At 38.1% G+C, this 115,343-nt stretch carries 95 protein-coding genes (1 of these 95 only partly in view); 28 read left to right on the top strand and 67 right to left on the bottom strand.

What is annotated here, in order from left to right; translation table 11 throughout:
• Positions 1-143: 143 nt before the first annotated feature.
• The 18 genes from AC1TO5_RS06515 to AC1TO5_RS06430 form a co-directional block, all read right to left on the bottom strand.
• Positions 144-1,130: an ABC transporter permease gene (locus AC1TO5_RS06515; RefSeq protein WP_482061995.1), complete on the bottom strand. Its 987-nt coding sequence runs from the start codon at positions 1,128-1,130 to the stop codon at positions 144-146.
• A 2-nt stretch (positions 1,131-1,132) separates the two neighbouring features.
• Positions 1,133-2,647 carry a sugar ABC transporter ATP-binding protein gene (locus AC1TO5_RS06510; protein ID WP_482061994.1) on the bottom strand — a complete coding sequence of 505 codons (1,515 nt, stop codon included), beginning with the start codon at positions 2,645-2,647 and terminating at the stop codon, positions 1,133-1,135.
• A 173-nt stretch (positions 2,648-2,820) separates the two neighbouring features.
• Positions 2,821-3,927: a sugar ABC transporter substrate-binding protein gene (locus tag AC1TO5_RS06505; protein ID WP_482061993.1), complete on the bottom strand. Its 1,107-nt coding sequence runs from the start codon at positions 3,925-3,927 to the stop codon at positions 2,821-2,823.
• Positions 3,928-4,281: 354 nt separating this feature from the next.
• Positions 4,282-5,178: an aldo/keto reductase gene (locus AC1TO5_RS06500; RefSeq protein ID WP_482061992.1), complete on the bottom strand. Its 897-nt coding sequence runs from the start codon at positions 5,176-5,178 to the stop codon at positions 4,282-4,284.
• Between the two features lie 332 nt (positions 5,179-5,510).
• Positions 5,511-7,196, bottom strand: a complete 1,686-nt coding sequence (locus AC1TO5_RS06495) for a glycerol-3-phosphate dehydrogenase/oxidase (protein ID WP_482062480.1) — start codon at positions 7,194-7,196, stop codon at positions 5,511-5,513.
• Positions 7,197-7,394: 198 nt separating this feature from the next.
• The gene (gene glpK, locus AC1TO5_RS06490) at positions 7,395-8,885 is read right to left on the bottom strand and encodes a glycerol kinase GlpK (RefSeq protein WP_482061991.1); all 1,491 of its coding nucleotides are present in this window, start codon (positions 8,883-8,885) and stop codon (positions 7,395-7,397) included.
• Positions 8,886-9,140: 255 nt separating this feature from the next.
• Positions 9,141-9,713, bottom strand: a complete 573-nt coding sequence (locus AC1TO5_RS06485) for a glycerol-3-phosphate responsive antiterminator (protein WP_482061990.1) — start codon at positions 9,711-9,713, stop codon at positions 9,141-9,143.
• A gap of 280 nt (positions 9,714-9,993) precedes the next feature.
• Entirely contained in the window at positions 9,994-11,130 is a 1,137-nt protein-coding gene (locus AC1TO5_RS06480) for a family 8 glycosyl hydrolase (protein ID WP_482061989.1), read from the bottom strand.
• A 118-nt stretch (positions 11,131-11,248) separates the two neighbouring features.
• On the bottom strand, positions 11,249-12,145 hold the full coding sequence (locus tag AC1TO5_RS06475; protein ID WP_482061988.1) for a carbohydrate ABC transporter permease: 897 nt from the start codon (positions 12,143-12,145) through the stop codon (positions 11,249-11,251).
• Positions 12,146-12,161: 16 nt separating this feature from the next.
• Complete coding sequence (locus AC1TO5_RS06470) at positions 12,162-13,022, bottom strand: ABC transporter permease (protein ID WP_482062479.1); 861 nt, start codon at positions 13,020-13,022, stop codon at positions 12,162-12,164.
• A 247-nt stretch (positions 13,023-13,269) separates the two neighbouring features.
• Positions 13,270-14,988, bottom strand: coding sequence for an extracellular solute-binding protein (locus AC1TO5_RS06465; protein WP_482061987.1), 1,719 nt, complete (start codon positions 14,986-14,988; stop codon positions 13,270-13,272).
• A gap of 103 nt (positions 14,989-15,091) precedes the next feature.
• The gene (locus tag AC1TO5_RS06460; RefSeq protein ID WP_482061986.1) at positions 15,092-16,888 is read right to left on the bottom strand and encodes a sensor histidine kinase; all 1,797 of its coding nucleotides are present in this window, start codon (positions 16,886-16,888) and stop codon (positions 15,092-15,094) included.
• Between the two features lie 67 nt (positions 16,889-16,955).
• Positions 16,956-18,182, bottom strand: coding sequence for an RNA-guided endonuclease IscB (iscB, locus tag AC1TO5_RS06455; RefSeq protein WP_482061985.1), 1,227 nt, complete (start codon positions 18,180-18,182; stop codon positions 16,956-16,958).
• Positions 18,183-18,408: 226 nt separating this feature from the next.
• Positions 18,409-19,983 (bottom strand): response regulator, encoded by a 1,575-nt coding sequence (locus tag AC1TO5_RS06450; RefSeq protein WP_482061984.1) that lies wholly within the window; start codon positions 19,981-19,983, stop codon positions 18,409-18,411.
• A gap of 152 nt (positions 19,984-20,135) precedes the next feature.
• Positions 20,136-21,221 carry a Gfo/Idh/MocA family protein gene (locus tag AC1TO5_RS06445; protein WP_482061983.1) on the bottom strand — a complete coding sequence of 362 codons (1,086 nt, stop codon included), beginning with the start codon at positions 21,219-21,221 and terminating at the stop codon, positions 20,136-20,138.
• Positions 21,222-21,293: 72 nt separating this feature from the next.
• Positions 21,294-22,514, bottom strand: coding sequence for a peptidase T (gene pepT, locus AC1TO5_RS06440; protein WP_482061982.1), 1,221 nt, complete (start codon positions 22,512-22,514; stop codon positions 21,294-21,296).
• 128 nt (positions 22,515-22,642) lie between these two features.
• On the bottom strand, positions 22,643-25,105 hold the full coding sequence (locus AC1TO5_RS06435; RefSeq protein WP_482061981.1) for a sensor domain-containing protein: 2,463 nt from the start codon (positions 25,103-25,105) through the stop codon (positions 22,643-22,645).
• A gap of 216 nt (positions 25,106-25,321) precedes the next feature.
• Positions 25,322-25,666: a DUF1516 family protein gene (locus AC1TO5_RS06430; protein ID WP_482061980.1), complete on the bottom strand. Its 345-nt coding sequence runs from the start codon at positions 25,664-25,666 to the stop codon at positions 25,322-25,324.
• 221 nt (positions 25,667-25,887) lie between these two features.
• On the opposite strand from AC1TO5_RS06430, the gene AC1TO5_RS06425 reads away from it, so the two are divergent.
• Positions 25,888-26,181, top strand: coding sequence for a DUF3817 domain-containing protein (locus tag AC1TO5_RS06425; RefSeq protein ID WP_482061979.1), 294 nt, complete (start codon positions 25,888-25,890; stop codon positions 26,179-26,181).
• A 27-nt stretch (positions 26,182-26,208) separates the two neighbouring features.
• Here the strand turns inward: AC1TO5_RS06425 and AC1TO5_RS06420 are convergent, their stop codons facing one another.
• From AC1TO5_RS06420 to AC1TO5_RS06400, 5 genes are all read right to left on the bottom strand, one after another.
• Entirely contained in the window at positions 26,209-26,991 is a 783-nt protein-coding gene (locus tag AC1TO5_RS06420; RefSeq protein ID WP_482061978.1) for a Nif3-like dinuclear metal center hexameric protein, read from the bottom strand.
• Positions 26,992-27,051: 60 nt separating this feature from the next.
• The gene (locus AC1TO5_RS06415; protein WP_482061977.1) at positions 27,052-28,377 is read right to left on the bottom strand and encodes an MFS transporter; all 1,326 of its coding nucleotides are present in this window, start codon (positions 28,375-28,377) and stop codon (positions 27,052-27,054) included.
• A 185-nt stretch (positions 28,378-28,562) separates the two neighbouring features.
• Positions 28,563-29,738, bottom strand: coding sequence for a sugar ABC transporter permease (locus tag AC1TO5_RS06410; RefSeq protein ID WP_482061976.1), 1,176 nt, complete (start codon positions 29,736-29,738; stop codon positions 28,563-28,565).
• Between the two features lie 131 nt (positions 29,739-29,869).
• Complete coding sequence (locus AC1TO5_RS06405; protein WP_482061975.1) at positions 29,870-31,390, bottom strand: ATP-binding cassette domain-containing protein; 1,521 nt, start codon at positions 31,388-31,390, stop codon at positions 29,870-29,872.
• Between the two features lie 99 nt (positions 31,391-31,489).
• A complete protein-coding gene (locus AC1TO5_RS06400) occupies positions 31,490-32,587 on the bottom strand; it encodes a sugar ABC transporter substrate-binding protein (RefSeq protein WP_482061974.1) in 1,098 nt (365 codons plus the stop codon).
• 265 nt (positions 32,588-32,852) lie between these two features.
• On the opposite strand from AC1TO5_RS06400, the gene AC1TO5_RS06395 reads away from it, so the two are divergent.
• Positions 32,853-33,332 carry a glutathione peroxidase gene (locus tag AC1TO5_RS06395; RefSeq protein ID WP_482061973.1) on the top strand — a complete coding sequence of 160 codons (480 nt, stop codon included), beginning with the start codon at positions 32,853-32,855 and terminating at the stop codon, positions 33,330-33,332.
• Positions 33,333-33,414: 82 nt separating this feature from the next.
• The gene (locus AC1TO5_RS06390; protein ID WP_482061972.1) at positions 33,415-33,783 is read left to right on the top strand and encodes a MarR family winged helix-turn-helix transcriptional regulator; all 369 of its coding nucleotides are present in this window, start codon (positions 33,415-33,417) and stop codon (positions 33,781-33,783) included.
• 67 nt (positions 33,784-33,850) lie between these two features.
• On the opposite strand, the gene AC1TO5_RS06385 is transcribed toward AC1TO5_RS06390, so the two are convergent.
• From AC1TO5_RS06385 to AC1TO5_RS06360, 6 genes are all read right to left on the bottom strand, one after another.
• On the bottom strand, positions 33,851-36,073 hold the full coding sequence (locus AC1TO5_RS06385; protein WP_482061971.1) for a methyl-accepting chemotaxis protein: 2,223 nt from the start codon (positions 36,071-36,073) through the stop codon (positions 33,851-33,853).
• A gap of 242 nt (positions 36,074-36,315) precedes the next feature.
• Positions 36,316-37,086, bottom strand: a complete 771-nt coding sequence (gene srtB, locus AC1TO5_RS06380; protein ID WP_482061970.1) for a class B sortase — start codon at positions 37,084-37,086, stop codon at positions 36,316-36,318.
• Positions 37,087-37,233: 147 nt separating this feature from the next.
• Positions 37,234-37,965: a LytR/AlgR family response regulator transcription factor gene (locus AC1TO5_RS06375; protein ID WP_482061969.1), complete on the bottom strand. Its 732-nt coding sequence runs from the start codon at positions 37,963-37,965 to the stop codon at positions 37,234-37,236.
• Complete coding sequence (locus AC1TO5_RS06370) at positions 37,966-39,267, bottom strand: sensor histidine kinase (RefSeq protein ID WP_482061968.1); 1,302 nt, start codon at positions 39,265-39,267, stop codon at positions 37,966-37,968.
• Between the two features lie 19 nt (positions 39,268-39,286).
• Positions 39,287-39,445 carry a hypothetical protein gene (locus AC1TO5_RS06365; protein WP_482061967.1) on the bottom strand — a complete coding sequence of 53 codons (159 nt, stop codon included), beginning with the start codon at positions 39,443-39,445 and terminating at the stop codon, positions 39,287-39,289.
• A 2-nt stretch (positions 39,446-39,447) separates the two neighbouring features.
• Positions 39,448-40,005 carry an accessory gene regulator B family protein gene (locus tag AC1TO5_RS06360; RefSeq protein WP_482061966.1) on the bottom strand — a complete coding sequence of 186 codons (558 nt, stop codon included), beginning with the start codon at positions 40,003-40,005 and terminating at the stop codon, positions 39,448-39,450.
• Between the two features lie 678 nt (positions 40,006-40,683).
• Here AC1TO5_RS06360 and AC1TO5_RS06355 point away from each other — a divergent pair.
• Together AC1TO5_RS06355 and AC1TO5_RS06350 are read left to right on the top strand one after the other, a co-directional pair.
• On the top strand, positions 40,684-46,419 hold the full coding sequence (locus tag AC1TO5_RS06355; protein ID WP_482061965.1) for a collagen binding domain-containing protein: 5,736 nt from the start codon (positions 40,684-40,686) through the stop codon (positions 46,417-46,419).
• A gap of 196 nt (positions 46,420-46,615) precedes the next feature.
• A complete protein-coding gene (locus tag AC1TO5_RS06350) occupies positions 46,616-46,786 on the top strand; it encodes a hypothetical protein (RefSeq protein ID WP_482061964.1) in 171 nt (56 codons plus the stop codon).
• A 148-nt stretch (positions 46,787-46,934) separates the two neighbouring features.
• On the opposite strand, the gene cobA is transcribed toward AC1TO5_RS06350, so the two are convergent.
• The 4 genes from cobA to nirB are packed head-to-tail and all read right to left on the bottom strand — an operon-like array spanning position 46,935 to position 51,384.
• The gene (gene cobA / locus AC1TO5_RS06345) at positions 46,935-47,702 is read right to left on the bottom strand and encodes a uroporphyrinogen-III C-methyltransferase (protein ID WP_482062478.1); all 768 of its coding nucleotides are present in this window, start codon (positions 47,700-47,702) and stop codon (positions 46,935-46,937) included.
• Between the two features lie 8 nt (positions 47,703-47,710).
• On the bottom strand, positions 47,711-48,565 hold the full coding sequence (locus AC1TO5_RS06340; protein WP_482061963.1) for a formate/nitrite transporter family protein: 855 nt from the start codon (positions 48,563-48,565) through the stop codon (positions 47,711-47,713).
• 50 nt (positions 48,566-48,615) lie between these two features.
• Positions 48,616-48,930, bottom strand: coding sequence for a nitrite reductase small subunit NirD (gene nirD, locus AC1TO5_RS06335; RefSeq protein WP_482061962.1), 315 nt, complete (start codon positions 48,928-48,930; stop codon positions 48,616-48,618).
• Between the two features lie 12 nt (positions 48,931-48,942).
• Entirely contained in the window at positions 48,943-51,384 is a 2,442-nt protein-coding gene (nirB, locus tag AC1TO5_RS06330) for a nitrite reductase large subunit NirB (protein ID WP_482061961.1), read from the bottom strand.
• 387 nt (positions 51,385-51,771) lie between these two features.
• Between nirB and AC1TO5_RS06325 the strand changes: the two genes are divergently transcribed.
• Positions 51,772-52,365 (top strand): ANTAR domain-containing response regulator, encoded by a 594-nt coding sequence (locus AC1TO5_RS06325; protein WP_482061960.1) that lies wholly within the window; start codon positions 51,772-51,774, stop codon positions 52,363-52,365.
• Positions 52,366-52,380: 15 nt separating this feature from the next.
• On the top strand, positions 52,381-53,433 hold the full coding sequence (locus AC1TO5_RS06320) for an anthranilate phosphoribosyltransferase (protein ID WP_482062477.1): 1,053 nt from the start codon (positions 52,381-52,383) through the stop codon (positions 53,431-53,433).
• A 111-nt stretch (positions 53,434-53,544) separates the two neighbouring features.
• On the opposite strand, the gene AC1TO5_RS06315 is transcribed toward AC1TO5_RS06320, so the two are convergent.
• The 6 genes from AC1TO5_RS06315 to AC1TO5_RS06290 all read right to left on the bottom strand — a co-directional run bounded on the left by AC1TO5_RS06315 (position 53,545) and on the right by AC1TO5_RS06290 (position 60,630).
• Complete coding sequence (locus AC1TO5_RS06315; protein WP_482061959.1) at positions 53,545-55,884, bottom strand: FtsX-like permease family protein; 2,340 nt, start codon at positions 55,882-55,884, stop codon at positions 53,545-53,547.
• A gap of 1 nt (position 55,885) precedes the next feature.
• Positions 55,886-56,647 (bottom strand): ABC transporter ATP-binding protein, encoded by a 762-nt coding sequence (locus AC1TO5_RS06310; RefSeq protein WP_482061958.1) that lies wholly within the window; start codon positions 56,645-56,647, stop codon positions 55,886-55,888.
• 349 nt (positions 56,648-56,996) lie between these two features.
• Positions 56,997-58,262 carry a HAMP domain-containing sensor histidine kinase gene (locus tag AC1TO5_RS06305; RefSeq protein WP_482061957.1) on the bottom strand — a complete coding sequence of 422 codons (1,266 nt, stop codon included), beginning with the start codon at positions 58,260-58,262 and terminating at the stop codon, positions 56,997-56,999.
• Complete coding sequence (locus tag AC1TO5_RS06300) at positions 58,262-58,945, bottom strand: response regulator transcription factor (RefSeq protein WP_482061956.1); 684 nt, start codon at positions 58,943-58,945, stop codon at positions 58,262-58,264. The genes AC1TO5_RS06305 and AC1TO5_RS06300 overlap by 1 nt, the downstream gene beginning before the upstream one ends.
• A gap of 87 nt (positions 58,946-59,032) precedes the next feature.
• The gene (locus AC1TO5_RS06295) at positions 59,033-59,713 is read right to left on the bottom strand and encodes a DUF4166 domain-containing protein (RefSeq protein ID WP_482061955.1); all 681 of its coding nucleotides are present in this window, start codon (positions 59,711-59,713) and stop codon (positions 59,033-59,035) included.
• Positions 59,713-60,630 carry a DoxX-like family protein gene (locus AC1TO5_RS06290; protein ID WP_482061954.1) on the bottom strand — a complete coding sequence of 306 codons (918 nt, stop codon included), beginning with the start codon at positions 60,628-60,630 and terminating at the stop codon, positions 59,713-59,715. The genes AC1TO5_RS06295 and AC1TO5_RS06290 overlap by 1 nt, the downstream gene beginning before the upstream one ends.
• A gap of 236 nt (positions 60,631-60,866) precedes the next feature.
• Here AC1TO5_RS06290 and AC1TO5_RS06285 point away from each other — a divergent pair, with 236 nt between their 5' ends.
• Positions 60,867-61,292, top strand: a complete 426-nt coding sequence (locus AC1TO5_RS06285; RefSeq protein WP_482062476.1) for a CHRD domain-containing protein — start codon at positions 60,867-60,869, stop codon at positions 61,290-61,292.
• A gap of 160 nt (positions 61,293-61,452) precedes the next feature.
• Here AC1TO5_RS06285 and AC1TO5_RS06280 read toward each other — a convergent pair whose 3' ends face one another.
• Positions 61,453-62,205, bottom strand: a complete 753-nt coding sequence (locus AC1TO5_RS06280; RefSeq protein WP_482061953.1) for a PHP-associated domain-containing protein — start codon at positions 62,203-62,205, stop codon at positions 61,453-61,455.
• Positions 62,206-62,428: 223 nt separating this feature from the next.
• On the opposite strand from AC1TO5_RS06280, the gene AC1TO5_RS06275 reads away from it, so the two are divergent.
• From AC1TO5_RS06275 to AC1TO5_RS06255, 5 genes are read left to right on the top strand one after another with little or no spacing between them, the layout of a single operon-like run.
• Positions 62,429-63,301 (top strand): DUF8171 family membrane protein, encoded by an 873-nt coding sequence (locus tag AC1TO5_RS06275; protein WP_482061952.1) that lies wholly within the window; start codon positions 62,429-62,431, stop codon positions 63,299-63,301.
• A complete protein-coding gene (locus AC1TO5_RS06270) occupies positions 63,298-65,067 on the top strand; it encodes an ABC transporter ATP-binding protein (protein ID WP_482061951.1) in 1,770 nt (589 codons plus the stop codon). Before AC1TO5_RS06275 ends, AC1TO5_RS06270 begins: the two co-directional genes overlap by 4 nt.
• Positions 65,054-65,893, top strand: coding sequence for an energy-coupling factor transporter transmembrane component T family protein (locus AC1TO5_RS06265; RefSeq protein ID WP_482061950.1), 840 nt, complete (start codon positions 65,054-65,056; stop codon positions 65,891-65,893). Before AC1TO5_RS06270 ends, AC1TO5_RS06265 begins: the two co-directional genes overlap by 14 nt.
• 17 nt (positions 65,894-65,910) lie before the next feature.
• Positions 65,911-66,672, top strand: a complete 762-nt coding sequence (locus AC1TO5_RS06260; RefSeq protein WP_482061949.1) for a PHP-associated domain-containing protein — start codon at positions 65,911-65,913, stop codon at positions 66,670-66,672.
• Positions 66,673-66,689: 17 nt separating this feature from the next.
• Complete coding sequence (locus tag AC1TO5_RS06255) at positions 66,690-67,526, top strand: MurR/RpiR family transcriptional regulator (RefSeq protein WP_482061948.1); 837 nt, start codon at positions 66,690-66,692, stop codon at positions 67,524-67,526.
• A 199-nt stretch (positions 67,527-67,725) separates the two neighbouring features.
• Here the strand turns inward: AC1TO5_RS06255 and AC1TO5_RS06250 are convergent, their stop codons facing one another.
• Both AC1TO5_RS06250 and AC1TO5_RS06245 read right to left on the bottom strand, forming a co-directional pair.
• On the bottom strand, positions 67,726-68,742 hold the full coding sequence (locus tag AC1TO5_RS06250; protein WP_482061947.1) for an alpha/beta fold hydrolase: 1,017 nt from the start codon (positions 68,740-68,742) through the stop codon (positions 67,726-67,728).
• 4 nt (positions 68,743-68,746) lie between these two features.
• Positions 68,747-69,403, bottom strand: coding sequence for a TetR/AcrR family transcriptional regulator (locus AC1TO5_RS06245; RefSeq protein ID WP_482061946.1), 657 nt, complete (start codon positions 69,401-69,403; stop codon positions 68,747-68,749).
• A 169-nt stretch (positions 69,404-69,572) separates the two neighbouring features.
• On the opposite strand from AC1TO5_RS06245, the gene AC1TO5_RS06240 reads away from it, so the two are divergent.
• On the top strand, positions 69,573-70,556 hold the full coding sequence (locus tag AC1TO5_RS06240; RefSeq protein ID WP_482061945.1) for an NAD-dependent epimerase/dehydratase family protein: 984 nt from the start codon (positions 69,573-69,575) through the stop codon (positions 70,554-70,556).
• Between the two features lie 92 nt (positions 70,557-70,648).
• Here the strand turns inward: AC1TO5_RS06240 and AC1TO5_RS06235 are convergent, their stop codons facing one another.
• Genes AC1TO5_RS06235 through AC1TO5_RS06225 form a run of 3 tightly spaced genes read right to left on the bottom strand, consistent with a single transcriptional unit; the run spans position 70,649 to position 72,514 of the window.
• Positions 70,649-71,014, bottom strand: a complete 366-nt coding sequence (locus tag AC1TO5_RS06235) for a GntR family transcriptional regulator (protein WP_482061944.1) — start codon at positions 71,012-71,014, stop codon at positions 70,649-70,651.
• Entirely contained in the window at positions 71,014-71,667 is a 654-nt protein-coding gene (locus tag AC1TO5_RS06230) for an ABC-2 transporter permease (RefSeq protein WP_482061943.1), read from the bottom strand. The genes AC1TO5_RS06235 and AC1TO5_RS06230 overlap by 1 nt, the downstream gene beginning before the upstream one ends.
• The gene (locus tag AC1TO5_RS06225; protein WP_482061942.1) at positions 71,660-72,514 is read right to left on the bottom strand and encodes an ABC transporter ATP-binding protein; all 855 of its coding nucleotides are present in this window, start codon (positions 72,512-72,514) and stop codon (positions 71,660-71,662) included. Before AC1TO5_RS06225 ends, AC1TO5_RS06230 begins: the two co-directional genes overlap by 8 nt.
• Positions 72,515-72,926: 412 nt before the next feature.
• Between AC1TO5_RS06225 and AC1TO5_RS06220 the strand changes: the two genes are divergently transcribed.
• A complete protein-coding gene (locus AC1TO5_RS06220) occupies positions 72,927-74,291 on the top strand; it encodes an FAD-dependent oxidoreductase (RefSeq protein WP_482061941.1) in 1,365 nt (454 codons plus the stop codon).
• A gap of 128 nt (positions 74,292-74,419) precedes the next feature.
• On the opposite strand, the gene AC1TO5_RS06215 is transcribed toward AC1TO5_RS06220, so the two are convergent.
• From AC1TO5_RS06215 to AC1TO5_RS06190, 6 genes are all read right to left on the bottom strand, one after another.
• The gene (locus AC1TO5_RS06215) at positions 74,420-74,848 is read right to left on the bottom strand and encodes a hypothetical protein (protein WP_482061940.1); all 429 of its coding nucleotides are present in this window, start codon (positions 74,846-74,848) and stop codon (positions 74,420-74,422) included.
• A 63-nt stretch (positions 74,849-74,911) separates the two neighbouring features.
• Entirely contained in the window at positions 74,912-75,811 is a 900-nt protein-coding gene (locus AC1TO5_RS06210; RefSeq protein ID WP_482061939.1) for an ABC transporter ATP-binding protein, read from the bottom strand.
• A gap of 20 nt (positions 75,812-75,831) precedes the next feature.
• Complete coding sequence (locus AC1TO5_RS06205; protein ID WP_482061938.1) at positions 75,832-76,821, bottom strand: ABC transporter ATP-binding protein; 990 nt, start codon at positions 76,819-76,821, stop codon at positions 75,832-75,834.
• Positions 76,822-76,966: 145 nt separating this feature from the next.
• Positions 76,967-77,812 (bottom strand): ABC transporter permease, encoded by an 846-nt coding sequence (locus AC1TO5_RS06200; RefSeq protein WP_482061937.1) that lies wholly within the window; start codon positions 77,810-77,812, stop codon positions 76,967-76,969.
• Positions 77,813-77,818: 6 nt separating this feature from the next.
• Complete coding sequence (locus AC1TO5_RS06195; RefSeq protein WP_482061936.1) at positions 77,819-78,769, bottom strand: ABC transporter permease; 951 nt, start codon at positions 78,767-78,769, stop codon at positions 77,819-77,821.
• 86 nt (positions 78,770-78,855) lie between these two features.
• Positions 78,856-80,460 (bottom strand): ABC transporter substrate-binding protein, encoded by a 1,605-nt coding sequence (locus AC1TO5_RS06190; protein WP_482061935.1) that lies wholly within the window; start codon positions 80,458-80,460, stop codon positions 78,856-78,858.
• A gap of 397 nt (positions 80,461-80,857) precedes the next feature.
• On the opposite strand from AC1TO5_RS06190, the gene AC1TO5_RS06185 reads away from it, so the two are divergent.
• Complete coding sequence (locus AC1TO5_RS06185; RefSeq protein ID WP_482061934.1) at positions 80,858-81,136, top strand: hypothetical protein; 279 nt, start codon at positions 80,858-80,860, stop codon at positions 81,134-81,136.
• 140 nt (positions 81,137-81,276) lie between these two features.
• Here AC1TO5_RS06185 and AC1TO5_RS06180 read toward each other — a convergent pair whose 3' ends face one another.
• Complete coding sequence (locus AC1TO5_RS06180; protein ID WP_482061933.1) at positions 81,277-81,804, bottom strand: class I SAM-dependent methyltransferase; 528 nt, start codon at positions 81,802-81,804, stop codon at positions 81,277-81,279.
• Positions 81,805-82,132: 328 nt separating this feature from the next.
• Between AC1TO5_RS06180 and AC1TO5_RS06175 the strand changes: the two genes are divergently transcribed.
• From AC1TO5_RS06175 to AC1TO5_RS06135, 9 genes are all read left to right on the top strand, one after another.
• Complete coding sequence (locus AC1TO5_RS06175; protein WP_482061932.1) at positions 82,133-82,732, top strand: glycosyltransferase family 2 protein; 600 nt, start codon at positions 82,133-82,135, stop codon at positions 82,730-82,732.
• 59 nt (positions 82,733-82,791) lie between these two features.
• Positions 82,792-83,811, top strand: a complete 1,020-nt coding sequence (locus AC1TO5_RS06170) for a polysaccharide biosynthesis protein (RefSeq protein ID WP_482061931.1) — start codon at positions 82,792-82,794, stop codon at positions 83,809-83,811.
• Positions 83,799-84,680: an SDR family oxidoreductase gene (locus AC1TO5_RS06165; protein ID WP_482061930.1), complete on the top strand. Its 882-nt coding sequence runs from the start codon at positions 83,799-83,801 to the stop codon at positions 84,678-84,680. The genes AC1TO5_RS06170 and AC1TO5_RS06165 overlap by 13 nt, the downstream gene beginning before the upstream one ends.
• A 249-nt stretch (positions 84,681-84,929) precedes the next feature.
• Complete coding sequence (locus tag AC1TO5_RS06160) at positions 84,930-87,188, top strand: AraC family transcriptional regulator (RefSeq protein WP_482061929.1); 2,259 nt, start codon at positions 84,930-84,932, stop codon at positions 87,186-87,188.
• A 284-nt stretch (positions 87,189-87,472) separates the two neighbouring features.
• Positions 87,473-89,089 carry an extracellular solute-binding protein gene (locus AC1TO5_RS06155; protein ID WP_482061928.1) on the top strand — a complete coding sequence of 539 codons (1,617 nt, stop codon included), beginning with the start codon at positions 87,473-87,475 and terminating at the stop codon, positions 89,087-89,089.
• A gap of 57 nt (positions 89,090-89,146) precedes the next feature.
• Positions 89,147-90,058 carry an ABC transporter permease gene (locus tag AC1TO5_RS06150; protein WP_482061927.1) on the top strand — a complete coding sequence of 304 codons (912 nt, stop codon included), beginning with the start codon at positions 89,147-89,149 and terminating at the stop codon, positions 90,056-90,058.
• A 39-nt stretch (positions 90,059-90,097) separates the two neighbouring features.
• Positions 90,098-90,991: a carbohydrate ABC transporter permease gene (locus AC1TO5_RS06145; protein ID WP_482061926.1), complete on the top strand. Its 894-nt coding sequence runs from the start codon at positions 90,098-90,100 to the stop codon at positions 90,989-90,991.
• Between the two features lie 414 nt (positions 90,992-91,405).
• Positions 91,406-92,707, top strand: coding sequence for a uracil/xanthine transporter (locus AC1TO5_RS06140; protein ID WP_482061925.1), 1,302 nt, complete (start codon positions 91,406-91,408; stop codon positions 92,705-92,707).
• A 240-nt stretch (positions 92,708-92,947) separates the two neighbouring features.
• Positions 92,948-93,121: a hypothetical protein gene (locus AC1TO5_RS06135; RefSeq protein WP_482061924.1), complete on the top strand. Its 174-nt coding sequence runs from the start codon at positions 92,948-92,950 to the stop codon at positions 93,119-93,121.
• A gap of 95 nt (positions 93,122-93,216) precedes the next feature.
• Here the strand turns inward: AC1TO5_RS06135 and AC1TO5_RS06130 are convergent, their stop codons facing one another.
• The 4 genes from AC1TO5_RS06130 to AC1TO5_RS06115 form a co-directional block, all read right to left on the bottom strand.
• Complete coding sequence (locus AC1TO5_RS06130) at positions 93,217-94,356, bottom strand: toxic anion resistance protein (protein WP_482061923.1); 1,140 nt, start codon at positions 94,354-94,356, stop codon at positions 93,217-93,219.
• 509 nt (positions 94,357-94,865) lie between these two features.
• The gene (locus tag AC1TO5_RS06125) at positions 94,866-96,554 is read right to left on the bottom strand and encodes a vWA domain-containing protein (protein ID WP_482061922.1); all 1,689 of its coding nucleotides are present in this window, start codon (positions 96,552-96,554) and stop codon (positions 94,866-94,868) included.
• A 12-nt stretch (positions 96,555-96,566) separates the two neighbouring features.
• Complete coding sequence (locus AC1TO5_RS06120) at positions 96,567-97,301, bottom strand: hypothetical protein (RefSeq protein WP_482062475.1); 735 nt, start codon at positions 97,299-97,301, stop codon at positions 96,567-96,569.
• A 314-nt stretch (positions 97,302-97,615) separates the two neighbouring features.
• The gene (locus tag AC1TO5_RS06115; RefSeq protein WP_482061921.1) at positions 97,616-99,058 is read right to left on the bottom strand and encodes a DEAD/DEAH box helicase; all 1,443 of its coding nucleotides are present in this window, start codon (positions 99,056-99,058) and stop codon (positions 97,616-97,618) included.
• A gap of 257 nt (positions 99,059-99,315) precedes the next feature.
• Between AC1TO5_RS06115 and AC1TO5_RS06110 the strand changes: the two genes are divergently transcribed.
• Positions 99,316-100,254, top strand: coding sequence for a TRM11 family SAM-dependent methyltransferase (locus tag AC1TO5_RS06110; RefSeq protein ID WP_482061920.1), 939 nt, complete (start codon positions 99,316-99,318; stop codon positions 100,252-100,254).
• 145 nt (positions 100,255-100,399) lie between these two features.
• On the opposite strand, the gene AC1TO5_RS06105 is transcribed toward AC1TO5_RS06110, so the two are convergent.
• The 8 genes from AC1TO5_RS06105 to AC1TO5_RS06070 all read right to left on the bottom strand — a co-directional run bounded on the left by AC1TO5_RS06105 (position 100,400) and on the right by AC1TO5_RS06070 (position 106,960).
• Complete coding sequence (locus tag AC1TO5_RS06105) at positions 100,400-100,612, bottom strand: cold-shock protein (RefSeq protein ID WP_258202811.1); 213 nt, start codon at positions 100,610-100,612, stop codon at positions 100,400-100,402.
• An 84-nt stretch (positions 100,613-100,696) separates the two neighbouring features.
• Positions 100,697-100,897, bottom strand: coding sequence for a cold-shock protein (locus AC1TO5_RS06100; protein ID WP_258202810.1), 201 nt, complete (start codon positions 100,895-100,897; stop codon positions 100,697-100,699).
• 228 nt (positions 100,898-101,125) lie between these two features.
• Positions 101,126-103,534 carry a hypothetical protein gene (locus AC1TO5_RS06095; RefSeq protein WP_482061919.1) on the bottom strand — a complete coding sequence of 803 codons (2,409 nt, stop codon included), beginning with the start codon at positions 103,532-103,534 and terminating at the stop codon, positions 101,126-101,128.
• A 122-nt stretch (positions 103,535-103,656) separates the two neighbouring features.
• Positions 103,657-104,526, bottom strand: a complete 870-nt coding sequence (locus AC1TO5_RS06090) for a hypothetical protein (protein ID WP_482061918.1) — start codon at positions 104,524-104,526, stop codon at positions 103,657-103,659.
• Between the two features lie 242 nt (positions 104,527-104,768).
• A complete protein-coding gene (locus AC1TO5_RS06085) occupies positions 104,769-104,972 on the bottom strand; it encodes a DUF378 domain-containing protein (protein WP_482061917.1) in 204 nt (67 codons plus the stop codon).
• A gap of 112 nt (positions 104,973-105,084) precedes the next feature.
• The gene (locus tag AC1TO5_RS06080) at positions 105,085-105,705 is read right to left on the bottom strand and encodes an NAD(P)-dependent oxidoreductase (RefSeq protein WP_482061916.1); all 621 of its coding nucleotides are present in this window, start codon (positions 105,703-105,705) and stop codon (positions 105,085-105,087) included.
• A 170-nt stretch (positions 105,706-105,875) separates the two neighbouring features.
• Complete coding sequence (locus tag AC1TO5_RS06075) at positions 105,876-106,532, bottom strand: alpha/beta hydrolase (RefSeq protein WP_482061915.1); 657 nt, start codon at positions 106,530-106,532, stop codon at positions 105,876-105,878.
• Positions 106,533-106,555: 23 nt separating this feature from the next.
• On the bottom strand, positions 106,556-106,960 hold the full coding sequence (locus tag AC1TO5_RS06070; protein ID WP_482062474.1) for a DoxX family protein: 405 nt from the start codon (positions 106,958-106,960) through the stop codon (positions 106,556-106,558).
• A gap of 207 nt (positions 106,961-107,167) precedes the next feature.
• On the opposite strand from AC1TO5_RS06070, the gene AC1TO5_RS06065 reads away from it, so the two are divergent.
• Complete coding sequence (locus tag AC1TO5_RS06065; RefSeq protein ID WP_482061914.1) at positions 107,168-107,698, top strand: helix-turn-helix domain-containing protein; 531 nt, start codon at positions 107,168-107,170, stop codon at positions 107,696-107,698.
• A gap of 109 nt (positions 107,699-107,807) precedes the next feature.
• Here the strand turns inward: AC1TO5_RS06065 and AC1TO5_RS06060 are convergent, their stop codons facing one another.
• Positions 107,808-109,343 carry a glycine betaine uptake BCCT transporter gene (locus tag AC1TO5_RS06060; protein WP_482062473.1) on the bottom strand — a complete coding sequence of 512 codons (1,536 nt, stop codon included), beginning with the start codon at positions 109,341-109,343 and terminating at the stop codon, positions 107,808-107,810.
• Between the two features lie 418 nt (positions 109,344-109,761).
• Here AC1TO5_RS06060 and AC1TO5_RS06055 point away from each other — a divergent pair, with 418 nt between their 5' ends.
• Positions 109,762-113,832, top strand: a complete 4,071-nt coding sequence (locus tag AC1TO5_RS06055; protein ID WP_482061913.1) for an endo-1,4-beta-xylanase — start codon at positions 109,762-109,764, stop codon at positions 113,830-113,832.
• A gap of 241 nt (positions 113,833-114,073) precedes the next feature.
• Here AC1TO5_RS06055 and AC1TO5_RS06050 read toward each other — a convergent pair whose 3' ends face one another.
• Positions 114,074-114,313, bottom strand: coding sequence for a DNA-binding protein (locus AC1TO5_RS06050; RefSeq protein ID WP_482061912.1), 240 nt, complete (start codon positions 114,311-114,313; stop codon positions 114,074-114,076).
• Positions 114,314-114,487: 174 nt separating this feature from the next.
• Positions 114,488-115,343: the 3' portion of a tyrosine--tRNA ligase gene (gene tyrS, locus AC1TO5_RS06045; RefSeq protein WP_482062472.1), read on the bottom strand. Its footprint extends 404 nt past the window's final position; only the last 856 of its 1,260 coding nucleotides appear in the window; its start codon lies off the right edge, out of view — the gene reads right to left on this strand; the stop codon is at positions 114,488-114,490.

The raw sequence follows: 115,343 nt of genomic DNA, 5'->3' as shown, positions 1-115,343 counted from the left end.
TTATTCACTCCTAAACTAAATTTCATTAAAGAAATAAACCTCTTACAGGAATCATACCCGAAGAGGTTATTTCTTATCAAACTTTATTATCAATCTCCAGTATGTTACCGCGTGATCACAAGCGAACTTTTAGCCTCACCTCTCTAGTGCTTGCGTTTGTAGTATGTTATGCCCAGGGCAAGCGCCAACACAGCACCCTTCACAATATCCATCGCGTAGTAAGGTACTGACATCATAATAAGTCCACTAGATAATATCCCCATCAATACTGCACCGACAAATGTACCAAACGCATTCGGTTTTCCAGAACCTAATACTGAATATCCTATAAATGCCGCCGCCACAGCATCCATTAATAAAGGAGCCCCAGCATTAACCTCTGCTGTCATAACACGAGCTGCGAGAATAACACCACCAATACCGGCAAAGATAGCAGCTAATCCGTATGCAAGAAAACGGTATTTACGTACAGGAATACCTGATAATTTAGCTGCCTCTGGATTACCGCCGATCATATACATATAACGTCCGTGCTTAGTATACGTTAAAAATAAATGGACAATTAATACAACAGCAAGCATTACAATAATGATCCACGGCACCTTCCCTAATAGTCCGAAAACTTTCGGTATAGAGCCTTGTGCATAATCACCACTAGGCATAATCATATTTTGTGAGATAGTCGCGCCTCTTGTATAAGTCAATGCCACACCCTGAATAACAAACATCATCGCTAGCGTCATTAACATATCTTGTATTTTGAAGCTGGTGACGAGGAAACCATTTATAAGTCCAATAATAATACATATCGCTAATGAAACAATAATACTAATGAAAATATTTTGACTATGCCACACAAACATAGAAATAACGACTGCATTAGCTAACGATGCTGTCGAACCAACGGATAGATCAAATCCTCCAACAGATAATGAAATCGTCAAGCCAATCGCAAGAATCGTCACAATCGAAATTGCACGCAAAATACCTGTAATATTACTAGAAGTAAAAAAATTGTCTGTCGCTAGACCGAAAAATATAATTAGTACGACAATTGTAATTAATGTTCCGTATTTGTATAGAAAATCGAACCATTGGAAACTCTTCTTTTTTGCTCCAACTACACTCATTGCTATTGCCCTCCTGTACTATAAAACATAATCTCTTCTTCTGAAGTATCCGCTGTAATAAGTTCTTTCGCTACTTGTCCGTCGTACATTACATACATACGATCTGTAATTCCGATCATTTCATTCATTTCGCTTGAGGCAAAGAGTACACTTTTGCCTTGTGCAGCTAATTCAGCAATGAGATAGTAGATATCGCGCTTAGCACCAACGTCTACACCTTTAGTTGGTTCATCAAAAATATATATATCCGCATCTGTTAGCAGCCATTTACCAATTGCTATTTTCTGTTGATTACCTCCTGAGAGACTCCCAACAAGCGTCTTCTCATTCGGAGTTTTTATTCCTAACTTCGTAATAATCTTATTGGCCGCTAATTTTTCTTTCTTACTACTTAGCCAATTATTCATCGTTAAGTGAGGCTTTAGATTTGCAATCGTTAAATTAATAGCCACAGTATCTTCAACAAAAATGCCTTCACGGCGTCTTTCCTCCGGTATCATCGCTAAGCCCATTTTCACCGCTTGATATGGTGAATGAGCATTCATTAGATTACCATGTAATTTAATGTCACCACGTTTCTTCGGAGCTGCCCCGAATAAAATCCGGCATAACTCTGTCTTGCCAGCTCCTACTAAACCCGCCAATCCTACAATTTCACCTTTATGAACAGTAAGAGAGACACCATGAACCTTATCATCATCAGCAATCTGTTCAACTTCAAAGGCAATCTCACCTAGTTTACTAACTCGTTCGGGAAATTGTCCACCAAGTTGGGTGCCTAACATATGTTGTGCAACCCCTTCTTGATCCAATGTATGAATTGAATCAGACAATATAAACTGACCATCTCGTAATATCGTAATGTCATCACAAATTTGGAATAATTCAGGTAGACGATGAGAAATGAAAATAATGCCGACTCCTTCTTGCTTTAGGCGATTCACTAGTTCAAATAATCTGGATGTTTCACTATCGCTTAACGGGGCAGTAGGCTCATCTAGAATAAGAAACTTACACTCCATCGTAATAGCTCTAGCGATAAGTACAAGCTGCTTTTCCGCTAAAGTTAGCTCTTGGACAAGCTTTTTCGTTGACATCGTTAACTGAAGACGCTGCATAATAACAGAGGCATCCTTATGAAGCTGTTTCCAGTTCACCAGTTGTTTGCCTTTGGAATCATGCACAAGCTTCTCTAGCATAATATTTTCACCAACGCTTAAATTAGGAATTAATAACGTATCCACTTCTTGATATACGATTTGAATTCCATTATCCTTAGCATCCTTCGGACTGCGAATATTAACTTCTTTTCCAGCTAACTTGATGGCGCCCGAGTAGTGACTATAAGCACCTGATAGTACTTTCATCAGTGTAGATTTTCCGGCACCATTTGCACCTATAAGAGCGTGTGTTGTCCCAGAGTTCATTGCAAAATTCACAGATGATAGTGCTTGTACACCAGGGAAGGCAATCGATATTTCGTTCATTTCTAGCTTTACTCGTTGATCTGATGCCAACTTATTCCACCTACCTTAATAATAGGATATAGAGCGCCCCCTCTATAAGAAATAGAGATGGCGCTCTTAGATTAATCTATGAAGAGGTTGTTCAAAAGACAGACTTTGATAACGATGATTGACTGTGTAGCTTATTCATCGTGATCACAAACGGACGAATTTGAACCACCTTACTACTTTTTGTTCGCTTCTTTTAATGCCTTCATCCAATCCTCAAGAAAAGCATCACTCGTACCCCAACCTGGGATAATATCACCAAGTGTATCCATTTTCACAGATTCAGCAGCTGCCTTCAAATCAGCTTGCTTAATAATGTTAGCATCTAGACTATAAGTAGTTGGAGTTTCTTCACCTGCTAGTTTTTTTGCTGCAAGACGCACTGTAATCGCGCCAATTAGCTTTGGATCTACAGCTGCCGTTGAAACCCACGGGCTATTCTCTTCTTGAATCGCTTCAAGATCTGGATTAGAAACATCAATACCGAAGATTTTCACTTCTGTACGACCAGCTTCTACTAGCGCACGATGTGCACCAATTGCGAACGCATCCCAAGTGGCAAAGATAGCATCAAGCTCACCTTTAGGATATTTGGAAAGTAGTGTAGCAACCGCATCTTGTGTATCAACAGATGTGTTGTCACTAGCAATACCAAAGCGATCTAGTTCTATGATTCCAGGATTAGCTGCAAGAACATCAGTGTAAACCGCATTACGTCGAACCATTGCCGAGAAACCATCTACCCAAAGATATAAGATTTTCGCTTCGCCACCTGTTTCAGCTACAAGGTGATCAAGTGCGAATGTTGCTAAAGACTCATCATTTTGCGAAGTAGATGTTACACCTTCAATAGCAGTAAGACCTTCTATAGAATCAAAAGCAACAACTTCAATGCCTTTATCACGTAATGCTTGTACTTCTTCAACCGTTGTTTCTTCTTCACCATGAGAGATAATGACAGCGTCGATATCTTCGTTAGCCGCTTGTTCAAGTGCTTCATGGAATTTCAAAGTATCACCATTAGCTGAGAATACATCTACTTTGAAGCCTAGGGATTCCCCTTCTTGCTTTGCACCAGCTAAAAACTGTGCAGTGTGATCATCTCCACCAATTTTGCGAATAACTTTAATTTTAATATTTCCCTTGTCTACTAGAGCAGCAGGAAGGTTTTCAACTTGTTGCTTAGTTGAGTTAGCGCCGTTATTTCCTTCACCACAAGCGGTAACCACCAATGCAACAATTAGTAATAATACGATTGATAAATTAAATTTTCTGAATTTCATTTGTCTCTCCCCTTTTATATATAACAATAATCGATCAATACAAAGTAATCCTATCGGATTTAACGTATTAAGTCAATAGATTTTTTTCAATAATATGACAATTTTTTTGAACAATGTAAGGTCGATATATTGCTAGCCTACAACATTATTCAGAACTACGATAAAACACTTACATTTCTTCTTATCCTTTAATATGCATATATTTCTGTCATTTGTAGTATAATCTAAACCCGTACGTTTTTACAGTATTATTTAAAAAAACAAGAGCGAAACGTATAGTTTCGCTCTTGTTTTTATTGTTTTCATATTAATCGTTCGGATTTAACTGTTTCATTTACATTATTTCTTAATTTCTTATTCATTTAATAAAGTTACAGCCTGAGCATTCGAAATGACTTGCTCTTTATTTTTGCAGCCTGGAATTACCGCAGTAACAGCTTCATTGTTCAGACACCAAGCTAATGCCCAGCTCGCCATATCCATACCTGCTGGCACTTCCTCTTGTGCAATCTTTTCTACTTCTAGTAAGCGAAGCGCTGTTTGTTCTGGGTCATGACGATGACGAACATCGTTGCTACCGAAGCTTGCACCTGGCTTGTATTTACCACTTAGATAACCACTTGCCAAAGGTACACGCGCAAGCATACCAAGATCTTGCGTTTTGCAAGAAGGAAATACCTCTAGCTCTGGTGCTCGATCAAGACGATTATAGACCGCTTGAATCGTTTGTGCACCTACTTTAGTTGCATTTTCCACTTGATGCATATTATTATTTTTCCCAATAGACAGCCCAAGGTGACGGATTTTGCCCGCTGTAATTTGTTTATCAAGCGTTGTCCATAGTTGATCATTATCGAATGCGCTATCTGGACCAGAGTGGAATTGATACAAATCGATATAATCTACCTGCAATGCTTTCAACGAATCATCTAATTGCTTAAGTACACTTTGTTCATCATAACGATCAGTACGTGAGAAGATAGAATGGAACTCATGACCGAATTTCGTAGCAATAATCCAATCTTCACGATTACGGCGACTAATATAGTTGCCGATAAATTGCTCAGAAAGATGATCACCATAACATTCCGCTGTATCAATCAAGTTAATACCAAGATCATGTGCTTGATCGAGAATTTGATCCACTTCAGCTTGCGTATAGTCAATACCCCATTCTCCACCAAATTGCCATGTACCAAGTCCAATAACCGAAACATTCAAATCAGTACTACCAAGTCTCCTAAACTTCATATCTATCCCTCCTACAACTTTTCATAACTTCTTGATAATCTGTCTTGCAAATGAAAAGTAGCATCGGAAGCACTCACTAACTTTTCATAACTTCTTGATAATCTACTTCGCAGATGAAAAGTAGCATCGGAAGCATCTGCCAACTTTTCATTACTTACTTTGATGCTACTTTATTTTTCTTTCGAGCGCCACTGTTACGCGGATTAAAGCAACTTTTTGACTTCATTCTCACTATAGCGCAGTAGATTAACTAATTAAAGTAACTTTTTCACTTAATTCACACTAAAACGCACATCGCATTGGATTGAACTAATCTGTCAAAATACAGTCCACTATTCCTGATGCGAATTTTTCGCTTCATCAATCTTACGATCTAGCTCAGCAGTATACTCAGCTAGCTGCGCTTCCGTCCATCCAAGCTCAGCATTCATCGCACGTAATACAGGTTCACGCCATGTTAGCACGTCATTGACACGGAAGAACATATCGCCGGTTCTACGAATGAAGTAATCTTCGGGCTTAGCAGCCATCTCATATCTCATGGCATATTGTAGCATAATCGCAGATAGCGCAGAAAGTCCAAACGGTTCGCCCCAAGCAATGGCTTCCTTAGCCAATGCAAATACTGTCGGAGTGTTCGTACCGAATCGTCTAGCAAGTAAAGTCGCGTCTTCCAGCGATAACCCTTGCTTCACTCCAATAGCAACTTGCGCTTGAACATAAGCTTCCATTTTCGAAGAACCGCCAAAATCACCACCCGAAATCCGAATATGACGTGTAGAAGTAGATTTTGCTAGCTCCTTCATTCCTTCTTGCTTCATTAGCTCTACTGTTTTATTAACAACATCTTCAGCCATTTTACGGTAGCCAGTTAATTTACCACCAGCAATTGAAATTAATCCTGAATCCGATACAAAAATTTCATCTTTGCGCGAAATTTCAGATGGAGATTTACCTTCTTGCTGAATTAATGGTCTTAATCCTGCCCAGCTAGACTCTATATCCTTATCTGTTAGCTTCAATACTGGGAAAATTTCATTAGCTGCTCCAAGTAAATATTTACGATCAGCAGCCGTTGTTACAGGATTAGCTGTATCGCTAGTAAAATTCGTATCCGTTGTACCAAAGTATGTTTTACCTTCACGCGGAATTGCAAATGCCATTCGTCCATCCGAAATATCAAAATATACAGCCTGTCGCAATGGGAATCGTGCTCCGTCAAATACAAGATGGACACCTTTTGTTAAACGCAGCGTCTTGCCCTTTTTGGAACCATCCTGTTCACGCAATTCATCTACCCAAGGACCTGTTGCATTAATAATTTTATTAGCATAGATTTCATACACTTTATCTGCCAATAGATCACGAACTTTAACACCAATTAATTGCTTCTGCTTATCATAAATTAGACCTTCTGCTTTCGTGTAGTTAACAGCGATCGAACCAAGCTCTCTAGCTTTTTTCATCACTTCAATCGTAAGACGGGCATCATCTGTACGGTACTCAACATAGTAACCGCCACCCTTCATGCCTTCGCTTTTCAATAGCGGTTCTTTAGCTAACGTTTGCTCGACATTAAGCATTTTACGACGCTCATTCTTCTTCACACCCGCTAAGAAATCATACATTCTCAAACCAATCGACGTCATAAATTTGCCCATCGAACCACCTGCATATAATGGTAGTAGCATCCATTCTGGCGTTGTTACATGAGGTCCATTTTCATAAACAATTTCACGCTCTTTACCTACTTCAGCAACAACAGCAATTTCAAGGTTTTTCAAATAACGTAAGCCACCATGAACCAACTTTGTAGAACGACTTGAAGTTCCACCTGCAAAGTCCTGCATCTCAATAAGACCTAAGCTAAGCCCACGTGTTGCTGCATCAAGTGCAATACCCGCTCCTGTAATACCGCCACCTATAACTAAAATATCTAATTTCTGTGCTGCCATCTGTTCTAAGCTTTGCGCACGATTAAATACGCTAAATTGTTCGTTCGTAGTCTGTCTGCTCATCATATTATCTCCTCTATTTACAGTTTGTGTTTATTTCATTATGTCTATTATGTCCAATAAAATTTTCTGAAAATTACCAACAAAAAAGAGAAACCAATGAATCCGTCTCATAAAGGGCATAAAAAGCCCATCTATGAACGGTATTCGCGGTTTCTCCATATCTCCAACCATTATTAACTTGTCGTTAGTATACCATTATTATTCACAAAATGCCATCGCTGCCTTTACAGCACGTAACCATCCAGCGAATAATTTTTCACGCTCAGCTTCATCCATATGCGGGAAAAACACTCTTTCAACTTTATGAATAGCGGCAATTTCTTCCTTACCACTCCAGAAACCAACAGCTAATCCAGCAAGAAATGCAACACCAAGCGCAGTAGATTCACTAATTAAAGGACGTTCAATAGCAACACCTAGAATATCACTTTGGAATTGCATGAGGAAGTTATTCTGAATAGAGCCACCATCTACTGCCATACTTGTTATTTTATAACCAGAATCCTCTTCCATTACAGAAAGTAGCTCACGCGATTGGTAAGCTAGTGATTCAAGCACTGCTCGAACAATATGCTCTTTCTTTGTACCGCGTGTTAAGCCAAACATCGAGCCGCGCACTTCACTATTCCAGTAAGGAGTACCTAGCCCAACAAATGCAGGAACTACATATACTCCTTCGGTAGAAGTTACACTGAGCGCCATCTCTTCTGTCTGCGCGGCATCCTCGATAATTTGCAATCCATCACGAAGCCATTGTATCGCTGCACCCGCTATAAATACACTTCCTTCAAGCGCATACTCTAACTTGCCATCTACTTCCCATGCGATAGTCGTCAGTAGACCGTGCTCGGATGAAATCGGCTTCTCTCCTGTATTCATCAGCATAAAGCAACCTGTACCATAAGTATTTTTCGTATCTCCTATACTAAATGCGCTCTGTCCAAACAATGCCGCCTGCTGATCTCCAGCTGCACCTGCTATAGGGATAGGTTGCCCAAGTATATGCTCATCCAAATATCCATAAACCTCTGAAGACGCCTTAACTTCTGGTAGCATACAAGACGGCACATTCAATATTTCCAGTAACTCTTCATCCCAAGAACGGTTATGAATATTGAACATTAACGTACGCGACGCATTGGATACATCGGTAACATGCACTTTCCCACTCGTCATATTCCAAATTAACCATGTATCAATCGTGCCAAATAATAGACGACCTTGCTCAGCAAGCTCACGAGCACCACGAATTTGATCTAATATCCATTTCACTTTAGTACCTGAGAAGTAAGGATCGATAATAAGACCTGTTTTATTACGGAAATCGTCCTCAAATCCATCTTCCTTAAGTTGATCACATATCGTAGTTGTTTGACGAGACTGCCATACTAATCCATGGTAAATAGGCTTGCCCGTTACTTTATCCCATATAACCGTTGTTTCGCGCTGATTCGTAATCCCAATAGCTGCAATCTGTTCAGCTATAATATCAGATTTCTCCACTACTTTTCTCATCACTTTAAGCGTTGATTCCCATATAAAACTCGCGTCCACCTCCACATGCCCTGGGTGTGGATAGATCAGTGGAAGTTCTTCCTGTTCTATCGCTACAATGTTACCTTGCTTATCAATTAATAAAGCGCGAGTACTCGTTGTCCCTTGGTCAATGGACATAATATATTTCGACATATGTATCCCTCCATTAATATTTAATATATATGAAAAATTTCAGATTTAATTTCTAATAAAAAAAAAGGAAAAAGTGGGCTTTCAGAACCAAGAAGATGGAGCGCTACTTGAGAAAGGCGGAAGCGCAAGTGTACGTTATTGGTACATGCGGCCCTACAATGTTTCTGCAAGAAACATACATCGGAAGATTATGCTATACTTTCCAAGTTCACTTCATATTCGACGCGAGTAAGCTACATCGACTAATCATCGTTATCAAAGCCCGCTTTTTTCCTTACCTCTATGCCAAAGTTCTTTCCTTGACGTCGTTATGGCCGCTGCACCTGCCTGTAAAGCTTCATTGACATGCGCTTGTGTACGAATAAGTCCCCCTGCTATAACAGGGATACCCGTATGCTGCTTCACTTCCGTAATAATTTCAGGCATAATACCTGGTAGCACCTCTATGAAATCTGGCTGCGTCTTTTCTAGCAAGCGATAGCCCCGCTCTAGTGCATCAGAATCAAGCAGAAACATCCGTTGAATAGCGATCAATCCTTTTTGTTTCGCTCTCATCACGACATTTGCTCTTGTTGATATTATACCTGTCGGCTTAATACTTTGACATAAGAAATCAGCAGCGTACTCATCATTTTTCAAACCATCGATTAGATCGGCATGCAGAAAAATCTTTTTATTATGTTGCTTTATAAATTGTACCGTACTTTGCAGTTGACCAATATGCCCACCTAATAACACCATATATGTAATCGATGAAGCGACTACCTCTTCCACGTCCTTCAACTTATGAACAGCTGGTAATACAGATTGATTGAGTTCTAGTGACAATTGGCTATCCCCTCTTCCATCATCTGTTGGCGTACTTAGCAACATTATATATTGTAATGCATTTATTTATCAGTAAATATTAATTCGCACATAATTTCAATGTTGCTTCCTATCAAAAGTATAGCACAAAACCTTAATATGTAACGGCTACTCCAAAGAAATCAGGCGGATCTAAGCAGAAGGTTAAAACTACCTCAACAAACTCAGCACATCACACCGAACATATAAAAAAGCATGCAAGCCCCACAAAAATCGTGAGCCTTACATGCTTCCTTCATACCTACGGCTTCCAGATCCGATAATTGCCACTTAACGCAAGGATTGCAAAAATGTAGATACAGTTATCGTAATAGCGACGATCACCCCTGCGCACTGGGGTATTCCATAGCAGCTCTACTGCCGCCTTCGCATGCTCACCATTGGCGGCAATGGAGGCAACCGCATTGGTAGCAAGTAATCCTACCGGATGCAATGACTTCTCCTCGAAAGCTTCGCCGTCCACAGCGTATCTGCGATAATCATCAGGCGACTTATCAGCGAAAAACGCTTGAATACGATTAGCAATATCGACTTGACGTTCATCTACCCCGTACCATGAATAATCTAATCCAATATTTGCCGCTACTCGGTAGGAATCACTGAAGAAATGACCAAATCCCCGAATATGATTAGGCGTTCCATCATAGAAAGCATATTCGGCTGCTAATCCCGTGACAGGATGCGAGCTAATATGAATATAGTCACGACTAGCTTGTGCCGCTTCTTTCCAGAACACTCGATCTTCTTCATTAGCCCACAATGCAAACAATTCATAGAAATTCGGCAGGTGATATGATGGATCAGAGAATTCTACTTCAGGTACGAACTTAATTAACTTATTCTCTAAATTCCACATCGTAAATCCTGGCTGTTGTTGATGGAGACAAGTATGAAGAATGTTTCTAGCTTGATCACTATAGTTATAAGGAGCTTCACGATTACCCCAGCGATGTGCAGCAAAGAACAATGCCATCGCAAAAAATTCTTCTCCATCGGGAGCAGGTCCTTGTGCGTTACGAATACCCTCAGGCTGACACGACCATGCAAAGTATCCTTGATGCAGTCCCTCCGTCATATACATAAAACTATGCGTCCAATTCCATAATCGATCAAAAATATCTTGTCGATCATATTGCACCGCCATCATCATACCGTACGACATACCTTCAGAACGAACATCATTATTGCCTGTATCTAATAGATAACCTTTATCATCGCCAAGCTCGTAATATATTTTTGTAGCTTCATCATCACCGAACAACGCGTCCCATGTTGATTGGACTCTTTCATTAATTGCTTCTTCGGAATAACCGTACTCAGCAAAAACATTGCGATACTGATTCGTTTCATATGCACCTAATTTATTAACAGTTGTCATCAGCCATCATCCATTTCTACTTTAATGTTGTTTTACTTATTATATAAAACGTTTTCATATAGCGTAACGGAGTAAAGCTTATGTTTTACAGTGAAAAGCTTATTTCTTACTATAAGAGTTAACCTTTTACACCGCCAACCATCATACCTTTAACAAAATACTTCTGTAAGAATGGATAAACCATAATTATAGGTACCGATGCAACAATTGTCATTGTGGCACGAACCGAAGTTGGCGTAACCCTACCTGTGTTATGACCAGCAGCGGTGAAATCTACTGATGTTGAACTCATGGAAGCATTGGAGTTTTGTAATATTTTTTGCAACTCATATTGCAACGTACTTAATTCTACTGTAGAAGAATTATATAAAAACACATCAAACCATGAGTTCCATTGATATACACCACTGAACAGAGCGACCGTTGCTAGTACTGGAACACATAGCGGAAATACGATACTGAAAAAGTTACGGTATTCGCCTGCCCCATCAATTCTTGCAGATTCTAAAATGCTGTCAGGCAATCCTTCTATAAACGATCTAATAATAATGAGATTGAAAACTCCTATAATTCCTGGGAGGATATATACCCAGAATGAATCTAGCAAATTCAAATCTCGAATGAGTAAGAAGTTAGGAATGAGACCTCCATTAATATACATTGTTAAGATGAAGGCTATTGTCACGAATTTGCGTAATACAAATTCTTGTCTACTAATCGCATATGCAACCATTGTCGAGCAAAACACGGTTACCACCGTACCAATAATTGTACGCAATGCTGAGATCAATGTAGCGTTAAAGATAGTATCTTCGGATAATACATGCTTATAGTTCTCAAAAGTAAATATCCGTGGTAATAAGTAAATTCCACCGCGTATGGAATCTTTAGCATCGTTCAGTGAAACCGCCAACGTATTAAGGAATGGGTATAATGTTACGATCATTAACAATGTTAATAATGTATAATTGACATAATCAAAAATTTTATCACTTGTAGAAAAATTTGTCCGCATGATAACCACCTACCTTCTAGTAAAGTCTTGCTTCTCCCAATCTCTTAGCGATATTGTTGGCAATAAACAACAATATGAAGCTCACAATTGTCTTGAACATTCCCGCTGCAATAGATAGAGAGAAATTACCTTGCGAAATACCATATTTCAAGACGAATATGTCTATGTTTTCAGAATAATCGATGTTCATACCATTACCTAATAAATATTGTGGTTCAAATCCTGACTCCATTAAGTAACCAATATTCATAATTAGAAGGACAACAATGACTGATTTAATACCTGGCAGCGTAATATTCCACATTTTTTGAAATCTGCCTGCCCCATCAATTTCAGCTGCTTCATATTGTGAAGGATCGACCATTGTCATTGCTGCCAAATAGACAATCGTATTCCAACCTACATCCTTCCACACAGTTGCTGAGCCGAATATACCCCAGAAATATTCCCCAATACCAAGGAAAAGAATATCTTCCTTTATCAATCCGAATCTCATTAAGAGATCATTAATAATTCCATCTGGTGATAGCGTTGTTTGCACAATACCAGCTGCGACTACCCATGATATAAAGTGAGGCAAATAGCTGATCGTCTGCACAAGACGCTTGAAAGCCATAATTCTTACCTCATTGAGTAATAATGCCAATACAATAGCCGTTACAAATCCTAATATTAGATTAATCCCACTCATTGCTAATGTGTTACGTAATACTCGCAAGAAACGCTCGTCTTCAAATAAAAATTTGAAATGTTGTAGCCCTACCCACTCTTGCTCTCCAAAACTATTGGCAGGTTTGAAATCTTGAAATGCTATCGTCCAACCCCAAACGGGTAAATATTTAAATATAAATAACCATATTAAAAATGGTATCGTCATTACTAATAAGGCATGCTGTTGAATACACTTTTTCAAAAACAGTTGAATGGCCCCTATTGGTTTTGGACGGCTCTCTACTATTTCTAGTTTACTCATTTCCGTCACTCCTCACTATGATTGCTCAGGTTGAAAGAAGGGACCGTTGCGATGATGGATTTCCTCATCGCATGGTCCCACACTTCACTTGCTAAAGGTAGTACAAAAAGCGAACTTTGATAACGACGATTATACTAACGTAGACTACTAACTAGTTTCCATCAACAATCTTCTTCACTTCAGTAGTTACAAAGTTCTCATAGCCTGCAGTATCAAGCTTATTGAATTCTGCAGTAAACTCATCCCAGTTACTATCGAATTTGCTAGGAGGGTCAAGCACTAATTTCGGGAAATATTTTTGAGTTAATTCAGTTTTCTTCGTCTCATAAATTTGCTCAGCTGATCCTTGCTCTTTCGGAATACCCCAAGCAGGGAACCACGGACGTTCATCTGGAGCAGCAAACAGATCTGCATAAGTTTGAATACCATAAGCATTTAGAATTGTTTTATCCGCTTCTGTCATATCCATCTGGAATACTTCTGGTTGGTATCCAGGGGCATACGCATTGCCATTAGCAAGTGTAGAGTTAGTTCCGTATTGTGGCCAGTTCCAATCAAAGTATTTGAAACCAAATGTTTCACGGAACGGTTCATCTATTTTCTTAACTTGTTCTGCTGTGCGGTAGAAGCGACCCTCTTCGTTGATTTCATATGTTTCGCCTTCAACACCCCAGCTTTTCATTATCTGATTATCTTCTTTTAGTAAGTTATCAATAAATTGAATAATACGTTCTGGATCTTGTGCACTAACTGTAATACCCATACCACGGTTTTTAACGAAACCAGGAGGATCTAGATATTGATCCTTTTGTCCGTCAAATGTAACAGGTAGTGGGAAGTATACTAGATCATCTTGCGTCGGATCAGCTTTTGCCGCATCTTTCAATACGTTTTGGGCATTACCGATTTGCCAACCATAATCAAAGAATCCAAGTACTTTACCAGAAGATAATTTAGCTAAATATTGATCAAAGTTATCAATGAATGAAGCTTTATCGAATAAGCCTTCAGCGTTCAGTTCATTCAATATTTTCATATAACGTTTTGTATCATCATTATTTGAATAAACCTTCGCTTCAAATGTCGACATATCAACTGTTACTTCACCATCATTCGGATAACCTGCTAGATGCATTGGAGGGTTAGATGTTGCAAAGAATCTCCAATCATGAGTTAGTGCAATAAATCCTGTTAAATCTTCGCTCTCATGTTTTTTCTCATAATCACGAATTAATTGGAAGTACTGATCAATAGTCTTAATTTCCGGATAGCCAGCTTCTTTCAACACGCCTCGTTGAACCCAGAAAGCACCTTGGTTAATGTTAGGGTCTGGTACAAATTCACCAACAACATTAGAGAACGGTAAGAACATTATTTTCCCATCCGCATCCTTCATTAGATCCAAGTAAGGTCCATACACACGTTCAATATTAGGCCCATGGTTTGCGATAAGATCCGTTAAGTCGATAAAACCACCTGCAGCTAACACTTCGTCAATCGCTGCATCAGGAATTAAGACATCAGGATATTTTCTAGAAGCATTCATCGTACCAATCTTAGTGTTCAAATCTCCCACTAGATTTTCAATTTTGAAGTTTACTCCTGTTTGATCTTCTAGTATTTTACCAATCCTAGTTTCATTTGTATTAATATCTTTAGCTGCGCCTGCACCATTGAAGTATGTGAAAGTTACCTTCTCTAATGCTGGTTCTTCCTTATCATTTCCTTCTGTACCTTTCGAGCCGTTATTAGTTGGGTTAGTCGTGTTATTCCCCTTTTCTCCACCACTTTTACTTCCACATCCTGTTACTACTAACATGATTGCTAATAACAATACTGTAGCAATTCGTAATGATGATCTCTTTTTCATATTTATTCAGCCCCTTCGAATATTTTGTAAGCACTTTCATTATAGCTTGCTAAGGATGCTGAAATCAGTGTAGTAACTATAGATTCTAATATAGAAATTTTAGTTATTTATACTCTGCCGGTACAATAATATGAATAGATGTTCCTATACCATTGGAACTACTAATCTCAAAATGAAATTGTTTACCGTAAATGAGCTTTAAGCGATAGAGTACATTTTGTACCCCTATCCGTTCACCGAGATCAGCATTTTCCGTTAAATAGGAATAGATTTTCAATCGTTGCTCGTCCGACATCCCAGCTCCATTATCATCAACCCGGAAATGTAGTTCCTCATTCAATACTTCGATGGTAATATTAACGACTCCGCCTTGTCTTACTTTTTCAATACCATGAATACACGCATTCTCTACAAATGGTAAGTATATTAGTTTGGGAACAACACATTTTTCCGCAACAGGATCAACGTTTACATGGTAGGCTAATCGATCAGCGAAACGATAATGTTGAATTTCAAGGAAGCAGGAAATAAATTCAACCTCTTCTTTCAAGGAAACCTTATCTCTTCTCCATGTTAAAGAACTGCGAAATAGCTTCGCCATATTATGAATGATTTTAGCTGTTTCTATCTCTTTTTTCATAATGCTTCTCATACGGATCGTCTCTAGCGCATTGAATAGAAAGTGAGGATTGATCTGACTTTGCAGTGCATTAAGCTGAGCATACCGTTGCTCTAGCTCCATATCTTTCTCCTTAATATCCGCTACGTAAACATCGTTAATTAGGCTACCAATTTGCAAGGTCATACGATTGAACTCACTCGTTAGTTGTCCGATTTCATCTCGTGATTCACGCTTCGTTATAACATCAAAATGCTGATTTTTGACACGTTTCATATATTTCAGAATAAAGCCGAGACGAGTTGTAATGGAGCGTGAAATAATGATAATAATGATACTAGCTACGATGATATTAATAAGTGCTGTCCAAAGCACAAAGTGACGAGATGTCTGCACTTCCTTCAATATTTCGCTTTTAGGTACTAATGCAACCAAGCGCCAATCCTGCAATGGATCTGCATCATAAATACCATTCTCGAACATATACAAATCATCACTTTTCGCTAGATTTTCTAGCGTATTCCTTTCAGAAACCCAATCGACATCTGGATCGGTCGTAAATTGGATCACCCCTTGAGGATCAACGAGATACGTATGACCAGGTACATTTAGATTCGATAAAATGGCTGCAATAGCATCAGTTTTCAACTCTATTTTCAATACTTTATCCCATGTACTATATGAATCATAATAATCCATTACCCGAAGAATACTGAAGCTATCACTCTTTTCTTCGATTCTTCCGGAGCTGATACTATCCTCTCGCGGCGAACGTACAAACACAGGCTCACTATAAGTACGTCGTTCTAGCGGGCGAAACCAATGCTGTGATCTAACATTATCAGTCAAGTAAGCAACACCGCCCGAGTGCAGTACCATAGGGTTATCCACATAAATTTTAATGTTTTGAACAGAGGTGTAAACAGGCGTATAGCTGTTCAATATTCGACGCAAATAATTATCATAGGCCTCTACGAATTCAGAGGGATTACTATAGTGATCATCTAGCAATGTATACAAATTATAATCGGTATAGAAAATAGACGAGACACTTACTGCCGCTTCAATCTGCATCCAAAATTCATTATGCACCTGCTGCAAGCTTATATTAATATCCCCTATCCTTTGTTCACGTACATTACTGCTCATCGTATTATAGAAAATAATATTCGTTAAAATAATCGGAAAAAATACGCAGCAAAGATAGAGCATAAGGAACTTATTCCGCAATCGCATATCATCTAAGCGCAATCGCAGCTTCGCTTTTTTAATTAGCTTCATGAAAATTTAGGCTGGCGGAAACTCGTGACTTCAGTCGTGAGTTTCCGCCAACCTGCACTTCCCTTCTCTAAGTTATTTGTGCGAGTAGTGTACTGGCCTTCTCTACTACTCGCAGCTTCTTATAACTTGCACTTTTGTGTACGCTTGTCCCCTCTATGGTTCGTAGATCAAAGTAGCCCGTTTGTCGTCGGCCAAACACGATGCACTCGATTCCTTCAAAAAGGACTTTATCAAACAGTTGGAAACCTTTAACGAATCGTTCCGCTTTATTCGCTTTTCGATAACCACCTTTGGCGATGGCCATTTTGTGTAACTGTCGATTGTTTTTGCGCACTTGCTTAAACAAATAGCTATTTTGGGATGGTTTTGCAAGTGGATTGCCACTGATACACCGAGCATCTACGACGTGAGCTTTCTCCAAGTCATGGCGAATACGTGTGTTTTTCGTTTGAAATCCATACGTGTATTGAACGTTTGGATATAACTCTTTCACTTGGCGATGTATAAACCATCGCATCACTGTCATTTGAGAGGCATCACGAAATGAAGTACTTTTACGTGCAAATAGATACTCTTTCCCTTCTTCGTGGATCTTATGATGGCATGTTTCACACAGTGTAAGTAGATTATCTGGACCGTTTCTGCCTGTTTTACGACTTTCGATGTGATGGACATTTAAAATCTTGTCTTTTGTTTTGCCCTTACAGTGCTGGCATAAATGCTGATCACGAAAGAATACATACTCTCGCACATTCCAAAAACCTAGCTGATCTCCTAGTTGATACAAATCCCCCGAAATCGTAGGGTTCTTAATCTTTTGAATGTCAAACTGCGCCACTTCAATCGTCACATTCGTAACAGGGAGAATAGTATGCACTTTGGAGATTATCTTTGTATGCATATCGACTTTGTTTTGAACGGATGGAGCGAGCCACCCTTTATCTTTTTTGCGATTTAAAAATCGCGGTTTACGGTAACGTGTCTTTCTGCTTCGCCTGACACTTCGCAAAGCTCGGCGAACAGCCAGTAGCTCCTGAATATCAGTACGTAGCTGCACTTCGCCCTCAAACAAGACCTGCCCTTCTGTTGTCGCCGATAGTCCGATGTGCTTCGTGCCAGCATCAACACCCAGGGAAACAGATTGATTGTAACCGCTAGAACCGTATTGTAATTGAATGGTAAATGGTGTTCGTTGCACAACTTTTGCTTTTCCTTGTTCCAACAGCTTACGTACTTTTTGTGGTTTACAAGGCATAAGCGGCTGTCCGTGTTTATTTAGTACGTAAACGAGCATATCGTTTACCTCCTTCGAGTTAGGTACTCTTCGCCAATGTTGTAGGTGCTTGCTCAGCATGCAACACTGCTCCTTTCCCTCAGAGCTTTTAATCACATGCGACAGTTGCATAGAACTAGAGTGGCATCCTATGGTGTCATGACACAAACAACGTAGTCAGTAAAGACTTAGGCTAGTCAATTAAGGCTCTTACAAGCCTACGACTTCAGTCGTGGGTTATTGATTATTATTCACCTACAATACTTTGAAACGTTTGGCGATATGCCGTCGGAGATAACTTCTCGATCTTTTCAAACTGCGCTACAAAATACTCTGGATGATTAAAGCCAACCTTCTCCGCTACTTCATAAATACGCAAATCGGTTTGCCGCAATATTTTTTTCGCCTCATTAATTCTAATTTGCAATAAGTAATCGTTGAAATAGAGATCATATGTTTTTTTGAATAATTGACCTAAATAAACGGGATTAACGTAAAACTGTGATGCAATTGTTTTCAAACTTATTTGCTCGGCATAATGGTGATCGATATATTTCTTAATCCGTTGTATACCGCCTTTGGACATTTCTTTACGTTCTTCTGCAATACATAAGCCACATTCTAATAGAAATGTTAATATTAATTGCTTCAACGCGACTAGTTCAATATTATAGTGATCCCAGCTCAATACTGCATGGAGCTTGGAAATGCGTGCTTTGTCTATCTCCATCTCATGCAAAATTTGCAAGCATTCCGCTACTAGCTTATGTAGACTCGCTTTTATCGCTTCAATCGAGCAATACTCAGCACTAAAACTAAAGAATAATAATTGTAATTGTTTCGTAATACGCTGTTCATCGTTTTCTTCCATCTCCAGTAGTAACTGCTTATAATGATCTGCTGACAGCATAATATGTCTAAGCGAGTAACTAGCAAAATCATTGTAATCAAATAACTGTCTTTCATCATAGTACTTGAATTGCTGCGCATATTCAGCTGCTTCGTATGCCTCTTTCAAGAAATAAATTCCGTTATAAGACGTGCTATAGTACAGATGAATGGTTCCTTGTTCAAGCGATGAAAGCTTACGTTGCAATTGCTTCATTAGTGACGACATCGAAGAAAAATCTTTGAGCCAAGAGTGCTTAATAATTAATCCTAATTTTCCTTGCTGTGGATATAAGTATTGCGATTCAAAAAATGGTAGCAGCTCCTTAATCCGTGCGATATACTGCGGTAGCTGATCTATTGGGTACATATCTCGATTTTTGATTACAGGATATTGATTATATTCAACAAATGCAAAATAATATTGCTCCGTTACTTGTAATTTCAGATCCGCATAATACGCAAGTAGCTGAGCCTCCGTGAGCTGTTCCTGCAAAATAGTATGAAGCACTTCTTCATGATGATGCATAAGTGAATGTCTCGATTGTTTCTTTTCATTTTGCAATTTCGCAGCTATATCCATAAGACTATGTTCGAGACTTTGTTCATCAATTGGCTTTAGCAAAAAATCACATACACCGTATTTCACCGCTTGCTGCGCGTACTTAAATTCATCGTATCCGCTTACAATAATGAATTTAGTATTCAGCTTCGCTTCGTGTACGACCTTATGGATCAATTGCAGCCCATCGCATTCAGGCATTCTAATATCTGTAATTACGACATCGGGTTGGTGCTCTACAATATAATGGAATGCGTCCTCACCATTATCCTGTTCTCCTATCACTTCATAACCACAAGACTCCCAATCGATGATTGCTCTTAACCCTTGTCGAAAAAACATTTCATCATCCACTAATAATATCCGATACAAGCGCCTCACCCCCCACTAATAGACTACTATAATGTGGATAAAATTCCAATAAAAAAGAAAAATCGACACTGGCTTTTAAGATCCAGTGTCGATTTTTCAGAGATTTCCCTAAGGTGGACTTTATCATATGTTTACTCTATCTATTAACGATATTAATGATTGCTTTTCATCGCTTCTGGTCTTTCGCAGCTATATTCCACCGAATAATGACGTCCCTCGGCAGATGCAATATGGAAACCATGCATAATTTCTAGCACTTGCAGCGCTAGTTCACCGCTGGCGCGATGTGGGCGATTTTCTTGAATCGCCTTCGCCATATCTAGTAAACCCACTCCACGATCATTACCGCCAAATGGATGTGTTAACTCAACGTCCTCAAACTGCTCGCTACCTGCTCTGCGTAGCTTAACTGGTCCACCAAATGTGTTAGGATCGGGAACGATGATCGATCCTTCGCTACCGTAGATTTCAATATTAGGTAAAGAGCTTCCACCCTTCACATCAAAGCTCGTAACTAATGTCGCCGTTGCTCCGCTTGCAAAATCGATAATGCCATTAATATGTGTTGGCGTTTCTACTCGAATCATCTCGCCATAATTCGGCTCACTCGTAATTTTACGCTGTGGGTAAGAGATTACTGCTGATCCCGTGACACGTGTAATTGGACCGAGTAAAGTAATAAATGCCGATAAGTAATACGGTCCCATATCGAACATCGGACCCGCTCCCTTTGCATACAAAAATGCTGGGTTCGGATGCCAGCTTTCAGGTCCACCCGATAACATAAAGGCATTAGCTGCAATCGGCTGACCAATTGCACCATCGTCAATTAATTTCCGACAAGTTTGGATGCCTGCTCCTAGCACAGTGTCAGGTGCTACACCAACACGAAGTCCAAGCTCCTGAGCTTTAGCAATAATTCGTTGTCCATCTTCAACAGTAACAGCTAGCGGCTTCTCGGAATATACATGCTTTCCTGCATCAAGTGCAGCTAGACTAATACTTGCATGTACTTGTGGAATCGTTAGATTCAATACAATATCAATCGTTGGATCAGCTAACAACTGCTCCGTTGTTAACACTTTTTCAACCTTATATTTATCAGCTTTTGCTTGTGCTAGCTCTCCATTCAAATCTGCTAACGCAACAATTTCAAGCTCTTCATAATGAACACAATTAACTAGATAAGCATCACTTATATTACCGCAACCAATAATCCCCACTCTAATCTTTTGCACGTTAGTTCCCCCCACTAATCTAGACGACATTTAATAAGATTAACTATTCTTAATTCTCATTATACCCATACTCTACTCGCATTTTGCAATTTCAACAATAACTTCTACTGCTTTTTGCATCGTGTCAATCGATACAAATTCATATTTCCCATGGAAATTCTCTCCACCTGCAAAAATGTTCGGTGTCGGTAATCCCATATAAGATAAGCGTGAGCCGTCTGTACCGCCGCGAATCGGTTCCACGATAGGGGTAACGCCAACTCTAATCATCGCTGCATGCGCACGGTCTACAATATCCATACGTGGTTCAATCTGATTACGCATATTATAATAACTATCCGTAACCTCGATTTTCACATTACCTTCGCCAAACTGCTGCTCGATTTGCTTACCAACATTAATGATAAATTGCTTGCGATCCTCGAATGTATCATGATCAAATTCTCTTATGATGTAATGGAGTGTCGTTTCCTCAACACCGCCTTCAATATGAGTAAGATGATAGAAGCCTTCATAACCTTCAGTATGTTCCGGTGTTTCATACTCTGGCATTGCCGCTTGAAAAGCATAGGCAACACGCGTAGCATTAATCATCTTACCTTTTGCGGTTCCTGGATGAACACTACGACCATAGCAGGTTACCGTTGCACTTGCCGCATTAAAGTTCTCATATTGTAGTTCCCCAAGCGGACCGCCGTCCATAGTGTAGGCATATTCTGCACCGAACGCTTCAACATTGAACAAATCTGCACCGCGACCAATTTCTTCATCAGGAGTAAAGCCTACTTTGATCGTACCATGCTTAATTTCTGGATGATCCTGCAAATATGCCATCGCTGTTACAATTTCCGCAATACCTGCTTTATCATCAGCACCAAGCAATGTATTGCCATCTGTTGTAATTAACGTTTGTCCTTTATATTTCAATAGCTCGGGAAATTGCTTTGGAGATAACACAATTTGCTGCGTATCATTCAACACAATATCTGTCCCATCATAATTTTCCACAATTTGCGGATTAACATTGAATCCGGTTAGCTCTGTTGCTGTATCCATATGAGCAATAAATCCAATTGTCGGTGTAGCGACATCTGAATTGGCAGGCAATGTTGCCATCACATATCCGTTGGCATCTACAGTAACATCCGCCATACCAAGTTCCTGCAATTCTTCAGCTAGCTGCTTCGCTAACATTAACTGCCCTCCAGTCGATGGGCAAGTAGAAACATTCGGATCTGCTTGTGTCCCTACCTTCACATATGAGATAAATCGTTTTAGTAATTGTTCCTTCATAGTTAATACTCCTCAAAACTTTATTTTATTGTATATTGTACAACTTCTCTATCCTTTAGTGAAATTTAAAGCTTCTGCTAATTGGTTATATTTTACTACCAACTAACAGAAGCTATTCGTCATTCCCATTAATAAATCGTTATTTCTTTATGAATACTAATATAATCATTCGCATCTTTTTTTTGTAACGGCCTACTATAATAATACCCTTGCGCTTCCTTGCACTTCAATTGCTGCAAAAATTCAACTTGTTCAATAGTCTCTACACCTTCAGCAACAACAGCAATCCCCATATGATTGGCAATATCTATTATCGTACGAATAATAACCCGATTATTGTCATTCAAATTTCTTACAAACGATTGATCAATCTTCAAACGATCAATCGGGAATTGACTAAGATAGCTTAATGAACTGTAACCAGTGCCAAAATCATCTATACTAATATTTACTCCGAGCTGTTTGATTTTATTTAACACCTTAATTGAATTCTGCACATTTTGCGTTATACTTTCCGTAATTTCAAGTTCTAAATATTGCGGTAGGAGACCAACTTCATTCAAGACTGTTGAAATCAATGTAGGGAAATCATTATACATAAACTGCTTTAGGCTAATGTTAACGGCTACAGTAATATCTATAATCCCTTGATCATGCCAACTCTTCATCTGACGACATGCTTCACGCAATACCCATTCACCGATAGGTACAATAAGATTGGTTTCTTCTGCAATATGAATGAATTGATTAGGCATGATCATTCCTCGAACAGGGTGATTCCATCTAATTAAAGCTTCCATACCGATCAGTTCATTACTTCGTAAATTAACTTTTGGCTGATACCATAATTCCAATTCTTCTCTTTCAATTGCCCGTCGTAAATCTCGTTCAAGCTCATGACGACTAGAGATCTTATCATGTAATTGTATGGTGAAAAATTGATAATTGTTTTTCCCTTTTTCTTTTGCCGCATACATCGCAGCGTCCGCATTTTTCAATAACATCTCAATCGTTAGCCCATCCTCAGGGTACATACTAATGCCAATGCTAGGGGAAATAAATACTTCTGTTTCATTAATGATAAATGGTTCTGCCATATCCGTAATAATCTGTGTCGCTAGATTGTCCACCTTTACAAGATCAGCATTATCAAGATAGATCGTGAACTCATCACCACCTTGACGTGATACATATCCAACTCCCGCTAGACTGTCTGATAAGCGCAATGCAACATTTTGAAGCAGCTTATCTCCAGCTGAGTGCCCCATCGTATCATTAACCGTTTTGAATCGATCCAAATCCATAAACAGTACAGCAACTTTACTACCCCGTTCTTGAGCGTTAAATATAACATCCGCAAGCGCCCTATTGAATGATGTTCGATTCGGGAGATTCGTTAATGAATCATAATGAGCCATCACATGAATCGTTGCTTCAGCTTCCTTGCGCTCTGTAATATCAATCATCGAGCCGACGACTTCGATCACAATCCCATCCTCTATTACAGGAGATAACGAGATATAATAGTAGCGCTTAGCATATCGCATCTCGAATTGATGACTTTTCCCGTGAAAAGCTTCTTCGAAATAATTCTCTATATGATGAAATTGTTCTTGCCAAACTTCCTTAATCCACATATTTTCTACTTGTTCCGTTGTAATGCCAAGTTGTTCAGCAATTCTACCTTCACTTAATGTGAACACAATTCTTTGCTTTTGATCACGCTTTAATTTGAAAATACAATTTTGCAAATTTTTAATAGTACGCCTGAAATCATATTGCAATACTTCGGCAAGTTCAGTTTCTGCAATCACTCGGTCTGAGATATCAGAACGGATGGAGACATATTGATATGGTTTTCCTTGATCATCGAGAAAAGGTACGATCGTAGTATTCATCCAATAGGTACTGCCATCCTTCGCTCGATTTTTCAGTTCTCCACGCCATACTTTTCCTTCCTTAATTGTATTCCACATTTTTGCAAAAAAATGTTTTGGGTGATGTTTAGAGTTAATTAATCTATGCGTCTTCCCTAACAATTCATATTTACTATATTGGGAAACACGACAGAACATATCATTAACATATGTAATAACACCACTACTATCTGTAACAGCAATAATAGATGCTGAGTCAAATGCATTCTTCAAATCTATTAAATTTCTTAATTGTTTATCGTAATCCGCTTGATCATTGAACAAATCAGTACGATCCTGTCCCATAATGACATAGGCTGATTGTACATCTTCTTGATCTTCAAGTTCTGTATTCTCTTCAACAGCAATCGTTACTTGAGCTTTTGCTAATCGCTTTTCCGAGTGTGAGTAAATAAGATATCCATTCCAGTGACCTACTTCATTAACTGTATTCCATACGTCGCTCCAAGCTTGTTGGTGCTTGAGTCGTATGTCAAACACTTTAAATATATGTCCGATTTCTCTCTCTATTGTGTCCATACCATATGTCGCAATAAACTGCTGAAACAACTCATTTCTACTAATAAATTCATAGCTAGCATTTAATTGAGCAATCATAAAGTGTTTATTCCAAACATTTGAGGATATTTGTTTTTGCAATGTAGCAATCTCCATACCCAACAACTCCATTCCAGCAATATCCGATTAATTTATATATAAGTTAATTATCCCCATTTTTCATAACACTTCTGTAAATATTATCATTTTACTGGAAACTTCTCAATTGTAACTAATAACAAACTTAACCTATCGTAACGACAAAAAAGCTAGAAAAATTTGCTATTATAGCAATATTTTTCTAGCTCAATTACGATTATCGTATTCATATTATTAGAACGCGATAACGCCATATCCAATTAATACAACAACTACTAGTAGCACTGCAAATATAATCCAAAACGGCAATGTGCTTTTACCTTTTCTTTGACGAACTAAGATCATTTCCATCATACCAATAAGTATAATCGCTAATACGATTTTCAAGTCGAATACACGAGAATATCCACCTTGGAAGAACATATAGCCACCACTAAAAATCTGAATTAGATAGAATAGTCGTAAAATCATATGTGTTACTTTTTTCACTTTTTCTTTTTTCACAAAATAACTGACCAAGAACAATATAATCATAATTAGCCAAGCTGCAGAATGCGTATGCGACATTCCAGTAAACATGTAATTACCTCCTTCATTCATTTCAATATGGTATGTATGGACTTATTTCTTCTACATTAGAATTATACCAGTTTCGTAATAGGAAGCAAATCATAGTTGTTATCATCTATGACCTTTTTTCATTATCTTATCGAAAAATAATAATATTGTCACAGCTTGCCTAGCTTCTCTAAGCAATCTGTCGCTATACTACAATTATAGAACATATTAAAGGAGATCTTATGCTAAAAACACCTATAGGTAAATTAAGATTAGCTGGACTGCTTGACGGTCTATCACTTATCATTCTTGTTTGTATTGGTATGCCTCTGAAATACTGGATGGATATTCCGGAAGTTGTTAGTATTGTCGGTAGAATTCATGGAGGTATCGTTGTCGTGTATGGTGCTAGCATTATTTATGCAACGATAAAGACACGTTGGAACTTCATATGGACAGTACTTTGTTTCGCAGTAGCATTTATACCATTTGGTAATTTTTTCTTAGATCGCAAGCTTGAAAAGTTAGACAAATAATATCAATACATGAGTATCGTATTGTCGCTACACATATTGAATAGCCGCCTCCTGGTCAATATGTGTAATTGACAATTGTGGTAACTGATGTCGTAATTGACGCGCCAAAAACCTCATCCCCGCTTCCTCACTCTTCTGATGACCTACAATAAGCATAGCAATATCTTTCCCTAGTGCATTAGCATCTCTTATATACTCTGGAGTTTCCCATTCCAATCCTTCACCAGCGATAATTAATTGTACGTTCCCTTGCTCATATGCAGGAATACAGTTGTCACCATTCCCACGGAACCCTAGACGTAGCCATACGTTTGAACATAACTGATCTTGATGACCTATAAGCTGGATATGGTCTATTGCCAGACGGTTTTTCAAGTGCCTAGCAATTTGTCCCACCGATTGTTGTGGTAAATGTAATAAATCTGCTTGCTCTTGCGCTGCGTAAGAAGACCATTCCAATACGTCAAGAAACCCAGCCGAAATCATATCAGGGACGTAGCGATGTGCATAATCATGGAAACGAATAACTTGTATATTATGTTTGCGTAGAAGTTCAAGCTTCTGCTCGATTACTTTACTATCACCGAATTGAGCATAATTATCATGATGTTGATAGTAAATCGATTCGTGTGAAATAATGACATTTATCCCTTTATCAATAGCCTTTTCAATAACTTCATAACTACATATAAATGTAGTCCCAATCGCTCTAACTTCTTCATTGCCATCGCCAATGATAATTCCATCAACAGTATGAGCTAACTTGCCTACAGGAGCTATTAATAACTCCATTAACTCTTTAACTAACATGCTGTCTTACCTCCTATATTGCATAACATTGTGTTTTGTGTTCCATCTACTCTATCATTCCTATCCTTCAATACCAGTCTGATTTTTGACCATATACGTGGAAACCATTTTCTCATCAAGACGATAGAAATACATCGCAATTAACATTCCGACATAACCTATAATCGGAACTAAGGTGAAAATCACCCATATGCCGTGTAATGCTTCCTCACTTTGCGAAACACTTTGATTAACATATCCATAATAAGAAAGTAAAGCTAGACATAATGTAGAGGATAGCGCACCTGCAAGCTTCGTAAACATTGTCTGAACTGAAAATGCAACTCCTACTGTACGCTGCCCAGTAACAGCATTTCCATACTCGATACAATCCGCTGTAAACATTCCATATAATAATAGCGGAATCTGCATACAAAGTACTCGAACAGCTGCAATGGCTAGAAACAGTATAAAGTTATTATAACCTGCCGCATATTGGATGAGTGAAAGAATTATCGCCAGACACGAGCAATAGATGGTCAGACGTTTTTTTCCGAAAATAGCTATTAGCTTAGGCAATAGCGGTGAAACGATAATAATTGGCAGCACTAGCACCGCTAACAATATGGTGAGCATTCCTTCATCACCAAGATTAGATTTCGCAAAGTATGCTGCGATCGTTTGGAGTGTATTTGTCGTACTCATTAGTAAATAACCGATAAAGAAAATAAAAAAGTATTTATTACGCAACAGGTACTTAAATATTTGTACGAATGATGTATTCTGCGCTTTGTATACGACTCGCTCTTTCGCAACAAAAGGTAATGGCATCATCGTAATTAATGATGCTACACAATAAATAGCCATTGCACCAAGCCACCCCAATGAACCCACTAACATCATAAAACCAGCTGTTAGAATCGCAGCAATGGCTCCCGTCATACGTGCTATCGCAATTAGTTGATCTCGTTCGTATACATGCTTAGTCATCACTGTTGATAACGAAAACATTGGTGAATCAGAGACAGTGTATGCCATCCCCCACATAATATAGGTAATGTAAGCAAATACTAGTTTCATAGAATAACTAGCATCTATATTTACAAACGCAAATAACATGGTGAGCGGAACAATAATACTTGTGTATTTCAGCCAAGGTATGTATTTTCCTGATTTGAAGTGTAACTTATCTACAATTGCTCCCATAATAGGATCATTAAATGCATCCCATAATTTAGCGATCAACAGCAACGTCGCTGTAGCACCTAAAGATAAACCTACTTCTTCTGTATAGAAAAACGTAAGAAATTGAATCTGAAGCATATACATTAAATTTTGTCCGAATGAAAAGCCTCCATAGCTCCATTTTTCGAGTGTAGTTGTCATATTTCCTTTTATCGTTGTCATCCTCATTCTCCCTTATTCTCAATCATTAGTAAAAAATTGCTATTATAATAATTGTATTATTTTATAAAACATCATTCAATTGTAAAATAACACAAAAATTTATAATATGCTAAAAATACACCTTAAATTTGCAAAGGTATCTTATAATACCATTACAAATTGAAGGTGTTTTAGTTTGTCTAGATTTAAGCCCGCTTTCTACGCGTTACAATATCAAATATTACAGCAACAGCTAGTACACCGCCACGAATCATATATTGATATGAGATTCCGACTCCCAGTAGATTCATACCACTTATAAGAGATGCCATAACGATAGCGCCAATAATTGAGCCTGTTACTTTCCCAACACCACCTGCAGCCGATACACCGCCTACATAGGCCGCTGCAATCGCATCAAGTTCAAACAATGTTCCTGCTGTTGTTGTTGCCGATTGTAGACGAGCAGTGAATAATATGCCTGATAGAGCGGATAGTAAACCCATAGAACCAAAGACAAAATAAGTAATCTTCTTTACGTTAATACCGCTTAGATGTGCCGCTTCAGGGTTACTTCCTACAGCATAGATATGTCTTCCTATTACAGTCGATGTCGTTAAGAAATGATAAATAACTGCTACGATTAACATAATGATGACCGTCCACGAGAAGCCGTTATAACCCGCGAGAATATAAGTAATATACGCAATAATGACAGAAATAAATACTAGTTTAATAGCAAACATACCTGTTGACATGACTTCAAAATTGTACTTTTGTTTGTTTTTACGTTTGGAAAACTCACTAACAATATACAATACAATAATAATAGCTCCAATAATCAATGATAATAAATTCAAATGCATTACTTTCATGATCGCAGGTATATATCCATTTCCAAGTGCATTAAATGTTTCGTCTTTAATAATAATAGTGCCTGACTTTTCAGTAACACGCAGTAATGCACCACGGAATATTAACATTGCCGCTAGAGATGCAACGAACGAAGGAATTCCAATGGATGCAACGAGATACCCATTGAAGAAACCAACGACAATTCCTAACACAAGAATAACTGGAATAGTAATAATGACTGGAACGCCTAATTGGGTTAACAATATTGCTGCAATCGCTCCCAAAAATCCTGCTGCAAATCCTACAGACAAATCGATATGTCTAATAACAATGACTAATGTCATACCCACTGCTAGTACAGCAATATACCCTGTAGCATCTAATAAGTTACTAATATTACGGGAGGAAATAAATAATCCATCCGTTAATATTGTAAACGTTAGCATGATAACAAATAATGCAATATACATTCCGTATTCACGTATATTTGTTTTCAGCATCGCTTTGGCTTCATGCATTAATTTCATAATCATTAACCTCCTAAAACTTTTCGTTGGCTTCTTGAGATTCGTCATAGAAACGAAAAGTATCTTCGTAAGTATAAGCTAAAACTTTTCGTTGGCTTCTTGATATACTTCAAAGCAACGAAAAGTATCTGTTATTGCGTAGCTAACTCCATAACCTTTTCCTGGCTAGCATCTTCAATTGATAATTCACCCTTTATTGACCCTTCGGCCATAACATAGATACGATCACTCATACCTAATACTTCGTTCAATTCAGATGAGATCATAATAATACTCATTCCTTCATGTATTAACTGATTCATAATCGTATATATTTCAAACTTCGCTCCTACATCTATCCCACGCGTAGGCTCATCTAAAATAAGGACGTTAGGTTTAACATACAACCATTTACCTAAACTTACTTTTTGTTGATTGCCACCACTTAGATTGCCTACCAACTGTTCTACTGATGGTGCTTTAATATTAAGTGAATCTTTATATTGCTTAGCAATTTTCACTTCTTCATTCATATTAATCACACCCCGACTAGAAATCTTTACTAGATTTGCTGCTGATATATTTTGCTTTATATCTTGCAAAAGAAATAGACCATTTCCTTTACGATCTTCAGTTACATAAGCAATACCAGCTTTTATTGCGTCCTGTGGATGCTTGAACTGACCTGATTTCCCTTTCATTATTAGTTCACCTTGCAATTTATATGATTTCGGATTTCCAAAAATACTTTGCGCTAATTCTGTACGACCAGAACCCATCAATCCTGCAATGCCCACAATTTCGCCTTTTCGTACATAGATGTTTGCATCTTTTACAACATTTCGACCTAGCGTAGCATCATATGCTGACCAATTTCTAACTTCTAACACCGTTTCACAAATGTTTTTATGTTCACGCTTTGGAAAGATATCATCAATCTCTCGTCCAACCATATTTCTAATAATAACTTCTTCGGTAATTTCATTTTTTCTCGCGTCCAAAGTACAAATGGTATGTCCATCTCGAAGAATCGTTGCTTTATCAGCAATCGCAATGACTTCCTTTAACTTATGGGAAATCATAATACAAGTAATTCCTTGTGTTTTAAGTTCTTTCAGTAATATCAATAAATTTTCACTGTCATCTTCATTAAGTGCAGCTGTAGGTTCATCCAAAATAAGAAGCTTCACTTCCTTACTTAACGTCTTTGCAATTTCCACCAATTGTTGTTTACCAACACCAAGATCTTTGACAAGCATGGCAGGATTAACGGTTAATTTTACATTGTTAAGCATATGATTAGCTTGAACAATCGTTTTGTTCCAATCAACCCCGAATCGACCCTTCACTTCGTTTCCTGCATAAATATTTTCATAGACAGTTAGATCAGGGAAAAGCGCCAATTCTTGATAAATAATGGAAATCCCGATCTTTACGCTATCCTTAATTTTCTGAAATTGTTGTACTTGACCTTGATACACAATATCGCCAGAGTATGTTCCATGCGGATATACACCACTAAGCACTTTCATAAGAGTAGATTTCCCCGCTCCATTCTCACCTATTAAGCAATGTATTTCTCCTTCTTCAACCTTAAAGTTCACATTGCTTAATGCTTTAACACCAGTAAAATGTTTTGAAATATTTTTCATCTCTAATATATATTTGCCCATAATATTCAGCACTCCTTAACGTTACTGCACGCTAGAAAAGCGGAATAGCGATATACTTTTTTATCACTATTCCGCTGTAGCTATAAGTCTTGGACTTTTTTATAGCCCAGTAAATTCTTTAGCTTCATAGTAGCCTGAATCAACCATAGCTTCTTTTACATTTGTTTTATCTACACTAATAACATCTGTTTGTTTTGCTTTAACATCAACCTCTCCATTGTTGTACGTACCTGTTGTAGCTGGAGTTTTACCATCGAGAATACCAACAGCCATATCCATAGCATCTTTCACAAGGACACGTACATCTTTCAATACAGTCATCGATTGTTTACCATCAATAATGTATTGAATAGTTGCTTTTTCAGCATCTTGACCAGAGATTACATAACTAGCAATGTCACCGTCTGTTGCAAACACATCGGCGATAGAACGAGATGTACCGTCGTTAGGACCAAGAATAGCTACATCGCCTTTTCCATCAGCTGCTGCAGCTGTTAGATGCGTTTGTGCTTTGTTTTTTGCTTCGTTTGGATCCCAGTTCGTTGTTACTTGACCAATAATTTTACTCATTTGTTCGCGATCAAGTGTAGCAACGTCTTGAAGTGCAATGGCCTCGCTAGAGTTAGCAATTTTGAATGTACCATCTGCAATTTTGGGTTGTAGCACTTCCCATGCTCCTTGGAAGAATAAGAATGCGTTATTGTCAGTAGCAGCACCGGCATATAAATATAGCGGTTGGCCGTTACCTTTGGCATGGTCTACTAAGTATTGTGCTTGTGCTTTACCTACGTTCACGCTATCAAATGTTACATAGTAGTCAACAGCATCTGTTTTGGTAATTAGACGGTCGTATGAAATAACTTTAATGCCGGCTTTCTTAGCTGCTTCCACTGCTGCTGCAGCTGCATCACCATCAAAAGGACAAATAATTAGTACTTTAATTCCTTTTGCAATTAAAGCATCAACATTTTCTTTCTCTTTAGCAGAAGAACCTTGGCTAAATAAGATCTCCGTATTGTACTTAGAGTCTTCAAGTGCTGCTTTAAAACGCTCTTCATCCTGTATCCATCTTGTTTCATCTTTTGTTGGTAGAACAATGCCAATTTCGACCTTTTTGCTACTCCCGCATGCTGCAAGCATTGTAGTAAACATCATAACTACTAGAAGTAAAGTAACCACCTTAAAAATTTTCTTCATTACGTAACCCTCTCCTTAATGGATAATGAATGGTCTTAATTAAACATAACGTTTTGAAAATATTGTCCACATTATAAAATACTCAATAATTTTTCGAATATACTACTATTGTTATTTTTATTTGATAATGTACTATATTTCAAGTCGATGATAAGACTATTGATTGTTGGTTAACACTATGGTAAATTAATCACACACGATTAAATCGTACACGATCTTTAAAATAATTTCACTAAATTGATATCAATTAATAAGGAGGATCACAATGACAACTATTTATGATTTCAACGTCAACAAGCCCAATGGAGATACGATTTCATTGAAAGATTATGAGGGTAAAGTTGTACTTATCGTTAATACGGCAAGTAAATGTGGATTAACACCGCAATTCCAAGGTTTGCAGGAGCTATATACAAACCATCACGAAAAAGGATTTGTCGTGCTTGGATTCCCTTGTGACCAATTTAACAATCAAGAATTTGACAATATCGAAGAAACAACAGAGTTTTGCCAGCTTAATTATGGAGTGAGCTTCCCAATGTTTGCGAAGATTAAAGTTAATGGTGATGATGCAGATCCATTATTCAAATATTTGAAGGAAGAAAAGCGTGGCTTATTAATGAGAAAAATCGAATGGAATTTTGCGAAGTTCCTAATCGATGCTCAAGGTAAAGTTGTCAAACGCTATGCGGCTACAACTGACCCTAGTAAATTAGAAGGAGATATTGTCGCTTTATTGCAATAATAGCGGCAAATGATAAGCAATGAATTCATTTTTGACACTTAATAAGCAACTTTGCTTTGCCATCTATGAGGCTTCTAGTCAAATGACTAAGCTATATAGTAATATCCTTCAGCCATTCCAGCTTACTTATCCGCAATACCTTGTATTGCTAGCATTGTGGGAAGCAGACGGAGTTACCGTTAAGCAACTAGGGGATACGCTTGGTATCGGTACAGGTACATTAACTCCTATGCTTAATCGGATGGAAGCTCAGCAATGGCTACGCAAAGAACGTAGCAAACAAGATGAACGACGTGTTCATCTTCATCTTGAACGTAAAGCCTACGAACAACAGCAACTCATTGCCAATGCCGTATCTAGTAAAGTAGCTAGCTGCCACATTGAACAACAGCAATATGAAGAGCTGCTTGAGCAGCTTCATATGCTCAAAGAAAAACTACAAACATCATAGTATCACCGTATAGTAAAAAGTAGCATGCGCTAAAGAAACTTTCTCTCCCACATGCTACTTTTCATCTCTAACGCAGTCGTTCCTCTGTTAGCTTGAATTGACCTACAAGTTGTTGCAATTGGCTCGTAATGATATCCACTTGCTTACTCGTATCTTGAACCCCTAACATTTCATCAGCTAATGTATTTACTCGCTTCCCAACACTTGTCGATACTTTGCGATTTTTATTACTGACTTGCGCAATTTGTTCTAATAATTCAACTACCCCGTCAACAACTTCACTCTTACGCATATCTTGCATGTTAGCTTGACTTAAAGCTTCCGCAACAGTGTGTACAAGTACATTTCCTTCTTCTACTACACCATTGCCTTCGTCAATAATATGATATGCTTTCTGAGCCTCCTTATAAATCCGATCTGTAATCGCATGTACTTCCGCAGTTGATTTCTTCGTATTGTTGGCTAACTTTCTAATCTCACCTGCAACGACCGCAAATCCTGCTCCTTGCTCCCCAACATGCGCTGCTTCAATAGAAGCATTAAGTGCTAATAAATGAGTTTGAGCTGAAATTTCTTCAATAACACTAATTACATTTTTAATATCTTGCATCGTATCTACAAAGCTATGTATCGAATAATTCGTAGCTTTTACTTTGGTGGATATTTCAAGCATTTTATCTCCGATACGATCAATTTCAGACTGAGCTATACTAATTTGTGATGCAGCTTGTCCTTCAATGACATTCAATGTCTCTCTCATCGTATCTGCCATCTCTCGAACTTGTTCAATATCAGCTAATTGCAGATGAATACTATCGATCATCTCTGTTACTTGATGACTTACTTTTCTCGTAGAGATCGTCGTTATCATTGCCGTTTCATTCATTGCCATCTGACTATCCGATACTTGACTTGCTGCTGTTCGAACTCTTAGCATAACCCCTTCTAAGGAATCCATCATATTATTCAACCATTTTGCAATATCTTTAATTTCATTACCATTGAAATTAGAAAGATCTAATCGCTTAGTAAGATCACCTTTACCTTCGGCATTGTTCTGAATAAACTTCTTCACTCTACGAATTTGATCAATTTCTCGTTGATCCGTTCTATTTTTCACGATTCGAAGTACGAACCATCCCGCAATAAGTTGAAGGGCACCTACAGCAAATCCAGTGATCCAAGGAGACATAATATTATCTAGTAAGCCAACGATGGCTACAGAGCACACAGCAATAAGAGCAACACTTATTGCCTCCATCTGCCTGCGCTTAGTTCCGATACTTCGAACACGATATACCTCTTCAAAGTCCCCCTCACACATCATCCCCCATACATCTGGGCAATGAGGCAATTGAAACGTACAACCTTTACCAACAACAGGGATATAGCGATAATCTGGATAGGCTGGAAACTGTACGTACAGATTAGCACCATTTTTTATCGTATTCGCTACACCTGGATGTAGTTCCTTCGTCGCTGGACTAATGAATTTCAATTCCAGTTCCGTGTGTTCCTTGACGGTTGCCATCCCCCAATCCGTTGTTACACCGTCCTTCAAGTTTTCACCCATCGTGAACGTTTTATCTTCAAACCGACTCCGTGACAATGCAATCCCGGGCTCAATATGTGTAAGTAATTTAGGTTTTGCCATAAATAAATAATTATCACCAGAATCAGGATAGACATGCCCTGCTTCACGTTGGATTAGATCTCCAATTACATCATTAGGTATTCTTCCACATAGTATCGCAATTAGTCGCCCATTATAGGTAACAGGTTTCATAAATAGTAATGTAACTGCATCATGGAATGAAGAAGATCGTGCACCAATTTTCAGTGTAACGGGGTCAACATAAGGTCCAAATAATAACGGACTTTCCCACTTGGCATGACGAAGATAGTCGAGCGCATGCTCTAATATACTATTTCCAGCATAAGAAGTATTTCGATGTTCTTCATCTGTCGATGCAAAAGCTTGCAGCGCATCATTCAGTACAAATAACTCCGTGAAATCAATAGAGTTCGAATATACTTTCTGTAACATGGGCGTTAACCATTCCTGTGTCAAATCTGATGGTTGAAGCGCTGCTTGATTCACCTGCACTATACATTGCTCCGAAAGTCGATCTATAACATGCCAAGTATCATTCGTCCAGTCAATTAATAATTGTTTTCGGGTATCTGATATTCCATCAAATTCACGCTCAATATCTTTTTGCAGATGTTTATTATGCTTCCATGATTGGGCTAATGGAGCACCTACTTTATAACCTAGCCAATCGTACATATCAGTTTCCTCCCTGCCAGACAATGTTAATATAGCTTACATTCATGTAGTACTAACCATATCGTAGCATATACATCGTTCACTTTCTTTGCACTCACGGCTTATTATTTATACTAACTTTATAAATTTTTCGATACTAAAAGGGCTGTTATACAAATAGCAATGCTACTCGTACAACAGCCCTCTTATGAATGCGATATATTCTCGTATACTCTATCTCGGCGGCCAATACAATAAACAGATTACTGTACTCTCTTCGCATGAATAATAAATCTAGCATCCGTTATCTCGTACGTACAGGTTACTAATGTAAGCAATTGATCGTCTGAAGTCACTTCAACATTAGTAGCATACCTCGACTTTTCCACTATTTTCTCCAAATAAGCATTATACTGCTGCTCGTCTGCAAACTCATATTCAAAAAATTGATCATCAGGAGAGTAAATATAGACAGAAAATATTTGCCACTCCGTTGCTTCCCCTATTCCTTCAAATGTGATCGTATTATGCTCTTGGTAGTATGCAGCATCTTTATATTTGGATAACTCACCAAACATACTTCCATCCTTCATATGATGACCATAAATGACAGTATGGATATCCTCGTTCAGAGCCTTATTGCGATAATCCATAAATATCGAGCCACGTGCAGAGGATTGTTTTTCAACATTATGATTAAGATAATAATCATTATCAGTAGATTGTACTACAGGATAAGCAATCTCCGTATTCTCTATACTAATCCAGCCGACAATATCAGAATTTATTGCTAATAATTGTTCAAATCGCTCCTGGTACCGATGCTTCATCTGCTCCTCAGTTAACTCTTCTTGTTCTGTATTATTCTGTCCTTGCTGTACTTTCTGCGGAGTCTCATATTGCTGCTTCATACGTTCATTCAGCTTGCTGTTTACATAGCCATCATAATAATATTGCGCTAATTGATAACCACTATACAAAAAAACAGCGATAACAATGGTTAACAAGACTCGCTTTATTAATTTTCCCATCATATCCCTCGATATCTTACATTCATTTGCCTGCTTCATTCTCATTATAGCTTAAAATGTATGTTCAACTAGTTAGCTTTTTGGACGATTTCAAAAAAAAAAAAAAAATAATAGAGTATCTGCCGCAATAAGCAATACTCTATCATTTTTTTATAATTCTATTTTTTCTATCAACTCTCTCATTAATCGGGATGATACTGGACATAACGCTCCATTGCTCATCGTTAGTAGCTTCGATCGCTTGTCTACTTCCTTAATATGATTAATATTAACAATATAGCTTTTGTGACAACGGTAGAACGGGCCGTTGATTTCTTCTATTTCTTTAATTCTACCGTAAAATTCATATCTGCCATTCTTTTCATGCAGTTCGATCTTATGTTGCTGAGCAGACGTTTCAAAATAGTAAATATTATGATATGGAATATTTTTAATCTTTTCACCAACTTTAATTTGGAAAAAGTCTGTATCAACTACTTGACCGATTTGAACATATTTATTAAATGCTACTTGTAACGATTCCTTCACCTGCTCTGTAAATCTTTCAAAGTTGTCCTTCACAATAAAATCAAGTGCAGCCAATTTATAAGTAAATGTTAATTTTAGCTTTTCCGCATGAGTCGTAACAAAGATAATATTTGCTAAAGGGTCTTTTTTTCTAATCTCCACGGCCAAATCAATGCCTGTTAGCGCCGCATTTAATTCAATATCAAGAAAAAAACAATCCGCTTGATAATCCTTCAAATAAGTAAGCACTTCATTGGGACCAGATGAACTTAATACAACCTCTATCGACGGCTCGCTGAACATCGCATAGTTGATAATCGTCGCATGTATTAGTTGTCGCTGTGCCAACTCATCTTCACATATAATAACCTTCATCTAACTAACCCTCCTAGTTTCAATAACTACCTCTTGAATAAACCATTCGCTATCAATAGAGGTATTTATCACCGTATTCGGGTAGCTACTAATGATACTTCGAACCGTTGATAATCCTAGCCCTCGCTGACTCCCCTTAGTCGATACGTTTTCATCAAATAGTCGCGATATATTAATGTCTGTTAGATTTGTTCGATTCTCAATTACAATAACAACATCACCATCTATCGTTAACAATATAGCTAGATTAATTTTGGCGTATGGAATATTTTCACTACCTTCAATTGCATTATCAAGTAGTATTCCAATAATTCGAGCTAGATCGATAATATCCATATTAATATCTACAATTTCATCGGGCACCTCTACATTAACAAGCACGTTTGACTTTTCAGCTGCTATAACCTTGGTTGCGATTAACCCTTTCAATTCAGAAATTTTAATATTTTTCAGTTGCATAAACATTAGATTATGATGCAATGTTTGCTGCTCTACTTTAATGATATGGTCATGAAAGTAGCTTTTCAGCCCTTCCATATTATTATCATCTAGAAAACCACGCATAGTCAGTAATATATTGACGTAATCATGTCTGAACTTATGCATATCTTGATTCACCTGCTCAAGTTCCTTCATATAATAGAGAAACTGCTCAAACTCAATTTCTTTTTGCCGTATACTGTTTCGTTTTTTGAAGTAATACATTAGTAAACTACCTAAAATCATCATTGAAATAAAATAACTCGCTTGCACAAGTAAATTAACTTTTACTAATTCTACCTCTTCAGCATTAGCCGGTATAAAGATGTTCAGATATATCACGATTACAGTAACAATCATAATGATCATTAATGATAGTTGTACAAACCATGGGACATTCAATACTTTATTTCCTTTTCGAATAAACATTTTGTACAAATGAATAAGAACAATGTAGATGAAACAAAATATTACTAACTTGATTACCATTGAAGTATTGCCTAAGCTGTCGATCATATAATTGTCTAGCAATATCGAAAAGTGGTCGGCGATTATTCCGCCCACCACTAATATACACAAACTAACTGCGCTCAATAAAGACTTCGTTGTATAGCAAAAAATAACGACAGTCGAAATAAGTAAATAGCAAATGACCAACCACTGCGGGCTCCATATTAATAACAATAAGGTAGGTATTACTACGATTCCAACAAGTAGTGCTACAATTTTCATTGTTGGTTTAATACTCATCATATAAAAGAAACCACCAAATATGAAAAAAAACTCTAACACGCCATGGGCAAGTATTTCAAACTGTCGCATTTTTCGCCTTTCCTATTACCTATTTGAATTGAGAAAGATTAGCTTGAATGTCATGTGGTACTTCTTCTTCAAAAAAGAACAATGTACAAGAGCTTGCGGCAGCAATTCCTGCTAACAAAATAACACCTGCAGCGATTTTCCCCTGCATTTTTCCCATTACATTGTGAACTAAACTCATACCTAACATCTCCCAACTATAATTTTTTGGACGATCAGCACTGCACATTCAAGTACTAATCCTAAAGCAATAAAAGGTTTGAGTACGGTTGGAACGAGTAATATCGCTAATAACAGCACACCAAGTCGTATCCAAATTTTTTTACGTAAATATAATCGATGCTTATCATTATATACTGGCTGTTTTACTGTGCCGATAGGTGCAATTATGACAACAATTAATGCTGTAAGTGCAAATATCGTGTAGACAATCCAATCTGATACAGATACATATGTGATTAACTTACTTACAAGCGGAAATCCGATAATGCTGTAGCCAATACACTGGAATAGTGACTTAAAGTGATATCCTAAAGCAACCTGTCTAATGAGAAAAAAAGCTACATTAGTAATCATCGTTTCTAGCAAACATTCTAACAATGTAGCTACCGAGTATACGGATACTATAGTCGCTAGATTAGTTAGCATAATTCGAATCCCGTAATTCAATTTGGACCGTTCTAACGTTGTGTGGTTCTCTCGAACTAGTCGATCGAACAAGTAATTAGCAACACCTTCCATTGTCCTCCCCCTTTCTAGCATTATTCTACCAAATTTTTCATAGTTTTTGAGTATTAAGTCGTAAACGCTCTGTATTTGAGCATAATCGTAATATTTTGTATCTCTATATTCCATTTTCACATTTATGTATTTAATTGTAAAGATAAAATGTAACTGAGCTCGATATAATCTGACTCCATTAAAACAAGTTGCTTATTGAAATATCTTTATATAACTTTTCGGGGTCACTTCAGATTTGTTATACTGCTTTTGCCCTATCAAATTGTATGGTTGCATCTTCTAGTAGTTTATTTCAAGGTGCAGTCCATTGTAGGTCTTTTTGCCAATTGCTTCAATTTCTAAAGTCTAGTATTCTAGTATTCTAGTATTGTTCAGAAATTGTTGAGTTCTTTTTTATATAATTAGAAGAATTGACGAAAAAGATAAAAACATGACTTTAAGGGAGGCGAACAAATAGTCATGAGCTCGTAAAAAAGTCGCAAATGCGAATTACTTCTTTACTGAGTGATAAGACAACTTATTTACATACTTCTTAAGGGCATAGTATTTTTGTGTCGATGAATACACTGGAATGAGAGAGACCATCCGTTTGATTGTTGCAGCCTTCCAGTAGAAAGAAACTGCGTATTGTTAGCAAACGGTAAGAAATCTCTCCAATCCAAGAAACGGAGAAAAAAAATGAAGAAAATTAGTACTTCAATACTTGCATTGCTGTTAGTGATTCAAATGTTATTTAGTCCACTTACAGTATTTGCTGAAAGTGATCTACTATCACAACCCCCTTCAGCTAGTGAAGAAGTTGGAGATAATTTGGTTGATGATGGAACTGGTGAGGATGCAGCAGATGGATCAACACCAACTGAAGATGCGGAAATAGATAATGAAGCATCAGAGGAAGGAGCACCCGAAGAAGGGGCAACTGAAGAAGTAACAGAAGATTTTCCGATGGTGCTTTTGGCTCTTGGACAAGGTGTAGAAATGACTGGTGTAGGCTTGGTAGATTTTGAGCTTAGCTTTAATGGTACTCTTGTAACACCACCGGCATTTGATACAGAACTGGCGCAAGATACAACTGCAACCGGAACGTTTGTGTTTGGATTGGATTTACCTGAGGATGTAAAGGCAGGAGACTTTTTCACATTCATTCTGCCAGCATCGCTCATTGACTTTAATAACGACTTTCATGGCAGTAAGGTAGGCAGTCCCGCTAATCCAGCATTTTCTTGGACGACAAGCGGTAATATCGTAACAGTAACTATGGATGAAGATCCTTCAGTAGATTTTGCAGGATCATTCGGCGTTGAGTTTAAAATGAACTTTACTTCTGGTTTTACTTTTACGAGTGATGAATTAGATCAAACGTTGGAAATCCCTAAAGTTGGGGGAGGCAAGGATGAAATTTCTTTAACCTTCCTACCTTCTTCAAGCGGTCAAAAAATGGTCACAAAGCAAGCTTCAGATGTGAAAATTGTTAATGGTGAGCGTTTTATTGATTGGGAAGTGTGGGTTAATAAAGCTGGTAGAAATTTAACTGGCGCAACTATAACCGATACACCAGGAACTGGTCATGCAGTTGTACCAAACTCTGTAACTATTGAAGCTTATAAGGTGGGTTTGAGCGGTGTTGCCGCTACTTCATATTTCACACCTGTAACTAGCGGTAATTTTAACGGGGTATCATTAAACGGAAGAGACGCTTACAAAATCACTTATCAAACGAAGGTTAATTTAAGTGAAGCAGAACAAGAAGGCACCAAATCCTTCTCCAATAATTTTACATTAACAGCGGGCCCTAATTCTGACAGTGCTACTACAACTACTTCTACAACATACGGCACAGCGTTAGCAAAATCTCGCGGTACGGCTGACAATTACAAATCTTCGTGGGAAATTCGCTATAACTATAATCAAGCAGCTATTACTCAAGCGAATGCTTGGTTAGAGGATACATTGCCTACTGGACATGCCATTGATACTAGTACAATTAAAGTCTATGAAATGACAGTAGATGATAATGGAAATGGTGTAGGTTCAGGTACGGTAATTGGTTCAGGATTCGACACAGATCCTATTGCTAACGGCTTCAAACTGCAATTTGACAGTGATATTACTAAAGCTTATCGCATTACATATGATGCGAAGTTACCGAATGATTTCTATGATGCTAACAGTCAAATGACACTTACTAACACTGTTAAAAGTGGATCTATTGTAAAAGGGATCAATAGAACTGCAACAGCTCAACATTGGCTAAATGAAGGTATTTTAACAAAAACACGTACAGTCGATACAGACAAGAAAGAAATTACGTGGACGATTAAAGTGACTGCAGATAATGCCAATGGAGTGGACATCACGGGATTGGAGATTACAGATGTATTTACAGCTGGAGCAAGTAATGCTAAGCATTCTTTAGTTGATGCTAATAATGACAGCATTATCAGTGATGCTGATATTACCGTGGATAATAATATGACGGGGCATTCTATTGCAACTAATGCTAATGGCTTTACACTTACAGGTGGTACGGTTGCTAAAGGAAAAACCGCAACGATTACCTATACAACAGCCTATGACATTAAGCCAGACGGCTCTGTCTATACAGAGGGATATGGAAATACAGCTACTGCTAGTTGGACAACTGATAAAGCATACTCAGTTAAGAAAACAGCTGAATATGTGCCTGATACAAACTCAGTTAACAACGGACGCAAACAAGGATCTTATGACTACGTAGACCAAGTATTCAACTGGAACATTAAGCTCAACATTAACAAGCAAAATATTAACAATGCTGTTTTAGTAGATACAATCGGTGAAGGGCATGAATTTGTTCCAGGTTCATTTAAAATTAATGAATTTACACTGACAGATCCTAATAATGATGAAATTGGTATTTTGGGAGCCCCATTGGATCCATCATTATATGATTTAGATGTTGCTCAAGACAATCAAAGCTACACGTTAGAATTTGTTAATAATTTAGGTACAGCCAACAACAAAGTATATATTGTGCAGTATCAAACAAAGGATTCTGACAATATTATTGGTATTGAGTCTAGTACTGTAGCCAACAAATCAAAACCATATACCAATGAAGCAAAATTCATAACAAAAACTGGAACAGAAGCGACGTACACATGGCCAGCCTCTGCCACAGTTAAGAATGCGAATGAATTGATTACAAAAGGTGCTCCTAGTAGTAATTCTTCTACTGAAAAATTAACTTGGACACTAAATGTCAATCGTTCATTATCTAATTTGGGTGAGGTTAAAGTAACGGATAGTCCATCTGGGAACCAAATGCTGTTAGTCGATACAATTCAGGTAAGACCTTATAGTGTGAATAAGGATACAGGTACTTCCACTAGTGGAGCATGGATAAATCCTACTACATTAGGGTTCACTGTAACACCTCAGGCTAATGGTGGCTTTGAAATTGACTTTGGTGAATTGAACAAAAAAGGATACGAAGTACGATATGAGACGCTTGTACTTGGTAAAATCGGTGAGGCATTCAGCAATGATGCCAAAATCAAATTCGGATTTGAGACAGCCGATAATCAAGAAACAGCAGATCAACACAATGGTTCCTTTAGCTTCAGCTCATCGGATGCAGACTTTTCACTAACAAAAGGAAGTCTTGTATTTAACAAAATTGGTTATGGCACACTTTCAGGTGTGAAGGTACCATTGGAAAATGTTGAGTTTGAGCTGATAAAAACAGTTAAAGGTGTAGAGTATGTAATTGCTACTGCAACCTCTGATGATCTTGGTAATGTTTCCTTTAACAATGTAAACTATGCAAACTACAAAGTCAGAGAAAAAGCAGCGCCATCAGGCTACGAGATCATGAATGATTATCCGATCAAATTAGATGTTGATACGGATACGAAATTAGCTGCAAACACGGCAAAAGTAATTGAACTTGTAAATAATAAAGAATTAGATCCTTCGTCAAATGCATGTTCAATCTTCACATTAACAGTGTATGATATTGATGGAAAAATTGCTGTCGGACAAAAAATTACTTTTGAAGACAGTAAAGGAACTGTAGTATACACAGGTACGACTGACGGAAACGGACAAGTTTCCGATATCAATCGTCCAGGTACTGGCGGTAACGAAGTTCCAGCAGGTCAGTATACTGTTAAAAATGAAAACGATCAAACACTTGGTACTGTAACAGTAAAATACGAGGAAAACAACTGCTACGACGAAGTACAACCTCTACCTGCATGTCCAGCATTTACAATTACAGTTGTAGCTGATGGTGGCGCTACACGTTCAGGTGTAGAAGTAGAATTGAGAGATAGCTTAAATAATCTTATTACTACTGCAACGACAGATGAAGATGGTAAATTTGACATAGATTTATCAGATCCACAAGCAATACCACCTGCAGGCGAATATAAGCTTTATGAGGGTAAGCAGTATTTAGGCAAAGTTATCATTAGCTATAAAGCTGGTAATTGCGAGGCTACATTAATAGTAAGTAGAGTATGTGAAGTATTTATTTTAACTGCAAATGATGCAAACGGTCAGCCACTAGATACGAAAGAAATTAAGATTTTTGAAGCAAATGCTCCTAATACTCTAGTAGCAACTGAAATAACAAATGAAAATGGTATAGTAGATCTTCCAAATCTAACACCAGGCGAATACGTGGTGCATGATGCTAATGGCATGAAGCTTGGTGAGTTCACAGTAGGTACAGATTGTGCAGCGACTGTGCAACCATTACCTGCATGTCCAACATTCATATTAACTGTGAAAGATGAAGACGGTCTAGTTGCAGTAGGTACAGAAGTTACAGTTAAAAATACAGTGACGAATGACCTAATTGTGAAAACTGTAGATTTGAATGGACAGGTTTCATTCGAATCACCTAAAGTTCTGGGAGATTATGAATTACCACCAGGTAACTATGAGGTAACTATTTCTGGTTCAAGCAGCGAAGCGGGCAAAGTACTTGGAAGCTTCCATGTATCGTATACAGAAGATTGTGAAGCAGAGGTAGCAAAACCTCGCGGCTGTACAACATTTGAAATTACAGTAATCTCTCCAGATGGTGTTACACCTAAGAAGAACACGAAAGTTATCGTTAAAGATAACACTGGAACTGAAACGACTTATACAACAGATGCAAATGGTATTATCCAATTACCAACTGTTCAAGCTCCAGGACTAGTTACTGTTCATGAAGTGAATGAAGATGGATCAATTGGTGAAGCGATCGATACTGTACAAGTCACTTATAAAGACAATTGTAAAGGTATTGTAATTAAAAATGCTTGTCCGACATTTACACTAACTGTAAATAACAATGACTTCCAACCTGTCGGTGCAAATGTTAAAATTACAATCTTAGACGAAGCTGGTGAGCTTGTAGAAGCAACTGTTACTAACAATGATGGTCAAATCATATTCACTGATAAGGCTACGCTAGAGCAAGGTAAAACGTATACTGTAGTGAATGAAGCAGGAGTTACATTAGGAGACTTTACAGTTAGCTATGTTGATGAAATTTGTCAAGCAGCTGTAAATGTTCCAGTCAACGCTTGCCCAGTGTTCACATTGACGGTGAAAAATGTATCTGGCAAACCTCGTGAAAATGCATCTATTGTTATTAAAGATGGTCGTAGTTTAGATGCTAATGTCATCGCTACAGGTACTACAGATGTTGCTGGTAAAGTAATTATTCCGTATACAATCGAGCCAGGCACATATTATGTGTTTGATGATACTACACGGACAAGCTATATTGGAAAAATTATTGTAGATGGTAAGTGTGAAGCATCTGTTAAGCCTACACAATCGACAATAGACCCAGAGCCAATGCCGGAACCAACACCAGAGCCAACCCCGACACCGGGACCAACTCCAGAGCCAACTCCGACACCAGGACCAACTCCAGAGCCAACTCCGACACCGGGACCGACTCCAGAGCCAACTCCGACACCGGAGCCAACTCCAGTAGTACCAAAAACGCCGGAACTAGAAGAAGTTATTAATAAAATTCCTAATCTGCCAGGATTCGAAGGAAAACCTTCAAAACCAGGCGAACCTGGAACGAAATACGAAGTACCAAACATCCCTCAAATTGTTGAGGAATTAAAGAAAAATCCTACTAAGCTGGAAGAAACAATTACTGGTTTGAAGGACTTTATTGCAAAATATGATAATCTTACATCACAAGAGAAAGAAATCGTTGATGGAATGATTGATATTGATGTAGTAACAGGTATTCTATCGAACTTGGCGAAAAACCAGCCATCAATAGAAAGCAGTAAGCCGAATGAGCTTCCGAAAACAGGAGATTCAATATCTATGATGATTTGGTTGTTCGTAGGAAGTGCATTGCTAATGATAGCTTTGCTATTGTTCGGAAAGAGAAAAACACAAAAGCAGTAAATTGATAATTTAATTCAATAAGAAGAAGCGTACATTCACTCGGAATGTACGCTTCTTTTATATGATCCTTCAATCGATACGATTCGCCTACAATAGTGAGGAACGTTGCGTAAGCTAGCTTTAATCGTCTTATACATACATAATTTTGCACTAACTGTGGAAAAATAGAGTTATCTTGCATAAAGGAGGAGATATTATGTCTTTCAAAGATCAGTTCAATAAAAAGAATAATAACAATTCTAAGCAAAACAATGAGAAGGAAACGCCATTACAACGATCTAATCAACACGATGTAGAATTTGCTGAAGAAGCGGCTAGTGAAGCCGGATTGACTTTAGAAGAGTACAAAAAAAACAAACCACAGTAATCTATACAAAACAAATAAGCCGCTGTAAACGTACCTATAGCACGTATACAGCGGCTTATTAAATTGTCGATTCATGATTATTCAATTTCAGTTACATAAAGAATACTCATTCGATTTGTAATGTCGTTATTCTATTAGCAGGTTTCAGCTATGAAATTTTATTCATTAACTCTGCCTGCTGATAGGCATAACGCAATTCCTCTCTAACTCGAACAACCTCTCCAATAATAATAAGCGCGGGATTTGTTAATTTATTGCGAGTAGCTATCTCACTCATATCTTCAAGCGTGCCAGTAAACACTCTTTGATTAACCGTCGTCCCTTGCTCAATTAAGGCCACTGGAGTAGAAGGTAACTTACCATTGCCCAATAACTGAGCCTGTATATCGGCCAATTGACTCACCCCCATATATATTGCTAATGTATCGACACTATGTGCAAGTAAATCCCAACGTACTGGCTTACTCCCCTCTTGGCATCGCGTACCAGTAACACAAGCAAATGATGCAGCATACCCTCGGTGAGTGATAGGGATACCGACTCCAGCTGTTGCACCAAGCACAGACGTAACACCAGGCACAACCTCATAAGCAATACCATTAGCAGCTAGCTCCAATATTTCCTCTCCACCTCTACCAAAAACAAAAGGATCTCCACCCTTGAGACGAACAACTTTCTTCCCTTTCAACGTATAGCTTACCAAAGCTCGATTAATTCGCTCTTGCGTCATCGTGTGCTGCATTGGTGCCTTACCACAATAAACTAAGTCCGCATCTGGTCGTGCATACTCCAGTAATTGTTCGTTAACTAATTTGTCATACATAATGACATCCGCTTCTTGGATACGACGTATCGCTTTAATGGTAATAAGCTCTGGATCACCCGGTCCTGCACCAACAATATAGACCTTGCCAATTGCACCTCTCATAATACACCGTTTTTCTCTTGTTGGAGCTCTGATTTAACTACTTGGAGCTTCCGAGGGAAAATTGTAGTTCCCTTTTTATGCGATAAATATACTAGCAAACCCGTGAAAACTGCACCACCTAAAAAGTTACCAATAAGAACAGGGATTTGATTCCAGAACCACCAATCCCCCACACTCACATTAGCACCAAGTATCATCCCAGCGGGTATAACGAACATATTGACAACCGCATGCTCAAAGCCTTGTGCGAAGAAAATTAAGATCGGGAGCCACATTGCAATAATTTTGCCACCTGTTGACTTTGATGTTAGCGCCATAACAACACCGAGTGTTACCATCCAGTTACACAGTATCGCTTTGACGAATACAAGTAACATCCCTTCAGAGCCTAAGCTTTTGTAGCCCAATGTTTTTGCTTCAGCAACATTAATCAGGTTCTGGATCATCGGTGCATCCATTTTCGACCACATATTCGTTATAACTATAATATATAGAAGTGCATAGAAGCCACAGCCTATCAAATGCCCCAAAATAGAGTACCCATAATTCGCCAGCATGCGGGTGAACGTCGTTTTCTTCTCAAGTACGGATAGCGGAATTAATGCAAAATTACCTGTTACAAGCTCCAAACCTAGCAACACAATAATGACAAAACCAACTGGAAAGACGATCGCTCCTGCAAGACCAATTCCTGTTTGCGCAGTAGCTGTGAAGGCAAGTGTAGTCGCACACGCAAGTATTGCTCCTCCTAGAGAACCACGAATAATCGTTTGCATTGCACTAGAGTTGGCCTTATTTGCACCATTTTCAATCATTGTTTCCAATACTTCCGCAGGCTTGACATAGCTCATTCCACACTCACTCCTTCAATAAACTCTATCCAAATTAATTAGCCGGAAAGTTAGATTGTAATATAGACATCTCCACTTTCTCTATCTACTTCAGTTTCAAATGTTGTAACACAGCCATCATCAGGTTCTTGCACGCGACCACTACGTATATCGATTTTCCAATCATGTAATGGACAATGCACCTTTCCTCCGCATACCATACCTTCCGAAAGCAAACCGCCTTTATGTGGGCATTTATTCTCTACCGCTAGCACACTTCCATCGGATAGATGAAAGACAGCAATATCAATATTTTGAATTCTTAATTTACGCGAACTTTTCACATCGATATCAGATATCTTTCCAATTAAAGTTTTTGTAGCCATAACCGCTGCCCCCTATCTCATTGCTGACTGTACGTCAGTAAGTTGTTCAAAGTTTTTGCGAAGCTCTTTGTCTTCAATAATTTCTTTCCATGGATCTGTCGTTAGACTGATTGTCTTCTCAATTCGATCAACAAGGGCCAATCGATCCTCTTGGTTTGCAAGCGCGCTTTTCACATAATCTAGACCTACTCGCTCGATCCAATGCGCTGTACGCTCGTTCCAAATTGCATTTTCGCGATACAGTTGTAGGTACGCCGATGACCATTCCATTACTTCATCCTCTGTTTTCACGACACAAAGAAAATCCGTCACTCTAACCTTCACACCGCCGTTACCACCAACGTGAAGTTCCCAGCCACCGTCGATTGCAACAACACCGAGATCCTTAATCGTAGCTTCCGAACAGTTGCGTGGACATCCTGATACAGCTAGCTTCACTTTAGACGGAGCATTCAAACGCTCATATGCTTTCTCCATACGAATTCCCATCGAGATCGAATCTTGAGTACCAAACCGACAGAAGGTGGAACCGACACATGTTTTCACAGTACGTAATGTTTTACCGTAGGCATGACCAGACGCCATATCGAGCTCTTCCCACATTTTCGGTAAATCTTCCTTCTTCACACCTAACAAATCAAGACGTTGACCACCAGTGAATTTAACCATAGGCACATCGAATTTTTCGGCCACCTCAGCAATCTTTTTCAAATCAGCCGGTGAGGTCACACCACCATAAATTCGCGGTACAACTGAGAATGTTCCGTCTTTTTGAATGTTGGCATGATAGCGTTCATTCGTAATACGTGACTCCTTCTCATCTATATACTCTTCTGGATATAGCATACCGAGGTAATAATTGAGCGCTGGTCGGCACTTGGTACAGCCTTCGGTTTGATTCCAGCCTAGTACGTTCATAACCTCTTTCACGGTTAATAGCTTCATAGACGTAATTTCCGCTACAATCTCATCTCGATTCAATGTTGTACATCCACAAATACCTTCCTTAACAGGTTCACCTACTTGATCTCCTGCATACACTTTGAGCAAACCTTCTACAATCGGTTTACAACCACCACATGAAGCCGATGCCTTCGTGCACGCTTTAACTCCAGCTACTGTTGTACAACCCTTTGTCTGAATTGCATCAGTAATCGTCGCCTTAGATACCCCATTACATCCACACACGATTTCATCCTCGGCCATCGACTCGTATCTACTTAAGCTAGATGATTGCCCTCCCAATTGATCTAAAGGGATACCAAGCAGTAATTCCTTTTCTTTACCTTCGACTGATTCACCCTTCTTAATTAAGGAGAATAATTCCGGTCCATCTGATATATCACCAAACAACACAGCGCCTACTAGTTTTCCATTCTCAATAACAATTTTCTTATAGGTGGCACTAAGATCATCCTGAATACGTAATGCCTTCGTACCTACATTTTCAACAAATCGACCAGCAGAGAAAACATCAACCCCAGACACCTTAAGTTTTGTTGAAGTAACCGAGCCTGCATAACCAGCAGTGTCAACACCTGCTAGCTTTTTCGCAAGAACTGCCCCTTGCTCATACAGCGGAGCTACAAGACCATACGCAATACCGCGATGTTCCGCGCATTCACCCACTGCATATACACCAGGCACACTCGTCTGCATAAAATCATCGACAACAATACCTCGATTAATCTCAATTCCTGATGCTTTGGCAAGTTCAATATTAGGTCTAATTCCGACTGCCATAACAATTAAGTCAGCCTTCACTTCACTACCATCGGTAAATTGGAGTGCTTTGACTCGGCCACGGCCTGTAATACTAGCCGAATGCTTATTCAACAAAAATTCCATCCCTTGTGATTCAAGTTCTCTTTGTAACATTCGTGATGCAGGTTCATCGAGTTGTCTTTCCATTAGATAATCGTGAATATGAACGACCGAAGCTTCCATCCCCAAGTGAAGTAGACCTCGTGCCGCTTCAAGACCAAGTAAACCTCCACCAATAACGACCGCTTTCTTATATTTTTTGGCTGTCTCCATCATAATTTCACAGTCATGTATATCTCGGAAGGCAATAACTCCTTCTTTATCCGCTCCCGGAATCGGTAGCATAAACGGTTTTGAGCCTGTAGCAATAATTGCCGTCTCGTACGAAAACTCCATCCCAGTTTGCGTCGTTACAATTCGACGATTCGTATCCATCTTCGTAACCTTTTGCCCTGTAACCAGTTGAATACGATTTTCTTTGTACCAATTCATATCATTAATAATTATCTCTTTCATTTCTGCCCCACCTGTAAGCACAGAAGATAACATAATCCGATTATAGTTAGGATGTGACTCTTCTCCAATAATCGTGATGTCATAGGCATCAGGTGCCAACTTAAGTAGATGCTCGATCACCTTTACTCCAGCCATACCATTTCCGATTAATACTAATTTCTCTCTTTTTACCATAATTATCTCTCCTCTCCACATTACCCAACCGACTTACTACACCTTTCCTAAGTAATCAATTTGACCAATGAAACTAGAAAAAGCCTAACTCACAATTTGCACTATGACACACGCATGGCGTGTCATAAATTGCATAAATTGCGAAGTCAGGCTCCATTGCCGCTTCAATCGAATACATCATTGTATCCGAGAATCTTTGCTATTCAATTTCGATAAACTCAATATACTACACCCTTTAGGTTGATGTAAAGATATGTAACACAGTTTTTTTATTTTTTTGAAAATATCGACATACATCACCTTCTGTGTTATATATATTAACATACGTTAGTTATTATACAACATGCAAGATGTATATACTCATTAGGAAGGGAGTGAGTCTCCCATATGCGTTCAATATTAATGTTCTCAGGCTACACTGTTGATTCGAGGTCAACCACAGATTCCGAAGTAGCTTTACCTACACATCTCTTGGAGGAATGTGGATATCTCGTTAATCACGCTCTCACCACAAAACAAGCCCAGAAAGAAATCATCAATGCTGATATGATCTTATATATTTTATCGTTAGATGAAGTAAATCATTGGACTCCTATACTTACAACACTGAAAAGACTACCCACTCTGTGGTGGTGCAATGAAACCACGTCACAGCAGTCTAGAGAATTTTGTGAAAATGATCCTTCTATCGATGGGATATTAACAGCAAACATGAATGACTTCGAACTACACTGGGCATTACATTTTGCAGCCAAACAATGCTTTGAACGCCAACAATGGATAACAGAACGTAAATTACTTGAAGAAAAAATTGAGGAACGAAAATGGATCGATAAAGCTAAAGATATTTTATGTAAAATGAAAAACATTTCCGAAGCAGAAGCTTATGATTTACTACGCAAACAAGCTATGAATGATCGCAAACGAATGGTTGACGTTGCTTCATCGATCGTAAAGGCTTATCAATTACTATTGAAATAAATCGAGGGGGCGCATATCATGTTCACAAAATTTTTAAAGGAAGTAGGGCGCGGCAAAAGAGGCGCTCGTGATTTAAGCTATGAGGAATCACTCGAAGCTGCTAACTGGATCTTAGCGCAGAAAGCTACTCCTGCCCAGACTGGGGCATTTCTTGTTGCTGAACGAATTAAAATGGAAAGCGTGGCTGAATTAGAGGCATTTGTTGTCGCTTGTCGTAATCTCGCCTTCCGTTCACCTATACAGAAGGGAATTGATTGCACCGGTCCATATGACGGACGTACGAAATCCTTTTTCGCCTCATTCGCTACTGCATTTCTGCTTGCTGCCGCGGGTTTACCTGTTACACTCCATGGGTCAGCTACTCTCCCTCCAAAAAGAGGAGTTACCATTCATGATATATTAACAACTAGCGGAATAGATATCGAGCATATGACCAAGGAACGTTCAATCAATATCGCCAAGCAAACAGGAGTACTATACGTCCCATCTGAGCAATGGTGTCCTCCACTAGCGGCAATGCGATCTATTCGCGAAGAGCTAGACATGCGTACAATTTTTAATACAGTAGAGAAACTAATCGATTATTCACACTCTCCATATCTCGTATTCGGGGTATTTCATAACACTGTATTTAACCGTATGAGTGAATTATTACATCATCTTGGCTATAGTAAGTCGCTCATAGTGCAAGGTGTTGAAGGCTCAGAAGATTTATTTATTGATCGTCCTACACGGACGTATCTCGTCGAAAATGGAGAGGCACAGCTGAGCGTTATTGATCCTGATCTATACGGACTAGAAACAACATTACCTGACAATATAACGTGGACCGCAGAAGCACAATTCCGTACAACGGAGGAAATTTTGCAAGGTGGGGGACATATTGCACTAGCTAATCAAGTATTGCTTAACGCAGCTACTCGTCTAAGTCTCACAGGTCACGTCAATTCCATCGAACAAGGAATATATACTTGTAAGGCACTTTTGGAAAATGGTACCGCCTGGGAACTCTATAGTCATTGGAAAAATGCGATGCTAGATAAAAACCATGAATTTTCGACCAATTGAACTTTATTATCAAACGTTAATGGAGCAGTTTCTTCGTAATTTTCACGATGAAGAAACTGCTCCATTTTTCTAATTTGTATAAAACCCGCTTATGGCATGTTATTCAGTTAACTACTCCGTTATCAATTCATAAGCTGATATATGTTTAATTTTTCTCGCGATGAGCATAGATACCGCGTAGGCTAACAGTGTAATCATCACACAAAACATAATAATGACTGGATAATTGACAATAAAATTCACACTACGAATACCTACACTAGAGAGGAGCAGCGCTAATAATTTATTCGTGTACAAACTACCAAGTAATCCACCGATTACTACTCCAACGATGACAATAGGCACAAAGCTCCAAGCAATTTGGTTCATTAATTGTAACGTAGTATAACCGATTCCCTTTAATATTCCGAATTCTTTCTTACGCTTTGTTATGATCGTCTTAATAACAAGATAGAGTATAAGAATAACCACTAACATCGTGGTGATAAGAATAATGAGCATAATGAGGAATACCGCTGAACTATATATCCCTGTCTGACTTTCTAGCGTCTCATCTACATTAATAATATCTTCTATTGCATATCCATAGCCTTGTTGAATCGCTGTAATAAGCTTACTATTCTCGGCGCCATCGGAATAAATATTGAGGCTGAAAGGTTCATAATCAGGAAGATGATTCGTAATACCTGCTAATGTAATTGCTGCAAATTCGCCCATAAAATTAATCGATTGACTTAAGCCAGTAATGAGGTAGGCATAAGATTGATGACCTACAGAAACAGTAACCATATCTCCTATATCCTTTTTAAGTAACTTCGAAACTGACCATGAGATTGCAATTTCATTATCATATTGAGGTGCTCGACCTTTATAGACCGTGTTGTTATTAAGCTTGCTGTAATCATTAGATATTTGGGTATAGAAGCTTTGATCATCAATATCCGTTAAGATAGTATCAAGAATAGTTACCTTCTCTACACCTTCCATTTTCTCTAATTTTTGAGCTAACTCATCTTCATTATAATTACTCATGACAATAATATTTGAAGTTTCTGATCCGACCATGTGAATAAACGTCTGTTTTTCTTTTGCAATATTATAATATAGTACTATCGAAAATACTGAAGCAAACGTAATCGCAGTGACAATAATAACTAACATAATATTTTGCTTTATATTAGCTAGCAATGTTTTGCTTGCTAATAACAGGTGAATGGAACCATTCAATTTATCCAACGGGATAAGGTTCTTTCTGAAGTTATGAGTGTGAATTCCTCCACGTAACGATGCAACAACTGTCAATTTCCTTATTCTACTCGTTGAGAATAAGATGACGATAAGCACCAATAGCGATATAAGTACAACACTCAATATATTGATAAAGCCATTAAAACTTGCATGCCATACTAATCCTGTTAGTGATGATATGACCTCGCCCAACAATGGATTTACAACATAAGAACTTGCTACCCCCAAAATACTAGCAATGCATGTAATCGATAGAAATTGAATAATGATGGATGAGATAATCTGATTATTCGTGTATCCAAGCGCCTGAAGTATTCCAATATTAACCATTCCATCTTCAATGCTAGTACTAACGCGGAATTTGATGACAATTAAGGAGACTACAACAATAATTGCAGCAAATGCAACTAGAATCATGGCGATAATATTGACTGCCATTGAATTAGAAGTTTTCATTACATTAATCTCGGCGTCCCAATAATATCCGTTAAATTCTCCAAATTGCAATTGTGGGAAATTTCTCTTGAAATCTGCAAGAAGCGTAGCTGCTTGGGATTGATCATCTAACATTACAGATAACAGAATACCAGACTCTTTCGCTTCTAGCTGTTGAGATAGCATATTGTAGGTGCTATCTGGCAAATAAACCTTCATCAACCCCATATTATTACTACCAAGCATCGTTGCCTCAAAAAATGCTGCAATACGATACGTATAATTATTATCTTTATAATTTATTGAAAACGTGTCACCTAATTGATAACCACCACTAGTTTTGAGGATATACGGTAAGTAAATATCAGTTTCTTGCACAGTATCAAGTTGTTCAATTAATGCTAATGGTGCAATCAAACTCTCTGTTTTCGCATTAAGGAAAGTTAAGCCGTGACTCATATCACTTCCCCCATATTGAAACAGAGCGGAATTCATTATTAACGTTTGTTCTACTGCAATCTCACTAACTCCATCATAGGAAGAGAAATATTGTTCGTAACTTTGATCATAGTTAGCTTGATCGATAACAATCGCAGCATGAGCATCACGAAGCTTAGTTACTTTATCATCATAAAAGGTATTCATCTGGATAATGATTGTAATCCCTAGATTAAGCAGCATGGAAGCTAGAAATATCAGTATAAATAAGGATGTAGCAGCGCTTTTATTATGCTTTATATTAGCGATGGCAAGGTTAGTAAGTTTCATACTACCACCCCATTTCAGTTAGAAATGCTTTTAACTTTTCACTTCGTCCCTGATTATCCTTCACATCGTATACATCTAATCTCAAATCACCACATATTGTACCATCACGTAAATAGATAATACGATTCCCTCGTAATGCTGTTTTGACATCATGGGTAACCATAACGACGCTCTGCCCTAACCCATTAACCATTGTCATAATATCAAGTACAGAATCACTAGATGCTGAGTTAAGCGCACCTGTCGGTTCGTCTGCAAACACAATTTTCGGATTATTAATTAACGCCCGCACAATTCCAACCCTTTGAGCTTCACCACCAGATAATTGCGACGGATATTTATGCCATGATATTTCCGACAAACCTACTTGTTGCAGCAATTCTTTTGCTCGCTGTACGATCTTCTTTTTATCTTGCTTCACAAGCAATCCACTCGTTAATATATTATCTAACACGCTCATATTGTCTAATAAATGCATCTGTTGAAATACAAATCCACAATGATTTCTTCTGAATATGGCAAGTTGATCATGACTGAACACCGAAATTTCTTTTCCTTCAAATTGAATTTCTCCTAATGTAGGTTTATCCATACCACTAAGTGCATATAGCAGCGTTGATTTCCCTGAACCTGAACTGCCCATAATAATTGTAAAATCTCCTTCATAGAGATTCATATTCAAATTTTTTAATACATGTTGCTGCATGCCTTGATTGGAAAATGTTTTACATAACATTTTAGTGCTTAAGACTACGCTTTGCATGACATTGTTCTCCTCTTCATACTCTATTGTCCCTATGCTCAAACCCACTTCGATAAGCAAACAAATAGGACTGTATATTCATTACAGTCCTATCATACAAGATCAATTCTTAGTTAATCTTTGCTCAATTCTTAACGGTTTCTTAAATGTTTGAACTACCTTCCAATAAAGGTTCAAAAAGTGGGCTTTCAGAATCGAGAAGATGAGGCGCTACTTGAGAAAGGCGGAAGCGCAAGTGTACGTTATTGGTACACGCGAACCGTACTTTCCAAGTTCGCTTCAGCTTCGATGTCGAGTACGCTACGTTAGCATACACATCGTTATCAAAGTCCGCTTTTTGAACTTCCTCTTAGGCGAGTTTAATGTGGACAATAACAGTAAACCCGTCTGCCCGATTACAGCACTCAATCTCACCTTGCATATGTTGCATGAAATATTGCGATAAATACAAGCCCAGACCTGTGCCATTGTTCCCATCTATATTATGACCTCGATAATATTTATTGAACAGGAAAGGCAGTTCATCTTCGTTGACTCCTTGACCAAAGTCTCTAAACTCAAGGACAAGATGAGTAGCATTAATATCGTTCGTAATATGTACTGCGGTTGCTGCGTATTTGTAGGCATTACTCAATATATTATCAAATACCTGTTGCAGCCGAAGCTCATCTGTCAGTATAATGCATGCCGGCAAAGGGTCACATACAATATCATTGTCGTACGTTGCCTTGCTGATCATTTCAAACAGAATATTGCTTGATTGTTCCGCTACCTCTACCTTTAATTGCTGTAATTCTTCTAATGTTGCATGAAACATATCTGTCACAAGTAAATTAATCTGCTCTGCTTTGGCATAGATCGTATGTAATTGCTGCTGTTGCTTGTCATCATTAACCTTTAATAACATTAACTCACTAATCGCTTTAATGGATGCCACTGGAGTTTTGATATCATGACTTAAGCTAGCAACAAGCTCTTTTTTACTTTGATTCGCATTATATTCGTTACTGCGTGCGATCGCCAGTTCTTCGCGCATAATATCAAAGCTTTCAGTAAAAGCTCCGAATGGATTGTTAGATTCAACTTCTAACGGTGTATCAAGATTGCCTCTCGCAATGTTCGTAGCAAATTGTTGTAACTTATTAAATGGAGTAAAAACAGTAGCTTTCAGCACTACGATGTAACCGATACTAATGATTAATAACATTGCGAATATAATGATTAACAAAGTTAATAATTGATGTTTCATCTGTTCAAGAACGCTAGCTTCTTGGTGGTAGACAATAACTTTACCTATTAATTCATCTTGTTCATATAAATCAATGATACTCTCTCGATCCTTAATGGCATTATAGAGCGTATTAAATGTTACGTCCGATGATTGATATATCACTTGCTCATCAAAATCTACGATTGCTATATTCGAGTTTTGTTCAATACTTTCAAACTGTCCTTGCTCGATATCCGTCCAATTCAGCTCAATCTGCTGGACAAGTTCATTAATCGCTACAATATCAATTGAAACAGTCTTCTTCTGCTCGATAATTAATACTGTAGCGATAATTGCTACGATATATACAATGACAAGTAGACCAATTATTCGTCTGATCTTCATTAACTTTGATCCTCAAGAACATAGCCAGTTCCCCAAACGGTACAAATATATTGCGGATCATTGGCATTCTTCTCGATTTTTTCACGTAAATGACGAATATGAACATTCAATGTACCATCACTTGTTATCGAATCACCCCAAACCTCTTGAAACAATTCATTCTTTGAAATGACTCTATTTTTATGCTTTGCTAAATAACAAAGTAAGCGGTATTCCATTGTTTTCAATTTAATCTCTTCGTTGTTAACACGCACTCGACATAGATTACAATCAATCACGACATTGCCGAATTGAAGAGTTTCTGTTGAAACTACTTGATTTCTGTACCTTTTCAATACAGCTTTCACTTTTGCAAGTAATACACTTAACGTATATGGCTTCTGAATATAATCATCACCACCAATATTAAGTGCAATTAGTACATCGTCATCACTAGAACGCGCACTAATAAATAGAATTGGGATTTGTGTTGTTAAGCGGAGCTTCTTACATAGATCAAAGCCTGATGTCTGACCCAAATTAATATCTAACAATATAATTGCAACGTCATGCTGCTGTAAAAAACGTTCACATTCCGCAGCACTAGTTACATAGGATGACTTTACATCAAACATATTGAAATACTCACATGTTGTTTCGGCTAGTGCCAGCTCATCGTCGACGATAAGACAATCATACTGCATGTTATATTCCTTTCCTTTCTGAAAATAAGCTAGTTTATTATTTATGCGATGTACTATTAGCGCTGTTCATCATTACTGACGTTAATACTATTCTCGAGCTTCTTCTCGGATTGGTTTCACATGCTGTGGAACCTGTTGATCATGCATATTAATATATTCCACATCGAAATATCCACTATAACCAAATATAGCTCCAAATACTTTATTAGTAACCTTCACATCAATGCGGAATTTATTAATCTCCTCATCATACCATTCACATACAGTAGCGTACCCCGATAATAACATCGGGAATTTGAAATCGATTCTACCTTCATAAAAAAATTGCTCTCCAGATGTTAAGGCCATACCACCTTGCTTTGTCGGTTGCATCTCTATTTCCACTGCAAGATGCTGATGTGTTCCTAAATAATCAATAATTTGCTTCCGTTGCTCACTATAGATCATCGTAGCATCAAAACGTCTTGTTTTTCTTGGAAATTGATAGGTACGAATCCACGTCACTGTTTCACGACCTAGACTATCCTTATAGGCATAATTTTCGATTGTAAATGGTATATTAGTGCCACTCTGCGGAAACAATATATTGCGCCAAGTGCCTATGTAGAGAAAGGGCAGCGTATACCATTTACCATACCATACTTTCTCCATAATTCCTGTTCCGATAGCTGCAACGGCGTCTTCACTACTAAAGCCAAAACGTCGCTGAATATTATGATGCAACTTGGTAAAACTTTCACCTAGCGCCTTTTTATATATAGAAGTCATTATTTCACCCCTTCTGTAGTTGCTTGCCTTTTACAATTAGATGCACTGGCAACAGGCGAACTACTTAATAAACTCACGATAGATATCGTTAGTACTGCAATGTTTAGCGTAATAGGATTAAATGGAGCTACCAATATATGTGGTTGTGCTGCTACACTTATTGCCAATGCTATCAAAACAATAATATTTATTATATGTAATAACCTATATGCCCTACCTTTAACGAATAGAAACATTAAGCCAAATAGTATTTCTATTATGCCAACTGTTGCTAATACGATAGATTCATAACCATGGAACAAGGCAATGTCTTTCAATATATTAAGCTCACCAGAATCTTGGACAAGCAACTTAGGTATTAAACCTTGATAGAGCCATATAAAAAACAAACTAAATCTTATGATCATTGTTTGAGCAAAACGTTTGATAGAATTAGATGGATGAATACCTTGTTCAAGCCATAAGCGTAATGCATCGAAACTCCATGCCGTTGCCCAACCTATTAGTGGTCGGAAGGCAACGCGATCCACGAACCGACCAAGTATGCCAAAGCGCGTCTCATAATCGTACAATGTTAAAAACTTAACCCCTTCGTTAGTCGGTATATAACGCCAGAAACCACTTCCTTCAGAAATTAATGAAATTGGTTGGTCTGAGCTAAATTTTAAGCTAGAGGTTAATACTCCTTTACTTTCCTTTGCACCATAAGACTCACCTTCTCCTGCAATACTAACACCGAATCCAATGTTCGTCTTATATAGAAACTTCTGTCGTTCATCCTCAGCGTCTTTTGGAATATATGTGATTTTTGAAAATCGCAAGTCCCACTGCTCGTGAAGATCAGGTGACTGAGTATATAACCAAAGCTTATCAATTGGTGCTGAAATCATTGACTCAACATAAATTTTCTTCGCCATAAGCACATCTCCATTAAACATAAAATATAGAAAAACCATCCTATTTCTATTGTAGTATGCCCTCATCTGTTTGCACAACTTTAATCTATGAAGTGACAATCTACTTATAGTACAAGTTAAAAAAGTCTGCTTTCTGAACCTCCTCTAAGCCTCATTTCTGTTTTCATAGACTAAGAAACATACCATTAACTCCACTTCGAATAGTATATCTTATTCAACGATAAGGAGTGATTTATATCAGTTTATTTAAAGCTAGACTAAGAGGTTCTAACGAAGTGCCGAGTGTACAAACCGATGCTACGGGAACTGCATTTTTCTTATTAAAACGTTGGAATAATCATTTGAGATTGAATTTTTCAGTTAAAGTAGAAGATATTCGAAATGTAACACAGATCCATCTTCATCTTGGAGAAAGAGGAGAAAATGGCCCTATCGTTGCTTTTCTATTTGGTCCATCTGACTTCGGAATAACTGTAGAAAATGGAATTGTTCGCGGAGTATTAAAAAGAGGTGATCTACGAGGTCCTTTATCCGGACTTTCTCTTCGCTACTTGCTTCGTGAATTCAGAAACAAAAATGTATACGTGAATGTTCATACTACTCAAAACCCAGACGGTGAAATTCGCGGACAGGTTAAAAGAATCGAGCGTCCTCATTCTTAGTAAAACTGGATGACTTCTATAATAGATATCATGCAAAATCGTTAACTAAAGAGACTTAGATTATTTTAACACTGAGCTTCTGATTATCTTTGAAAAAGGTTTGGAGTTTTTTTCCGAACCTTTTTCCGTTTTTTTGTGCGTCATAATTTGTTATTAACTACTAACGAACTTGCCATAACTCCTTATACTTCTTCTGCTCGGCTTCAGCACTTTGAACTTTCTTATGCAAATCGTTAGCAATAATAAGTTGATGCTTTCGCTCGATAATAGCTGTTCTTATTTGCTCTACCGTTTCACATTGATAGGGTAGCTCATTATATACACAACCAAACTGCAATGGTTGATGTGTGTCACTACCTGCAATCGTAGGCAGGTTAAATTTATCCGAAAATTTCTGTACCCTCTGCTCCATCGATAGACCATACTTATGAAGATCACGTCCATTAATATCGATTGCATCTAATTGTGCAATAAGCGCAGGTTCCACATGATCAAGCGGATTCTCCTTACGATACGGATGTGCACCAATTATTAAACATTGATAATCTTTACTCAATCGCATTAATTGCTCCATTGGAATGAAGCTCTCCCCCGATCTGTAACGATCTAACTGTTTACTCATTGAGATAATTGCTTCCCTACTACCAATAACGAGAATATGGCTTTGCTGAGCAACATCTACTTCAATACCTGGGAATACTTTAACTCCTTCAACGAGATAGTAACCATTGTAATAAACCGTCTCAGCATCAAGTACTTCGTATATATTCAAGAAATCCTTCGTATTAAAATGTTCAGTAAGCGCGACTGCATCTACATATTTCGAAGCTGCTCGCATCATTTCCACATAATATTCATATGAAAAATCAATATCTTTTGACCACTTTCCATGTGTGTGTAGATCTATTTTCAAACTCATCGTCTCCCTAACATCTATTCATATTCCTTATATATTTATTATAAACGAAAAATAATTATCATTCATATAAATTTGATAAAAATTAACGCAAACTCAACATTGCGATAACAATCCACTAACAAAACCCACCTATGCTATATAGAGAATGAAAGATCAGCATGATTTTCGCACTCAGCATTCATTACTACTTAGCAATACCAATTTAGGAGGAATCGTAATGAGCACAGCAACAATAGGAAACCGTTTTGAATTAACGTCTCAACAAAAATTAATGATCTTTATTCTATCGATGTCTTTGTATGGTATTTCGAACATGATTACAGAATTATTACCAGAGTTTCGTGTAGGACCTGTTGAATTGAAAGTAGAGTATTTCATATTTATCCCGCTACTGTTTGCAATTCTTTTCAATCCATTATATGCAGCGCTAGGTGCTTGTGTAGGAGAAATTGTGTTTGGTGAATTGTTACTTGGTCAATTTGGCGGAGTAAGCGAATTAGAGAAATTTATTGAGTTTTCACTAGCGATCTTTGTTGCTGGAATGCTTGTAACTGATCCACGCAATAAGCGTCAACTTGCTATCGCTGCTTATGTCGCGATCGGAATTGATCAATTGCTCGGTACAATCGTTGATATTGCGAAAGTATACATAGGTATTGAAGATCTGGAGGCTGTTCCTGGCTTACCTGAAAGTATTCTTGCAATCGAAGGGTTCTCATTCCTGAACGCGATGATTGTATCTGGTACATTATTCTCACTATTGCCGATTATTTATTTGGTACCTCGTTTGTACGGCAAAGTCGAACCATTACTGGGTATGAAGCCACGTGATGGTCGCGCCAAAGTTTCCGTTGCTGGTTTTGTAACTCCGCGCTTTATCATTCTTGCAATCGTGCTATTCGTTGTTGCTGGTGCAGCTGAATTTTTATCAGAATCCGATTTGGAATTGTTCTCATGGGAATGGGAAATGGATCTAGGCAATATAGGGTTGTGGCTTAGTCTTGCTGTCGCTGTAGTCATCTTTATTGCAACACTATTAATCATTAGAAAGAAACGCAAAACTAATCATAAAGGAGAAACTATTGCATGACCCAATCTATGACGGAGAAACAACCAATTATTGAAATCAAAGATATCTCTTTTCGCTATCCAGGTGCAGAATATGAATCTCTTCAACATGTTAATCTGACCATAAATAAAGGAGACTTCATCGCTATTATCGGAAGTAATGGAAGCGGAAAGTCTACGTTATGCAAATGCTTCAACGGGTTGATCCCAACCTACTATGCTGGAGATCTAGAAGGAAGCGTAATGATTAACGGGCTTTCTACCCAATCTACTAGCATTGCAGAGCTCTCGAAGCATGTGGCATACGTATTTCAAGACTTTGAGAATCAATTGGTTCGTCCAACCGTCTATGATGAAGTATGCTTTGCACCACTTAACTTTGGTTATGAGGATTATAAAGAGCGTGGCATGAATGCACTACGAATGTTAGAAATTGAAGATATTCAGCATAAATGGATTTGGCAGTTAAGTGGTGGTCAGAAGCATATGACCGCCCTTGCTGCTGCATTATCACTTGAACCAGACATTATTATTGTGGATGAACCTGTAGCTCAGCTCGACCCAGCACATGCAAGACTTATTTATGAGAAATTGAAGCTGTTGAATGAGAAATATAACAAAACGATTATCGTTATTGAGCATCATACCGAATACATTGCCGACTATTGTACAAATGTAATGCTCATGGAAGCTGGCGGTAAAGTACGTTGGATTAAGCCTGTGAAGGAAGGTCTTTCTTCTGTCGACGAACTTACTTCACTACATATTCAACCACCTCAAGTTACGCAAGCTTTTCACAGTTTGCGAGAGCACATCGTTCTACCGGCACAATCTTTGTACCCAATCACAATTAAGGAAGCTGCCCTTGCCTTGCAACAATCAACCCTTCCTTATACAAAACCGCGTCATGTGGCCATTGAAGAACAGCAAAATCATTACTCTGATCGTCCAGTATTGCTTAAATTCGAAAATGTCGTTAGTGGTTATCAAAGTCTGGACCGCCATCAAAAGCCAACATTACAAAACATTAATTTTCAAATGCATGAAGGGGAACGGATTGCATTGATTGGTAATAATGGTGCTGGCAAGTCTACATTGTTGCGATTAATTGCAGGCATTCGTAAACCCTGGGAAGGTACAGTTACTGTTTGTGGCAAAATTACCAGTCAGTCTTCACCTGAGCAGTTATCTGATCTCGTTTCTTTCATCTTTCAAAATCCGGAAGAAATGTTTATCTCTGATAACATTAGAGCCGATATCGAGTTTTTCTTGAAAGCAAGAAAACAGCCAAATATAGCGCCTTTTATCGATCATATTATGGATACATTCAATCTGACCGAATTACAACAGCGTGATGGGCGATTACTTAGCGGTGGACAACAACGTCGTGCAACACTTGCGATAGGTATGGCCATGAAACCTACCATTATGCTTTTAGATGAACCTACTGCTAGTCTTGATATTGCTAGTCGTCGCGAAATGACTCGATTATTCGATGAATTACGTGATCATGTGAAAGCGATTGTTGTTGCAACGCATGATATGCAATTGGTAGCGGACTGGGCAACTAGAGTAATTGTGATGCATGAAGGTCAAATCATTATGGATACGAATAGCCGTGACGTGTTCCAGCATGAGCATATTCTAAAGCTTGCTGCCCTTATCCCTCCACAAATTGTGGAATTAAGTCATTATGCGAATATTACGCCACCTTGCTTATCTGTCGCTGAATTTATTACACATATTGAATCTATCATCCCGCAGGAGGTATACAGTGGAGTTAACTAAACCTACTTACAAAACTTCATTTCTTGAGAAATTAAGTGTAGAACGAATTAAGGTTGAGCTATTGCGAACTGCTTATGGTCATTCGCTTACCTTTCTTTCCAAATTCGATCCGCGAATTCTCATTGCATGGTACTCTTTCTTCGCGATTGTACCGTGGTTTGTTCATAATAAAGTCGTATTGCTTGGTATGCTCGTCGCAATAGCCGTTCTAACCTATACATCCAAGCCTAGCATTCTCGTCCTGCTTATATTAGCACTTGGACTCTTATCCGATGCTGCCTATATGCTCGTCGTCTCGCTATTATTCGGCGGTGGTCTATCTGCCGCATGGGCACTGAGTACGCTCACCTTAAAATTGCTCGTTATTGCATTAGCGAGTATAGCCGTCTTCTCAAGTATGGACCCTGAAAAATTAAGCGATGGCTTACTCAGTCTAGGTTTCCCAGCTCAATTCAGCTTCGGCGTAGCCTATGGCTATCGTATGTTACCAATTCTAATCGAAGAGTATAACAATATATTATACTCATATCGTCTACGTGGTAGAGGACCTGAGCGAAAAGGATTTCTAGGTTGGAGAATCATACTATACACAGGTAAATTATCAGTAGTGGCTTTCTATCCACTTATACTAAATACAGCAAAAAGAACGAGAACAACAGTCGAAGCACTAGAAGTTAAAGGCTTCACTTATGCGATGAAAGATCCAAAAGTGAAAAAGATTAAGTTATCTTATCTGAAAATTTCACCTAGAGACTATGTATTTCTTGCAATTTCGGTTGTTTACGTAAGCATACTCTTCTTTATTGGGAGTCTTTATCATTTATAACAAAGGGAGATAAATTAATGTATATAGATTTCCATACACATATTAAACTATCCAAAAAGACATCGTTTTCTATCGAATATTTCAACCAAGCGATTGTTGAGGCTTCACAAGCAGGTCTTGATGCGATCGCCATGACCGAGCATTTCAACACTGAAAATTTCTATCACATTTACGAGCAATTAGATGCTCACTATCCCTATCGCGAACATTACTATGATGTTAATGGATTTAAGGTGTTCCCTGGCATGGAAATTGACGTAGATCAAAAAGGTCATATTCTAGTCGTAGGAACTCGTACGACGATACTTGAATTACGTCATCGACTTGAGCCATTCACAGAGAAAGAATCATTCGTTTCATTTGAACAACTATTGGATTGGTGTGATGAGTTACAATTACTACGAATTGGAGCACATCCACATCGCAAAAGTAATCCTTTATTGCAGCACCCCATTTCGTTATTACGTCGCCTTGATGCATTCGATATTAACGGTAAAGACTTGGCCACCTATGGTCCATCTATGGAGCAAAATGTTCGACAATTTGCTACTGAAGTAGGTATTCCTGTCATTGCCGGCAGTGATACACATCACCCATTGCAATTCGGTTGCGTACGTAATAAGCTTGATCGTGAATATAGTAATTTTTCTGATATTCGTACATGTATTCAAGAAGGCCGTTATTATTATGAAATATCGGATGCCTTGCCACTGCATGTCAAATCAGCGTCGCTTGTTAAAAAGCTATTAAAAGAGCGTGGCGATGTTCTAATATCCTAAATTAATGGAGAGGTACTATGACTACATTTCAATTCATGATCCCCATTGAGCAAATGTCCAAAGGTCAGAAAAAAATCGCTGATTTTATATTAAAATCCACGGAGCGCATACCATTTTATACCGAGGAAGATATTGCGAAAAAAGCTGGAGTAAGCATCTCAACCGTTTCGAGATTTTGGGAGATCATCGGCTTTGAGAACTTAAAAGCATTCAAGAAACATTTACAAGAAGTGCAGTATTCTACGCCTGCGATCAAGATGCAGCAAGTATTGGAACAAACCAAGCAGCATATCGTTGGACAAATGATTGAATCTGCTCAAGCTAATCTTACGGAAACTTCTCAGCGTGTTGATCTACAGGCATTCGATCAAGCTGTCATTGCGCTAGATCAAGCCCAGCGTATTTATGTGCATGGTCATGGGTCAGCGACTGCGCTTACTGAATTATTTCGCTTTCGATTGAATCGTATTGGCGTGCAGGTGCACATTATGGCTGAAAGTGGTCACGCGCTATTGGAAAGCTTAGTGCATGCCAATGAACACGATGTTGTATTATTTTTCGGATTTGTGAGAAAATCGCCTGAAGCTACCGTTATTTTGGAGCAAGCAGGAGTTGCTCATTATCGTACGATTCTTATTACTGATCTGCTAGTATCTGAAATGATTAATGATAGTGATATCGTCATTCAAGTTGATCGAGGAGAACGAGATGCCTTCCATTCTCTAATCGCCCCTATGGCTATTATTGATAGTATATCGATTGCGCTAGCTGGTCTGCGCGGGAAAGATGCGATGAATAAGTTGCAGCAGTTACATGATATTCGTAAGCAGTATGCTGCGTTATTGCCGAAATAATGATGCTATAAAGTTCTCACGTGAAAAGGATATGGATAAGAGGATCTAATTCAAAAGAAGATGCAATTGAACTTGTGAATATTATGTATGGGTCTAATTAGGTATCCATTTGAAATAAAGATAGTAAAAGCGAACCTAATAAATTAGAAAGAGATTATCTCATTAAGCACATAATGAGATAACCTCTTTCTTATAGTAATTAACCTTTTCTCGCATAACATAACTGATTAATCAAATGTTGCTCATTGGCTATCGTGTCTTCAGGATGAAACGAATGACCTGATTTTTGTGCCCAGATTAAACGTTTTTCCGTAGCTATTATTTGCTTATTGAACATTTCTACTAAGCTGCCATGCACATGATAATCGTACTTACCATGTATGAACGTAACAGGAATATCAATTGACTGCACCGTCTCTTCAAAGCAATACTGTTCTAACTCTTTCACAAATGATATTGAATATACTAAGCGGAAGCCAGATATGAAGCTATTGTATATATCTCGCAATGAGTAAGTTTCTGATTGCAGAAGAGCTTTCATAATGCCCCACATACCCGGATGCTTAATATTAGTATCGGTATATATTAAGGTGTTGAAGTTTCGTTGCCACTTCCGTAATGTCCCCCACTGTGCAAAGCTTTGATTAAGTGGTGCTTGACCAAGATCATTAAGTTGTTTCCACGCCTTTTGATTGCCTCTTCGCATAGCTTCCTGCTTTAACCAAACTAAAGATAGCTCATCATTTTTAGTCCAATTTACAATTTGCGAAAATCCAGTATAGGAGTAATACTTATGAGGATTCTGCTTTGCGAGTGTAAGACCAATGATGGTTCCCCAAGAGTGACCAACTAGAAAAATTTTATCATGATGAAATCTTTCGATCAGTACATCCGTTAATTCATCAGCATCTTCAATAAATTGTGCAATAGTCATAGATTCAGGTGATATATCACGAGAATAAGACTTTCCCGTCCCACGTTGATCCCAAAATACTAAGACGAAGTTTTCTATGAGCTTACTCGTATTCGTTACAATAGTGTAATCTTGTCCTTTAGCTGATACACCCGGTAAAGGCATAGATGGACCACCATGCAATAGTAATAATACTGGCTTTGATATATCTGCTGCTTGGATTAGAATATATTGCTCTACCCCGCCCAATACTACTTTTTCTACTACACTTATCGCTTGCCGGTCACTCCCAATTGGTTCCAAACCATCACATCCCCACTACTGAATGAAAATATTCAATATGCTGCATAACTTGATGTTCAATCTGAGCTGTACTGCTATCCATAGACTTCAATGCGATATATTCCATAACCATTGTAAATACAGGATATTGATATTCACGCGCTAATAACTCGGCATCAATGGGTTTGAGCTTTCCATGTGCGATCATCTGCTGAAATACGATAGTTAAGCAGGCTACCGTTCTTTCCACTATATCTTTACGATAAATTTCCATAGCAAGTGCATGCCTAAATTGTTCCAAATAAATGATCCGCCAAATATGCTGATTGATTGGATCATCAATATGATTCTGAAAATTAATCCAGCCTTTTTGTAAAAAGGCTGGTACACTCATCCCAGTCACAATGAGCTTAATTTGATCATTAGGTGGTAATATCGCATGACACTCACGACGAAAATTATAAAAGATGGTATCAATTAGTTCCTCTTTACTTTTGAAATGTTTGTACAGTGAGCTTTCTTTAATTCCAACAGCTTTCGTAATGTCACGAATAGATACTCCGCTATAGCCTTTTTCGGCAAAGAGCGAAATAGCTACTACGATAATTTTATTTTTAGTAGCATTTCGAATAGGTATTTTATTAACATCATCAAATACTTTCTCAAGTTCATAATCAAGCATAAATTTATCTCCTTTTCCTCAAAAAAGCTAACGACTGTTATCCGAATTATAGGATAACAGTCGTTAGCTGTCAATAGACTCGTTCTATGTGATTTTTATCACATAGTATATAAATACTAGTTGATATAATTACTTTAACAACATAATTCTACTTAGGAGATGAAGATCTATGAAAAAAGTATTTATATTAGGCGGAACAGGTTTTCTAGGATATTATACAACCCATGAATTACTTGCAAGAGGTTACAAAGTAGCAGAACTCTCTCTCCCTCCTACTCCAGCCGACAATTTATTTCCTGCTGAAGTTGAAAGTCATCTAGGGGATATGCAAACCTATACTGATGAACAAATTTTACAATTACTTGACGGTGTTTATGCTTTTATATATGCTGCTGGTGCGGATGAGCGAGTTTGCCCTGATGCTCCTGCAACAACGTTCTTCTATCAAGCAAATGTGATTCCAACGCAACGTATTGCTCGATTAGCTCGCCAAGCTGGTGTGAAAAAATTTGTGTTATTTAATTCTTACTTTAGCCATTTCGCTGAGCAATGGACCGATTTACATTTGAATAGTGAACAAGCATATCCGCGTACACGATTACTACAGGAAGAAGTAGCGATGTTGGAGGGTGACAAGGATATGGACGTTATGAGTTTACGTTTACCTTATATTTTTGGTGTAATGCCTGGGCGTACACCTCTTTGGACGATGTTTACAGAGCAAGTTAGAGGGTATGATACCGTTTATGTTCCACAAGGTGGTACTGCAATGGTAACAGCCAAACAAGTTGCAGAAGCAGCAGTAGGTGCTATTGAATTGGGCCAACATGAGGGCAGATATGCAATTTGTGATACAAATATGAAGTACCTAGACTTCTATCAATATATGGTTGAAGCATTAGGACAGACAGAAACAACGAAGCTTATTCCTGCACCGGTAGAAGCTTTTAAGCCAGCATTTGCTGAGCATGATGAACATACAAAACAAGCAGGCAAAGAGCATGGTATTCACTTAGCAGTTACTGCAGAAATTCAAGGTCGCGACGCATATCTAGATCCTAATGATACGATGCCCATATTAAAAATTAATAAAGATGATGTCATTGCAAGCATTAAAGAAACGCTACAAGTATGTGTGAACGCTAAGTTATAGCATTATCCTTGAGCAGTAATCTTATACACTATATAACCATCCTAATATGATCGGAGTGTGCATATTGCACACTCCGATTGATTTTATTTCTATCAATAAATCTTCTTCAACAGCTCAATAACTTCTTCTATGGTGACGCCAAAGGATCTGTAATATGAAGCACTATCGACCATTTGCTTTAAGATCATTTCATTTCGTTTTTGAAGCATGTCTTCAGATGAGAGTTCGGCTACAAAGCATCCTTTACCAGTTACTGTATAGATTAGTCCAGATCGTTCAAGCTCTTCCCAAGCTTTTTTTACAGTAATGATACTAATCCCAAGCTCTACAGCTGCTTGTCGTATTGGTGGTAAACTATAGCCTGATTCTAACTCATCCTTTAAAATTTGAGCACTAATTTGTTCAAAAAGTTGCTGATAGATAGGTTTTTCAGATGTATTCGAAAGAGCGATATTCATTAAATTTCTACTTTCTTGAATTGTTTAATGGAAATATTATAAGCGATAATCGTAAACGTTGCGAATATTACAATTCCTGCAATTAGGATGGATATTTGTAACGGAATGTTCTCAGTACCACTACCCTTGAAAAGATCAAACACTATTGAATTTTTTATCCCCAACCATTCTGCCCCACCAGCAAATAGTATAGCTGCTGCAACAGATGCGAACGTTGCAGCACCATATTTGTAAGCTGTCTTGTAATACATGGAGAAAAAGATAATGTTGAAGATCGCAAGCATGACAAAACATAATCCCCAGAAACCTAAGGTTGGTTCAAAGAAAAAGTAGGTCAAATTAGGATATAAGCGAGTACTTATTATACCGAAGATAACTGCGATAACAATATGCAATAATTCGAGAATGACAACGACGCCTATCTTTGCTTTTACAATATTGTCTTTGGTTACAGGCAACATCATAGTGAACATCAAATCATTTTGCGCTTTATACACTCCAAACATATTTGGTACCGTTATAAAACAAAAATATAAGATAACAAGAAAATATAGCCAACCCGGAATTAGCATTAAGGCTCCAGTCAAAACGGGTAATACATAAAATACAGGACTTACTCCGAGTTTTAATTCTTTCATTAGTAAGTTATACATACATATCCTCCTTCTTTGATACATAGATCATAATGTCCTCGAGATTAGGCAAAGTTGATTGAATATCTGAAGAAGGATCAAAATCTTTAGTGTGAATCAGTCCTGTAAAGCCAAATGAATTTACATTATAGGAAATCAATTGGTCTTTCACTTCAGATAGTTGTCTTTCTTTACCGTTTAGCAAGCGATAAGAGTTAATAAAATCTTCTTTCTCAGCGCTATTGATAATTTGCCCATTGTGAATAAAGGTTATATAATCAGCACATTTTTCTAGATCGGATGTGATATGAGTTGAGAAGAGAATGCTTATTTCCCCAGGTTCTATTAGTTCTTGAAAAACTTTTAATAGTTCGCCTCTTGCAACTGGATCTAGTCCACTTGTCGGTTCATCTAAAATGAGAATTTTAGCTCCGTGGGACAAAGCAAGAGCCAAACTATACTTTACTTTCATACCAGTCGATAACTGCATTATTTTTTTGTTTTCGTCTAAATTGAATTTCTTTAGAAAGTTATAATAGGTTTCATCATCCCAATTCTGATAGAACTTCTTAATCACATTTGTTAATGTTTTAATTTTGCTTCGAGTATAATAATCAGTGCCGCCGAATGAGAAACCAATCTCTTGCTTCAATTCGATTTCATGCTCAATGGCGTCCTTGCCTAGAATGCTAATTTCTCCGCTATCGATTTGAATCAAATTCAAAATTGATTTAATCGTTGTTGTTTTCCCAGCACCGTTGGCCCCGATAAACCCCATAATATAACCCTTTTCTAGCTGCAACGATACATTTTTCAATTGAAAATTATCATATTTCTTATTCAGGTTTTTAATATCTAACGCTAGCATATAACAACCTCCTTCTAAACTGTGTATACCGTACATACACAATATATCACCCATTAATTATGATGTCAATATTTTTATTAATTAAGGTCAATACATAGAAAAGAGGTCGTCTCATTAGACTTTAATGAGATATAGTAATATCGCGAATGGATACTCCGCTATAATAAATATTTGTCAACATTGTGATTTTTTTCACTTTTGACTTGCAAATTAAATTCATCTGTCATATGATAGCAGCAACAGGATATTGTGATATTAATCACAAAGGTATTATGTTTGAGTCATACTTCAAACAGCAAATTTTTTTAATTGTTTTTGTGAATTAATTCACACATTAACCTGTTTTCACAATTTAACTACTATTTGATTTCATACTATTCTAAGATCAACCATATCAAGGAGGCTAACTACTATGAAAGTAATCGTAATTGGTTGTACACATGCCGGAACTGCTGCTGTTACTGGGATGGCTACATTGTATCCTCAAGCTGAAATTACCGTGTATGAGAAAAACGACAATATTTCGTTTCTATCTTGCGGGATCGCGCTAAATATTGGAGGTGTCGTGAAAGATGCGGAATCGCTCTTCTACTCATCTCCGGAACAACTGCAAGAACTGGGTGTTCAGACAAACATGCTTCATGAAGTGCTTTCAATAGATACTCAAGCAAAGACAGTTAAAGTCCGCGATATTATAAAAGATGAGATTAAAATTGACACCTATGACAAGTTAGTTGTTACAACTGGGTCGTGGCCGATTATTCCAAAACTGGGCGGCATCGATCTGGACAATATTATGCTTTGCAAAAACTATGCACATGCTAAGGCCATTATTGAGCGGGCAAAGCATGCACAAAGAATCGTCGTTGTAGGAGCAGGCTATATTGGGATTGAACTGGTTGAAGCATTCGAGCAACTTGGCAAGCAGGTGACTGTTATCGACAATACGCCGCGTGTGCTGTACAAGTATCTCGACCGTGAATATACAGATCTCGTTGAGGAAGCGATGAAGCAGCACCATATTGAGCTTGCACTTAACCAGACCGTAACTGGTTTTCAAGGGAACAATGGCAAAGTGAACCGCGTAATCACGACAACTGGCGAATATGAAGCTGATCTTGTCATTATGTGCATTGGCTTCCGTCCTAATACAGAGCTGCTCACAGGTCAGGTTGACCAATTGAGCAATGGTGCAATCATCGTCGATGATTATATGCGCACCAGCTGTCCGGACGTGTTCGCTGCAGGAGATAGTTGTGCGATCCGCTATAATCCAACCAATCAGCATGCTTATATTCCTCTAGCAACGAATGCGGTTCGGATGGGGACACTTGTCGCACGAAATCTGATCGAGCCGATGGTGAGATATATGGGGACCCAAGGGACTTCGGGTATTAAAATATTTGACCTGAACATCGCTTCTACCGGCATGACCGAGCAGGCCGCAATTGATGCGGGTATGATTGTGAAATCAATCACAATTAATGATCATTACCGACCAGAGTTTATGCCTACCTATGAGAAGGCGCTACTGAAAGTCGTGTACGAAGAGGCAAACGGTCGTATCGTAGGAGCGCAAGTGCTGTCGAAAGCAGACCTAACGCAATCGATCAATACACTATCGGTCTGCATTCAAAATCATATGACGATGGATGAGCTAGCTTTTGTCGACTTTTTCTTCCAACCGCACTACAACAAGCCGTGGAATCTGTTGAACCAAGCAGGATTGCAGGCATATAATCCGCAACAACGTGATTCAAAAGCAACAATGGCTTGAGTTGCTCGTAGCAGAATTGGCGTAAGAGTCCTCTTACAATAAGAGGGCTCTTTTTTCTTTTTACAAAAAAACGAGGTTATCCCGTCATATACATGATGAAATAACCCCGTTAATATTTAACTATGTTTTTAACCAACAGGCTTAATAACAACTTCGCCAGCCTCTTCATTCAGCACTGACAACTGCCAGCCATGAGATAGTACCTGCTGCATTTGTTGCTGCTGAGCTTGACTCAACGTTGCATATACAGCCTCTTTGCCTGCATCGAATACTAATACTGGATCTTGCTCAAATACAATAAGGATCCAACAACGAATACCACGAATCGTATTATACTTGATCTGGTATCCATCACGAAGTGCAGATTGAAGCGTACCGGGCTTTTGCTCCACAAAATTACTTAACTCATTAAAGTCAAATTCAAACATACTATCATCAACAGGAAGTGTACGCGCTAACGCTCCACTTACAATTTGCTCATCAGATAAACCTCTTTGACGAAGTTGTTCCACCATTAAAGCCTCATTTTGTGATAATTTCACTATAGTTTCACTCATATTAATCCTCCATTCCAATATATATTCGCCGCTGAATTCGCTACGATAGCATAATCGTCGTGATCACGAGTGAACAGCAACGAAGTGGCCTGGTGTTACTTCTACTAGCTCATGTTCGCGATTACTCCATTCCTTCGGGTCAGAACTCCAAACAATCCGCTCTCGAGTCGCCGTTGGATCGGGAACTGGAATAGCAGATAGCAGCGCTTGCGTATAAGGATGTAGTGGATTTTCATACAGCTCATCACTAGGAGCAATTTCTACGATTCGCCCACCATACATCACACCAATTCGATCAGAAATATGACGAACCATCGAAAGATCATGCGCAATAAAAAGATACGTTAAGCCGAATTCCTTTTGCAAATCCTCCAACATATTAACTACTTGTGCCTGTACAGATACATCTAGTGCAGAAATCGGTTCATCACATATAATGAATTCTGGTTTCGTCGCCAATGCTCTTGCAATTGAGATCCGTTGTCGTTGACCACCGCTGAATTCATGCGGATAACGATACAAATGCTCGCTCTTCAGACCAACTCGCTCTAGCAGCGCTATAATTTGTTCTTTTCGCTCTTTTCCTTTGACCATCCCATGAATATCCATCGGCTCGCTAATTAGCTCGTACACATTTAACCCTGGATTCAAGGAAGAATACGGATCTTGAAAAATCGACTGAATGTTTTTGCGAAATGGCTTCAGCTGTTGATCGTTCAAATCAGAAATATTTTGTCCATCGTAAATCACTTGTCCATCTGTATAATCATATAAACGCAGTATACAACGTCCAACTGTAGATTTTCCACTACCCGATTCCCCAACAAGCCCGAACGTTTCACCCTTGTAAATATCAAAGCTAACTCCGTTCACTGCCTTCAATACTTCCTTAGGCTTGCCCCAAAAATCCGTTGTTTTCAAAAAATGCTTCTGCAAATTTTTGACCTCAACTAATGGCTTCATCAACATTCCTCCTCTCACTCTTACTGCTGCTCGTTAGATGGATCAGATAACCAACAAGCGGAGCGATGCTGCTTCCCTACTTCAAATAATGGTGGTCTTTCTACGCAACGATCAAAGGCATGTACACAACGTTCACGAAATGGACAGCCCGATGGCGGATCAATTAACGATGGCGGTGTTCCTTCAATGGGTACAAGACGCTCCCTTGAAGCACCTGCTCTTGAAGGTACAGATTGCAGTAACCCTTGCGTATACGGATGAGCTGGATGGCGATATAGATCTTCCACCTTCGCCTCTTCCATTACCATTCCGCCGTACATAACAAGTACTCTCGTACAAACCTGTGCAACTACGCCCAAATCATGCGTAATAAGAATGACTGATGTATTCGTTTCCGCCTTAATATGATCAATTAAATCAAGAATTTGTGCTTGGATCGTAACATCGAGTGCAGTTGTTGGCTCGTCTGCTATTAATAATTCAGGCTGACAAGACAATGCCATTGCAATCATGACACGCTGTCTCATCCCACCACTAAATTCGTGAGGATATTGGTCTAGCCGTTTTTCAGGCTCAGATATTCCTACTTTTCTCAGCATATCGGCACTTTCTTTTCGCGCTTCTCGCTTCGATAGCTTACGATGCCGCTGAATAACTTCCGACATTTGATAGCCGATCGTTTTCACAGGGTTCAATGATGTCATCGGATCTTGAAATACCATCGCGATTTGATTACCACGGATATGCTTCCATTCCTTCTCAGATAGCTGAAGCAATGATTGTTCCTTATAACGTATATCGCCTGACTTAATTTTACCTGGAGGCTGTATTAAGGAGAGAATCGATTTGGCAGTTACACTTTTACCACTACCTGACTCACCGACAATGCCCAATGTTTCGCCCTCATCAATATGAAAACTTACATTACGTACAGCTTGATTCTCACCATGATTCGTGAAGAAGGAAACTTCCAGTCCTTCTACTGTTAGCAGTCTTTTGGAATCTGTCATATGATGTTCCTCCTAAACTTTTTGTAGCTTCCTATGTAACTTCTTAGCTAACAAAAAGTCACTTCGGAAGCATATACTAGAACTTTTTGTAGCTTCCTATGTAACTTCTTAGCTAACAAAAAGTCACTTCGGAAGCATCAGCTTCTTATTTCTTAATAAGCTTAGGCTCGAAACCTACTCGCAATATATCACCTAAAATATTAAAGCTAAGTACAGTTAAGAAAATTAATAAACCTGGGAATATAGCTAAGTAAGGCGCTTGAGCAATATAACCTTGGGCATTATTAAGCATACTTCCCCATGTAGCTGAAGGAGCTTGTACCCCGAAGCCTAAGAAGCTAAGCGATGATTCCATTAATATCGCCGACGCTATTGTATTTGTCGCACCAACAATAATTGTTGGAATAAGGTTAGGTAGTATATGTTTCACAATGATGCCATAGGAGTTTTGTCCCGATGCTTTGGCATACAGTACATATTCACGTTCCTTTAGCGTCATCGTTTCCGCACGAATAATACGAGATACATTCATCCACATAATGAACCCTATAATAATAATGAGATTGCCGACATTCGGTTTAAGATAAATACTTAATAATAATAAAATTAAAAATGACGGGATGGACATAATAACTTCAACTAGACGCATTAAAATATTATCGATTTTCCCTCCAAAATAACCTGCCATTACGCCTATCGTTACTCCAATAAAGGTAGCTACGATCATGGAAAAAAATCCAACTAATAACGAAATTCTTCCACCATGTAATGCCCGTGCAAAGTAATCTCGTCCGTAATCATCTGTTCCAAAAAAATGATCACCACTCGGAGCTTGTAAACGAATCAATGCATTCAATTTATTTGGATCATGAGGTGCAAGAAACGCAAAGATTGCGCCCAACGTGAAAATGAATAGAATGCCTACCGCTACAAGACCTATTTTATTATGATATAGCTCATGTAACACATTACTCCATTTGGTTCGGTTCATCTATTCTCACCTCATCTTCTTAATTCTTGGATCAGCAAAACTATATAGTATATCCGCAATCAAATTCCCTAATATTAACATGACAGATGATAGTAATGTTATTCCCATTATTAAAGGATAATCTAATCCTTTAACAGCAGTCATACCAAGTGATCCTAGTCCTGGCCATGAAAATACCGTTTCTGTAACAATCGCACCAGCTACGATATCACCGACTGACATACCTAGCAATGTAATAATTGGTAACAATACATGCTTTAAAACATGTCGTTTTAAAACTTGTGTTTTGGAGGAACCAAAAGCATATTGAATTTGTACGTAGTCTTCCTTCAGTTGTCCAATGGTACTAGAGCGAATATAGCGTACATAGACCGACAGAAATCCGATAGCGAGTACGCTACAAGGTAATATTGCGTGTTGAATAACATCCCAAGTTGAGGTTACCCCTATTGTCCTCATCCCCATACTTGGAAGCCATCCTAATTTCACTGCAAAGAAATAGATAAATAATATCCCTAACCAGAATCCGGGAATTGAAATACCGATGTATGAAAATATATTAATGCATTTATCAACAAATCGATTACGATTGGATCCTGCAATCAAACCTAATGGAATTGCTAGTATGACAGCTATAACAATGGCTCCACTCATCAAACCTACAGTTGCCGGAATACGTTCAACAATTTGTCCTAAGACAGGTTTGTGATTAATTAGCGAATATCCTAGATCTCCTTGCAAAACTCCCTTTAACCAGATGAAGTATTGTACGTATGCCGGTTTGTCCAATCCTAAGTTATGCCTAACTCTCTCAATATCTTCTGCATGCATATTAGGTGTGACGAAGTTAAGTACAGGATCACCAGGCGCAGCCTTGATCAGCACAAAGCTAACAATGGAGACAAAGAAGAGCAATGGAATTGTCTGCAGTAGTCGTTTCGCTATGAGTTGGTTCATAACATATTCTCCCTCTACGTAGTAGCAAAAAAATAAGCTGAATGATCAGCTTATTTTTTTGCATACTTGTTCATTTGACCTTACAATTATTTCTTATATATTTTTGATAGATCTTCAAAGATATATACTGGTTTCAACTTAGCTTCTTCAACACCACCGAATTGATTGCTTACTGCTACAATCGTTTTCGTGTATGCGATTGGATATTGAATCGCTTCAGCTGCGATAAGCTCTTGAACTTGTTTGTAAATCTCTTCACGCTTAACAACATCACCTTCACCTGCACCCGCAAGGAATAAGGCATCAATATCCTCATTAGCTACATGGCTGAAATTAGATGTTGCATCTGATAAGAATAGAATACGGTAAGCATCTGGATCATACCCCATAATGTATCCGCCTAAGAATACTTCATAATCCGTTGTATTGGCAGCATTCAGCTTTTGACCATATGCAGATGCATCCATCGTTTGAAGTTCAACCTGTACACCAATCTCACCAAGTTTTTGTTGTACATATAGAGCTACTGCTTCTTGAGCTTTATTACCGCTTGAAACAATAAATCTTAGCTTCAAGTTACTTACACCTTCATCAGCTAATATTTGCTTTGCTTTCTCAGCATCATAATCATAAGATGTTACATCATTCGTATGGAACAAACCATCTGGTGTTAAGAATGAATGAGCTGCATTAGCATAATCGCTAGATGTATAAGCAACTTGAATTAATTCATCACGATCAAGCGCATAAGATAATGCTTTACGAACCTCAATATTATTAAGCACTCCAGTATCACTAATCTGGTTGAAGTTCAAGTATGCAAGGCGACCTTCTTCATAAGGATAGATCGCAAAATTGTTAGTTGCTTCGATTGTCGATACATCTTGAGGATCTACATATTTCACATGGATTTCACCATTTTGAAGCGCAAGATTAGCTGTATTTGTATCTTTGGCAATACGATAAGTTACCCCATCAAGATAAGGTTTGCCACCATAGTAATCATCGAAACGCTCTAGTGATACATACTCACCTGTTTTGTACTCTTTGAATTTGAATGGACCAGATCCGATTGGAGCATTGTTTTTATCACTCTTTTCTAAATTTGTTTCATTCTCATACACATGCTTAGGAATTGGAAATACTTGTGACAATGTTGCTTCAAAAGCTGGATTAACTTGTGGTAGCTTGAAGTTCACTGTATATTCATCAACTTTTTCAACTTCAATCGCTTTACCACCCACGAAGAAGTTTTCACGAAGTAGACTATTTTGATTTTCATCAACAATCTTTTCAATTGTAAATACAATGTCATCTGCCGTTACTGGCTCGCCATCATGCCATTTGGCATCATCACGTAATGTTAACGTATAAGTTAGACCTTCTTCGGAAAGTTCAAGACTTTTTGCAAGATAGAAAGTTTTTTCGCCATTAGATACTTGGAATAAAGGTGAATACAATGATTGGTTAATTGTTAAGCTAACGCGATCACCTGCATAGTTTGGATTAAGAATAACTGGATCACTTGCTACAGCAATAATAAGATTGCCGCCTTGTTTTGGCTCGCCACTAACTTCATTTCCAGTGTTAGGCGTGTTATTGGGAGTTGTATTGCCATTATTGCTTGAGCATGCCGCTACAACTGCGATAATTAGAATTAGTAATGTCACTGTTGAAAAAATCTTTTTCATAGTAGTTCCCCCTGTTGTTTTATTATTCCCTAATAGTACATCGGATTAATCGGAATTACAATGTTTTTATTGTTTTTTTCATTGTTTCACCGAAATTTATTATGTAAACGTTTTATTTCGAATGAAAATAATCAAAACACATTTATGAATAAAATTTATGTATCCGATTATTTCTTATTATAATTGAAACTTTTTCGTTTGTATAATCCCTAAGCACTTTTCGTCAAACTTTCTTATTACAAAGAGCTGTTTCCATGTAATATGGTAGTAGTATAAGCAGTTAGCAATTGTTGTATTCTATATGTTTTTCCAAAACTTATATTTCTAGAAAAGTGATCTTACAGCATAATTTATAGTATAATAATGAAGATTCAATATTAATGAGGAGATGATCCATTTGTCTAAAAGCACAGCACGTAAATTTCGCGAAAAACAAGAGAAGCAAAAGGGATATGATCTAATAAGTCAACAACGTGGCGGACAGCATATTGCCATTGTAACGGTAACAAAAATGACGAAAACAAAACAAAGTAAACTTCTCCAAAACAAACACAAAAAGCGCAATGTCTCTGAGCTAGAACAGAGTTATTGCGCTTTTTTTGACCACAATAGAATTTATAAATTTCCGAGAGTAGCGATGGACAAATTCTTTTTGGCGATAAAACCTACTTTATAAACGCGATCGCTCATCCTTGAATTGCCTCGATAGTGTTTTTCCCATTCCATTAAGTTCATAGTGTTTTCTACCCTCTACGTACTCCCATTAACTGCTACACATTCATATTGTGTAATCTGCTGCTAGTTCAACTCGATCATTTACTTTTCATGCCACGATAATTGCGTCTGACGTTTCCTACAAATTGTTAACCCTGGCGAAATAGGGATCGTCATCATTTCATATAATTTTGTTTCCTTTGATAATTCTTCAACTGCTTGATATGCAGTCTCACACAAAGACCGATGCATCATATGCTCATTTTCAGGATGGGTATCATGCAATAAAATTAAGCCATGCGGGGCTACATATGGGAAAAAATCTCTGAAATCTTGTAACACTGCCTCTTTCGAATGATCTGCATCGATGAATAACATATCAATTTGCAGAGGATTAGCCTCTAATTCCTTAGCGTATTCCTGAGTGGTACCATTAAAAAATTGAGCATTCATTTCTTTGATCATATTATTGCTGGCACTTGGAGTAATATCCACTCCTATCGAGCGTTCAGCCAGAGGTGCTATTCGATTAAACAGGTAACAATTCTGTATGCCTAGTTCCACATATACCTTTGGTCGGACAAGACTTGCCAAATTAAAAATAAAGTCCTCATGCCAGTTTAACCTCATAATAATCATCTCTTTCCGTAATATATTGTTTAATCCAACGAATTATCAATTTTTCATTCAATCCATTAAATGGGTATCAATAATTTCGGATCCATCTACAATATTCTGGATCTACTTTTAGTCATTCCTTATATTATTTCAACGAACTAAAAAGTGTTACAGTTTCCTCGCTAGAGCGAAAATTATTTATAGCGCTTGAGTATGTTATACATTTTGCAACGAACACTGATGTGCTGAAGAGGGTACATCCACGTCATATCATGCATATAGTAATTTAGTTGAAGTCATTTATTCTATAAATTAGTCATTTAAAGGTAGGAGAATTTGTATGAAATTTAGCTTTATAAGTCCCGTTTATAATAGTCAACAATGGATTAAAACCATGTTAGATAGTATCCCTAAAGATTATGCCTATGAAATTATCGTATGTGATGATGGCTCTACAGATCAAACAGTAGAAATTTTACAGGAATATCAAAAAACTTGCCCACAGTTAAAAATTTTACTAAACGAAAAAAATAAGGGTGCAAGTTATACCTATAATCGATGTATTGAAGAGGCAACTGGTGACTACTTAGGGATCATTGATAGCGATGATATGTATTTGCCAACTATTCGAGATGTATTAGATCAGGTCGATGGACAATATGATATTTATTACTACAATATGCTTACAAAATTAGGCCTAAACTTTGTAATAACCGAGGCAAATCGTTATGGATGGTGTGGACAATTTAAAATTATTAGAAGAAGTTGTATTGGCGATGCAACGTTCACTGTTAGAAAAGATATGGCCGGTGATTGTGATTTTAATAGGACTCTACTCGATCAAAACCCAACCCGTAAATATACTGGCATATTCGCCTATTGGTATAATTACCCGAGAGAAAATTCTGAATACGACTTGTACCAAAGAGGGCTGAAATAAGACAATTATATTTCTACAATGTTATAACGTCCTATTACAGGGAAGGTGTGGAGATTATTATGTTTAAAGATAAGACATTACTGATCACAGGCGGTACAGGTTCATTTGGCAATGTGGTACTAGAGCGGTTTTTAAGTACCGACATTAAGCAAATCAGAATATTCTCCAGGGACGAAAAAAAGCAAGATGATATGCGAACTCGATATCAGAACAATAAAATTAAGTTCTTTATTGGGGATGTTCGTGATATTAGTAGTTTAAATAGCGCAATGTATGGTGTGGATTATGTTTTCCATGCAGCAGCACTTAAACAAGTTCCCTCTTGTGAATTTTTCCCGTTAGAAGCTGTCAAAACAAATGTACTCGGTACAGACAATGTATTGACTGCAGCGATCAATGCAGGCGTAAAAAAAGTGATTTGCCTTTCAACCGACAAAGCAGCATATCCCATTAATGCAATGGGGATTTCGAAAGCAATGATGGAGAAAACATTCATTGCCAAATCTAGAATGGTCTCCTCTGACAAAACATTAATTTGTGGAACACGATATGGAAACGTAATGGCATCTCGAGGCTCAGTCATTCCATTATTCGTAGAGCAAATTAAGGCTGGAAAACCATTAACGATTACCGACCCCAAAATGACGCGCTTTATTATGAGCCTTGAAGAAGCTATTGAGTTGGTATTATATGCCTTTCAACATGCGGAGAATGGAGATATCATGGTTCAAAAATCTCCATCTTCCTATATAGGAGATTTAGCACAAGCATTAATAGAATTATTTGGTGGGGATAATAAAATCAATGTGATCGGTACACGTCACGGTGAAAAAGTATATGAGGTACTTCTAACGAAAGAAGAAGCCGCGAAAGCGATTGATTTGGGTAATTTCTATCGAGTTCCTTCAGATAATCGCGATCTAAATTATGGGAAGTATCTTGATAGCGGTTCCCATAAAATTACGTTAACTGATGAATATAACTCAAATAACACAAAAATTCTTTCAGTAAAGGAAATCAAAGAAAAGCTGTTACAACTTACATTTATTCAGGAAGAGCTGCACAAATGGAAGGGGTGAGTAAGTTGAAATATTTAGTTCTTGGAGCAACTGGAATGGCCGGCCACACGATCTCATTATATTTACATGAGAGAGGACATGAAGTCACTACCTTTTCGAGAACATCATTTCCCTTTTGTGACAACATCAATGGAGATATTCGAGATCCCTCTTTATTAAAATCTATTCTACCTAAAGGCTATGATGTCATTATCAATTGCATCGGTATTTTAAACGAAGCCTGTGATAAGGAGCCCTCCAACGCTGTCTACCTCAATAGTTACTTGCCTCACTTCATCGTTGATCTATTAAAAAACACCTCAACAAAGCTCATACACATGAGTACGGATTGCGTTTTCTCTGGAAAATCAGCTCCGTATTTTGAAAATAGCTTACATGATGGTGAAACATTTTATGATCGATCAAAAGCTTTAGGCGAAATTAGTAATCACCATCTAACATTTAGAAACTCAATTATCGGTCCAGATATGAAAAAAGACGGAATTGGTTTGTTTAATTGGTTTATGAAACAAAATGAAACTATAAATGGTTATACCGGTGCGATTTGGACTGGTGTTACTACTTTAACCTTAGCAAAAGCTATGGAAAGAGCGGCGACAGAAGACGTAACAGGGATATATAATCTTGTGAACAATACGAGTATAACGAAGTATGATTTATTAAAGCTGTTTAATTACCACTTTAATGAAAACAAATTAAATATTATACCTTCTAGTGCATTGAATCTTGATAAAACTCTACGGAATAACAGAAATGATTTCTCGTTCCATGTACCAAGTTATGAACAAATGATCTTCGAGATGAAAGAATGGATCGATACACACAAAAATTTATATCCTCATTATTTTAGTTCCACATTAAATTCATAAATAATTATGGGCATCGACAATCACAATGCTCATGCGTCTATTTACAGTTGTGGGCAATCAAAAAAGGTACGGACAAAATCTTGGACTTGATTAGAATAGGAGGATGTTCGCATCCCCCTTTTGTACATATTTAGATTAGCATTTATAAGACGATTTCTTGTTGAAAAATTTAATCCTTAATGTTCATCTAATTAAATAATGCCTATGTTATAATCAAATTTAAGAAAGTTAGCGATTGGGGATGTGTTAATGGTCAAAAAGCCTTTATTAATTAAATTTTTAGTATCTTATATAGCCATTCTAATTCTACCAATTGCCGCTATTATCGCTTATTACTATCCTTACTCTACTGCGATTGTGAAAGATAAAGCGAGTGCCTGGAATATGCATGTTACAGAGCAGCTAATGAACTCTATGGATATATTTACGAAATATGCATACAATCTCCCAGCAGAAATTATGCAAAATCGCGAAATTAAGCCCTATATGGCACCTGAGAATGAGTATCAAAAAGTTATTATCGCTAGAGAGATGCGTAAATACAATATTACAGATGCATTTATCGAAAACTCATTACTCTATCTTAAAAATATCGACTATTTTTTCAGCAAAACTGGAAGCGCATACACTGTAGAAGATTTTTCTAATAAAGGTGTAGGCTATGTGTACGAGCAATGGCCTGCTGATCAAATGGTTCAAGAGCTGAATTATACTACTGAGCCTATTGTTAGATCCGTCGAATCTGTATACGTTCCAGGTGGTCATAAAGTTAATCTACTTAGCTTTGTATTACCGCTGCCATTAGGTGGTAGTAATTCGCCTGGCTCAATGCTCATTCTTGTGAAAGAATCTACTATTTTGAATATGATGAAATCAAGTAGCGATACTTACAATGGCATTTTTCTGATTACCGATGACAAGCAGCGTTGCCTTGTTGCTTCAATTGGTTGCCCTACTATTATTGATTCCGAGTTCAATCAGCTTCTTTCACTAAGTGATGAGCAATTTGCTAATTTACATACGATTACGTTGAACAAAGAGCAATACATTGTATCCAGAACAACATCTGATATTAATCAGTGGAATTATATTCGTCTATTACCGATAGCTGAGACGATTCAAGATATAAGAATTATTCAATTTAGCACTTTAATATTGTTACTCGTTATTATTAGTATTACGGCATTAATTATTTATATTTCATTGCGCTATAACTATCATCCGATTAGGAGGCTAGTAGAGGTTTCCTCAAAATTGTTTGCCGATGATAGTAAAAAGCCGAAAAATGAAATTGAAACGATCCACTATGCACTAGATCAATTATCTATTACTAAAGAAAAGCTAGATGAACAGCTACAGCAGACACGACCTAAAATGAGAGATACTATTTTGTTCCAGCTCGTATTGGGCAACTTTGAACATTGGGAAGCATTCGACTCGGACGCTCATTTATACAATATCCAATTCTCTAATGAATACATTACCGTTGTCATTCTCTCAGCTGAAAGTGATGTAGACAGTCTCGCGATCCTTCAGCATTGCAAAGCGAAGTTCAAATTACTTGAAGGTGGAATTATTCCATATGTGCTAAAAAGTCAATATAACCATGAAATTATTATCATTATATCTCATCAGCCAATGGATTCCTTGCACTCCTTTGTTTCCCTACTACAGCAGGAGCTGCTTGAAGTTTTGATGTTGGATAGTTTAATTGGTATTAGCTTAAGTCATCATAAACATAATATTAAAGTATTCCATTACGGCTATTTGCAAGCATCTCGCAGTATCGAGCAAATTCGATTCCAGCGCACAAGTACAATCGTGACTTATAATGATAGTCAGCAGCCATCAACTGGAGTCGTATCTTATCAAACGGAATTAATGCAATCACTAGAATTAGCAATCTTGAAAAATGATGCCGATCGTATTGCAGCGCTTATCCAGCATATTCAAACGTATATGGGTGGTACTGGCATGCCATCACATGTTATTCGTACCATATACCTCAATACGATGAGTATTTTGTTCAATACACTTGAACGCTTCCAGCAGGATAATAATCCAGCGCTCCATAATATTGAATTCGTATTCCAAAATCGCTACTCTTTGGATCAGATGCTAGAGATTATGAGAGATACAACGAATAAGCTATGTGAGATTATAACTCTTACTCTGCCTACATCACGAAAAGCTTCAAGTGAAAATATATTGGCGTTCGTCGATTCTTATTGGCATGATTCTAATCTTTCATTGCAATTTATGGCTGATCATTTCGAGATGTCGGTTTCGAATTTTAGCTACCACTTCAAAAAAACAATCGGTCATAACTTCAAAGAATATATCGATCAGCTGCGTATTCAACATTCTATTCATTATTTGAAATCGAGTAATGATCCTATTGAAAGTGTTGCCCTTAAAGTAGGTTATATGAATTCATCTAGTTTCATCAGATCATTCAAAAAAATTACTGGATCTACACCAGGACAATATCGAGATCATATGAAGTAAACTTTACCGCTGATTACTTACTTAGCTTTCGATAAGTAAGGGGTCAGCGGTTTTTCTATCATCCGATCCACTATTTTCGTAGAATCTACAATTTTCAAATTTTGAATTTTGATTATTGTATAAAACTGCATAACAACAAGGTATTAAAGCGCTTTCAAGAATTGCTCATCGCTCAATTCTTGGACGTATACAACAGCTATAAAATCACGATAAAGTTAATTTGCCAACAACATATGTCATCTTGCTTTCCAACTCATTGGCAAAACTATATAGGGGGAACGTTTATGAAAAAGGTTATTTCTATGTTACTTGTCATCATGTTATGTGCATCATTAGTTGCAGCATGTAGTAAGTCAGAAGGCAATGCAGGTGGTAGCTCTACGCCAGCTGAAGGCAATGAAAAAAAAGCTAAGCTTACTGCCATTATTGTAAAGCATGCTCTAACGAAACCTTTAGCGGAAATGGAATGGCTTCAAGAAATAGAAGAGAAAGCAAACGTAGATATTGAATGGCAAGAAATTACGGCGGACTGGGATCAAAAGAAAGGTCCTATGCTAGCCAGTGGCGACATTCCTGATCTATTTGTTGGTCCAACAGTAATTACCGATGCGGACTTTGCGCAATTCAATGGTTTGTTCCAAGACATTAACGAATTAATGGAGCTAGCTCCTAATGTAGAGAAAATGTTTAACGATAAACCAGAAACTAAAATTATCTCTACACAAACCGATGGTCGCATACTAGGCTTACCGAAGTACCAACGCTTCTGGCCTGATTCTGTAAATCGCCAATATATTAACCAAACTTGGCTAGACAATCTTCAATTGGAAATGCCAACGAACTGGGATGAGCTCTATAACGTCCTTCTAGCATTCAAAGAACAAGATGCGAATGGTAATGGCGATACTACCGATGAAATTCCTGTAGACTGGACGGGTGGCATTGGTGGCTTCTTCAATCCAGCAGTTATGCTAGGTGGTTCAGGTATTAATCTTTCCTCTGATGTAAGTGGTCAAGGCTATTTCGTAGAAGATGGACAAGTAAAAAACTATCTTCTCGATGATCGCTACAAAGAATTAGTAGTCTTTCTTAATAAATTGTATAGTGCTGGTCTCATTAATACTGAAGTATTCACTCATGATTACACGAAATTTCAATCCGTATCTCGCGGCGAGGGTGATATTGCCAAAGTAGGTTTCACTTGGGGCTGGGTAGGTTCTGACCGTTTTGGTGAGCAACTTGCTCCGCAATATACGTCTATGGCTCCACTAAGAACAAGCGATGCGTACACTGGTGATGTATCTTGGAGTTATGATTCAAATACTTTAAACTTTGGCGCTAACGCTATTGTAATGTCTGCTAAATCAAAAAATAAAGAAGCTGCGATGCGCTTTATTAATGAACTTTATGCTCCTGAAGTAGGTATTCAAGTACTGTTCGGTTCAATCGGACCTAATATCGCGAAAAATGATGACGGTTCTTATACAGTACTACCACCACAAGATGCGCAAATGGATCCAGGTACATGGAAATGGACTTCGACATGGGCAGATAACGGCGGATTCTATATTTCCGATGATATTAAGCTTACATTAGGAACAGATATGCAAGAGGTGCTTACAGATTCAGAGGCACTTAAGGATGCACTAGCAAAAATTAATCCAGAAGAAGATATTTTCCCTAGCGTATTTATTAAATACACGAGCGATGACAACAATACGATGAGTCTTAACAATACCAATATTATGAACCTAGCGAATACAAACTTTGCGAAATGGATTACGTCTGATGGCGTGCAAGCAGAGTGGGATAGCTATGTTAATGAATTAGTTAAAGCTGGATTGAATCAAAATCTAGAGATTATGCAGAAATATTTCGACGAGTACAAAGCTAAAAACTAATGAATGATTGGAGGAGGGCTGTGAGCCCTCCCCTACTATTCAATAAGGAGTATGCATATGAAACTAGCTCTCAAATCCAAAACATTTATTAGAGATTATCAATTATGGCTCATGATACTACCAGCTATTATCGCGATTATTATTTTCAACTACATTCCCATGTACGGTATTCAATTAGCATTCAAGGAATTTGACTTTAGTAAAGGGTTAACTGGCGGAGAATTTCGCGGGTTTCATTATTTTACGCAGTTCATAGAAAATTATCAATTCGCAACGTTAATGAAAAACACATTTATTATTAGCTTCGCAACGATTATTATTGGATTTCCAGCGCCAATTATACTAGCTTTATTACTGAATCAAATTCGTATTAAAAAGTTCAAACAGATCATGCAAACGACCGTTTACTTACCGCATTTCATCTCAATTATCGTGCTTGTTGGTATGTTGAATGTATTACTTTCGTCAGAAACGGGAATTGTAGGCCATTTGATGAAGGCAGTTGGACTTGGACATATTAATCTATTAGCATCAGTTAATACGTTCATCCCCCTCTATGTTCTATCTGATATTTGGCAGCATTGTGGATGGAATAGCATTATCTTCCTAGCAGCATTATCAACGGTTGATCCACAGCTTTATGATTCCGCCAAAATAGATGGGGCTAATCGCTTCCAAATGATTCGCCATATTGATTTTCCAGCGTTAAAGCCTACTATAATTATTCTATTTATTCTTAGTATGGGTAATATTTTGGGCACAGGCTTTGAAAAAATCTTCCTTATGCAAAACAATTTGAATCTCCCTGTATCGGAAGTTATTGCAACCTATGTCTATAAAATTGGGATTGTTTCTAATCAATTTAGCTATGCGTCTGCGATCGGGTTATTCAATACACTCATTAACTTTGCCTTCCTAATTAGTATGAATGCGATATCGAAAAAAGTATCAGATACAAGCTTGTACTAATCAATCGTGAAGCAACGTATACGTGAAAGGAGATTAGCGATGACCATCAAATCAAAATCTATCGGTGAGCTATGCTTTACTTATTGCTTAGCCATTCTCTGTGTTGTTATTTTCTTACTTATTGCCTATCCACTATATTTCATCATTATTGCATCTATTAGTGATTCTGTACTAGTTTCCACTGGTAAAGTGTTATTGTTTCCAAAGGGGGTAAGTTTCTTCGGCTATAACGAAATTTTCCAGGATAGTCGAATTTGGGTTGGGTATCGCAATACGATTATTTATACCGTTGCAGGAACAGCCGTTAATCTACTTGTTACCTTACCTGCTGCCTATGTCCTTTCTCGTAAAGAATTCAAGGCTGGCAAAATTATTATGTTCGCCTTCGTGTTTACAATGTTTTTCAATGGTGGATTAATTCCAACGTATTTATTAATGAAGGATCTTAATATTATTAATACGATGTGGGTATTTATTTTACCGTTTTGCGTCAATGTGTTCTATCTAATTATAGCTCGTACATTTTTCGAAAATTCATTGCCGAAGGAAGTATACGAGGCGGCTGCAATGGATGGCTGCTCACATTTCACCTATTTTCTTAAAGTTGCATTACCACTTTCCAAAGCGCTCATTTCTGTAATCGGACTGTACTATTTAGTCGGTCATTGGAACAATTTCTTTACAGGGCTCATCTACATTCGCAGTAATGAGCTACAGCCACTGCAAATTGTGTTACGCGATATTTTGTTATCTAACCAAGTATTCTCAGGTGGAGCTGGATCAGGTGGCGGTGCAGGTGGTTATGCGCAGCGTTATGCGGATCAGATTAAGTACGGAGTTATTATTATTTCAACATTACCGATTCTTACGGTGTATCCTTTCATTCAAAAATATTTTGATAAAGGTGTTATGATCGGTTCTGTTAAAGGCTAAACCCATGAAACAAAAAAGAGAAGTTCGTCTGTAGTTTCCAACTACAGACGAACTTCTCCTTCTTTTTTAAGGTATTGTCTTAAATTACTCTTCTTGAAATGACATTTCTGAACCAGTTATATGATAACCATCCTCATCGTGCTTAATAACTCTTATGTAGTTACTATTTGGATCAACAACCCATACAGTATCTTTATCCATTTGGATTACGGAAAGTTGTTGTGGAGCATAGTTTTGAGGGTAACATTTAAGCCCTACTACTATAAAGTAATGTTTCTAATTATTTTGCCCAGTCGTGCTATACTAGTTGTTGTGTCACAAAAATCTGTTAGTTTCATTATTAAACTTATACAAATGAAGGAAAGTTTAGTACAATGATCAAGGTTATTCAGCATGATAAAGGATAGGGTGAGTATGAAAGAAAATTCTGTAAAGGTAACATTTTTCGCTTCGCTACAATGGATGTTTTTTATTTTTGCAAACATTGTTGTCGTACCGATTTCAATCGGGTTAGCATTTGATCTACCTACATATGAAGTTGTAACCATTTTACGAAGTTCGCTTATCATTACGGGTATCGCTTGTATATTACAGGCACTTATCGGTCATAAATATCCGCTATTAGAAGGACATTCTGGTGTGATGTGGGCATTAATGTTGAATTTAGGTGTTTCTGCACCCACACTCGGTCTTAGCCTAATAGATATTGGCGGCGGTGTAGCTACGGGAATGCTATTAGCAGGTGCTGTCGTTATTTTACTTGCTGTATGCGGGGCAACTCCGATTATTCAAAAAATATTTAGCCCGATGGTTATGAATGTATTTCTCATGCTGCTCACATTCCAGCTTGCCTTTATCTTCTTCAAAGGAATGTTAAAAATTAATGATGATGGCACGCTAAACATGGCAATTACCATCTTTTCCGTTATCGTTGCTATATTTGTAGCTATTCTGAAAATTAATGGAAATGCAATAATCGGAAACTTTTCTTTATTAATCGGTATTATTGTTGGCTGGATACTATATGCAATTATCTTCCCGGCAGAGAGCTTAATATCTGCTGCTGATGGGGCGCAGTCTTCATTTCGCTTCTTCCCATTAGGTAAGCCTAATTTGCAATATGGTATTATATTCATTACGTTCCTTGGCTGCATTCTCAATATGAGCAATACTTTCGCTTCGATCAATGCTGCATCTAAGTTAGATAATAGCTCACCACAGCCGAAGCAATATCGTAATTCTCTATTCTTAACAGGAGTCTATAGCGTAGTCGCATCGCTGTTCGGCTTAGTAGCGTACGCTCCATTCGCTTCATCGGTAGGCTTCTTGGAAAGCACGCAAATTTATGATAAGAAACCATTTCTAATTGGCGGGGCCATTATAACTATTCTTGGAATTATTCCATCATTAGGACTGATGCTGGCAACTATTCCGATTACAGTTGGAAACGCCGTGCTATTCGTTGCATATTTGCAGCTATTAGGCACAACATTAAAAGGTTTTCAAGGACATAGCTTCAACTCGATTACTATTCATCGTATTGCGATACCGATCTTAGTTGGCGTAAGTTTGCTAGCAACAGATGCAACGATATTTGCTAACTTTCCATCGCTCGTTCAGCCGTTATTAAGTAATGGTTTTATTGTTGGGGTGTTGCTATCCATACTATTGGAAACGACAGTAAAGTGGGATAAGAAGCTCAAATCTTCCACCTAAATGGTAATAAGGATAAATTTTCAACCGAGCGGACACAGATGCCGTTATTTGCACTTAAAGGAGCCCAAATCCACCAATTATTGTGGAATAAGTGCATCTGTGTCCGGTAAGGTTCGAAAATAGCGGAATACATAGCAAATAAGGGCTCTGGTGTCCGTTATAATTGTGAAAAATATCACATACACTCATATAATTATGTTCTATACTTAGCTTATCAAACAAAGATATGGAGTGATTATAATGACTGACCAAACAACGAGAAACCTATTACAATTTTGCTACACCTGCCCTGATGCTGCGCATTGCGATACAGAAGAAAAATGTAAGGCTTGCTTTGCAGATCAGCAATTAGAGGCTGAGCAGCTAGAAGAAAATCTAACAACAGAGGAGCTACTGAGACAGTATGCATTATAGCTCGATAAAAAATCATATAAATTCCCGCAAGCAATATGAACAACAAGGTCGAGTATAAGGAAAATTAATCATTCCCAATACTCGACCTCTACTTGCTATAAACCTAGCTTATTCCCTTGCTCTAATCGTTGAATTTGTTGTTCCCCACTATCGGCTAATTCTCTAAATTGATTAATCGTATCCCGCATCTTTGGTAATGCTTCCTGCTTATAAGTACTAATCGAGTCTAGCGCTGATAGAACGTCGGTAAATGCCTGCTTTAACGTATCTACGGAAATACTAGCTTCTAGCGATTGTTTATGAATTTCTGCACCTTGCTCCTTCAGCATTCTAGAAGTGCCGCTAATTAGATTATTCGTAGTTTCGTTCAATAATTCAATCTTTTTCAATACAATTTTCTGATTATAAAGTGCACTTGCTACCGTAACTGCAATTTTTAGAGCAGATACAGTCACATTTCTTGCCCGATCTACCCCTCTAATTAATTCTTTATTGTTGCGAATAACGACTTCAATAGCCATAATTCCCTGTTGATTAACAACCTGCATTTGCTGCAAATCCATCACACGTTGGCGTAGAGGGAATAATACTTCCTCCGTTATAAATCTAACCTTATTCTCATCCTCGTTGCGCTGCTTAGCTGCTTCAATCTGAGTTTCAATCTCTGCATCCATCAAAATACCGAGCTGAATTTCCTTTTGCAGCCTTTTCGTTAGTTCTCTAAGCGTCTGCTGTTCCAGCTCTAATGTCGTATTATCATTACGCAGCACCGTTTTCCCTTTATCTAAAGAAATAACAATATCGGAGATCATCGAGTCTGCCTTCTGATACTTTGTAAAATAAGCACGCAATGGATTGAACAGCTTACCTAATAAGCCGCTTTTGGCAAAATCAATAACACTAGGATCAAGATCCTTCAATTGTAAATGAAGCTCAGTAAGCCCTTTCGCAACTTGACCACCTTCGTCTCCAGTCTTAGAAAGATTCCCTACCGAAACTTGCAACAAAGAATTTTTCTCCGATGAAGATCTCATCGTACTCATACCAAAGCTATCAATCGATTGCAGAACCTCTGATCGTTTCTCAAAGGATTCAATATCTAACGCTAATATAGCGTTAACATTGTTCATCGCTAACTCCCTCAGCTGAGTAACCTCAGCTGGTTCTGGCTTAACTTCCTCTTCAATTACAGCCTTCAACTTCTCTGGTGTTACAACTTCCATAGAAAACGTCATCGCATAGCCTCCTATAATTTTTCGAGGTTTAACCCCCATCGAATCACCCCAAAACGCGAGGGTACGTCTCTAGTACACAAGCAAATCTGTTGAACCACTCCATCGCACTACCAACAGTCGGATGTTTTGAGCTTCCAATTCCAATAAAGACTCAAAACATTCGGCTGTCAGCACCAAGAAGATGACCTCAGTGGGAAACGCGTAGCACAGTGTACGTACTTGGTACACGAGCACACACAGTTTTTCGATGGAGGGCATATTCGCCGTCGACTAATCTACGTAGCTAATCATCGTGATCACAGTCGGATGTTTTGAGTTTCCCCTCCAATAAAGGCTCAAAAAATGGGCTTTCAGAACCAAGAAGATGGAGCGCTACTTGAGGAAGGCGGAAGCGCAAGTGTACGTTATTGGTACACGCGAACCGTACTTCCCAAGTTCGCTTCATATTCGATGCGACTATGCTGCGTTAGCATACTCATCGTTATCAAAGTCCATTTTTTGAGTTTCCTCTACATTTGGACGTTGAGAAGATTGCTTATTTTATATACAACATCATCCGTATCAGCATTAATGCTAGCTGCTTCGTTAATACTAGATATGCTCTTTAACGCATCAATATTAGCATTGTAACCAATGGTGTATATTGGAATTTTGTAAGTCTCGATTAATCCTTTAATATCTTTCAATGAATTTCCTTCAGTCGTTTCCCCATCACTGAGCAAGAAAATAATTGGCTTTACATTCGGGTCAAGCTTCAATTGATCTTGTAGTAACTTCATCGCTACAACAAGGCCATCAAATGTAGCTGTACCACCACCAGATTGCAAACTCTCAACTGCACCTACAAACAAAGATTGCTGATTCGTATCGTATTTACCAATAGGAAGATTGATGGTCACATTACTAGAATAGGATACAAGACCAATACTATTATCTCTTCCCAAATACTTTTGCCCTTTCATTAGCGATTCTTTCAATCCATTAAGTGGATCACCAACCATACTTCCAGATATATCTGCAACAAACATTGCCGCAACTGGCTTGTCACCATTTTTCTTTTCTTTCCAAAGCTTCTGAGCAGCAGTTAATAATGTACCTTCTACCGGTTCTAACTCTGATTGATATTCTTCTAGACCATTAAAGCCTTTATCATTAGCTAACTTTTGATATTTATCTTGTGCAACAAACTCAGCAAATTCCTTAATAATATCTCTTTTGTATTGCGGTAGTTCACCTAGTGCATACAACGGACTATCATGTCTTACACCAAAAGGAGTAAATACATAACCTGTTTTCAAATCTGCTGTATTCACAAACGTCTGATATTCTAATACAAATGCGTCTAACATACCTGTCTTCGCGGCTTCTCGCATTTGGATCGTTGTAGAAGCAATGAACGGAACATTGGCTTGGAACTTTTCAAACCCTTGAACTGCCTTATCGCTTAGTAAGTCTTCATTATCAAACGTCTGCAAAGTCGTTACTAGAAAATTCAATCCTGTAGAGCTTGCAAACGGATCAGTATAGCCCATCGCTAATTCATTATCTGATATCGCATCGGTTATCGTCTTCACATTGAGCGCACCATATTTATCTACTAACTCATCGTATTTCGCTTTAGTTGAGACGATCCCTGGGACATTACCTACAAGTCGCTTCGTTACAAGCTCTGTTGGTATTCCTTCCGCTCTCACCATTTCTCCCCATAGCTCATTAGATGGCGTAAATGCATCAGGAATGTATTTACCTGATCGAATAAAGTCTGCAGCAGTACCCGAAGCAATATTGCGGATTTTCACCGAAACTGTCTTCCCATCAACTTGAATTCCTGATTTATTAAATTCATCAGCGACGTCATTCAACCAGCCGTCAATACCAGCACCTGATTTCTCTGTAGATGAAAATATTTCTATGTAACTATCCGTTGTATTTTCTACGGAAACTGGAAACTTAGATATATCGGGTAATGAATCTCCAATTGCCACTGGATCAAGATCAACTTGACCTTTAATCTGATCTGCACTTGTTACTTTAATATTTTTGTATAGTTTATCTAACTTTTTGTCTGCATCTTCCTCAGAAACTTCCGTGCTCGTTTTACCTAAATTAGATGTTAACGTTATCCCAAAATATACAAGTCCAAATACAATAATCGTAATAACTATTAATATAGTAAATACTTTTCCTTTATTCGCCATTCCAGCTCCCCCTTATTGTTTATAAAACTTAGTTTGTGTAATCAATTCATCAATTTCTTTCATGCAAGGCATTTCCTCGACATCTTTATAATCTGAGCTACCTAACAATGAAATTTCCAATAGCAACTTATCTAGCTTTAGCAAAATCTCTTCATTAGCTCCAACATAGCCTTTTACATAATTGACGTACTCATTATGCAGCTCAAACTTTTGTTGCATAAGCTTATTAGAAAATGAAGATGATCTATGTTTATCGGCGAATTCGGATAGAGCCGAAGCATCAAATACATTTACCTTATTAATAATCCCTTTAATATTGGATAAGAACAATTTTTCCACTTCTATAATGACTGCTGCAAACTTTTTGTAACTGAGCTCCGTTATTTCAAATCTATCGTTAAGAACATTGTGTAACGTGAGCTTCTTCTTCTCCATTCGTTCTAATTGATCAATTGCCAAATCAATTTCCAGCTTCAGTACTTTGTTATTTTTGTATTGCAGTAGACCTTCCTTATAATCCTCTTGCGACTTTATATCTCTGACCGCTAACACTACCGGAGACTTGAATAGTAATGTATAGCTTCCAGATAATAGCACTAACGCACTAATTATTAATATCGTTATACCTGAAGCTGTTTCAATAGCATTGCTTCCCCCAATTGTTAATCCTACCAATCCAGGAGACAGCATGACAATATTAACTACTACAATGGCTACAACAAGTCCAAACAGCTTTACTACCCTCATGCTACTCAATGCACATACCTCCTCACTTGAACTATTGCTTAACTGCATGTCGACAGGACTCATTCAGTAATCCCTTACTATTTTATCACATAAAAATTGGTTAATCGTTATTTATTTTCAATAATTGGATACTTATCATTGTGATACGTCATTCCAAGTAGATCGTTTCAGTTTTCCACTTATTTTCGATTAAAGTAACAGGATGACTATTTGGCGAATATGAACTATAACTACAAAAATAAAAAAGCATCGTTAGCAATAAACGTCGGTTTCACGTTCATCACTAACGATGCTTCTATTATAAAGCAGTATATTTACTTTGCTCTGCGCACTTTCAACTGCTTACCTTTAACGGTAGTTTCTCTCATCACATCAAGTACAAGCTGCCCTTTACCATTCAAGATCTCGACATCTGTTACATTGTCAAGAATGGTAATTATACCGATATCATCAGCCGTTACACCTTCAATTTTCGCAATGGTACCTACAAAGTCAACCGCTCTAAATTTTTTCTTCTTACCACCATTGAAGTTAAGCTTCATAATCTGCTTATTCAATTGCTCACGCTTATCCTTTTTCAACTCAGGACCAGCACTCATCTTAGTATTGAATGCTTCTCTACGTAGATCGACAGCATCCTCAGATGGTGCTTTTATGCGAGTAATCGCAAAACCAATATAGTCTTCAATATCTTTCAATCGTCTACTATCGGTTGGTGCAACAAAAGTAATCGCTTTACCCTGTTTACCTGCACGACCAGTTCGTCCTGTGCGGTGAACATAGCTTTCTTTCTCAAGCGGAATATCGTAGTTGATAACATGCGTAATATTCGTAATATCGATACCTCTAGCAGCGACATCCGTCGCAACTAAATAACGGAACTGTCCTGCACGAAAAGCGTTCATAACTTCAAATCGCTCTTCCTGCTCCATACCACCGTGAATACGATCAATCGGATAATCACATTCAACCATTTCTCGATATAATTGGTCTACATGTTCCTGTGTACGACAGAAAATAATGCAGCTATCCGGACTTTCTACAATGAGTACATTTTGCAATAATGCTAGCTTTTCCGCTGGCTTCACTTCAATAAGTGAATGCTCAATCGTGGACGTCGTTATGCCACTCGCTTTAATTTCAATTTCGGTTGGATTGTCCATATATTGACGAGATAGCTTAGCTACATCTTCAGGGAAAGTAGCGGAAAACAACATCGTTACTCGATCATTTGGAATAGCTTGAATAATCGCTTGCACTTGTTCAATAAAGCCCATATTCAACATTTCATCTGCTTCATCGATTACAAGATAGGCAATTCGCTCAAGTGACAGTGTACCACGTTCAATATGGTCATTCACTCGACCCGGTGTACCAACAACCATATGGGTACGTTGTTTTAACTCTGCTTTTTGCACATGAAACGGAGACTTACCGTACAAAGCCGTAGACTTAATACGTTTGAAGCGTCCAATATTCGTTAAATCTTCATTAACCTGCACCGCTAACTCACGTGTCGGAGTAAGAATTAATGCTTGTGGCTTATTCTCATTCCAATCGACTAGCTCGCATAGTGGGATACCGTATGCTGCTGTTTTTCCGCTACCTGTCTGCGACTTCACGACAAGATCTTGATTTTGCAATGCGACTGGAATAACTTTAGATTGCACTTCTGTTGCCGCTTCATAGCCTAAGCTATGTAACGCCCTTACAATCTCTTCACTTAATTGATAATCTGTAAATTTATGCTCACTCATTATTGACCTCTTCTACATTATATTAGTTAACCTATCTTATATAGGATAAATTCGTTATTCAATGTTACTTGATCTATTATACTCTGAAAACTAGTTTATTATAGTCCATGTTCAAAAAGTCTATTTTTGAACTTCCTCTTATAGCGCAGTTGCGTCTTCCCTACTCTGCACTTATCTCGCAGTTTGTTATATATGTCGGTTATAGCGTATAATAAGGTCTTATGCATGTCATGGAAAAGGATGCGACGACTTACATTATGAGTACACAATATATATACACGTTTGGATATAGAATAGAAGAAGTAGAATTATGTCAACTTGAAATGCGTTCCCTATTCGGAAAACAATCAGAATCTGGCGTTTTGATAAGTGATATTTGCATCAATGCAGACCGCAGTCCATTTATGAGAGAACGACTTGAAGTTCTTTACGAAGGTAATACACTTGAAAGCATTTATGAGCAAGTTAGACAAATCAAGCTCAACGATCAAACCTTCAAAGTTATCTTTATGAAAATGAATGATTTATCCGCTGCCAACAAAATCGAATACGATGGCCAACGCAGCATTGAGCGCAAACTAGGAATGATCATTGAAGGAGACGCTGATGTGCGTCAGCCTGACCAAACATTTGGCATCATAACTTTAGGTGGTCAATGGTATTTCGGCAACTATATTAAAAGTAAAGCGATATGGCTCGACCATATGAAAAAACCGAAAAGCTACTCGATTGCATTAAGTACTCGCGTTGCCAGAGCTATCGTTAATATTGCCGTACCTGATCCTACTGGAGTGAAAGCAATTGATCCTTGCTGTGGTATTGGTACAGTGCTCGTTGAAGCATTATCGATGGATATTGATATGATTGGTCGGGATATCAATCATTTTGTCGTACAAGGTACTCGTGAAAATTTGATTCATTTCAATTATGAAGCTTCCGTGGAATGTGGAGATATCGCTGAGGTAACCGAACATTATGATGTTGCTATTGTAGATTTGCCATATAACCACTTCTCTCATACTACACCAGAAGCGCAAGTAGCCCTTATACAGCATGCCCGCCGTATAGCTGACAAAGCAGTTATTGTAACGGTAGGAAATATCGATGATTCGCTTACTGATGTTGGCTTCACCATACTTGATCGCTGTACTACGAGAAAAAGTAATTTTATTAGACAAATCATTGTTTGTCAGTAGATAAACTTACGATTAATTCACTAATATATCCAATTAAACTACAATTTTAACTACAATTTCATCTGCAATTATGACTACAAAGCAAAAGACACCTAACAAGGTGTCTTTTCACATAATATCATTAAACCAAATGGTTCAATTTAATCTATTCTTTTGATTGGCTTGGGCTAGTATTTTCAACAACTGGTAACAGTTTTTCGCCTTTTACCATTGCAGATTTACATTGTGGACACACTGGAGTTGTTGAGAAAGCAAAGTTATCCCGCATCCATCCCATACAATTCTCATTTGAACAAGCCCAAATCACTGTCAATTCAGTTACTACATCTTCAAGCGGCTTCTTACGAGAGTTATACATATGCATCCTACCTTCTATTCTGAAATTAGTGGTACAAAATAATAATTGCCCCGATTAATTAAAATCGGGACAACATCGTTTGTATTAAAGTTTTACAACGTTTTCAGCTTGAGGACCACGGTTACCTTGAGTAATGTTGAACTCAACGCGTTGACCTTCGTCTAGTGATTTGTAGCCATCTCCAACGATTGCGCTGAAATGTACGAATACGTCACTTCCGCCTTCAACCTCGATAAAGCCAAATCCTTTTTCGCCATTAAACCATTTCACTGTTCCTGTTTCCATAATTAATACCATCCTTTTCTTGAAACCACCTAAAATATCATTAAGTAATTCATTTCTAGCTTAGCGTTCTTAAGTAAGATTACTTTGCCATGAGATGAACCCATTAGGTCGCTCTTAATCAACTTTTATTATAACACACTTTTCAAATAATAACAGCAATTCAAAAAAATATTTTTTCAAGCTACTTCCAACTCGACCAAATTATAATTTACCCTAGCAAAAATCGGCTTATTCGTTATAACGATATAAATGAATAGTAGGTTGATCTGGCTGCTCAGTGCCTAACTCTAAGCCATCTATATATCCGCTAACTAGGAACCGCTTGGCTTCATACGAATTCATATCTAATTGGACTAATTCGGTATACTGGCTATAATCTGATTCTTCAACCATGCGAAGTGCTTGATATCTATCTTCATAATTACTATGAAGTATGAAAGTTATCGTATTTCCGTAGCGACTAATATTTCCGATATTGCTATAGTTTTGTTGGAATACCGTATTCACTACACCATTATTTAAATCAATACTGATCATTCGATATCCCTGTACTAAATAGATCACATCTTTGACCTCATCCAAAACATACGAATTTTCTCCAGTTGGGCTACGGTCATATATTCCATCTGGCTCAATACGTGGATATTCAATAACACCTAGCCATTGCCCTTGGCGATCAAAGCGCTCTAAGCGAGTATCCAGCATCACTAAAATCTCATCTCCATAAGGAATTATACGCTCTGTCCCTCTAGCATTGACATCATGTCCTATATAGAAAGAACGATATTTTTGCTTTTTCTCATCGTATTGATAGACATGACCATAAAAATAATACCATATTAATCCAGACTCTTCATCCTTCATATATTGCATCGGACGAAAATATTCTGATTCCACCACATTACGATCTACAGAAGACTCGTATCCCATCTTCTTCTTATCAATAAGATTAAAATCCTTATCCAATGTGTACTGCCATGTAGGTGATGAGACATATAATTGATCATCTTCAAGCGACAATTGATATGGCAGATGAATATCAAGTTCTTGCTCAACTTCTAATTTATCATTCACCATAATAATTCGCGAAGCTTCCGTATCAGTGAAAATCCACTTATCGTCTATCCGCAAGAAATCTTTAACTCCATATCCTTCGAATCCTTCACCAATGCGCGCCGTCATCGTAATCGGCAATATCCCAATTTCAACTAATTCATTATTGTTATATTGATAAAATTTCTCATCTATGATGACATACCATAGGTCATCAATTTTACGATACGTTTTCGCAAAGGAATAATCTACTTCCATATATATCGCATCAATCGCTTTATCTAATTCATCGGGGATAGCCTTATTCCTATTTCCCTCAGTCCCATCCCATTCGATCATCAGATGAGTCTCATTTCCAAATTCATAAGGATATCTATCTATGATGTCTATCTTATAATCAGTTAACACTGTTGTTAATAGCGATTGGAAATCTGCGTTATGCGTATGAACTAGATCGTAAAGTGAAAGATACTGTGTTTCACCTTCTACTTCGTATTCAACAAGCGATCCTTTTGAACCAATTAACGTCGCTCCGTTGGTTGAAAACTGCTTATATTGTGGTTCATTATCAATAAGCGAATACCCATCATTGTACATAACGATCTCGATTTGATGATCTGAGACCAGAGCGAACGTACTATAATTAAGCGCAACCCATTCCCCCGTTAACATACGAGAATCCACTGGAAGATTCGATGAAGAACCTTCATTCAATAACGAAAACAGTTCGTCTCCCGCTTCATTACGAAAATGTCCTAATACGATCCCTGAATCATCTCTAAAATGTAGTTGCCGAGTATTAACCATATCATAGCCCGCATATCTCAGAACGATTTGATATGGCTCTGCAATATAGACGATACTGCCTGCATCATCACGATATACATAAGCTTTTATATCGTTACCGAGATCATTTATCGGTTCAAAAGTAAAAGTCAGTCCGCTATTGGAGGGTGCTTCTAACGATAGAGCAGCGGAATCATTCAGTCCTGGATTAATGACCTGCCAATTTTCTTGCGCCGCTTGATAGACCATCTCATTGACAGCAACTCCATTATTAATAAATCTTACAAAGAAAAGATTGGGCTCTTCTACCGCATTAAGCGATAGTACTTCTTGTGGTCCAAAATGCCATCGCTGAGGTTCACTAATTTTCCCGTTCTCATGAGGTTGAACTGTTAACCAACTGCCCCGATGTCCTTCTTGAGCTGAATCCGCATCAATTAATTGAGTACCTATAAGAATATACTCACCATTAACCCATGCCTCGGCTTGGTAGGCTTTATCCCATGTGTATAGTTCTTTACTAGCCAGTCCATCGTCCGAACTATAATATAAGTGAAGATTTTCTACGTATAGCTTCGATTGATCATCCTGCCATATAACAACGGATTCTTGTGCATCCGTTACAAATTCACGACTTATCATTTGTGGAAGTATCGCTTCTTTGTCTTGATCTACTATCATTGGATATTGATATTCTACCGAGTCTGTATTTCTATTGAGGAAATAAAGCAAACTAATGGCAACAACAATAATAAGACCAATCACTATTGTAATAATAATTTTCTTACTAATTCTCATTCCAGTTATCCCCTTTTATATGTCATAATGCTTTCCTCTATATGACGAAAATAACTGGAAAATGTTTCTATACATGTGAATAATATTTATTTGAGTTTCAAACAATACAATAAATCTAATACTCAATAGAGTTTCAAGTAATACAACAAATCAAATAATTCAGTTAGAAATTTAGTGTAGCTAAATCTTTTGTTGCGCTCACTTGCTCCTAACATTCGCTGGATAAGCTCCCATTTTTCTTGCTTAGAGGCACTTTCTATTATATCTTCATTCTCTTTAATGAGCTGTAACTGCTCCGAATGCCTACTCATTAGCTCTTCATAGGTAATATCCACATGCTCTACTACAGCCTCTGTGTTCACGATTATAGAATGTTTGCTTTTATAACGTTTATTCGATTTCTTCACGGTTTGTTTTGGTCTTGTCATCGATAATTCATATTCAAATTGCTTTTCTAATTTACTTAATTGTATATGCGAAAGTGGTAAATCTAACTCTAGTTGCTCCATCATTTCCCTAGATAGATCAAGATCAAAATATTCTTCAGGCAATTTCCACCATTGTTCATACTTACTCAATATATCATCACGTTCCAGGTCAATCGTATGAAAACCATTCTTAATATCCTTAATTAGATCTGCCGAAAGCATTGTGTAGTTTTCAAGACATGTTTCTCCTAGTCGATAGGTTTTATTCTCTTTTCTATGATGAATGACATAACAAAATCGAAGTGTTTTGCCACACTCACATTGGTAAGGACGATTTCCATATCCTCCATCAAGAACTTCGGCTAGTTCCCAATCATCTAACTTGTCCCATATCTCATCGGAGGACATATCTCCGTCTAATACAATCCCCTTTTTCGTTGCTAACTGTTCTAACCATTTACTTTTTTTGCTTTGTGTTAAATAAGTATTGAGAAACAAACGTTGCTTGTCATCCAATAATTCTAACAAACGATGTACTTCTTTCTCAGTCAATGGGGACACCATAGAACTCCCTCCAACTACTCAACATTTTTACGACTAGAGTGTATCATATTTACCGCTGTCTCCATACAAATTTATGACAACACATTAATAATTAATGAACTAAACTTTTCATATCATAAAAAAAAGAAGTTACACATTGTGTAACTCCCTTTACGTACATATTACTTCATGTAGACGATTAGCTATAGAAACTATAGCTACATTCAACACATCGAGCTTTAATCGGTATAGATAGTGGGTAATTATCTAGCGTGTTCTTCTTCACTCACGTTTCTGAAGAATTTAATGGAGTAAATCGCACAAAGACCTACAATAACGTAGATTACTCGTGAGAAACCTTGACCAAAGATACCCTCTACTAAGTTATAGTTAAAGAGACCAACCAACAGCCAGTTAATTCCACCCACAATCAACAGCAATAGCGCCACAACATTTAGAGTTTTCATTCTTAACAGCTCCTTAATCATAATGGTACTATTAAGAAATTCCCCTAATTAGTGATGTTTTATGCATATGAGGTTAAAACTTATATATTTACGATCTCTTCATCCCTCTGTACTAAGAAGAAAGCCCCACAGATTGTTCCACATACTGATCATCCTGCACTGCCTTTAACATAAATGCGGCTACATCAGCTCTGGCAATGTTATATCCTTTTGGCGCTCCTCCATTAAGCACTTCATTATAAGAACCTAATAATGGACCATTCGTTAAACTCATCGGTCGTGCTATTGTCCAGCGAAGCTTACTTTCAACCAATGATTCATATGCTTGTGTATGATCTGCTAACACTTTACGAAGCATGAACGTAACCAATTTGCCCATTATACCTTTAAGCTCTTTGTGAATTCCTGCAGAGGCACAATATACAATTCGCTCGATATTATGTTGCTTCATTCCTTCGATCAAATGCTGCGTAACGGTAGACATTAACGTCGAAGTTCCAAGATTTTTCCCACCTACGGTACAGATCACAGCATCATGACCTTGCATTGCAGTAATAACGCTGTTTTTATCTAATCCATCACCTTGTACAATATGTAAATGAGCATGTTCCATGACTAATTTTGATGGGTCGCGTACAAATGCTGTCACCGTATAACCACTATCCAAAGCCTGTTTTACTACTTCCTTACCAACACCACCTGTTGCACCAATTACAAATAATTTCATTCCCATATCTTCATCTCCTTCTATACTATTACTAATCCCGAAATGCTTTCTTATAACCATATCATACAAGAATGTATAATGCAGTAATAACGAAGTATGGCGCGCAAATTGAATGTCAATTTACGCGCCGTTTTCCATAATATCAATTTAGTTAGTCATTCAATCATATAGCTTTTCTAGTTGTTCATGTTTACTCCAGAGTCTTGCATAAGCCACTTCACGAAATCATTACGGTTTTCCTCGATTACACCATGGTCAGAAGGATATATGTTGAAAGTAATATGTGACGTCTTCTTCTGGAAATACTCCGCTGTATCGTATCCGAACTGAACAGGGAATACAGAATCATATTCACCATGTGAAATAAACATCGAAACATCCTCTACACTTTGTAATGAATACTCTGCCTTCACAAAATGTGGAACATATCCATTCAGCGCAACGATACCTTTCAATTGATGTCCCATCATAAGAGCAAGCGACATAGATAATATCGCACCCTGGCTAAAACCAAGCAAGTAACGCTTATTAGCATCGATAGGATATCTCTCTGTAGCATAACTAATGAACGACTCCAAATCTTGTATCGCCAGATCAAACATTTCTCGAATAGGATTACCAAGACTTTTCAATTCATAGTATTGATACCCCATACCCAATCTAAGATTTCCTCTTATACCAACGATGATGAACTGCTCATTCAGCGGTTCTACCAATTGATACATATTGTTCTCATCCGAACCCTTTCCATGTAACGTGAAAATCGTTGGATACTTCTTATTTTGATCATAATTAGCAGGAAGATGAATGTCATATTGATAAGCAGATTTCATCTGAAAGCTCCTTTTCACTTCATTTATGTGTTGCTTTTTTTGAAAAAGATATGATCAAGAGATAATGGGGTACGCTCAGCAACAACCAAATAGATAGAAACCAATATAAAGGCTATATCTAACTCATATCCTGCCATTCCATCTGTACCTAGCAATCCCATTGAAAACTTCATCGTTATAAGTGCACCAATAAGCATAACCGTAAATAAAGCTGATACATAACGAGTAAATAATCCTACGATAAGTAAAACTCCCCCAACAAGCTCAAGCGCTGCTACAAGATAAGCCAAAAATCCTGATATGCCCATGGAACTGAACCAAGCATCCACATTACCTAAACCCATTTGTAGTTTTGCAATTCCATGTGCTAAAAATAATATTCCTAACACTACTCGCATTATTGTTGATACTGTTGTTGTTCTTGTCATCATTTATTTTCTCCACCTATACAATTAATATTTCATATAATTTCGATTGATAATTTCGAAGATGAGCTCCTCTTCGTTTTAAATATTACCATTAGAAATATAATGTTTGTATAGTTAATTTATCGTATAATAAACTAGCTTGTCAACAAAAATATTGTTATTATTAATTTATAATACGTATTACAAATATTTCGAGGAGGAAATATAATGGACATCGGCTCTACGATACGTGCAATTCGGAAACGAAAAAATATGACTATTGCTCAAATCTGTGAAGAAACAGGTTTGTCACAAGGTTTTATGAGTCAATTAGAAACAAATAAAACATCGCCGTCTATATCTACCTTAGAAAGCATTGCTAATACATTGAACGTGCCGTTAGCTTACTTATTATTGAAAAATGAAGATCGTATGCAAATTGTAAGAAAAGAAAATAGAATGATTACGAGTAGTGGTAGCGATAACTTAAGAGTTGAACATTTGGGTTCAACTAAAAAAGTGAAATTGATGATTGTTGAATTGCCTCCAGGCTCTTCTACAGGTCAAGATCCACATGCACATGAAGGCGAAGAGGTCCATGTCATCATTAAAGGCAAGATTTTTGCGAAGCAAGGCGAGGATGAAGCAGAATTCACAGAGGGAGATTCATTCAGTTGGAATGCTTGCACACCTCATATAGTGAAAAACATTGGGGATGAATCTGCTACGATACTTATCTCTGTCTATACAGAATTTTAGTCTGCAATATCTTTCGTCTACAGCGTGAAATGCTTCTGCGAAACAAATCCCCCATCTGCGTCCAGATGGGGGATTTCTCGCTATTAAAGCATTCAAGCTCTTATCGAACTTACTCCGATTCACTTATTTGATCCTTTTCCTCCGCAGTATACGGCCTTACCATTAAGCCCATTTCTTTACGCTCCTTGTTCAGTTCCTTGTATAAGGAGATCATCATGAGAATAATGATCATTGAAAATGGAAATGCAGTAATAATTAAAGCATTTTGCAATGCGGTCAATCCATTTGCAGATAACAATATAATCGCAATCGCCGCTTGTGATATCCCCCAAGTTAACTTCACCATGTTCGGTGGATGCAATGAACCGTAAGTAGTTTGCATCCCCAATACAAATGTAGCCGAATCAGCAGACGTAATAAAAAAGATCGCGATTAATAGAATAGCGAATAGCGACAGCAGCATCGACATCGGCATCTGCTGAAAAACACCGAACAGTAATTCTTCAGTTAATAAATGTGTCAAATCCACTCCACTACGTTGAATATTAATCGCTGTCGTTCCAAACACTGCAAACCATATAAAGCTAATTAAGGTCGGGAGCAATAACACGCCGGTCAGAAATTCACGAATCGTTCTGCCTCGCGATACTCTTGCAATGAAGATACCAACGAAGGGTGACCACGATAACCACCATGCCCAATAGAAAATCGTCCAGTTATTAATCCACTCCCTGTCCTCTTCGTCTAAGGGAGCTGCCCGAAAGCTCATCCGTGGAAGGTTTTGCAAATAAGAACCTATCGTATCTGTAAATGTATCCATAATCATCACGGTAGGTCCCAAAAAGATAACCATAATTAACAATGCTACAGCCAGAACCATATTAGCGTTCGATAAATATTTAATCCCCTTCCCAATCCCCGACCAAGCGGAAATAATAAAGAGAACTGTCACAACGATAATAATAATAATTTGAACAGAGACTCGTATTGGTATATCAAAGAGAAATGACAATCCTCCATTGATCTGAATGGCGCCAAATCCTAATGTAGTCGCAACACCAATAACCGTCGTGAACACAGCTAGAACATTAATAGCCGTTCCAATACTGCCGTTAATTCTGTCGCCGAAAATTGGTCTTAATGTAGCTGAAATTAAGCCTGGCTCACCTTTGCGAAATTGAAAATAAGCAAGTGCCATCGCCACAATCGCATAGATCGCCCAGGCGTGGATTCCCCAATGGAAGAACGTATATCGCATCGCTTCACGAAAGGCAGCATCTGTTACTGGCTGCTCAGTAGGCGGATTAATGGCAAAATGTGAAAGTGGTTCGGCCGCTCCCCAGAATACTAACCCAATGCCCATCCCCGTGGAGAATAACATTGCAAACCAACTAATTCTTGAATACTCAGGCTGTTCATCAGGTTTTCCCAATGTGATTTGCCCCATTGGACTTACGATAAAGAAAAGACAGAACAGTACGATTCCCGTAACCAATAATAAATAATACCAACCAAAGGAATTGGTGATATATTGTTTCATTCCGCTCGTTATCGCTTCAAAGCTTTCCGATGCCAACGCTCCATATAGAACTGCAGCACATACAAGTACAAGCGTAATCCAAAACACATTAGAGATTTTTTTCATCGTATCACCATTACTTCCTAAGTCATCAATATTCGATATTGTTCTATGTAATGATGTCCAATTATTAACATTAGTATGCACTTTTATAACATCTTAATACATACTTCTTTCCCTTGTGTGAAACAATAAGAACTCACAGAATCAACAATAGCTCTTGTCTTGATGAAATAATAAAAACAAAAAAAATGAACCCACTCTTTTAGAGATGGGTTCATTTTTGTTAGATTATTTTGATAATTTTATCCTTATTCCAGATTGTATTCTATTCATATTTAATTTCTTTAGTAAACTCTATAATTTTTCAGATGGTACCGCTTTCATTAGCGCGGTACCATGAAGAATATGGGAAGAATGTAGACCCTTCTTTTCATATATTAAGCGATTTAAAAATTAAAATTTTAGAGGGGGAATCAACACAATGAGTAAACGCTTCAAAAAAATGATGATGTTTCTGCTGACAGCCGCATTAATCATTCCGCAAGTAATGCTTGCACCAATTTCGGAGGCAGCTACAGAAACGAACGTAGTTTATGAAATGCAGGCGGATACTGGCATAAGCGGAGCTGCAGTAGGCTCTGAATTCACTTGGACGAACTATCTTCAAAACAGCGGCGGTACTCGCTCTATTGCAGAGTATATCGGCGGAAAATCGATTCATTTATCCACGAGAACCGAAGGTCACAACGGAGTAGATCTCAAATTGCAAGCGCTTTCCTTGACTGCAGACGTTGAATATACGTTCACGGTAAGCGGACATGTGGACAACACTGTGATTGTGCCGAGCAGTTCACAAATCGTTTTGAGTAACCCGAACGGCTTCGGTCAATTCGCAAGTTACAAATCGCTAGTCAATAAATCCTTAACAGCAGATAATTTTGAGCTTGAATACAAGGTAACCTTTACGGCTGACGACATTGCGGCGCTTGCGAACAACTCGTACTTCCGCGTTCAAACAGACGATAATGGCAACGAAGTTCCTTTTTATGTGGACAACATCATCGTAACTAAAGCAGCTTCTGCTCCCTCTATTCCCTCTGCGAACGACGTTTATGAAATGCAGGCGGATACTGGCATAAGCGGAGCTGCAGTAGACTCTACGTTTGCTGGGACGGACTATCTTCAAAGCAGCGGCGGTACACCCACCATTGCAACACAAGGAGATGGTAAGTCGATTTATGTGTCAGAGAGAACCGGTAATTGGCAAGGCGTAGACATCAGATTACAATCGCTTGGCTTAATCGAAGGGATGGAGTATACGTTCACGGTAAGCGGGCATGTGGGCAGCGATGTGACTGTGCCAGGAAGTTCACAAATCGTTTTCAGCAATCCTAACCCTTGGGGACCGTATAATAAATATCAAGATCTAGTTAATACTTCTCTGATTGAAGGCAACTTTAACCTAGAATACAAGGCTGCCTTTACGGCTAGCCAAATTGAGATGCTAAAAGCTGAACCTGCGGATCCAAATGCTCCACCATTGTTTCGTATTGCAACAAACGATGTTGCCAAAAATGTTTCCTTTTATGTAGACAACATCATCATCACATCATCCGAGCAACAGACTATCGAAGTACCTGAATGGGATCTTACCCTTGCCTCACTGCATGAGGCATATACTAACAAATTCTTAATAGGTAATGCTATTTCACCCAATCAGATCACGAATCCTGAATTCGCTGATATGATTAAGCTTCATTACAACGTGATAACAGCCGAAAACGATATGAAGCCTGAGTCTATGAGCCCTTCAAAGGGAGAATACAACTACACTAACGCAGATAAGCTAGTAGACTGGGCATTAGCCAACGAGATTGCGGTTCATGGACATACGCTTGTCTGGCATTCGCAATCGGCTGACTGGCTAACTAAAACCACTGACGGTGAACCGCTTACTCGTACAGTGGCCAAAGAAAACCTAATAGAGTTTATTAAAAATGTAGCTGGGCACTACGCCGGCAAGGTCATTTCCTGGGATGTTGCCAACGAAATCTTTGCCGATGGCGGCACCTTCAACGGCGACTGGAAAAATAACTTGCGTAAAAACTCCCCTTGGTATTTAGCTTATGCTAACGGAGCAAATACAGACGCGAGCGAGAGCGGCGCGGACTATATCTATGACGCGTTCGTACAGACGCGCCTAATCGACCCAAACGCTATTCTTTACTATAATGACTACAATGAAGAACAACAGACTAAGCGCGAAGCGATTGCAGCAATGGTCGAGGACCTTAATAAGAAGTGGAAATCAGACGACCGCAATAAGGAACCTAACCGTCTGTTAATCGAAGGGATTGGTATGCAGTCCCATTACAACATCACTTCCCTAAATGTTAAGTCTGTAGAGAATGCGATCGAGCGCTTTATCGCAACAGGTGCAAAGATCACCGTTTCCGAGCTTGATATTCCGGCTAGCGATCATGATACCCGAAAAACTCCGCTCACTGCGGAAGAAATAGTCAAGCAAGCACAGCTGTATGCGCAGCTATTCCAAATCTATAACAAATACGCTGCATCTATTGAGCGCGTCACCATTTGGGGCACAGCTGACCCGATAAGCTGGCGTGGCGCCGGTCACCCACTGCTTTTCGACAGACTGTATGCAGCCAAACCGGCTTACTACGCGGTCATTGACCCTGTGGGATATCTAAGCAAAAACCCTCTGATCGTACCTGAACTACAAAAAATTCCGAAAGCAAATGCTCTGGCCGGCACTGCCATAATTGACGGTGAAATGGATAACATTTGGAAAAACGCTCCATTAATTAACGTAAATACAAAACCGAATGAGTATACGAAACAAGGCGCAACCGCAGAAGTCAGAACGCTGTGGGATAATGAATTCTTGTATGTTTATGCTAATGTAATCGATTCCGACCTTAACAATTCGGCCGAGGAGGCACATCTACAGGATTCTGTTGAAGTATTCCTGAGTGAAACGATGCATAGGGAAGCGGATTACACTAACGGCGATGGCCAATATCGGGTAAGCTACGAGGGCGACGAGTCCTTTAAATCAGATAGCATGAGCGAAGGATTCGAATCGTCAGCGAAAATAGTCGATAACGGCTATATCGTAGAAATGAAGATACCGTTCCGTGCCAACACCCCTCCCAAGACGGGTAACGTAGTCGGCTTTGACGTACAGATTAATGATATTTCAGCTGATGGCTCAAGAAACCTCACTGTCTGGAGTGATCTTAAAGCCAATGGCTACAGTTCCACCGAAAATTGGGGAGAACTGACTCTAACTAAAGCTTCTACATCTATTCGGCCACCCACGCCAGACGTGAACATACCGAGTGAGCCTGTTATCAATCAAGATAACGGAGCGAATACGATAAAACCTATTGTACAAGTGAAAGACGGAGTAGCGGTGGCAAGCATCTCCAACAACAGCTTGAATGAAGCTCTGGAACAGGCTTCAGTAAATGCACAAGGCAAGAAACAAGTGACTGTAGACATCCCAGCACAAGCAGGCGCGACTTCCTATGAAGTGCAATTTCCTACTTCGCACTTGAAAGATTTCGGTACGAACGTAATCTCGATCAAGACAGAGTACGGTAAGATTGATCTTCCGGGCAACATGCTATCCAATACGAATGTCGGCAACTCCGAATTCGTGTCTGTCCGCTTAAGTAAAGCTTCAACTGTTGAACTCAGCAACGAAGTTCGCGAGCAAATCGGTGATAGACCTATCATTAATTTAGAAATTTTGATCGGCGATAAAGTCGTTGCTTGGAACAATCCGAACGTGCCTGTAACGGTATCCCTTCCTTACACGCCTTCGGCAACAGAACTGCAAAATCCGGATCAGATTGTCGTTTGGTACATCGATGGCACAGGTAATTTGACAACGATAAAGAACGGACGCTATGATGCGGCAACCAAATCAGTTATGTTCCAAACTACACACTTTAGCACCTATGCAATAGCATACCTGAACAATACGTTCATTGATCTTCAAACGGTACCTTGGGCCAAGCAAGCAATAGAAGCAATGGCCGCACGCGATATTATTAAAGGCACTGACAATAACAGCTTCTCCCCTACTGCTTCCATTTCAAGAGCGGACTTTATCGCACTTCTTATGAGAGCACTGGAACTGCAAGGCAATGGTAGCGATGCTGCGATGTTCAGCGATGTACCGTCCAGCGCTTATTATTATGAGGAATTGGCGGTCGCTAAGGAATTAGGAATTGCAACAGGCTTTGGTGATAACTCGTTTAAGCCAGGCAATAATATATCCCGTCAAGATATGATGGTACTGACAACACGTGCGCTAGAAAAAGCCGGCAAAGGTAAAACAAACAGCTCTGCTTCCTTAAGCAACTATTCTGACGCTTCAACTATTTCCAACTACGCGAAGAATAGTGCTGGCGTTCTCGTCGAGCTAGGCATCATTGAGAGCAAAAACGGAAAGATTGCTCCGAACGATCAGCTCACTCGCGCTGAGGCAGCTGTCATCTTGTATCGCATCTGGAATCTGTAATAGCAAAGGGCTATTGGATTTGATCCAATAGCCCTTTTTTTTGCATCCGATCGGAAGATCCACAATAGACACTATATGTTTATTACTCTAGCTTGATTCTAAAAAATGATACTTTGTATACATTCTATAGACATTAAGCAGCAAACACCTAAATACCCTATCATTATTCAGATAGGGTTGATCAGGGTAGATGCAAACGATAGCTGTGAAACTCTACATCACGCTAAGCAAACCCAATTATTTATTTCGTAAATTTATTCGATTGAGCAATTTGCTCGATCTCACTTTTCAAGAGCAGATAGCGATGTACGCTTCTTGCAATTGGAATTTTCGTTATGCGGTTTTTTTCCACATACAACTTCATGTGATCTTTGGATAGGCCTAGTATTTTACCTGCCTCCATAACCGTTAATACGTCTTCTTTGCTTGTCTCATTGAACGTGCTCTTTAATTTCTGATTCCAGTCCTCAAACACCTGCATATTCGCGCCCTCTCATTTCTATTCATGATGAATACTATTCATTATACCATGTAAATGGAAGATAAGGTTGAAATGCTGCTATTTCATATACATTTCAATCTAAAGTGAGCCTTTCCTCTCTAAAAAGAGAGTAGGCTCACTTTATCTTGTCCCATGCTATGTTCACTAATACGTTTATGTCAATTTCACAAGGCTATAATTTTTCTTACCTTTACGAATAATAATAAAGCGTCCACCAATGGCATGATCAGCCGTTACCGTAAATTCTACATCGGCAACCTTCTCACCATTTAGCGAAATAGCACCTTTAGTAATATCTTCACGAGCTTGACGTTTAGACGGCTCGATACCAATATCAACTAACCAATCGATAATATTTTTTGATTCTTTATCTACTGTGAACGTTGGCATTTCCTTAAAGCCTTGCTCGATTTCATCAGCTGTTAATGAACGAATATCTCCACTGAACAACGCTGCCGTAATTCGCTTAGCTTGCTCTAGCATCTCTTCGCTATGAACGAACTTCGTCATTTCTTCTGCTAATGCTTTTTGTGCTTCACGCTTATGAGGCTCAGTTTGAACTTTTTCTGCTAATGATTCAACAGTCTCTTTATCTAAGAACGTGAAGTATTTCAAATATTTCACAACATCACGATCGTCTGTATTAGCCCAGAACTGATAGAATTCGAATGGTGTCGTTTTATTTGGATCAAGCCAAATTGCTCCACCTGCTGTTTTACCAAATTTCGTACCATCAGCCTTCAGCATTAACGGAATCGTCAGACCGAATGCCTTCGCTACAGATCCTTCTTTTTTACGGATTAAGTCAAGTCCGCTCGTAATGTTACCCCATTGGTCTGAACCGCCAATTTGTAGCTGAACATCTTCATGCTGGAATAGATGCAAGTAATCAAGTGATTGCAGAATTTGGTAAGCAAATTCTGTGAATGAGATCCCGCTATCTAGTCTGCTTGATACAACATCCTTCGCCAGCATCGTATTAATGCTGAAATTTTTTCCGTAATCACGT

This window comes from Paenibacillus sp. Y930, from assembly GCF_056786375.1.
Note: the sequence above shows the minus strand (reverse complement) of the source record. Positions and strands in the feature narration are given on the sequence as shown.

Coding starts and splice junctions, on each gene's coding strand:
- AC1TO5_RS06160 (WP_482061929.1), top strand. CDS start 84,930: ATGGTCAAAAAGCCTTTATTAATTAAATTTTTAGTATCTTATATAGCC.
- AC1TO5_RS06365 (WP_482061967.1), bottom strand. CDS start 39,445: ATGAGTTTAGTTCACAATGTAATGGGAAAAATGCAGGGGAAAATCGCT.
- AC1TO5_RS06370 (WP_482061968.1), bottom strand. CDS start 39,267: ATGCGACAGTTTGAAATACTTGCCCATGGCGTGTTAGAGTTTTTTTTC.
- AC1TO5_RS06360 (WP_482061966.1), bottom strand. CDS start 40,005: ATGGAAGGTGTTGCTAATTACTTGTTCGATCGACTAGTTCGAGAGAAC.
- AC1TO5_RS06495 (WP_482062480.1), bottom strand. CDS start 7,196: ATGAGCAGACAGACTACGAACGAACAATTTAGCGTATTTAATCGTGCG.
- AC1TO5_RS06115 (WP_482061921.1), bottom strand. CDS start 99,058: ATGAGTGAGCATAAATTTACAGATTATCAATTAAGTGAAGAGATTGTA.
- AC1TO5_RS06105 (WP_258202811.1), bottom strand. CDS start 100,612: ATGTATAACTCTCGTAAGAAGCCGCTTGAAGATGTAGTAACTGAATTG.
- AC1TO5_RS06500 (WP_482061992.1), bottom strand. CDS start 5,178: ATGAAGTTTAGGAGACTTGGTAGTACTGATTTGAATGTTTCGGTTATT.
- AC1TO5_RS06075 (WP_482061915.1), bottom strand. CDS start 106,532: ATGAAATCTGCTTATCAATATGACATTCATCTTCCTGCTAATTATGAT.
- AC1TO5_RS06180 (WP_482061933.1), bottom strand. CDS start 81,804: ATGAGGTTAAACTGGCATGAGGACTTTATTTTTAATTTGGCAAGTCTT.
- AC1TO5_RS06270 (WP_482061951.1), top strand. CDS start 63,298: ATGACCCAATCTATGACGGAGAAACAACCAATTATTGAAATCAAAGAT.
- AC1TO5_RS06135 (WP_482061924.1), top strand. CDS start 92,948: ATGACTGACCAAACAACGAGAAACCTATTACAATTTTGCTACACCTGC.
- AC1TO5_RS06090 (WP_482061918.1), bottom strand. CDS start 104,526: ATGGTGTCCCCATTGACTGAGAAAGAAGTACATCGTTTGTTAGAATTA.
- AC1TO5_RS06515 (WP_482061995.1), bottom strand. CDS start 1,130: ATGAGTGTAGTTGGAGCAAAAAAGAAGAGTTTCCAATGGTTCGATTTT.
- AC1TO5_RS06425 (WP_482061979.1), top strand. CDS start 25,888: ATGCTAAAAACACCTATAGGTAAATTAAGATTAGCTGGACTGCTTGAC.
- AC1TO5_RS06110 (WP_482061920.1), top strand. CDS start 99,316: ATGAGTACACAATATATATACACGTTTGGATATAGAATAGAAGAAGTA.
- AC1TO5_RS06375 (WP_482061969.1), bottom strand. CDS start 37,965: ATGAAGGTTATTATATGTGAAGATGAGTTGGCACAGCGACAACTAATA.
- AC1TO5_RS06175 (WP_482061932.1), top strand. CDS start 82,133: ATGAAATTTAGCTTTATAAGTCCCGTTTATAATAGTCAACAATGGATT.
- AC1TO5_RS06070 (WP_482062474.1), bottom strand. CDS start 106,960: ATGACAAGAACAACAACAGTATCAACAATAATGCGAGTAGTGTTAGGA.
- AC1TO5_RS06260 (WP_482061949.1), top strand. CDS start 65,911: ATGTATATAGATTTCCATACACATATTAAACTATCCAAAAAGACATCG.
- nirB (WP_482061961.1), bottom strand. CDS start 51,384: ATGGTAAAAAGAGAGAAATTAGTATTAATCGGAAATGGTATGGCTGGA.
- glpK (WP_482061991.1), bottom strand. CDS start 8,885: ATGTCGAAATATATTATGTCCATTGACCAAGGGACAACGAGTACTCGC.
- AC1TO5_RS06085 (WP_482061917.1), bottom strand. CDS start 104,972: ATGAAAACTCTAAATGTTGTGGCGCTATTGCTGTTGATTGTGGGTGGA.
- AC1TO5_RS06385 (WP_482061971.1), bottom strand. CDS start 36,073: ATGTACGATTGGCTAGGTTATAAAGTAGGTGCTCCATTAGCCCAATCA.
- srtB (WP_482061970.1), bottom strand. CDS start 37,086: ATGATGGGAAAATTAATAAAGCGAGTCTTGTTAACCATTGTTATCGCT.
- AC1TO5_RS06350 (WP_482061964.1), top strand. CDS start 46,616: ATGTCTTTCAAAGATCAGTTCAATAAAAAGAATAATAACAATTCTAAG.
- iscB (WP_482061985.1), bottom strand. CDS start 18,182: ATGCTCGTTTACGTACTAAATAAACACGGACAGCCGCTTATGCCTTGT.
- AC1TO5_RS06130 (WP_482061923.1), bottom strand. CDS start 94,356: ATGACGTTTTCTATGGAAGTTGTAACACCAGAGAAGTTGAAGGCTGTA.
- AC1TO5_RS06300 (WP_482061956.1), bottom strand. CDS start 58,945: ATGCAGTATGATTGTCTTATCGTCGACGATGAGCTGGCACTAGCCGAA.
- AC1TO5_RS06095 (WP_482061919.1), bottom strand. CDS start 103,534: ATGAGAATTAGTAAGAAAATTATTATTACAATAGTGATTGGTCTTATT.
- AC1TO5_RS06150 (WP_482061927.1), top strand. CDS start 89,147: ATGAAACTAGCTCTCAAATCCAAAACATTTATTAGAGATTATCAATTA.
- AC1TO5_RS06395 (WP_482061973.1), top strand. CDS start 32,853: ATGACAACTATTTATGATTTCAACGTCAACAAGCCCAATGGAGATACG.
- AC1TO5_RS06065 (WP_482061914.1), top strand. CDS start 107,168: ATGGACATCGGCTCTACGATACGTGCAATTCGGAAACGAAAAAATATG.
- AC1TO5_RS06205 (WP_482061938.1), bottom strand. CDS start 76,821: ATGACAGATTCCAAAAGACTGCTAACAGTAGAAGGACTGGAAGTTTCC.
- AC1TO5_RS06340 (WP_482061963.1), bottom strand. CDS start 48,565: ATGAGCTATGTCAAGCCTGCGGAAGTATTGGAAACAATGATTGAAAAT.
- AC1TO5_RS06460 (WP_482061986.1), bottom strand. CDS start 16,888: ATGAAGCTAATTAAAAAAGCGAAGCTGCGATTGCGCTTAGATGATATG.
- AC1TO5_RS06470 (WP_482062479.1), bottom strand. CDS start 13,022: ATGACGATACCATTTTTAATATGGTTATTTATATTTAAATATTTACCC.
- AC1TO5_RS06050 (WP_482061912.1), bottom strand. CDS start 114,313: ATGCAGGTGTTTGAGGACTGGAATCAGAAATTAAAGAGCACGTTCAAT.
- pepT (WP_482061982.1), bottom strand. CDS start 22,514: ATGAAGGAACAATTACTAAAACGATTTATCTCATATGTGAAGGTAGGG.
- nirD (WP_482061962.1), bottom strand. CDS start 48,930: ATGGCTACAAAAACTTTAATTGGAAAGATATCTGATATCGATGTGAAA.
- AC1TO5_RS06480 (WP_482061989.1), bottom strand. CDS start 11,130: ATGACAACTGTTAATAAATTAGGTGCATATGAAACGAATCAGTATCGC.
- AC1TO5_RS06125 (WP_482061922.1), bottom strand. CDS start 96,554: ATGGCGAATAAAGGAAAAGTATTTACTATATTAATAGTTATTACGATT.
- AC1TO5_RS06235 (WP_482061944.1), bottom strand. CDS start 71,014: ATGAATATCGCTCTTTCGAATACATCTGAAAAACCTATCTATCAGCAA.
- AC1TO5_RS06390 (WP_482061972.1), top strand. CDS start 33,415: ATGACTAAGCTATATAGTAATATCCTTCAGCCATTCCAGCTTACTTAT.
- AC1TO5_RS06165 (WP_482061930.1), top strand. CDS start 83,799: ATGGAAGGGGTGAGTAAGTTGAAATATTTAGTTCTTGGAGCAACTGGA.
- AC1TO5_RS06295 (WP_482061955.1), bottom strand. CDS start 59,713: ATGACTTCTATATATAAAAAGGCGCTAGGTGAAAGTTTTACCAAGTTG.
- AC1TO5_RS06210 (WP_482061939.1), bottom strand. CDS start 75,811: ATGAAGCCATTAGTTGAGGTCAAAAATTTGCAGAAGCATTTTTTGAAA.
- AC1TO5_RS06215 (WP_482061940.1), bottom strand. CDS start 74,848: ATGAGTGAAACTATAGTGAAATTATCACAAAATGAGGCTTTAATGGTG.
- AC1TO5_RS06435 (WP_482061981.1), bottom strand. CDS start 25,105: ATGGAGATTGCTACATTGCAAAAACAAATATCCTCAAATGTTTGGAAT.
- AC1TO5_RS06415 (WP_482061977.1), bottom strand. CDS start 28,377: ATGACAACGATAAAAGGAAATATGACAACTACACTCGAAAAATGGAGC.
- AC1TO5_RS06080 (WP_482061916.1), bottom strand. CDS start 105,705: ATGGGAATGAAATTATTTGTAATTGGTGCAACAGGTGGTGTTGGTAAG.
- AC1TO5_RS06200 (WP_482061937.1), bottom strand. CDS start 77,812: ATGAACCGAACCAAATGGAGTAATGTGTTACATGAGCTATATCATAAT.
- AC1TO5_RS06055 (WP_482061913.1), top strand. CDS start 109,762: ATGAGTAAACGCTTCAAAAAAATGATGATGTTTCTGCTGACAGCCGCA.
- AC1TO5_RS06475 (WP_482061988.1), bottom strand. CDS start 12,145: ATGCGGACAAATTTTTCTACAAGTGATAAAATTTTTGATTATGTCAAT.
- AC1TO5_RS06325 (WP_482061960.1), top strand. CDS start 51,772: ATGCGTTCAATATTAATGTTCTCAGGCTACACTGTTGATTCGAGGTCA.
- AC1TO5_RS06275 (WP_482061952.1), top strand. CDS start 62,429: ATGAGCACAGCAACAATAGGAAACCGTTTTGAATTAACGTCTCAACAA.
- AC1TO5_RS06190 (WP_482061935.1), bottom strand. CDS start 80,460: ATGAAAAAGATTTTTTCAACAGTGACATTACTAATTCTAATTATCGCA.
- AC1TO5_RS06140 (WP_482061925.1), top strand. CDS start 91,406: ATGAAAGAAAATTCTGTAAAGGTAACATTTTTCGCTTCGCTACAATGG.
- AC1TO5_RS06305 (WP_482061957.1), bottom strand. CDS start 58,262: ATGAAGATCAGACGAATAATTGGTCTACTTGTCATTGTATATATCGTA.
- AC1TO5_RS06120 (WP_482062475.1), bottom strand. CDS start 97,301: ATGAGGGTAGTAAAGCTGTTTGGACTTGTTGTAGCCATTGTAGTAGTT.
- AC1TO5_RS06060 (WP_482062473.1), bottom strand. CDS start 109,343: ATGAAAAAAATCTCTAATGTGTTTTGGATTACGCTTGTACTTGTATGT.
- AC1TO5_RS06410 (WP_482061976.1), bottom strand. CDS start 29,738: ATGAAATTAATGCATGAAGCCAAAGCGATGCTGAAAACAAATATACGT.
- AC1TO5_RS06195 (WP_482061936.1), bottom strand. CDS start 78,769: ATGAACCAACTCATAGCGAAACGACTACTGCAGACAATTCCATTGCTC.
- AC1TO5_RS06315 (WP_482061959.1), bottom strand. CDS start 55,884: ATGAAACTTACTAACCTTGCCATCGCTAATATAAAGCATAATAAAAGC.
- AC1TO5_RS06465 (WP_482061987.1), bottom strand. CDS start 14,988: ATGAAAAAGAGATCATCATTACGAATTGCTACAGTATTGTTATTAGCA.
- AC1TO5_RS06100 (WP_258202810.1), bottom strand. CDS start 100,897: ATGGAAACAGGAACAGTGAAATGGTTTAATGGCGAAAAAGGATTTGGC.
- AC1TO5_RS06170 (WP_482061931.1), top strand. CDS start 82,792: ATGTTTAAAGATAAGACATTACTGATCACAGGCGGTACAGGTTCATTT.
- AC1TO5_RS06220 (WP_482061941.1), top strand. CDS start 72,927: ATGAAAGTAATCGTAATTGGTTGTACACATGCCGGAACTGCTGCTGTT.
- AC1TO5_RS06145 (WP_482061926.1), top strand. CDS start 90,098: ATGACCATCAAATCAAAATCTATCGGTGAGCTATGCTTTACTTATTGC.
- AC1TO5_RS06400 (WP_482061974.1), bottom strand. CDS start 32,587: ATGAAGAAAATTTTTAAGGTGGTTACTTTACTTCTAGTAGTTATGATG.
- AC1TO5_RS06430 (WP_482061980.1), bottom strand. CDS start 25,666: ATGTTTACTGGAATGTCGCATACGCATTCTGCAGCTTGGCTAATTATG.
- AC1TO5_RS06420 (WP_482061978.1), bottom strand. CDS start 26,991: ATGTTAGTTAAAGAGTTAATGGAGTTATTAATAGCTCCTGTAGGCAAG.
- AC1TO5_RS06310 (WP_482061958.1), bottom strand. CDS start 56,647: ATGCAAAGCGTAGTCTTAAGCACTAAAATGTTATGTAAAACATTTTCC.
- AC1TO5_RS06240 (WP_482061945.1), top strand. CDS start 69,573: ATGAAAAAAGTATTTATATTAGGCGGAACAGGTTTTCTAGGATATTAT.
- AC1TO5_RS06290 (WP_482061954.1), bottom strand. CDS start 60,630: ATGGCGAAGAAAATTTATGTTGAGTCAATGATTTCAGCACCAATTGAT.
- AC1TO5_RS06225 (WP_482061942.1), bottom strand. CDS start 72,514: ATGCTAGCGTTAGATATTAAAAACCTGAATAAGAAATATGATAATTTT.
- AC1TO5_RS06405 (WP_482061975.1), bottom strand. CDS start 31,390: ATGGGCAAATATATATTAGAGATGAAAAATATTTCAAAACATTTTACT.
- AC1TO5_RS06505 (WP_482061993.1), bottom strand. CDS start 3,927: ATGAAATTCAGAAAATTTAATTTATCAATCGTATTATTACTAATTGTT.
- AC1TO5_RS06355 (WP_482061965.1), top strand. CDS start 40,684: ATGAAGAAAATTAGTACTTCAATACTTGCATTGCTGTTAGTGATTCAA.
- AC1TO5_RS06155 (WP_482061928.1), top strand. CDS start 87,473: ATGAAAAAGGTTATTTCTATGTTACTTGTCATCATGTTATGTGCATCA.
- AC1TO5_RS06255 (WP_482061948.1), top strand. CDS start 66,690: ATGACTACATTTCAATTCATGATCCCCATTGAGCAAATGTCCAAAGGT.
- AC1TO5_RS06245 (WP_482061946.1), bottom strand. CDS start 69,403: ATGCTTGATTATGAACTTGAGAAAGTATTTGATGATGTTAATAAAATA.
- AC1TO5_RS06230 (WP_482061943.1), bottom strand. CDS start 71,667: ATGTATAACTTACTAATGAAAGAATTAAAACTCGGAGTAAGTCCTGTA.